Source organism: Rhizobium sp. 862_C5_N1_2 (genome assembly GCF_051811205.1).
Taxonomy (GTDB): domain Bacteria; phylum Pseudomonadota; class Alphaproteobacteria; order Rhizobiales; family Rhizobiaceae; genus Rhizobium; species Rhizobium leguminosarum.
In genome coordinates this window covers 4,195,658-4,308,704 of record NZ_JBPWPT010000001.1, presented here as the reverse complement: position 1 = coordinate 4,308,704, position 113,047 = coordinate 4,195,658, and the positions used below count along the sequence as shown (strand labels likewise).

Below are 113,047 nucleotides of genomic sequence, written 5' to 3'. Positions count from 1 at the left end.
GGAGGGGAAACGAGATGGCCCACGGATTCATGATCTTCGTCACCGTTTCGCCGTCCAGACCCTGATCAACTGGCATCGCGCCGGCGAAGATGTGGAACGCGAGCTGCCGGTTCTCTCGACCTTCCTCGGCCATGCGAATGTTCGCGACACCTATTGGTATCTGTCCGCCACGCCGGAACTGATGAACCATGCCGTACGGCGATTGAATAAGCGCTGGGAGGTACGGTCATGAGACGCACGAAAGACCTGGCCGTGCTGATCGAGCGGTGGTTCACAGATCGGCTCATGAAGCATCGAGGTGTAAGTTCTAACACCATCGCCTCCTATCGCGACACCTTCAGGCTCCTGTTTGCGTTCGCACAGACGCGCCTTGGGAGATCCCCATCGGAGTTGACGCTGCGGGATTTGGACGCTCCCTTCATCGGCGCATTCCTGGAGGATCTTGAGACGAAGAGATCCGCCTCGGTGCGGACCCGGAATCTCCGCCTTACAGCCATCCGCTCTTTCTTCCGATATGCGGCGTTCGAGGAGCCGGCACATAGCGCCCACATTCAGCGTGTGCTCGCGATCCCCAGCAAGCGATGTGACAAGCGGCAGCTTCAGTTTCTAACTAGGCCCGAGATTGAAGCGATCCTGGACTGCACGGATCGAAGCACGTGGCTGGGACGCCGCGACTACACTCTGCTGTTACTGGCCGCCCAAACGGGGCTGCGGGTCTCGGAGATCATCGACCTTGACCGAGATTCGGTAATGCTCGGCCGCGGTGCGCATGTGCAATGCATCGGCAAGGGCCGCAAAGAGCGAAGTACGCCGCTCACAAAGGTTGCACAGCAAGCCCTCCGTTATTGGCTCAAGGAACCAGGGAAGCGAGGCTCAACAGCCCTCTTTCCGAATACGCACGGTGGCAGGCTCAGCGCCGACGGCGTGCAGGCACTGCTGAACAAATATGTCGCCAAAGCACGTGAGCACTGCGTCTCCCTTCGCTCAAAGCGGGTGTCGCCCCATGTCTTGCGGCACTCTGCTGCCATGGAGTTGCTGCAGGCGGGCGTCGACTGCTCCGTCATTGCCCTGTGGTTGGGCCATGAAGCGATGGAAACGACGTTGACCTATCTTCATGCGCATCTCGAACTGAAGGAATCTGCACTCGCAAAGCTGAAGCCGTACGAAGGCGCCAAGGCCGAGCGATTTCGACCAAGCGACCGGCTTCTGGAATTCCTGAACACCCTCTGAGCATGAGAACTATGCCGAGTGCCAAACAACGGCGACCCGCCAAACTGGCTCGGAACGCACGGTTTGCCGTTCCTGCCAGAAGACGCACTCGGCATAGTTCGCCGGTCGGCATAAACGTGTTTATGCCGCGCGCGGCATAAGGCGGTTTCTATCAGCGAGGCAATGGTCGCCCAGTTCTCCGCTCCTGCATCGTGCCCGGCGAAGAGAGCGTTCTTCCGATTTAATGCTATCGGTCGGATGGTTCTCTCGACGGTGTTGTTGTCGATCTCGATGCGGCCGTCGGTCAGGAAAACACAAAGACCGTCCCAGTATTTGGCGATATAGGCCAGAGCTTCGCCAAGCGGCGACTTGCCAGCGACGCGGGCGCGATGCTGCGTCAGCCACATCCGCATGTCGGCGATCAATGGCGCTGATCGTTCCTGCCGCCCGGCTAGGCGAGCCTCTGGGGAAAGACCCCGCAGCTCGTCTTCCATGCGATAGAGTTCGCCGATCCGCTTCACGCCTTCCACGGCAATCGGTGCCGAGCCGTTGCGGGTGATCTCGACCAGCTTACGCCGGGCATGCGCCCAACAATAGGCTAGCCGGATGTCGGGACCGACACGGTCCGGTGCGATCAGCCGATTATATCCGGCATAGCCGTCCACCTGAAGGACGCCCGTGAACCCTTGTAATATCCGCTCGGCATGTAACCCGCCGCGACCGGGTGCATAGGTGAAGGCCACCCCCGGCGGCGCACCTCCGCCCCACGGTCGGTCATCACGGGCCAGAGCCCAGAAGTATCCGGTCTTGATTTTACGGGAGCCGGGATCGAGCACCGGCGCACGGGTCTCGTCCATGAACAGCTTTGTCGATCGCTTCAGATCGGCGATCAGAGCGTTGAAGACCGGGCGCAGTTCGAAAGCAGCGCGACCCACCCAATCTGCCAGAGTGGATCGATCAAGATCAATGCCTTGGCGGCTCATGATCTGGGCCTGACGGTAAAGCGGCAGATGATCGGCATATTTGGACACAAGCACATGAGCAATGGTTGCCTCCGTGGGCAACCCGGCCAGGATCAGTCGTGCAGTCGCTGGAGCCTGAGTAACGCCGTCGGTGCAAGAACGGCAGGCATATTTGGGGCGACGGGTGACGACGACACGGAACTGCGCCGGAATGACATCCAGCCGCTCGGAGACGTCCTCGCCGATGCAATGCAAGCCTCCGCCGCAAGCGCAGATCAGGTTTTCCGGCTTGATGATCTCCTCGACGCGAGGAAGGTGGGCGGGCAGAGAACCGCGATTGATGGCGCGGGGTTTGGGGTGCGGCTTCCCAGAAGGGCTATCGGCTTCATCTTCGGCATGGATGGCCGCTATGGCTGTTTCCAGGTCTTCGAGTGCGAGGTCGAATTGCTCGGGATCGGCCTTCTCGGACTTGCGACCGAAGGCAGCTTGCTTGAAAGCGGCGACCAGCTTCTCCAGCCGTTCGATCCGGTCATCCTTGCGAACTTCCCGCGCTTGCGCCGCGATCAGCATCGCCTTTAGCGCAGCAATATCGTCGGGAAGATCGGCGGCGTCCAACATGGCCGAAGTCTATCAAAGCTAGCGTCGCTTCGCCGTTGGAATTTACCGCCCGAGTCATCGTGCCGCATCTATTCGATGGCATCCGGCGCTCTTGCCTCCACGGAACGGATACGACGCCAGTCGAGGCCTGCAAACAGCGCCTCGAACTGAGCATGGCCCAACGTCATCAGGCCATCTTTGATGCCCGGCCAGGTGAACGTGTGCTCCTCCAGCCGCTTGTAGGCCATCACCAGCCCGCTGCCATCCCAGTAGATCAGCTTCAGGCGATCCGCCTTGCGCGAGCGGAATACGAAGACCGTCCCTGTAAAAGGGTCCTTGTGCAGCTCGTTCTTGACTAGCGCCGCCAGGCCATCGTGGCCCTTGCGGAAGTCGACCGGTTTGGTCGCCACCATGATCCGAACCCGGTTCGATGGAAGGATCATGCCGGAACCGCGCAGGCACGCGCGACAGCAGCGATGCGGGCGGCAGACGCGCCCTCTTCCAGGCGGATCGTGACCGAACCGACGATGATCTCGGGGCGGCTAGTTTTGATCAGCGGCTCCAAAACGGGTGGATCGACGACTACCGCTGCGAACTCCACGGCATTCTCGGGTGCAGGCAGAACAAGCTTGCCCTGCCGCGCCATCGTCCGCCAAGTCGAAAGGCGGTTCGCCCGCAATCCAAAGCGTTCAGCGACCTCATTCACCTTCGCACCGGGCCGAAGGCTCTCAGACACGATCTGCGCTTTGACCTCATCAGGCCAATGCCGATGAACCTCACGTCCAGACTTCCTGGTTGTGAGAAACTCCAATGTACTCTCCATGGAGAAACTCCCGTTGCTCGTCCATGGAAAGGCGATCACAGATCAGGGCGGCGAGGACAATGTGGGATCGGAACACCGGTTACGGTTGGCAGTTGTGCGCCATGAATTGAGCGACATCTCAAATGTCTTCCAAGCATCATCAAGTGCGGTCGCATCATCGGTGCTCAGAGGGGCCAATACCTCCTTTAGACGCGCCGCATCGACGACAACGTCGAAATCGCGTGTGAAAACCGAGTAAGTATCCGAGGTCCCGAATCCAGCCCTTTTTAGAACCCGGTTGAACAATAATTTAAACATGATTGAGATCGAATTTCATTGGAGACAAGTTTCAATCCGGAGCCTATCGAACTCTTCCTAGGTTTCAATCGTCTCCAAGCCTTTGACGGAAAGCCGTATAGATTCCGGGAGGCTGCGTGATGGGATGGTCGCGGGCCACTGGTAATTCCCTCGCATTTCCGCCATATACACCGGAAAGACAGACGGAATGATCCCATGAGCGCAACGGTCGAATTCGCGAGGATGAACGGGCTTGGCAACAAGATCCTGGTCGTCGACATGCGCGGCCGGCCGGACAAGGTGACGCCTGCGGCGGCGGTCGCGCTCAATGCCGATCCGCAGACTGAGTTCGATCAGATCATGGCGATCCATGATCCGAAGGCCGAAGGCACCGATGCCTTCATCGATATCCTGAATTCCGATGGCTCGAAGGCGCAGGCCTGCGGCAACGGCACGCGCTGCGTCGTGCAGGCACTTGCCGCCGAGACCGGCAGGAAGGTCTTTACCTTCCAGACGGTCGCCGGCATCCTCAACGCCGTCGAGCACGAGGACGGGACGATTTCGGTCGATATGGGCCGGCCGGTCTTCGATTGGGACAGGATCCCGCTGGCGGAAGAATTCCACGACACCAGCCGCATCGAACTGCAGATCGGTCCGATCGACAAGCCGGTGCTGCATTCGCCGTCGGCGATGTCGATGGGCAATCCGCATGCGATCTTCTGGGTGGACAGGGACGTGATGTCCTATGATCTCGCCCGCTTCGGACCGCTGCTCGAAAACCATCCGATGTTTCCCGAGCGCGCCAATATCACGCTGGCGCAAGTGACGTCGCCGACATCGGTGACGACGCGCACCTGGGAGCGCGGCGCTGGACTGACGCTCGCCTGCGGCTCGGCTGCCTGTTCTGCTGCCGTCAGTGCTGCGCGCACCGGCCGTACCGGCCGCAAGGTGACGATCAATGTGGCCAGCGCCAAGCCGCCGGCCAGGCTTTCGATCGAATGGCGCGAGCGCGACGATCATGTCATCATGACCGGCCCGGCCGAATGGGAATGGTCGGGCAGGCTCGATCCTTTGACCGGTCTCTGGTCGCGCGAGGGTACCCGAGAGGCGGAGGCGCAGTGAGCGGCATCGAGGTCATTACCTTCGGCTGCCGCCTCAACACATACGAATCCGAAGTGATGAAGGCGCAGGCTGAAAAGGCCGGGCTCAACAATGCTGTCCTGGTCAATACCTGCGCCGTAACCGGCGAAGCGGTGCGCCAGGCCCGCCAGGCGATCCGCCGGGCCCGGCGTGACAATCCGCATGCCCGCATCATCGTCACCGGCTGTGCCGCGCAGACGGAAAAGCAGACCTTCGCCGCGATGGCGGAGGTCGATGCCGTGCTCGGCAACGAGGAGAAGCTGACGAGCGCCTCCTATCGCGGCCTGCCGGACTTCGGCGTTTCGGCCGAAGAGAAGCTCCGCGTCAACGACATCATGAGCGTCAAGGCGACGGCGCCGCAGATGGTCAGGCATATCGACGGCCACGTGCGCGCCTTCATCCAGGTGCAGAACGGCTGCGACCATCGCTGCACCTTCTGCATCATTCCCTATGGCCGCGGCAATTCCCGCTCCGTGCCGATGGGAGCTGTCGTCGACCAGGCCCGCAATCTCGTCGACGGAGGTTACCGCGAGATCGTGCTGACCGGCGTCGATGCCACCAGTTACGGCGGCGATCTGCCGAGCACCCCGACGCTCGGGCTTTTGGCCAAGACCCTTCTGAAGCAGATCCCCGATATCCGCCGCCTGCGGCTTTCCTCGATCGACAGCATCGAGGCCGATGCCCACCTGATGGATCTCATCGCCGACGAGCCACGCTTCATGCCGCATCTGCATCTCTCGCTGCAGCATGGCGACGACATGATCCTGAAGCGTATGAAGCGCCGGCATTTGCGCGCCGATGCGCTGCGTTTCATCGAGGATGCGCGTCGCCTTCGCCCGGAGATGAGCTTCGGCGCCGATATGATCGCCGGCTTTCCCACGGAAACCGAAGAGATGTTCGAGAATGCCGTGCGGCTGGCCGAAGAGGCTGCTATCGCCCATCTGCATGTCTTCCCCTACAGTCCGCGTCCCGGCACGCCGGCAGCGCGCATGCCGCAGCTCGACCGGTCGCTGGTCAAGGATCGCGCCGCAAGGCTGCGCGCCACTGGACATAGGCTGCATCAATCCCATCTCGATGGGATGATCGGAACCCGGCAATGGCTGCTTGTTGAAAACAACGGCCTGGCGCATACGGAGAACTTCACGCTGGTCGCCGCACCCGGCCTTCGTCCCGGCGAACTTGTGCCGGTCACGATCACCGGCCACAATGGCAAGCATCTCGACATGCAATTGACGGCCGCAGCCGCGGCCTGACTTTCACGGAATCCCCATGGCGCTCAGTTTCATCAAAAAGGTCTTCACCTTCGGCAAGCCGGCTGAAGAACCTGTGCCTGCGGCCGTGGAAAAGGAGTTGGAGCCGCGTTCGCGCGACGAAGATCTGCCGGTTGCTGACGATCCAGTGCTGGCCGAGGAAATGGATACTGCCGGCGGGCCCGCTTCAGATATTGACGAGGGCGGGGTCGAGGCGCCGGTTGCTGAAGATGATGTCGAATCCGCAATCCTGCCCGCCGCCGACCAATTGAGCGACATGGGTGTCGTGCCGCTTTCATTGCTGGAAGCCGAGGCAGCAGCGGAGGCGGAGACTGAAATCCAGGCGGTCGCCGAAACCGTTGCGGAAATACCCCCTTCTGTCCCTCTGGGACATCTCCCCCACGAGGCGGGAGATCATGTAGAGACCGGAGCGCTAGAACAGCCGGCTGACCTCGAAGAGATCGTCGAAAAGCTTCCGGAAGAGATTCCAACTGAACCGGAAGAGATTCCGACTGAGGATGATGCAGGACCGGATTCGCCCTCCCAGCCAATCTCCCCACCTCTGGGGGAGATGCCCGGCAGGGCAGAGGGGGGTAGCCCCGCGGCAGAACCGGAGATTGGCTCTCCCATCCTCCCCAAAGGCTTCGCCACCGGCCCGAAGGTCGTCGAGCCGGAGCCGGTTGCCCTGCAACCGAGGCTCAGCTGGTTCCAGCGCCTGCGCAACGGCCTTGCACGCACCTCTTCGCAGCTGACCAGCCAGATCACCGCGCTCTTCACCAAGCGCAAGCTCGATGACGAGACGCTGCAGGATCTCGAAGATCTGCTGATCCAGGCCGATCTCGGCGTCGAGACCGCCATGCGCGTCACCGACACGCTTGCTTCCGAACGCTACGGCAAGGATGTCACCGGCGAGGATGTGAGCCGGATCATGGCGTCCGAAATCGCCAAGGTCCTGAAGCCGGTCGCCAAGCCGCTGCAGCTCGACCTCTCGCACAAGCCGCATGTCATCCTCGTCGTCGGCGTCAATGGCACGGGCAAGACGACGACGATCGGCAAGCTTGCGGCGAAGCTTTCCGGCGCCGGGCTGAAGGTGATGCTGGCCGCCGGCGATACTTTCCGTGCGGCTGCGATCGAGCAGCTGAAAATCTGGGCCGACCGGACGAAATCCGAATTCATCGGCACCAAGCTCGGCGCCGATGCCGCCGGCCTTGCCTATGATGCCTTCGAACAGGCGAAGGCGAAAAAATGCGATGTGCTGATCGTCGATACTGCCGGCCGCCTGCAGAACAAGGCCGAGCTGATGGCCGAACTCGAGAAGATCGTGCGCGTGCTCGGCAAACTCGATCCCGATGCGCCGCACACCGTGCTGCAGACGCTCGATGCCACGACCGGGCAGAATGCGCTCAGCCAGGTCGAGATCTTCCGCAACGTCGCCGGTGTCAACGGGTTGATCATGACCAAGCTCGACGGCACGGCGCGCGGCGGTATTCTTGTTGCCATCTCCGCCAAGCACAAGCTGCCGGTCTATTTCATCGGCGTCGGCGAGGGCGTCGAGGATCTGGAACCGTTCGAGGCTGAGGACTTTGCCCATGCCATTGCCGGACTTGGGCAATGATGCCACAGATATGCCGCCGAAAGCCTGCAAGGCACGGCCGGAAACAGGTTTCCAGGAGAACAGGTTTGAAGAACGCATGAGCACCGAAAGCGATATCACCCCGACCGCAGCCGACCGGCATCACCCGCTGCTGAAACTGGCGCTGGAACTTGGGCCGCTGATGATCTTCTTCTTCGCCAATCTGCGTGGCCAGTGGCTGGTGGAGACGTTTCCTGCTCTTTCCGAATTGGGCGGACCGCTGTTCGTCGCGACCGGCCTCTTCATGGCGGCGACGATCATCTCGCTGATCGTTTCGAAGATCGTGCTCGGCCATCTGCCGATCATGCCCTTTGTGTCCGGCATCGTCGTGCTCATCTTCGGCTCGCTGTCGATCTGGCTGCAGAACGAGACCTTCATCAAGATGAAGCCGACCATCGTCAATGCACTCTTCGGGGTGACGCTTCTCGGCGGACTGGCCTTCGGCAGGTCGCTGCTCGGCTATGTCTTCAATGCGGCCTTTCAGCTCGATGCCGAGGGCTGGCGCAAGCTCACCATCCGCTGGGGCATCTTCTTTCTCTTCCTCGCGGTGCTGAACGAAGTCGTCTGGCGCAATTTTTCCGACGGTACCTGGGTCGCCTTCAAGGTCTGGGGCACGATGCCCATCACCATCATCTTCACGCTGGCGCAGATGCCGCTGGTGTTGAAGCATAGCATCAATCTGGAAACGGACGGCGAGAAGTGAGCGCTGCAGAGGCCGAATACCGGGTAAGACACCAAACCTTTTGGTTCGCCGCCTGCCTTGCGGTTCTGATCATTCAGATTGCCGCCGAATATATGATGGGCCGCGTGCCGATCTGCGCCTGCGGTTATGTCAAGCTGTGGGAGGGCGGGGTCAATACCAGCGGCAATTCGCAGCATCTGTCGGATTGGTATACGCCGTCGCACATCATCCACGGCTTCCTGTTCTACGGGCTCGCGCATCTTATCCTGCGCGGCAAGCCGTTGGCGGCAAGGCTGCTGCTGGCGCTCGTCATCGAATCCGGCTGGGAGCTGCTCGAGAATTCACCTCTCATCATCGACCGCTACCGCACGGCGACGATCGCGCTCGATTATTACGGCGACAGCATCCTGAATTCGGCGATGGACACCATCTTCATGTGCATCGGCTTCTTCTTCGCGCGGCGCGCGCCGGTGGCACTGACGGTGGCGATCGCCATCTTCTTCGAGATTTTCACCGGCTATATGATCCGCGACAACCTGACGCTCAACGTTGTCATGCTGATCTGGCCGGTGGAGGCGATCAAGGTCTGGCAGAGCGGGCTTTAACGCTTCTTTGTTCTGCTAAGACGCCTAACGGAAGCGCAGAACCGCTCTAACTTTTGTTTTTACACAATTCCCGGCAAAACCGCTTCGCGCTTTGCCTAGGAAAACCGCTTCGCACCTTTCCTGGAATTGCTCTACGAAACCGGCTTGCCGAGCGCCTTTTCCATCGCTGGAAACAGCCCTTCCTTCAGGCTGATATCGTCGAAGGGGCCGACGCGCTTGTAGAGGATCGTGCCGTCTGGCCCGACCAGATAGCTTTCCGGAATGCCGTAGACGCCCCAGTCGATTGCCGCCTTGCCGTTCGGATCGATGCCGATCGCCTGATAGGGGTTGCCGAGTTCGCCGAGGAAACGCAGGGCGTTGTCGCTCTGGTCCTTGTAATTGATTGCGACGATGTTCAGCCGTCCGTCTTTCGCCAGTTCCTTCAGCACCGGATGTTCGTCCCGGCAGGGGAGACACCATGAGGCGAAGACGTTGACGAGGGTCAGCTTGCCCTTGATTGCCGCGTCGGTCAGCGCCGGCAGGTTGGCGCCGTCGAGCGGCGGCAGGTTCAGCGTCGGCGCCTTGGTGCCGATCAGGGCGGAGGGAATTTCGGCAATGTTCTTGCCATGGAAATCCTGGTCGTAGAGCATCTTTGCGGCCGTGGCCGCAATGCCGCCGAAGACGATCAGCGGCAGAAGCGCCAACGTGTAGCGACCCAGCGCGCGCGGTTTGTCGGTCGTCTTTTCCGGTGTGTCGTTCATTCGCCGTCCCTTGCGCGCGCCGAGCGGCGGCGGATGCCCGCAGCCTCAAGGGCTGCAAGTTCCCGGCGACGGGCGCGGCCGTCGGCCCAGGTCCAGACGGTGACGGCGATCGTCACCAGGGCCGCGAAGCCATAGGAGGCGTAGACGTAAAAGGCATGCGTCACGGCTATTCCTCCCGGCTCGCCATGCGGGCGGCAAGACGGCGCTGGGCGGCGATGCGGCGGCGCCAGATCTCGTTCCTCATCGCCATGATGTGCAGCGTGAAGAAAAGCAGGGTGAAGGCGATCGCCATGATGAACAGCGGGCGCAGGAATTCCGGATCGATCGCCGGGCCGTCGAGGCGCAGCACGCTCGCCGACTGGTGCAGCGTGTTCCACCACTCGACCGAGAATTTGATGATCGGGATGTTGACGAAGCCGACGAGAATGAGCACGGCGCTGACGCGCGCGGCCTTCGACGGATCATCGATGGCGCGGCTGAGCGCAATCAGGCCGAGATACATCAGGAAGAGGATGAAGACGGAGGTCAGCCGTGCATCCCAGACCCACCAGGTGCCCCACATCGGCTTGCCCCAGAGCGAGCCGGTGACGAGCGCGAGCAGGGTGAAGGCGGCGCCGAGCGGGGCTGCGGCCTTGGCGGAGACATCGGCCAGCGGATGGCGCCAGACCAGCGTGCCGATCGCCGAGACGCTCATGATTGTATAGCACATCATCGAAAGCCAGGCGGAGGGGACGTGGATATACATGATGCGCACGGTTTCGCCCTGCTGGTAGTCGCCTTCGGTGGCGAAGCTCAGATAGAGACCAGCGGTAAAACAGAGGGCGGTGATGCCGGCCAGCCACGGAATGGCGCGCGCCGCCAGCGCCAGAAATCGCGTCGGGTTGGCGAGATCGCTGAATTTGCTGATGGCAAGGCTCGTTTCGCTCATGTCGCTTCCATACCTTGATCCGGTTTTTCCTGCAATCGAATGACCAATCAATCCGCCGTGTTTCGCAGCGCCAGGGCGGCTGCTGCCGGGCCGATGACCGCGAAGAAGAGTGTCAGAGCGATGAGGATCAGAAAGGGCGGCAGGAACGGGGCCGGATCCTCGACCGCGGCATAGGTGGCGCTGACGCCGAAGATCAGCACCGGGATGGTCAGAGGTAGCACGAGGATCGAGACCAGCAGGCCGCCACGGGGCAGCGCCACGGCAACGGCGGCGCCGACAGCGCCGATGAAGGTGATGGCGGGCGAGCCGACGAGCAGCGTCAACATGGTCGCGCCGATCGCCGTCTCGTCCATGTTCATGAAGAGGCCGAGCAGCGGCGAGGCGATGACCAGCGGCAGGCTGGTGGCCGTCCAATGGGCGAAGCATTTGACCAGCACCGTCAGGACGAGCGGCGTTTCCTGCATCAGCATCAAGTCGAGCGATCCGTCGTCGCGCTCGGCCTGGAACAGGCGGTCGAGGCCGAGGAGGGCGGCAAGCAGGGCTCCGATCCAGACGATGGCGGGGCCGATGCGCGAAAGCAGCTTGAGATCGGGACCGACGCCGAAGGGGATGACGGCGACGATGGTCAGGAAGAACAGTACGCCGATCAGCGCGCCGCCGCCGGCGCGAATCGAGAGTTTGAGGTCGCGGAAAAAGAGGGCGGTCATGCGCGGCGGCTCTTTGCGTCAGCGGTGGACGGGGTAGCCACATCGAGAAACATCAACCCCATACCCCATGATCCACGCCGGCAAAGCCCGTCATCTTCAATTCCTGTGTATTCTGCAGCCCCAGGGGCTGATGGGTTGCCGCCAGCACGATGCCGCCCTTTGCCAGATGGGCCGAGATCAAATCGGCAAGCAGCCGGTCGGCGCTGGCATCGAGTGCCGCTGTGGGTTCATCGAGGATCCAGATGGGGCGGTAAGCGACGAGTAGTTTGGCGAAGGCGAATCGGCGCTGCTGGCCGGCGGAGAGACAAGCGAAGGGAAGGTGAGTGATTCCCGAAAGACCGACCGCCTCGGCGGCGTCCTCGACGGCGAGGCCGGCGTCGCCGCCTGTACTGCCGAGAAAGGTACGCCAGAAATCGAGGTTTTCTGCAACCGTAAGTTCATTCTTCATCGCATTTCTATGGCCGAGGTAGTGGCTGACCTCGCCGGGATGCCTGCCTTCCCGGCCCTCTTCGTCGCGGAAGATGACAGTGCCTTTTTCCGGCCTCAGCAGTCCGGCGGCCACACGCAACAAAGTGGACTTTCCCGATCCATTTCTACCCGTGAGAACAAGCGCCTCGCCGGCCGCCAAGTGAAAGGAAATGTTAACGAAAATGAGATCCTCACCGCGCCTTGCAGCCAGATTTTCGGCGGTGAGATGCATGCGTCGGCTCTTTCTTGGTTTCGGCTTCCGGCGGGGTCAAAAAATGTCCGATTTTGACTGTCCTCGGGTATGGCAAGTTTTTAGGAAATTATCTATAAGACCTGCAACCACGCCAGCGGTCGGCGTGAATTTCATCCTTGCGCCGAACTTGGAGCGTCTGTTCCACGTGCGGACAGCGGAAATGGCCGTACCCGCATCCTGATGTGCATTAAGTGCATAGGCGTTCGCACGACTGTGTTGGCTATCAGAAACGGGGTATCTCGTGTCTAAATCTCTTGACAGTTTCAATTGTCGTTCCACGCTTTCCGTCAACGGGAAGGACTATGTCTATTACAGCCTGCCCAAGGCTGAGGCAAACGGTCTGGCCGGCGTGTCGAAGCTTCCCTATTCGATGAAAGTGCTGCTTGAAAACCTGCTGCGCTTCGAAGACGGCCAGTCGGTCACCAAGGAGCATATCCTGGCCGTTGCCGAATGGCTGAACAATAAGGGTGCGGTCGAAAACGAAATCGCCTATCGCCCGGCGCGCGTGCTGATGCAGGACTTCACCGGCGTTCCCGCCGTCGTCGATCTTGCCGCGATGCGCGACGCGATGGTGTCGCTTGGCGGCGATCCCGAGAAGATCAACCCGCTCGTTCCCGTCGATCTCGTCATCGACCACTCCGTCATCGTCGACGAATTCGGCACGCCGCAGGCCTTCGCCCGTAACGTTGAGCTGGAATACCAGCGCAACGGCGAGCGCTACCGCTTCCTGAAGTGGGGCCAGCAGGCCTTCAAGAATTTCCGCGTCGTGCCTCCCGGCACCGGTATCTGTCATCAGGTCAATCTCGAATATCTCGGCCAGACCGTCTGGACCAAGGAAGAGGACGGCGAGACGATCGCCTATCCCGATACCTGCGTCGGCACCGACAGCCACACGACGATGATCAACGGTCTCGGCGTTCTCGGTTGGGGCGTGGGCGGTATCGAAGCGGAAGCTGCGATGCTCGGCCAGCCGGTCTCGATGCTGCTGCCCGAAGTCATCGGCTTCAAGCTAACCGGCAAGCTCAAGGAAGGCGTCACCGCGACCGACCTCGTTCTCACCGTCGTGCAGATGCTGCGCAAGAAAGGCGTCGTTTCGAAGTTCGTCGAATTCTTCGGCCCTGGCATGGACAACATGCCGCTCGCCGACCGCGCGACGATCGGCAATATGGGCCCGGAATACGGTGCCACCTGCGGATTCTTCCCCGTGGACGGCGAAACCATCAACTACCTCACCATGTCCGGCCGCACGCATGACCGCATCGCGCTCGTCGAAGCCTATTCGAAGGCGCAGGGCATGTGGCGTGAGGGCGACGGCTCCGAGCTCGTCTTCACCGATACGCTGGAACTCGATCTCAGCGATGTCGTGCCGTCGATGGCCGGCCCGAAGCGTCCGGAAGGCCGCATCTCGCTCGAGAACATCGCGACCGGTTTTGCCGGCTCGATGGACACGGATTACAAGAAGCCCGGCCAGCTGGACAACCGCTATGCCGTCGAAGGCACGGATTTCGATCTCGGCCATGGCGACGTGGCGATCGCCGCCATCACGTCGTGCACCAACACCTCCAATCCGTCAGTCTTGATCGCTGCCGGCCTTCTTGCCCGCAACGCCGTTGCCAAGGGACTGAAGACGAAGCCGTGGGTGAAGACCTCGCTGGCACCGGGATCGCAGGTCGTCGGCGAATATCTCGCCAAGTCGGGCCTGCAGGCCGACCTCGACAAGCTCGGCTTCAATCTTGTCGGCTTCGGCTGCACCACCTGCATCGGCAATTCCGGCCCGCTGCCGGCCCCGATCTCGAAGACGATCAACGACAAGGGCCTTATCGTTTCCGGCGTTCTTTCCGGCAACCGTAACTTCGAAGGCCGTATCTCGCCCGACGTGCAGGCGAACTACCTCGCATCGCCGCCGCTCGTCGTCGCCTATGCCCTTGCCGGCACGGTGCAGAAGGATCTGACCAAGGAGCCGATTGGCGAGGACCAGAGCGGCAACCCGGTCTATCTCAAGGACATCTGGCCGACTTCCAAGGAAGTCCAGGAATTCATCCTGAAATATGTGACCCGCGAGCTCTACGAATCCAAGTACGCCGATGTCTTTAAGGGCGACGTCAACTGGCAGGCCGTTCAGGTTCCGCCGGGCCAGACCTATGCCTGGGACGACAATTCGACCTACGTGCAGAACCCGCCCTACTTCGTCGGGATGGGCAAGAAGGGCACCGGCGTTTCCGACATCAAGGGCGCCCGCGTTCTCGGCCTGTTCGGCGACAAGATCACCACCGACCACATCTCGCCTGCCGGTTCGATCAAGGCTGCATCGCCGGCCGGCGCCTACCTCATCGGCCACGACGTCGCCGTTGCCGACTTCAACCAGTACGGCACGCGCCGCGGCAACCATGAAGTGATGATGCGCGGCACCTTCGCCAATATCCGCATCCGCAACCACATGCTCGGCCCGAACGGCAAGGAAGGTGGCTACACCATCCACTACCCGTCGAAGGAAGAAACCTCGATCTACGACGCCGCCATGCAGTACAAGCAGGAAGGCGTGCCGCTCATCATCTTTGCCGGTGTCGAATACGGTAACGGCTCCTCGCGTGACTGGGCTGCCAAGGGCACCAACCTGCTCGGTGTCAAGGCGGTGGTCGCCCAGTCCTTCGAGCGCATCCATCGCTCTAACCTGGTCGGGATGGGCATCATTCCCTTCGTCTTCGAAGAGGGCACGACCTGGCAGAGCCTCGGGCTCAAGGGCGATGAACTCGTCACCATCGAAGGTCTGGAAAAGATCAAGCCACGCGAGAAAAAGATCGCCAGGATCACCTATGGCGACGGCACCGTGAAGGAGGTTCCGCTGCTGTCGCGCGTCGATACGCTCGACGAGGTGATCTACCTCAACAATGGCGGCATCCTGCAGACGGTTCTGCGCGATCTCGCTGCCTGATTTTTAAGAAACTCACATGATAATGGCCGCCGGAGAGCAGTTTCCGGCGGCTTTTCTTTGCGGCGACGCCATTTAAGCGGGGCTCACGATGATTTGTTTTGCGCAAGTTCCCGTCGACCTACGTCTCACCCGTTCGTGACTTTTCGTTTGGACCCGGAAGGATTATTCGTACGTTCATATGTCAGGGCCTCCGGTTCGAACACGCCGTCGGCGCTGAAAAAGAGGTGCAGGTGAATGTCCCCCCGTTTTTTGATTCCGCTGATCGCTAGCGTTGTTTTCTCAGGCCCGTTGCAGGCCGAGGACGGCACGCCGAAAGGTGTCGTCGAACTCTTCACGGCGCAGGGCTGCTCCTCCTGTCCTCCCGCTGACGCCGCTTTCCGCAAGCTGGTGAACCAGGGTGATGTCATCGCGCTCGCCTATCATGTCGATTACTGGAACTATCTCGGCTGGGCCGATACGCTGAGCTCCAAGGAAAACACCGAGCGGCAATACGGCTATGCCAGGACGATGGGCCGAAGCAACGTCTACACGCCGCAGGCCATCGTCAACGGACGCGGCCATCTGGCCGGGGCCGATCTCAACGGCATCAACAGCAAGATCGACACCTTTAGCAGCGAAGGCAACGGGCTGACCGTTCCCATCAACGCCGCGATGCGCGGCGACGAACTGGAAATCAAGATCGGCGCCGGACAGGGCAAAGCCAATGTCGTGATGGTCTATTTCGACAAGGAAAAGACAATCGACGTCGAAAAGGGCGAGAACAGCGGCCAGAAGATCTCCTATCTGCACAGCGTCACCAATGTCGAAACCGTCGGCATGTGGGACGGCAAGGCGACCAGTCTGACGCTGCCGGCCAGCGTCCTGCAGCGGCCGCAGCTCGAAGGCTGCGCGATTCTGCTGCAATCGGCGACCGCAGACGGCGATCCGGCAGCGATCCTTGGCGCAACCGTGGTGATGGCTGGAAAAAATATCTGAAATTTCATCCGGTTACGGATGAAATACTGGGGCGGCCCGGCCGAGCGTATTCGGGGCTGGGGTTAAGGTCGATACGCTCCGCCGGGCCCTTTGGCGCGCTGGCGCCAAACTGGAATTCATAAATCTCCTGCAAATGAGGCGCTGTTTTGACTGAAATGCGGCGCTGTCGAGAAAGCGTTGGCCTGCCCAGCGCATCATGCCTTCCGAAAATCGGACCCAACTTTCGGAAGGCATGATGCGCAGACTCGAAGTGCTACAGCGCCCTTGCGCGAGAGACGCGCGGCGCTGTGGTGCGGCCGAATGTGGCGGCTGGCACTCTTGCAATTTGCGGCGGCTCGGGCAAACTGTCACTCTCCTGTCATATGTGGAGGCCTTGTGAGACTGATGACAGATCAGCCGGATTTGCGACACGGCGAAAGCCGTTCCGTCGACCACAGTTCCTCAGTCGTCGTCGATCTCAGGGAATACAAGCAAAGCAAGGACCCGCTTCCGGTGACCTTTCACCGGCGCGAACTGGACGCCATCCTCTGGATCTACGGCCGTATGGTCGGTGACGGTGAATGGCGCGACTACGCCATCGATCACCTGAAGGACAGGGCAGTCTTTTCCGTCTTCAAGCGTTCCGGCGAAATGCCGCTCTTCCGCATCGAGAAAAACCCGAAGCTCGCCGCCAAGCAGGGCGCCTATTCCGTCATCAACACCAACGGTACGATCCTGAAGCGCGGTCACGAGCTGAACCAGGTGCTGAAGGTGTTCGACAGGGCCCTGAAGCTCGTCGAAAAGTAAGCCGCACTACAGCGCTGCGCCTCTTTCCAAACGCGCGAAGCACGATGCGCTAGCCGGAAAACAGCGTGGCGGGATAGGCTGAGGGGTTCGGATCAGTGCCCATGCCCTCGCCGAGGACGCGCTGCATAAACATCGTATCCAGCCAGCGGCCGTGCTTGTAGCCAGTGCCCTTCATCAGACCGACCTCCTCGAAGCCGGCTGCGCGATGAAGCGCGATCGAGGCGGGGCTGGCGCCGCCAATGACGGCTGCCATCTGACGGAAACCGAGTCCGGTGCAGCGGTCGATCAGTTCGGCGAGCAGCGCCTTGCCGATGCCCCGGCCGCGGGCCTCAGGCGCGAGATAGATCGAATCCTCGACCAGCCAGCGATAGGCGGGACGCGTGCGAAACGCCGAGGCATAGGCGTAGCCGAGCAGGCTTCCATCCGCATCGGTTGCGGCAATATAGGGATATTGCTGGCTGACGATCGCCGCAAAACGTTGCGCCAGCTCGGCCTCGGTCGGCGGCACGATCTCATAGCTCGCAACGCCGTTCAGGACGGATTCGCGGTAGATATCGGCGATGGCGGGAATATCGGCTTGCGAGGCTTTGCGCAGGAGGAAGGACATTGGCGGCTGGTCCAGCGGGAGGGCAGGGCTCCTCTAAAACCATTCCTGCAAAGCCAGTGCAACAAAAAAAGCCGATGCAAGCCCGTTTGCAGATGATCATCAACGACATGCCCTGCCGCAGCTACTCTAGAATTTGGATCCTCAACCTTTCGGCTTGCTTGCGCGCCTGGCGCCTCACATACAGGACCAGCAATGGCGAGAAGACGAAAGCCATGGCGACGTGAACCACAGCAGAGAGCACCAGGTCACTTCCTCTATTCGGGTCGATAGGTATCAGGTGCCAGTAGTCGATAGCCAGAACCCCTGAAATTGCGCCGGCCAAGGCGGCAATGGCGGCGCTGAGCCAAGCAACGACCGAATAGAGCAGGCTATCGGGCAGTCGCTTCGCCAATAGTACTGCAACGACAATGCACGGGATGAAAACAAATCCTTGCAGTAGCATGCCCCTACCCCCTCCGGCATTCACCCACAATAAAGGCGGCCGAAGCCGCCTTTTCGATCTCAGTCTGCCCTGCTTATTTACGGTTGCCCATGAACTGCAGCAGGAACATGAAGAGGTTGATGAAGTCGAGATAGAGCGTCAGCGCACCCATGATCGCCTTGCGACCGGCGACGGCGACGTCATCGGCTTCCAGGTACAATTCCTTGATCCGCTGCGTATCGTAGGCGGTGAGGCCTGCGAAGATCAGGACGCCGAGCACCGAGATCGCGAACTGGACGGCGGACGACGCCAGGAAGATGTTGACCAGCGAAGCGATGATCAGGCCGAAGAGACCCATCATCAGGAACGAGCCCATCGCCGACAGGTTACGCTTCGTCGTGTAGCCGTAAAGCGACAGCGCGCCAAAGGAGGCGGCGGTGACGAAGAAGGTCTGAACGACGCTCTGGCCCGTGTAGATCAGGAAGATCGACGAGAGCGACAGACCGACGAGCGCAGCGTAGACCGCAAAGGTCGTCTGGGCGGCGGCCACCGTCATGGTATTGATCCGGAAGCTCAGGAAGAACACCAGAGCGAGCGGCGCCAGAATGACCACCCACTTCAGCGGGCTTACATAGATCGCCTGACCGAAAGCGGTCAGTTCGCCATTGGCGAAGGCGAATTGGAACGACAGATATGCGGCCACACCGGTGATCGCCAGACCCAGCGCCATCAGGTTGTAGACCTTGAGCATATAAGCGCGCAGGCCTTGATCAATCATCTCGCCGGTCTGAGCGCGGCTTTGATAGTTACGAAGATCAGCCATAGTTTCCTCTTACAAGCTCCGATGGATATACGGTGTCGGGGTTTTCGACCCGGGCGCCGCTGCGGAGCTCCAGCATGCCTGCGAACAATATGAGGCTTTCGCCCATTGCAAACAAGAGGCTTGCAAAGCCTCGGCCGGTTAAATCGCCGTAAGGTGAAGGGTTTGAGTGCCGCTGCCCGGTCAGAGCTCGCGCAAAACGGGGGCCGCCTTCTGCCCAAGGATGCGCCAGGTGCCGATAAGGCCGATGCCGACGGTGAGGACGAGCGCGGTCACAAGCGTCAGTCCCGCCACGTCGGGCAGAAATGTCGAGGGCAGACGCATGATGCGGGCGACGATGAACCAGGCGGCAACGCCGCCGGCGATCAGCGCGAAGATTGCGGTCGCAAGCCCGAGGATCAGATATTCGTAGCTGAAGGCGCGGATCAGCATGGCGCGCGTGGCTCCGAGCGTCTTCAGCACCACCGCGTCGTGGGTGCGCGCCCGGTTTCCGGCGGCAAGCGCGCCGGCAAGGACGAGGATCGAGGCGATGAGGGCGACGGAGGCTGCGGCGCGGATCGCGGTCGCAAGCTGTGCGACCAGCTGGTTGACGATATCGATCGCGTCCTTGACGCGCACACTGGTGATCGTCGGATAGGTGTTGGTGACGGATTTCAGGATCGCCGCATCTTCGGCCGGTGTCGAAGAGGGATCGGTCAGCGTCGCGAGCCACGCATGCGGGGCGCCGCGGAAGGTATTCGGCGAGAAGACCATGACGAAATTGATCGACAGCGATTCCCACTCGACGCGGCGCAGATTGGCTATCTTCGCCGTAATGTTGCGGCCGAGCACGTTGACGGTGACCTTATCGCCGATCTTGAGGCCGAGCTCATGGGCCTCTTCCGAGGAGAAGGAGACGAGTGGCTCGCCGCTGTAATCCTTGTCCCACCATTTGCCTTCGGTGAGGGCGGCGTTCTCCGGCAGGGTTTCGGCATAGGTGATGCCGCGATCGCCGTTCAGCACCCAGCGGCCGGCCGCCGGCACGTTCATCTTGGTGACATCCTCGCCGTTGAAGGCGATGATCCGGCCGCGCAGCATCGGCACTTCGACAAGCTTGCCCCGCGGCGCTTGGCCCTGGACGAGATCGCGGAATGCATCGACCTCGGCGCTCTGGATATCGACGAAGAAGAAGTTCGGCGCACCCTCGTTCATACGGCCGGTCAGCTGCTGGCGCAGGTTCCCGTCGATCAGGGTGAGCGTCACCAGCAATGCCAGGCCAAGGCCGAGCGAGAGCACGACCGAGGGGGTCAGTGCGCCGGGGCGGTGGATGTTGCCGATCGCAAGCCGCAGTGCCGGCGAATTGACGCGCGGGCTGCGGCGCGCGAGCCAGGCAATCAGGGCGGCGACCAGGCGCAGGACGACGAAGGCAAAAACGATCGCGCCGACGAAGACGACGGCGATGAAGCGGTCATAGGCGGTGAGGATGGCAAGCCCGGCAAGGGCGGCCATGAACAGGGCGGCAAGCAGGATGTAGGGCCAGGAGGGCAGGTGGCGGGCCTCGAAGCCCTGTTCGCGAAAAAGGGCCGTCGCCGGCACTTCGCGGGCGTGGCCGAGCGGCAGGATGGCGAAGGCGAGCGTCGTCAGGATGCCGAAGAGCGTGGCGAGCAGCAGGGCGCCGGGATAGAGGGTCGGCGTCGTGGAGACCGGCAGGAATTGCGCCAGGAATTGCGCGGCAAACATCGGCGACAGGGCGCCGATGACGAGGCCGATCAGGATGCCGCCGAGAGCGATGATGGCAATCTGGAAGAGATAGATCAGAACGACGACCTGCGCCGGTGCACCGAGACATTTGAAAGTGGCGATGGTGGTGCGTTTGGAATCGAGGAAGGCGCGCACGGCATTGGCGACACCGACGCCGCCGACGATCAGCGCGGTGAGGCCGACCAGCGTCAGGAACTGCGAGAAGCGGGTGATGTTTTCGGTGAGCGAGGGCGCGGCACGGTCGCTGGTGCGGATCGCCCAGCCGGCGGAGGGGAATTCCTTGGAGGCGCGCGCCTGGATGCCCGACATCGCGGCCTTGTCTTCCAGCCGGATCTTGTAGGCGTGTTCGACCAGGCTTCCCGTCTGGATCAGCCCGGAGGCTTGAAGCGCCTGGCGGCTGACGAGCAGACGCGGCGCAAAGCCAAAACCTTCCGACAGCGCATCCGGTTCGGTTTTCACCGTGCCGGTGATGCTGAGCTTGACGTTGCCGAGCAGCAATTCGTCGCCGACCGCAAGCCCGAGCCGATCGAGAAGGAGGGGCGCTGCGACTGCGCCATAGGTGCCGCCTTGGCCCGAAAGCAGTGCTGCAAGCGGATAGTCCGGTTCGGCCACGAACTTGCCGTAGAGCGGGTAGGCGTCATCGACTGCCTTGACCTCGACCAGCGCCTGATCGGAACCGTCGGGCTTGCGGGCCATCGAGCGCAGGCCTGTTGACACCGAAACGGTGCCGAGGCCTTCGAGGAAAGCTATTTCCTGAGGTGTGGCTTCGCGGTTGTTGAGTTCGAAACGGACGTCGCCGGCCAGCAGCTCCTGCCCCTGCGAGGCGATCGTGTCGGTGATCGACTGCGAAACGGAATTGACGGCGGCGATGGCGCCCGTGCCGAGCGCGATGCAGGCAAGGAAGATGTAGAAGCCGCGGATGCCACCGCGCAGCTCGCGCAGTGCCAGGCGAAAAGCGAGCGAGACGCGTGGCGTGACGATCCTCATGCGATCGCCGCTTCGCTGCGGCGGGCGGCGCTGTCGCCCTCGATCCTGCCGGAGCGGACGCGAATCTGGCGCGAGCATCGGTTTGCAAGCGAGACGTCGTGGGTGACGAGAAGCAGGGTCATGCCGCGTTCGGCCTGCTTGGAGAACAGAAGGTCGGCGATCTGGCGGCCGGTCTCGGTATCGAGATTGCCGGTCGGCTCATCGGCGATCAGCAGGGCCGGCGAAGGGGCGAGCGCTCTGGCGATGGCCACGCGCTGCTGTTCACCGCCGGAAAGCTGACCGGGATAGTGGCTCAGCCGTTCGCCGAGGCCGACCGATTTCAGCTCGCGATGAGCGATCTCGAAGGCGTTGCTGACATTGGCGAGCTCGAGCGGCACGGCGACGTTTTCCAGCGCCGTCATGTTGGCGATCAGGTGGAAGGACTGGAAGACGATGCCGATGTTGCGGCCGCGGAAATCGGCGACCTGGTCCTCACTGAGGCTATGGAGCGGCGTGTCATTGATGTTGATCTCACCGCTGTCGAGTTTCTCCAGCCCGGCAAGCACCATCAGCAGGGTGGATTTGCCGGAACCGGAAGGGCCGACGATGCCAACGGATTCACCGGCAGCGATATCGAGATCGATGCCCTTCAGCACATGGACGGAGGCGGCTGCGCTGCCAAGGGTCAGATCGGCGCCCTTCAACTCGATAATGGTTTTTGCCAACAGAAATCGCCCTATATAAGTCCGTAATCGAATGGCCGCATAACGGCACCTCGCCAATCTAGGGAAGCAAGCATGAGATTTAAAGTTGCCGCCCTTCAATTCACCGTCATTGCCGTCTCGCTGATCTTTGCCACTGCAGCCGATGCCCGGACGATCAATCTCGTCGGTTTCGGGGACAGTTTGATGGCGGGCTATCAGTTGCCGCCCGGCGATGGCTTTCCGGAAAAGCTGCAGGCGGCCCTGAAGGCGAAGGGGCTCGACGTCACCATTGCCAATGCCGGGGTCTCCGGCGACACGACGACAGCAGGCCTTGCGCGCATCGACTGGTCGGTGCCCGACGGCACCGATGGCGTCATTCTCGAGCTTGGCGCCAATGATGCGTTGCGCGGCATCCCGCCGGAGGAGAGCGAGAAGAATCTCGATCAAATGATTACCCGGCTAAAGGAGCGTGGGATTGGCGTGCTGCTCGCCGGTATCATAGCGCCGCCGAACATGGGGGCGGATTATGCCGCACGATTCAACCCGATCTATCAGAAACTCTCGGAAAAACATAAGCTTCCACTCTATGCCTTCTTCCTCGACGGCGTCGCGCTGGAGGCCGACTTGAAGCTCGAAGACGGCATGCATCCAAATGCAAGAGGAGTCGACGTCATGGTCGAAAAGATGGAGCCTGCTGTCACAAATTTCGTCGAAACGATTTCTTCTGTGAAGAAATAGGGGCTTGCGCGGTTGTTGATTGCGTGATTCCGTGTGAGCACCTGCAAAAGATTCGGGGAGTGCTCGTGATGCCGAGACTGTTTACCGCCCTCGAAATTCCGCGCAATGCGGCGATGAGTCTTTCATTGCTGCGCGGTGGCCTCCCCGGAGCACGATGGATCGATGTGGAGAATTACCACATCACCCTGCGCTTCATCGGTGATGTCGACGGCCGCACGGCCGATGAAATCGTTGAACGCCTCGACCGGATCGACCGGCCGGAATTCCAGTTCCGGCTCGAAGGCATCGGTTCCTTCGGATCGAAGAAACCGCATTCGGTCTGGGCCGGCGTCTCGCAATCGCCAGAAATGTATGCCCTGCAAGGCGAGATCGAGCGCATCTGCCAGCGTATCGGCCTGCCGCCGGATCCCCGAAAATTCATGCCGCATGTGACGCTGGCGCGGCTCAAATCCTCGCGGCTCGACGATGTCGTGCAATATCTGGCGGGGCGCGGCAACTTCCACACCACAACCTTCACCGCACCGCGCTTCGTGCTGCTTTCGTCGCGCGAATCGGTTGGTGGCGGGCCTTACCTGACCGAGGAAGTGTTCCCGCTGCACGAGGCGCGCTCGACGCCCAGCGTTTCGAGCAGGCTGCAGCAGCCGGTCAAGAGCCTGGTGTAGACCAGTTCGAAACCGCCCGGGCCGCCATAATAGGGATCGGGAATATCCTCTCCCGTTCCCAGCGCCGTGTCACCGAAAAGGTGGATATTCGCCCCATGCGGCGCGCTCTTTTCGAGCGCCGCCAGGTTGTCGCGGTCCATGGCGAGGATCAGATCGAAATCCGTAAAGTCCTTCGGCCGGACGCGGCGGGCGCTCTGCCCCGATATGTCTATGCCGTGGCTTTTCGCGGTGGCGATCGAACGCTGGTCGGGCGGCTCGCCTTCATGCCAGCCGCCGGTGCCGGCGGAATCGATGGTAAAATCGCCGGTCAACCCCGCCTCGGCGACGAGATGGCCAAAAATTCCCTCGGCGAGCGGAGAACGGCATATATTGCCCATGCAAACGAAGAGGATGCTGATGCGTTTCATCGGTAACCTGTCGAACAGAGATGAGGACCATGGCATGAAAATGGAAAGACTGGAACGGACGGCGGCCGAGGCGCAACTGACCGAGCTTTCGGGCTGGGTGCTCAATGATGCGGGTTCTTCGATATCGAAGACGTTCAAGTTCGCAAATTTCGTCGAGGCTTTCGGCTTCATGACGCAGGCAGCACTTGCGGCCGAGAAGCTCAACCACCATCCCGAATGGTTCAACGTCTATTCCAGGGTGGATGTGACGCTGAACACGCATGATGCCGGCGGGCTGACGGAACTGGATTTCAAGCTCGCCAAAGCAATGGAGAAGGCTGCGGCGCGACGTGTCGTTTGAAAATGGGGCCGATTGAAAGGGGCCGATTGAAAGACTGGGCGCCGTCACCATATGTTCGCATGGACAAAAGGGATGCAGGGATGGACGAGGTCAAATTCGGCGAAATCCTCTTGCCGGGCGACGAGGACACCCAAAGCCGGCGCGAGAAGACCGTCAGGCAGAAATTCTGGCCGACGTTCCGGCGGGCGGTGCGACAGATCCCCTTCTCGCGCGATGTGGTCGCCGGTTTCTATTGCGCGCTCGATCCGCAGACGCCGACAAAGGTGCGCGGCGTGCTGCTCGCGGCACTCGCCTATTTTGTCATGCCGATCGACATGATCCCGGATATTTTCGCCGTCATCGGCTTTTCCGACGACATCGCCGTGCTTTCGGCCGCCTTCGCCATGGTGCGCGGCCATATCCGGCCGGGTCATTACGAAGCGGCCGACCGCGTTCTCGCCGACCGGCCGGAAGAAGCGATGAAGACGATTTAAAGCGCGTCGAATCGAGCTGGGATGTGACACGCTTGTTTCATGCGTGTCGTCATCTCAAAACCGGTGCGCCCTTCTGGGCGACATTGCATCAGGCGATTTCGCGTTCCAGCACCTTGCGGAGCTTGCCGAAGGCAAGCCGGATACGCGACTTCACCGTGCCGAGCGGCAGACCGGTCGCTTCGGCGATCTCCGAATGCGATTGACCGAGGAAGAAGGCGGCGCGCAGCATGTCGCGCTGTTCCTCCGGCAGTTGACCGACGGCGGCGCGTATCTTGGCGTCGCGATCGTCATTGGCGATGAGTTCTTCCGCGCCGATATCGGCCGGCGGCTGCAGGGCCGGATCAGTCTCATCGAAGATGCGGGTATTGGCGCGGCGTTGCATGTCGATGCGGCGATTGCGGGCAATGCGGAAAAGCCAGGTCGAAAGTGAAGATCGCGTGGCATCATAGAGGTCTGCCTTGTGCCAGAGCACGATCATGATCTCCTGGACCAGTTCCTCGGCCTCGCCTGATGTCATCCTCTGGCGCATCAGCCAGGCCTTCAGGCGGGGCGCGAAATAGTCGAACAGGATGGAAAAGGCCTGCTGGTCGCGATCGTTCGCGACGGCCTTCGCGAGGGCAGCGAAACGCTGTCTTTCCTCGGCATCCATATCCCCTCACCAGCCCCCTGCGGCAACAATTTCGTCCCGGATTTCCAAGTCTTAATGAGGTACAACGGATTTGGGAAAGGTCAAACTCTTGCCTGAATCTTTGTGTCTTAAATTCAGCCGAACGGACGATCAGTGCCATTGGGGCACGGTGTCGCGGTCGATACCGTCAAAGGGGCGAAAATTGACACTCGAGCTGAAATGACACAGGCAGATACAAATCGCAGCTATTGTTGACCATTTGGTAACCTGAATTAAGTCAAAATAAAGCAGATCGTGATTATGCGGCGCCCGCTATGATCGCTTCGGGCCTTGAATCGCAAGAACCGGCAGGAATCCATGTTTGTAAAAAGTATCGTATCCGCTCTCGCACTCACCCTTGTTATGGCCGGAGTTGCGGAAGCGCAGCAGGCCGCGCCGAACCGCATCCAGCAGTTCCAGGCATGGGGCGCCTACTCCTACAAGTCGGGCAGCAGCACCGTCTGCTACGTGCTTTCCGTTCCGACGGCAAAGCAGCCGGCAAGCGTCGACCACGGCGACAATTTCTTCATCGTCTCGCAGCGTCCGGGCCAGAACATTTCCTACGAGCCGCAGGCGATGATGGGCTACACGGTCAAGGAAAATTCGAAGATCAACGTCGTCATCGACAACAAGACCTTCGTGATGTTCACCAAGGACAAGGCTGGCTGGGTCGAGAATGCGGCGCAGGAGCCGGCCCTCGTCGCGGCGATGAAGACCGGTCATTCGATGACGGTCAATGCCGTTTCGCGCAAGGGCACCGGCACCTCCTACAGCTATTCGCTCTCGGGCATCTCGGCTGCCCTGAAGCAGATCGAAACCTGCAAGTAGGCGGTCCTTCCGGCCGCAGAATTTCAAGGGCCGGCCTTGCGCCGGCTCTTCTCGTTTCCATCTAAAGCGCGACGCGGTCTTTCAGATCCGCCTGCCGCGCTTTAGGAGTTTGGTTTGAGCGTGCCCTAATCGCAAAACCGCCGCGTGTTTTTGCGCGACATGCTTGATAGTGACGCGCGGGCAAAATGATGCTAAAGCCGGCGCCAACAGCGGACAGATCGCGATTTCAGTCGCCGTTCCGCCATTCAATTTCTGCTAATGTGCCGTCACGCACCCGCCAGTCTTCCGGCTTAGCCCTGAAGTTCGCAGGGCTAGCGGGGCGGTTACGTGTTCGAATTCGGGATGAAAGACTATGTCCGTCATGGATGCGATCGTTGTCACCAAGCCGCAGGCGCGCACGTCCGCCAACATCGAGAAACCCTCGTTGATCGGCCTGTCGCGTGAGGAGATGGGGGCGGCACTCCGGGAAAAGGGTGTGGCCGAGAAGCAGATCAAGATGCGCGTCTCGCAGCTCTGGAACTGGATCTATGTTCGCGGCGTCTCCGACTTCGACCATATGACGAATGTCGCCAAGGACATGCGGGAGATGCTGAAGCAGCATTTCACCATCGCACGTCCCGAGATCGTCGAGGAGCAGGTCTCCAACGACGGCACGCGCAAATGGCTGCTGCGCTTTCCGCCGCGGGGCGCCGGGCGTCCCGTCGAGATCGAGGCCGTCTACATTCCGGAAGAGGGCCGCGGCACGCTCTGTATCTCAAGCCAGGTCGGCTGCACGCTCACCTGTTCCTTCTGTCATACCGGGACGCAGCGTCTGGTGCGCAACCTGACGGCGGAGGAAATTCTTTCGCAGCTGCTGCTTGCCCGCGACCGACTTGGGGATTTCCCGGACCGCGAAGCGCCGCAGGGTACGATCATGCCTGCCGAGGGCCGCAAGGTCAGCAACATCGTCATGATGGGCATGGGTGAGCCGCTTTATAACTTCGATGCCGTCAAGCAGGCATTGCTGATCGCCACGGATGGTGACGGCCTGTCGCTGTCCCGGCGCCGCGTGACGCTTTCCACCTCCGGCGTCGTGCCGGAGATCTTCCGCACCGGCGAGGAAATCGGCGTCATGCTGGCGATTTCGCTGCATGCGGTGCGCGACGATCTGCGCGACATTCTCGTGCCGATCAACAAGAAGTACCCGCTGAAGGAGCTGATCGAGGCCTGCCGGACCTATCCGGGCCTTTCGAACGCACGGCGCATCACCTTCGAATATGTGATGCTGAAGGATGTCAATGACAGCCTGGAAGACGCCAAGGGGCTGATCAAGCTCCTGAAGGGCGTGCCGGCGAAGATCAACCTCATTCCGTTCAATCCCTGGCCGGGCACCAATTACCAGTGTTCCGACTGGGAGCAGATCGAGAAGTTCGCCGATTTCATCAATTCGGCGGGTTATGCTTCGCCGATCCGCACGCCGCGCGGCCGCGACATTCTTGCCGCCTGCGGCCAGCTGAAATCGGAATCCGAACGCATGCGCAAGACCGAACGTCTGGCCTTCGAGGCGATGATGATCGCCAATCACGGCGCCGACGACTGATCAGCAAGTTTGATCCTCGCTACAATTCTCCGCGATTGATTTCAGGGGGTGCTTTTCCTAAAAGTGGCGCCAAAATCATTCAGGAGGATCCCCATGCGCCCGATTTTGCTCGCTCTTGCCGCCAGTTTGGCCCTTTCCCTGCCCGCAAAGGCCGATGACGTCACCGTTGCCGTGACGGCGATCGTCGAACATCCGGCGCTCGATGCGGCGCGCAAGGGTGTTCTCGATGCGCTGACGGCCGCCGGCTACAAAGAGGGCGAGAACCTGAAATTCGTCTTCGAGTCGGCGCAGGGCAATCCGGCGACGGCAGCCCAGATCGCCCGCCAGTTCGCCGGCGACGAGCCCAATGTCATCGTGCCGATCTCGACGCCCTCGGCCCAGGCCGTCGTCTCCTCGACGCGTGACATTCCCGTCGTCTTCACGGCCGTCTCCGATCCGCTTGGCGCCCAACTCGTCAAGAACATGGACAAGCCCGGCGGCAATGTCACCGGCCTTTCCGATATGTCGCCCGTGGCCGAGCACATAGCGCTGATCAAGGAAATCCTGCCTGATGTGAAAACCATCGGCTATCTCTACAATTCCGGCGAGGCGAATTCCGTTTCGCTGCTCGCCGTGCTGAAGGCTGAAGCCGAAAAGGCTGGCCTGAAGGTGGTCGAATCAGCTGCCACCAAGTCGGCCGAGGTCCAGGGTGCGGCACGCGCGCTCGTCGGCCGCGCCGATGCGATCTACATTCCAACCGACAACACGATCATCTCCGCGCTCGAAGGCGCCGTCGCGGTTGCCGAGGAGAGCAAGCTGCCACTCTTTACCGCTGACACGGATTCGGTTTCGCGCGGTTCGATCGCCGCCCTCGGCTTCAACTATTATGATGTCGGCAAGCAGACCGGCGACATCGTCGTGCGCGTGCTGAAGGGTGAGAACCCGGGCGATATCGCGGTCAAGACCGCCGCCGGCAGCGACCTCGTCGTCAACAAGGCTGCGGCCGAGAAGATGGGCGTCACCCTGCCGCAGAGCGTGCTTTCCCGCGCTACCAAAGTCATCGAATAAACTAGGCGACTGCCGTCGCTGATCGAGTTTGCAGCCGCTCCCGTTCCACACGGGGGGCGGCTGATGGTATTAAAAGCCTGATGTTTCGCGCAAGGCGCGGAGCGGAAACGGACAGAAGAGGGGCGGAAGCCTTGAGCCAAATCGCATTCTGGGGGGCCGTCGAACTCGGACTGGTCTATTCCTTCGTCGCCCTTGGGGTCTATCTCGCCTTCCGTGTTCTGGATTTCCCCGACCTGACGGTCGATGGCTCCTTTCCGCTCGGTGCGGCGGTGACGGCCGTGCTGATCATTGCCGGCGTCAACGCCTGGCTCGCGGCTCTGATCGCCATGGCGGCCGGTGCCGCTGCGGGCATGGTGACGGCGCTGCTCAACGTGCGCTTCAAGATCCTCAATTTGCTCGCCTCGATCCTGACGATGATCGCGCTGTTTTCCGTCAATCTGCGCGTGATGGGCAAACCCAATGTCGCGCTCATCAATGCCGACACGATGATCAGCCCGTTCTTCGGCCATGGCCTTCGCGATTTCTACGTGCGGCCGCTCTTCGTCGGTATTCTGGTCGTCATCGCCCTCATTCTGGTCTGGCGTTTCCTGGAAAGCGATGCGGGGCTGGCAATGCGGGCGACCGGCGCCAATGCAAGGATGGCGCGGGCCCAGGGCGTCGATACCAGTCGGCAGATCTATCTCGGCATGGCGATCTCGAATGCGCTGGTGGCGCTCGGCGGCGCCCTGTTTGCCCAGACGAACGGCTTTGCCGACGTCACCTCCGGCGTCGGGACGATCGTCGTCGGCCTCGCTGCCGTCATCATCGGCGAGACGCTGCTCGGGCGGCGCGGTCTGCTGATCGCGTTGATCGGCTGTGTGCTCGGCTCGATCCTCTATCGCATCGCGATCCAGCTGGCGCTTTCGAGCGACGTCATCGGTCTGCAGGCGTCCGATCTCAATTTCGTCACCGCCGTGCTGGTGACCGTGGCGCTCATCCTTCCCCGTTTGCGTGGAGGTGCCGCGTCGTGATCAACCTCAAGAACATCAAGGTCGTCTTCGGGCGCGGCACGCCGCTGCAGAAGCAGGCGCTCTCGGGTGTCAGCCTGACGATCGAGGAAGGCTCCTTCGTCACCGTCATCGGCTCGAACGGCGCCGGCAAATCGACGCTGCTCGGCGTGCTCGCCGGCGATGTGCTGGCAAGCGAGGGACAGGTGCTGATCGGCAATGCCGACGTGACCCGCAAGACGACGGCGGCCCGCGCCGGACTTGTCGCCCGTGTCTTTCAGGACCCGCTGACCGGAAGCTGCGGTGCCTTGTCGATCGAGGAGAACCTGGCGCTTGCGGCGCGGCGCGGCGAGCGGCGCGGGCTTGTTTCGGCGCTTGGCGCAAAACGGCGCGAGCATTTTCGCGAGAGGATCGCCGAGCTCAATCTCGGGCTGGAGAACCGCATGAAGGACCGCATGGACCTTCTTTCCGGCGGCCAGCGGCAGGCGGTCTCGCTTGTCATGGCGACGCTGGCGGGCTCGGAAGTGCTGCTGCTCGACGAACATACGGCGGCCCTCGACCCCGGCATGGCAGAATTCATCATGGGCCTGACCCAGAAAATCGTTTCCGAGCGCAAGCTGACGACGCTGATGGTGACGCATTCGATGCGCCAGGCGCTCGATTATGGCCACCGGACGGTGATGCTGCATGGCGGCGAGATCGTGCTCGATGTCGCCGGCGACAGCCGCAAGACATTGCAGGTCGAGGATCTGATCGCGATGTTCCGCAAGATGCGCGGCCAGACGCTGGATGACGACGCCCTGCTGATCGGCTAGGCCGACAGCGTGCTGATCGGCTAACGCCGACAGCGGGCGGACCGATTAAACGGCTGCGGGCTATTTCGCCTGGGTGAGCAGGATCTTCGCGGCGAAGACCGAGAAGACGCCGGCGAAGGTATAGTCCATGCCGCGCAGCACTTTCTTGTTGTTCTGCAGCCAGGAGGCCAGCCAGTCGGCGGCAAAGACGACGCTGGCGTTGACCGGCATGCCGATCAGGATGAAGCAGAAGCCGAGAAAGAGCAGCTTTTGGGTGACGGCTGGATCGCCGGCGCTGACGAACTGCGGCAGGAAGGTCATGAAGAAGATGATGACCTTGGGGTTCAGAAGATTGACCCAGAAGCCCGACGAAATGTTCGAAAGTGGCGTGCCCTTCTGCTCCTCGACCTTGGCGACGGTGAGCTTCGAACCGAAGCGGATCGCCTGCACCGCCAGCCAGAGCAGGTAGGCAGCACCGCCGGTCTTCAGGATCAGGAAGGCGGTCGGCGAGGCGGTGATCAGCGCCGAAATGCCGAAAGCGACCAGCATGGTGTGGACGACGATGCCGAGGCTGGTGCCGACGACAACGAAGAGGGCCGCCTTCTTGCCCTGGGCCAGCGCGCGGCTGATCGACAGCGTCATGTCGGGGCCCGGGGTCGCCGCAAGCAGCAGCGTCGCGGCGGCAAAGGCGAGAAGGGTCGGCAGGCTGGGCAGGAAATCCATGACACACTCTGAAAGCCGGAAAGGATCTGGGATCTCTTACCCGGCTTTCAGAAAATTACCAATCAAACCTTCTGATGGTGCCGATTACTTCTGTTCGAGGAAGGCCTTGAACTTGTCGCCATAGTCCTTGTGCCAGCGCGATAGTGGCGGACGGTTCTCGATGATATCGCCGGCCGCCCAGGCCATCCGGCGTTCGTCGACCGGACGCGCCACATCATTGTCAGGGCAGAGAATATAGAAATCGCCACGTTCCAGGCTTTCGACCATGAAATCGACGGTCTGTTCCGGCGTCCAGGCGGCAGCCGGTTTTTCCGCGCGGTCGCCCTTGGTAAGGCCGGTAAAGACGAAGCCGGGGATCAGAAGATGGGCGGAGATCTTTCCGCCTTCGGTGTTGCGAAGCTCATGCTGCAAGGCTTCGGTGAAGACTTTCACACCAGCCTTGGAGATGTTGTAGGCGGGGTTGCCGGGCGGCGTGGTGATGCCCTGCTTGGAGCCGGTGTTGATGATCAGGCCGGGCTCGCCGTGCGACAGCATCTTCGGGCCGAAGGTGCGCGTGCCGTTGATCACACCCATCAGGTTGACGGCGAAGATATTGTCCCAATTCGCCTGCGGGCTGAAGATCGAGGTTTCCGGGCCGATGCCGGCATTGTTCATCAGCACGTGCACACGGCCGAAACGCTGGAGGACGGCGCGTTCGAGCGCTTCCAGCGAGTCTCTGCTGGCGACGTCGGTCTCGACCGCCATCACATTTTCCTCGCCGGCAATGGCCTTGAGTTCGTTGGCGGCGTCGGCCAGCCGATCGCCGCCGAGATCGGCAATGGCGACGCTCATGCCGCGTCCGGCGAAATATTTCGCCGCGGCAAGACCGATGCCGGAGGCGCCGCCGGTGATGACGGCAACATTGGACTTCTTGAAAATGTCTTGAATATTCGTCACGGGGCAGCCTCTCCTCGAGCATTTGCGGACGCTGGCGAATATGGGCTCCGCTTTGGCGGTGTCAAACGGTATCGGCACCATCACCGTCGCACTTGGTCTTGCGTCACGCGCCAATCTCGCTAAAAGTGCCGCGACACCGGGTTTTCGCCGGCCTTTTATGCAACGGACCTCATCATCATGGCATCATACAAAGACGTGAAGAAAGTCGTTCTCGCCTATTCCGGCGGCCTCGACACCTCGATCATCCTGAAGTGGCTGCAGACGGAGCTCGGCGCCGAAGTCGTCACCTTCACCGCCGATCTCGGCCAGGGCGAAGAGCTGGAGCCGGCGCGCAAGAAGGCCGAAATGCTCGGCATCAAGGAGATCTATATCGAGGATGTGCGCGAGGAATTCGTCCGCGATTTCGTCTTCCCGATGTTCCGTGCCAATGCCGTCTATGAAGGCGTCTATCTGCTCGGCACCTCGATCGCCCGTCCTCTGATTTCCAAGCATCTGATCGATATCGCCAAGAAGACCGGCGCCGATGCGATCGCTCATGGCGCGACCGGCAAGGGCAACGACCAGGTCCGTTTCGAACTGTCGGCCTATGCCCTGAACCCAGACATCAAGATCATCGCGCCGTGGCGCGACTGGGCGTTCAAGAGCCGCACCGACCTGCTGGCCTTCGCCGAGCAGCATCAGATCCCGGTTGCCAAGGACAAGAAGGGCGAGGCGCCGTTCTCCGTCGACGCCAACCTTCTGCATTCCTCTTCCGAGGGCAAGGTTCTCGAGGACCCCTCACAGGAAGCGCCTGAATATGTGCATATGCGCACCATTTCGCCGGAGGCCGCACCCGACAAGGCAACGACCATCAAGGTCGGCTTCGAAAAGGGTGATGCGGTTTCGATCAATGGCGTCCGCATGAGCCCGGCGACGCTCTTGGCGACACTCAACAATTACGGCCGCGACAACGGCATCGGCCGTCTCGACCTGGTCGAGAACCGCTTCGTCGGCATGAAGTCGCGCGGTGTCTACGAAACTCCAGGCGGCACCATCCTGCTCTCGGCGCACCGCGCCATCGAATCGATCACGCTCGACCGCGGTGCCGCCCATCTCAAGGACGAGATCATGCCGCGTTACGCCGAGCTGATCTATTACGGTTTCTGGTTCTCGCCGGAGCGCGAGATGCTGCAGGCGCTGATCGACAAGAGCCAGGAGCATGTCGAAGGCGAAGTGACGCTGAAGCTCTACAAGGGCAATGTCATGGTCATCGGCCGCGAAAGCGAAAAGTCGCTTTATTCCGACAAGCTCGTCACTTTCGAGGACGATCAGGGCGCCTACGACCAGAAGGATGCGGCCGGCTTCATCAAGCTCAATGCGTTGCGCCTGCGCACGCTCGCCAAGCGCAACCTCTTGAAATAATCAGGATTCGCCTTCGAACCGGATATGAGCCCGCCGGCATTGCCGCGCGGGCTTTTTCGTGGGGTGAGGTAGCAAACGCCACCAAGTTCATAGAGCGTTCTGGATGGCCGGATTGCACCAACAACGGATATGGCTCGGCTTGGATAGACGACCGCTGCGGGGCCGCCGGCGGACGGCTTTCGGGGAGCAGGCGCCGAAAGCTGACATTGGTTCATCAGGAGCTCGAAGGTCCGCTTTTGCCCCGCAGCAGACGATTTTGCTGCCGCCGCCGCGGCGCATGACCTCGGATGACCGGTCTACGGCACGGAAAGTTCGGGACGCTTGCGCTTCCTACGCGATCAGGTTAAACACTGAACTATATGGTTCAGTATGTTAGTCCTCCCCTCGGCACTAAAACAAAATGGGCCGCTCGGCTGCGGCCCATTGTGGCACCGGTAGCTCTCAATGTGATGCGCCCGGCTTCGGAGGCCGATCAATGCGCGACGAGCACCATCTTCTGGTTTACCAGTTTGTTAATACCCGCGCCTGCGAGCTCGCGACCATAGCCGGATCTCTTGACCCCGCCGAACGGAAGTTCCGGCCCGGTGAAGGAGGATGTGTTGATCCATACGGAGCCGGTCTCGACCTGCGAAGCGAGGGACTTGGCGCGCTCGACGTTTGCAGTGAAAATAGCCCCGGAAAGCCCGAGGTTCGAATCGTTCGCGATCCTGACGACATCCTCATCGTCCTTGATGACATGAACCTGCGCCACTGGACCGAAAAACTCCTCGAAATAGGCGGGATTGTCCCGAGACACATTGGTCAGGATGGTCGGCTTGTAGTACGCACCCGGCCCCTCGATCACCTCCCCGCCGACCAGGACCTTGGCCCCGGCCTTGACAGCGCGCTGGACCTGCCCGGCGATGTCGTCTCGTGCCTCGATCGACGACATCGGCCCCAATCCGACCGTTTCATCCATGGGGTCGCCGATCTTGGTGTTGGTGAATTTCTCAGCGAGCTTCTTCACGAATTCGTCGGCGACCTTCTCGTGGATGAGGAAGCGCTTCGCGCCATTGCAGACCTGACCGCATCCGCGGAGCCTGGCCTCGACGCCGACGACGGCCGCCTTGTCGATGTCGGCATCGTCGAGAACGACGAAGACATCGCTTCCGCCGAGCTCCATCACGGACTTCTTCAGGTTCTTGCCGGCGTTGGCCGCGACGATGCTGCCCGCACCCTCGGAACCGGTGAGAGCCACGCCCTGGACCCGGTCATCGGCGATGAGCCTGGAGATCTGGTCACCCGTCGCGAAGATATTCGTCCAGGCGCCCTCCGGCGCACCCGCTTCGGCCAGCAGCTCTTCGAAGGCGACGGCGGCCTGTGGGACCATACTGGCATGTTTCGCGAGCACGGGATTGCCGATCGCCAGATTCGGTCCGGCCACGCGGATCAACTGGTAGAAGGGGAAGTTCCAGGGCTCGACGGCGACGACGACACCGATCGGATGATACTCCAGCCATGCATCGCCCTTCGATGTCTCAACTTTCTCGCGGGCGAGAAAGGTTTCCGCGTTGTCGGCATAGTAGTTTGCGATATCGGCGATGATGCGCACCTCCGTGCGCGCTTCGTTGATGCGCTTGCCCATTTCCAGGGTGAGAATGCGTGCCAGGTCTTCAACGCGCTCGTTCGCCAATTCGGCAAACCGGCTCAGGACCTTGAGCCGGGGAGCCCTGCCGCCCTTGCACCACGGCGACTTGTAGAGGGAATGCGCCGAGGCGAGCGCGCGTTCGATTTCCGCGTCGCTGTGATTGTCGAATGTCTTAAGGACCTTGCCGGTCGCCGGATTTACGCTCTGATAGGCCATGTCATAGTCTCCTTTCTATATCGGGGTCGGAAACGACCGGTCTTTGAACCTTGAGACGCGCGTTCACGCACACCGCGACCCGGTTCGGGGGTCTGGATCGTCAGAGTCGCGGCAGCGGTGGATTCGATCCGCCGATCAGAATTCCTGCGCCGTCGGACGCAGCACGATCTCGTTGATGTCCACATCGGCGGGTTGCTCGATGGCGAAGGTGATCGCCCTGGCGACGGAACTGGCGGGGATCGCCGACTTGTAGAATTCCATGACCGTGCCCTGCGACGTGCCGCTGGTCGTGTGCTTGAGATCGCTCTCGACGGCGCCGGGCTCGATCGAGGTCACCCTGATCTTGCTTCCGACCTCCTGGCGCAACCCCTCCGAGATGGCCCGGACGGCGAACTTGGTGCCGGAGTAGACCGTGCCACCCGGCGCGAAGACCTTGACCCCCGCGACGGAGCTGATGTTGATGATGTGGCCCGCTTCCTGTTTGATGAACATCGGAAGAACCGCGGCGATACCATACAGGCTGCCTCTGAGGTTTACGTCGATCATCGCGTCCCATTCTTCCGTGTTCACTTCCACCATGGGACGGATGGGCATCAGCCCGGCATTGTTGATCAGGACATCCAGCTTCCCGAAATCGGATACAACCGCGTCCACGACCGATTTGAACTGGTTCTTGTCTGCCACATCCAGCTCATAGCCTTTCGCCTTGCCGCCGGAGAAGGAAATCCTGGAGGTTACTTCGTCGAGTTTGCCCCGCCGACGCGCGGCGATCGCGACCTTCGCCCCCTTCGAGGCGAGCATCTGGGCGGTCTCCGCGCCCAGGCCCGTGCCGCCACCGGTGATCAACACGACTTTTCCTTCGATATTGGTCGTCATCTTGTTTGCTCCTTTCCTGAGTGGCGAAATGCGTATCTGCTGGATTGAGGTCGACGGCGGATATGGCGGCCTCGGCGACAGCGATGTCCTGCTCCACCGATCCAGCGCTTGCTCCCACGGCACCTAATCAACCGCCGTGCGCGGACGACGGGGAGCGCGCCGTCGAAGATGATGACGCTGCCGATCAGCGCGCCGTCCTGCCGGACTTTCCATGTTCACGGGCGGCAAGCCGGAGCGTCCGGGCGATGCGTTCCCGTCGTTTGGAGTGGATGCAGGTTAACATTTGCTCGCGGCGGCGCGCGCTAAATGGGGTGAATGTGCGCGAAATCTGGCATCTCATCGCCCTTGCTCGAATTAGCAAAGTCCTTCGTGGCTGATGAAAGGTCCTTCGGTTTTGATCACTTGCCGACCGTTATCTGTGACTATGCAGGTTGAAGGCGACCGGCCGGCCCGTTGTTTTCACGAACGTCCTCCGTATATGGCCAGCGGCAGTTTCGCCGTTTCCCAGTATTTCACGATGATAAGCGCTGTTTAACGGGCTGCCGCAGGCGGACGCAGGTAGGCTTTCGTCGAGCATTCCCCGTTGGATGACTCGGCGATGACCGAAAGTAAGTCGCCGGATGTCGTTAGGAGAAAAGATGTCACAGTCCTGCAATCATCGGCTGGGCATTTCAAATGTCGTTCCTCAATCCCTGGGATGTGAGGAATGCTTGGCATCCGGCATGGCATGGGTACAATTGCGGCTGTGCCGGTCTTGCGGGCATGTCGGATGCTGTGACAACTCGCCAGGTAGACATGCGACCGCGCATTATTTCGCCACGGCCCATCCGATCATCGAAGGCTACGATCCGCCGGAGGGATGGGGCTGGTGCTACGTCGACGAAGAGTTCGTCGTGCTTCCCGATCAAACGCCGCGGCGCGGGCCGATTCCGAGGTTTTGTGATGGCCTATAGCGGTGACTTCAGCACAGCCAATAGCCCGATTTCCGCCGAACTAAGGGAGATACCTGGCGAGGCGTTTCCTCGCCTCACGCCCGAGATGATGGCACGCATTGCCCCGTTCGGACGGAGGGATCAATTCGACGGCGGTGAATACTTGTATGAAGTCGGTGATCGGGAGGTCGATTTCTTCATCATTCTGAACGGGTCAGTCGACGTGTTCGAAAGCGACGGACACGGGGGCCACGCGATTGTCGCCAGGCACCAGGTCAATCAATTCACTGGAGAGTTGCATCATCTAAGCGGACGGGCGGTTCTGGTATGCGCGCAAACCACGGCTTCCACGTCTGTCATCCGCCTTTCCCGCGTATCGCTTCTCAGGCTGGTGAACGCCGAGCCGGACATCGGAGAGATCATTTTGCGTGCGCTTATACTGAGGCGCGCCAGACTTCTGGAATTCGCCGAGGGCGGCACCGTGATCGTGGGCAGTTGCCGCTCCGGAAATACGGTCCGCATTCAGACTTTCCTGGAAAGGAACGGCTATCCCTATCGCTGCCTCGACACTGACGTCGACCACGATGCACGGGCTGCAATGGAGACATTCCATGCCGACGCCGATAGCCTGCCGATCGTTGTTCTCAACGGCGTCAGGGTACTCACTCAGCCGACCAACCATGATCTTGCCGAGGCTCTCGGGATCACGGAGCGGCTGAACTCTTCGCATGCATATGACGTGGTTATCGTGGGTGCCGGGCCATCCGGTCTCGCCGCGGCGGTCTATGCCGCATCCGAAGGACTGAACACGCTGGTCATAGAGGCGGTTGGGCCTGGCGGACAGGCGGGCACGAGTTCGCGCATCGAGAACTATCTCGGATTTCCAATGGGTATTTCGGGACAGGATCTCGCCCGGCGAGCGCAAATACAGGCTCAGAAGTTCGGCGCACGTTTCGCCGTCGCCGAGGCGGCGCGGCGTCTCGATTGCACTTGCTATCCGTTTGGGGTGCATTTGGAAGGTGGCAACGTGGTGTTTGGCCGATCTGTCGTTGTCGCGACCGGCGCTCGCTACCGAAGACTGGATATTCCCGAGTCCCAACGCTTCGAGGGGAAGGGAATTCACTATGCGGCGACGTCGATCGAGGCGCAGCTTTGCGAAGGCACGGAAGCCGTGGTGGTGGGCGGTGGAAACTCTGCCGGGCAGGCCGCGATCTTCCTGTCGGCAAAGGCGCGTCATGTGCATCTCCTCGTCCGGGGTGACGGACTTTCGGACGCTATGTCGGACTATCTTGTCGGTCGCATCATGCAGTCCCCGCGGATTACCCTACATACCCGCAGCGAAATCACCTCGCTTGCCGGTGAAGGCTACCTTTCATCGGTTCGATGGGGACAACCCGGGAAGGAAGAGTCCGAACATATGATATCGAACCTCTTTCTGATGATCGGGGCTGTCCCAAACACGGACTGGCTGGACGGTTGCGTCGAACTCGATGATCGGGGTTTCATCCTGACTGGCTACGACCACGACGGCGCACCGAACGGTTCGCCCTATGCGACCAGCGTCCCGGGCATATTCGCGGTCGGCGACGTCCGAGCCAAATCCGTCAAGCGCGTTGCCTCCAGCGTCGGCGAAGGATCAGTCGTGGTCCACTCGATCCACGGCTGGCTGGCGAGCAATCCGGTGAGCCGCGAAACAGCGGATCGATCGGTGGCGTTTGAGGATGCGTCTGGCAACTCGCTATGAGCCCGGAAGTCGTCCAAGATCCTGCAGCTCCGTCATAAGGTTTCGGGCTCTCTGCAAGTCCGGAGTATCGAACCCATCGATGAACTGGCCATACACTGGCTCGAGAACGCTCTTGGCCTCATCGATCTGCAATCGGTCTCTAAGCAGAGCAGCAAGATCAGTTGCGCAGCGAATTTGCCACGCCCATGCTCCATTTTCCTCCGCCACTGTCAAAGATCCCCGCAAGGTGGAAAGTGCTTCTTCGTCGCGGCCGACCGATCGTTCTTTGACAGCCCTAAGACGTAGCAGCTCGGGCACCATCGAACGTTGCGGTCCCACTTCAAACAAATAGTCGAGAATCCGTACGCCCTCATCCATGTGCCCGTTCGCATAGAGGGCTCTTATCAAAAGCGCATAATAAACATGACGTCCGATCTGCTTGAGGCCCGTGCGGAGCCCATCGAACGCTGACATTAGTCCATCCGGGTCCTTTCGAACGCCTGAAAGCGCGTCAAGCGCCTCAATGTAGCAGCTTGCGACCGGAATCCATGCCGGCATGCCGTGACGGAAGATCGTATCCTTTAGTAGCGCGGCATATTCCCTGGCTAGAGCATGCTCCTGACATTCGCACAGCACGAAAAGCACCCCGTGAGTGTAGCAATAAATAAGCGTCCATCCATGACGGGCTTCCAAAGCCTCCCTCGCTGCAGCTTGAACTCTATTCAAACCAGTCCCAGGCCTGCGCGATCCGAGCCAGTAGAGTGCGGCCAATATAGTATCCGTCCTGATCCTTGGATCGAGGTCGAAGCGAGAAACCGTGCCATCGGCGGTATTTTGCAACTCCAGACGCAATTTCTCCAACCGTGCAATCGCCGGCCGGTACTCGCAACGTATGATTTCCCATTCCGTACAAAGATGCTCATGCTCCCACTGCGCCGCCCGATTATTGGAGCGCATGGCGAGCCCTTTCAATTCTCTGAGAGTCTTCCGGGCTTCGGTCTGGTGGCCAGGCAGGAGCCGATATCTCGCCAGGGCGCCTAAGGCTTGGCACCCGGCCCGACTATCGCCGATCTGACGTGATAGCTGAATTGCTGTTTCAAAGATCTTGATAGCCTTCTCCGCATTGGGTGATATGTAGCTGCTCACTGCGGCGAGCCCGACGACCAGCTTGAGCTTCAGGGTTGTGTCTCTGCAGCCAGTCCGATCGAACTCGACGAGCGCCTGTTCGCAGTTGCTGCGGGCCTCTTCGCTCAACGACAACTCATGCCACAGTGGCAATCCCGATGCCACCAACTGCATGCCAAGCAGCGGATCGGCGCGAAGAAAGAGTGCCCAGCCGATGGCCCTGCGCAAATCGTCCGCACGACTGGCGTAGGCGATATGCCACTGCCGCGTCGGAAGTCTTGCCTGGTCGGCATTCGCACGAGTGAAGATGTCCAGCACAAGTCGGGCGTGGGCCTGAGACACAGCGGTCAGTTCCCCCGCGGCTTCCAGCAGATTGCCTGCGAATGCTCGAGTACTGTCGAGAAGCCGGTATCGCATACCACCTGACATCTGTTCGACGCTCAGCATCGACTTGGCGCGCAGGCCGGCAATGGCATCAAAGACGACCGTTGGATCCAAACCATGGTGGACAACGATGCAAACAACCTCATCCATATCGAACGTGCCCATGAAGATCGAGATGGCACGCAACACGGCTGCCTCGCTCTTCGTAAGGAGTGCGTAGCTCCACTGCATCGTCGCAAGCAGAGTCTGTTGACGAAGCGGTCCCTCCTGGTCACGTCCGACCAGTGTGGCGAAACGATCGTCAAGTTCTTCGAGGACATCAGCAGCACTTCGGCTTCCGAGCCGGGATGAGATAAGTTCTATAGCGAGAGGCGATCCGTCTAGCCGCCTGCAGATCTCGGCAACGGCAGATGCATCCCCATCCTCCGTCTTGTATTTCCCTTTCTCGGACGCTCGTACGACGAGAAGTTGTGGTGCGGAATAACGGAGGACTTGTTCGGCTGTATGGATATGGTCAGGCGGCGGAACTTCCAGAGGAGCAAGCCAGAAGACCTCTTCTCGCTTCGCGCGGAGAGCCTGGCGGCTCGTCGCCAGAATCCTCACATCACTTGTGTTTGCCACAATGACGTCGCAGAGATGGGCAACGGCATTGAGCACATGCTCGCACGTGTCCAGCAACAGCAAGGTCTTCCTTCGAGCGAGGATGGATGAGATCGCGTCGAGGCGATCCTGGCTACCTGAACTGATGCCCAGCGCAGCCGCAACTGAAGGGATGACGAATTCCTCGCCGGCCACTCGGGAGAAATCTATGAAGGTGATGAGATCTCCCTCTTCGTCTTCGAGCAGTTGCACTGTGGCGACTGCAACCGTTGTCTTGCCGATGCCCCCGGGGCCAACGATCGTCGTCAGCCGGTTGGCGGCAATCCTAGCTCGCAATTCAGCGATTTCGGCATCCCGTCCGATAACCGTGGCCAATTCGGGAAATCGGGTGTTTGCCACAACGGGAAGATCCGCAATTTTTGGGATTTCTCCGGTAATGACCTGATCGGTCAGCCGGTAGCCACGGCCTACGAACGTCCTGATATAGTCTTCTGTGGGAGTGTATTCCCTTAATGCCCGCCTAAGCGAAGCGATCGTCACTTTCAGATTGGCTTCATGGACAAAGATGCCGGGCCACGCGGCATTGTACAGCTCCTCCTTATGTACCAACTCACCCTTCTTCCGGGCCAAGGTCACGAGCATCTCCATTGCCCGACCGCCAAGCTGAACCTCTTCGGCACCGCAAAACAAACGGCGATGCTCCCCGTAAAGGCGAAAGGGACCAAATGCCACCACATCATCCGGTTCCGTCGGTACCATGTGTTCCTCTTAGCGTGCCGATGATCGACCCGGCGCAAGAATGATATCAATGTCACTATCGCGCGGGTGGACGCGGCAATCTCAACATCACTCTAAGCGAACGAACACGGGAGGGTCTGCCTTCCGCCTGTGGGCCTGTCGGACGAACTGACCCCAGTTGCCTCATTTTTAAGGGCCGCGCCCACCGCTCGCCGTTCAGTCTTTCCTCGACGGAACACCCGATGCTTGGATCTTCAAATCAATAAACAACGTCGCCGCACAGGTCTGCTGGTCAGTGCCTCCGTCGCGCATAACTGCTTACAGCCTGTAAAGTCTCGGACCGCCGGCGCGAAGTTTCTGCCGCGGCAAACCATTCCACGCCAATATTTACCGGATTTTACCTCCCATTGGGAGCGAACTCTCATAATATTGAAGCTGAATATATATGGATTAACTGCCCTACGAGTGCAAAACCATTGAGGGGAACCAATATGGAAACTCACGCTGGGAACGGCTATTTCGGGTTCGGACCATATCGCTTGAATCCGGCTGCAAGAGTTCTCCGGCGAGGCGACGATCTGCTTGCGATAGGCAGCCGCGCCTTCGACGTCCTTGCCGCTCTCGTTCAAAATCATGGACGGGTTCTCTCTCACGGGGAGCTCATGGCATTCGCATGGCCCGGTCTCCACGTCGAAGCCTCCAACATAAGAGTGCAAATGACGCATCTGAGGCGCGAAATCGGCTGTGGCGAAAACGGTAATCGCTATATCGTCAGCGTGGTGGGCCGCGGCTACAGCTTCGTCGCCCCCGTCATATGGGAAGAGGCGTCCGAGCCGGAGGACAGGTATGCGCCCTTGAGCTGCGATCAGGCTTGCTGCAATGGATCTGACGGCGCAACGAATACCTCTTTTCCGCCTCGTTTGAGCCACCCTATCGGCCGAGACGAGAATATTTCCAAGCTTTCGCAGATGGTGGCTGAGCGCCGGTTCGTGACCGTTGTGGGTGCAGGAGGGGTCGGCAAGACGACTCTGGCCATCTTGGTGGCGCACGCCCTCCACATGTTTGACCATGCGTGTTTTGTCGATCTCGGCATCATCGATGATGAAACGGCCGTCTTGGAAGCGGTAGCCTCGGCTCTGGAGATCCCCTTTTCAGCAGGCGATGCCATCGGCGACATCATCGGTCAGTTGTCTCCACGAGGCACCCTCGTAATCCTTGACAACTGCGAACACGTTATTGACACCGTGGCCGATATCGTGAGTTCGGTGCTCAGGCGTACCGCCAGTGTGCATATTCTCGCCACGAGCCGAGAAGCGTTCCGTTTGCCCGGCGAGGCCGTATATTTTCTCCGGCCACTTGGTGTTCCTCCGCCTACAGGGCGTTTGACTGCCGCTCAGGCGCTACTTTGGCCTGCGATTCAGCTTTTCGTGGAACGTGCGGTCGATGGCGGCTATCTGGAGTCGTTAGGCGACGAGGAAGCAGCGGCAATAGCGGCTGTTTGCCGGAGATTGGACGGCAATCCGCTGGCGATAGAACTTGTGGCGAGCCGCATGGCCCCCTACGGCCTAGATCGGGTCGCGGAGCTGTTGGACAACCAGCTCTCCTTGCGATGGAGGGGCAGCCGATACGCCAACCCACGCCACCAAACCGCAGAAGCGATGATGGATTGGAGTTACGCTCTTTTATCCGACATGGATCAACGGGTATTCAGGCGACTGTCGGTATTCCCGGGCGAGTTCTCCGTTGATGCTGCCCTCGCGGTCGTGGAAGATGATGACTTCGAGCAGGCAGATATCATCAAATCGATCGGCAATCTTATCGACAAGTCCCTCCTCTCACTTCATCCGGGAACAGGACCTGCGCACCTCAAGCTATCGGGCATCGCTAAAGCCTATGCGGCGTTCAAGCTCCTTGCCTCCGGGGAGCGCGCACCCATCGAACAACGCCAGTCTTTGTACCATGTTCAAGCGCCTCAACAGTGCCGCGCAAGCATGGCTGTCTCTTCGGATGGCGGACAGACGGTGCAGCTCCGGGCGTCTTAGGCCGTCCTTGCAATTCCGGGGTTTGTGGCGGTGACGGACGACTGCCGCAGGCTTCGACAGTTCCCGATAGGCGAAGGATCCGAAAGAAAAAGCCCGAATAGTCCAACACGCGACTAAGCACGGCAAAATCGCAGGATTTAACCACAATTAATATGCGTCCGAGGCTGGGTTGGTCGATTATTCCCCGTGTCGCCATCGAGATCAATGATCGGAGAACTCGCATGTCCCGAAACCTTGGACTTATCTTCAGCGCCCTAGTGGCGTTCGCAAGCACATCTCCCGCCGCGGTCGCTGCGGATCTCAAAGCCAAGACCGTTGTCCTTGTTCACGGCGCTTTCGCCGACGGATCGTCCTGGCAGAAAGTCATCCCTCTTCTGGAAAAGGCCGGATTGAAAGTTGTCGCCGTCCAAAATCCATTGGAGTCCCTGGAGAGCGACGTGGCCTTCACCAAGCGCGCGATCCGCGATGCCGAAGAACCCATCGTACTCGTCGGTCACTCGTGGGGCGGCGTAGTCATCACGGAAGCGGGTGATGACCAGAAGGTGAAATCCCTGGTCTACGTTGCCGCCTACGCGCCTGATGCCGGTCAATCGCTGGTCGATGTCGCCTCCAAATACCCTGACCAGGAAAGCCGGAAGACATTCGTCAAGGACGAGGATGGGTATCTGAAGATAAGCGATGACGGCATTTCCAGGTACTTCGCGGCCGGCCTCTCCCCGGACGAGCAGAGGCTCGTTGCCGTCGTGCAGGGACGTTTCCATGTGCGTGCCACCACCATGCCCGTCAGCCATGCCGCCTGGCGTGACAAACCGTCTTTCATGGTCGTGGCGACGCAGGACCAGATCATCGCTCCCCAGATGCAAAGGGATCAGGTGAAATCTGCAAAGGCGGAGATGATCGAAGTACCTTCCGGCCACGTGGCGATGCTCTCCCATCCCGAGGAGGTAGCGGATCTCATTGTGAAGGCGGCCCAATAGGTGGCAAGGGCGAGCACGCCTCTTTCGCTTGGGCGAAACAACTGAAATCCGGATCGACAGAGGCGAATAAGACGATGCCACCCCTCGTTATAGCCTTACGCTTCGAAGCGAAATGGATGCTTACGGAAGGCGGAGCCAAGGTGGCCTGCAGACATCCCTGAAGGGCTCTACCATCGTGACCATCCGCCGTACGGCACCAATTAACCACATCAAATAAGGAGGATTCTATGAGCAAGGGTAACGTTCTTGTCGTTGGGTCGAATGCCACCCGGATTGAAATTCAGGGCGGTGGAACTGGCCCAACCGGCCAATATCTCAACGAAACCGTGGTGCCAGCCATGGCTCTTGTTGCCGCCGGATACGAGATCGTGTTGGCAACGCCCGACGGCACCAAGCCGCACATCGATCCCGTGTCGGACGCGGCACAGCATTTTGACGGCGACGAAGCTGCTCACAAGCGCGGGCGCGCCTTTTTCGACGACCATCGGGCGATGAACGATATCAGGACATTGAGATCAGTCATCGAAGACGGGATCGATGGTTATGCCGGCGTCTTCGTACCCGGCGGTCAGGCACCGGCCGTCGATCTTATGCAGGATGCCGATCTCGGCGAGATCCTCCGCCGCTTTCATGCTCGCCGGAAACCCACGGCCTTTCTTTGCCACGGGCCGATCGCCTCGCTTGCCGCACTGCCGCACGCAAAGGAATATCGGGCTGCCCTGATTGCAGGCGATGTTTCCGAAGCGTCTGAACTCGCTAGGGGCTGGCAGTATGCCGGTTATAAGATGACGGTGTTCTCCGCCAGTGAGGAGAAACCGATCGAAGAACAGGTCCTTCATGGCAAGCTCTATTTCAACATGCCAGACGCATTGCGCATGGCGGGTGGCGACGTCACGACGAACCCGGTCGACTTCTCCCCCCATGTGATAGAGGACCGCGAGCTGATCACAGGCCAAAATCCGCGATCGGATCATCCTCTTGCGGCGAAACTGGTCGAGGCCCTCAACCGGGTGACGGTTTCGGCGTGATCTGATGGAACACGGCATGGAAGGTGATGGCGTGCCTTCTATGCTGTTATCCCGGCCCGCGACGTCTCGTCCGCCCAAGCAAGTTACCTCATGCATTCCATCAGGAGCGTTCTGTATGACACAGTCGCCGACCAAGATCACAGCCATCCTGACAGCTCATCTCGGAAAGGCCGTCGAGTTACGAGCATTGCTTGTTGGCATGGCACCGCTTTGCCGGGCCGAACCCGGCAATCTGCGCTGGGATGTCTGGTGCGACCGGGCGCATGGCGAGCGATACGTGCTCGATGAACTCTATCTGGACGCCGCCGCCGTCGAGGTGCATCGCATGACACCCCATTATCAAGCCTATCTGGCCAAGATTCCCGAACTGGCAGAGAGAACGGCCTGGGTGCTGGAGGCGGTAGAGGTCGGATAGTTCCCAGCAACACGACAGTACCACCGCGGCCACCGGTGCGATTCGAACGCTTGCATTTAAGCTGTCCTGTGGCGGTCAGAAGTACCCCAACGATGTCGGCTTGTGGGATGGGCCTAGACGGATGGCTGTGATCGCTTAGTCTGGCGTCATCATCCTCCGGAGCATTTCCATGACGCAGTCTTTGCTCTTCGGCGCCTTTCTGGCGGCGCTCTTCTACGTGCTCATTCCAGGACCTGCCTTCCTGCAACTGCTCGGCATCGGCGCCGGGCAGGGCCGCAAGGCCGGCGCCTTCTTCATGATGGGGCATCTGGTCGGGGATCTCATCTGGTCGTCGCTGGCGCTGATCGCGATCGTCGGCGCAAAGACGATCGGAACCTTCGTCTTCGACCTGCTCGGCCTTGCCTGCGGTTTCTACCTCGCCTGGATCGGCTGGAGCGCGGTCAATGCCAAGCCGAAAGCGGAAGGGCAGGCACTTGTTGTGGTCGAGCGGCCGTTTCGCCGCGGTCTGATCTTCGGCGTCACCAATCCGAAGGGTTATCCGGTGGCGCTCGCCACCTTCACCGCACTGGTTGCAGGCTCGGCCGGCGCGCTTGATTTCGAGGCGTTGCCGGTGCTTCTCGTCGTGTCGTTCGTCGGTTTCGTGACTGCCGACATCATCCTGATCGGCATCATCGGCGCCGGTACGGTGCGGCGCTTCTATCGCGCCCATGAGCGATTGATCGTGCGCTGCTCCGGCGTGCTTTTCATGGGGTTTGCCGCCCAGGCGCTCTGGCACGCAACGCCCGGCCTGCTCGGCTGGCGCAAGGCCTGATTAAAGCGCGTCGCGCCAAACTTGAATCATGCGACGCGCTTGTCTTTGTTGTTATGCATGTCGCTATCCTAAAACCGCTGCGCACTTTTCGGCGTCATGCTCCGATCAGCCATCGAGGAAATTGACGATCGATTTTAGCGTCTGGACCTCGTTGGCATCGCCGATCGACATGGCGACCTGCAGCTGGTTCTTGTAATAATCGAGGAAATTGAAGCTGGTGCCGTCGGTGACGCTGGAGAGATCGATGACGTTGCCGAGTGGATCGATCGCATGCATCGGCAGCGGTTCGGAGATCGCGGCGTAGGTATTCTGATCGATCAGGCCGCTGTCGAAGCTCTGGCGTGCGTAATTGCGCAGCTCTCCAGGGCTGACCGCGGTGAAATCCGGGCCTTCGCCAACTTCGTCTTCGATCTGGAACGAGGCCGGGGCGACAGCTCTGGTCTCGATTTCAATATCAGAGGTCTTCGAACTTTTTGCGTTATTCGGATTGTTTTTAAAAAGCAAACTCTGAGAAGACCGCACAGAAAAAATTTCCATGGCGCATGTCCCCTTACAAGAAGAACATCGGAAAACTAGCGCCTGCGCGTGATTCGCGTCAATCGTTAACGATTGGTTAATTTTCACGTATCAATTGTTGTCCACCAGATTTGACGGACGTCCATCAGATTGGCAGACGGGGCAAAAGGCCCTACCCGGCAACATACCAATTTCACGACGGCTCTCCTATATTGACGATCCATCTGCATGCCAAAAGGAATTCTCCGATGCCTTCTCCACATGATTTCAATCCGGCGCTGGTGACCTGGGACGGTCTTCACGGCCTGCCGCGTTTCGATGCCCTGGATGACGGTGATTTTGCCGCCGCCTTCGAGGCCGGGCTTGCCGCGCATGAAAAGGAGATCGACGAGATCGCCGGAAACGGCGATGCGCCGACATTCGCCAATACGGTCGTGGCGCTGGAGATTGCCGGCGACGCACTGTCGCGTGTCTCGGCGCTGTTCTGGAACAAAGCAGGCGCGCATACCAATGATGTGATCCAGGCGCTGGAGCGGGAGATCTCGCCGAAGATGTCGCGCCACTATTCGAAGATCGGGATGAATGCGGCGCTTTTTGCCCGTATCGACACGCTCTGGGAGAATCGCGAGACGCTTGGCCTGACGCTCGAGCAGACACGCGTGCTGGAACGCCATTGGAAAGGCTTCGTCAAATCGGGCGCCAAGCTTGACAAGGCCGAACAGGAAAAACTCGCCGCGATCAATGAAAAGCTTGCCGGCCTCGGGACGCAATTCGGCCAGAACGTGCTGGCCGACGAGAAAGCCTGGGCACTGGTCCTTTCGGACAACGCCGAGCTCGAGGGCCTGCCGGAATTCCTTCGTGACGCGATGGCGGCGGCAGCGCGCGAACGCGGCGAAGAGGGCAAATATGCGGTGACGCTGTCACGCTCGATCATCGAGCCGTTCCTGACCTTTTCGGAGCGCCGCGATCTGCGCGAGCAGGCTTTCAAGGCGTGGGTGGCGCGCGGCGAAAATGACGGGGAGACGGACAACCGCGCGGTCATCAGGGAAACGCTGGCGCTGCGCCATCAGGTCGCGACGCTGCTTGGCTACGGCAATTTCGCCGAGCTGAAGCTCGACAACACGATGGCGAAGACGGCGGATGCGGTGAACGGCCTGCTGAGGGCCGTCTGGGCGCGGGCGGTGAAACGCGCCGGCGAGGAGGAGGTCGATATCGCCGCATTGATCGCCGAGGAAGGCCGGAACCACGAGGTGATGCCCTGGGACTGGCGCCACTATGCCGAAAAGATCCGCGCACGGAAGTTCGATTTCTCCGAAGCCGAGCTCAAGCCTTATCTGCAGCTCGAGAAGATCATCGAAGCCTGCTTCGACGTGGCCGGCCGGCTGTTCGGCATCCGCGCCGTCGAGAAGAAGGGCGTGGCCGCCTATCACCCGGATGTCAGGGTGTTCGAAATCAGGGACCGCGAGGACAAGCTCGTCGCCCTGTTCCTCGGCGATTATTTCGCCCGCAGCTCGAAACGTTCCGGCGCCTGGATGAGCTCGTTGCAATCGCAGCACAGGCTGGAACTGAAGGATGGCCGCCACGGCGAATTGCCGATCATCTACAATGTCTGCAACTTCGCCAAGCCGGCGGAAGGCAAGCCGGCGCTGCTGTCGCTCGATGATGCCCGCACGCTGTTTCACGAATTCGGCCATGCGCTGCACGGCATGCTTTCGAATGTCACCTATCCCTCGGTTTCGGGCACCGGCGTTTCGCGCGACTTCGTCGAGTTGCCGTCGCAGCTCTATGAACACTGGCTGACGGTGCCCGCTATCCTGAAGCGGTATGCCGTGCATGTCGAAACCGGCGAGCCGATGCCGCAGGCCCTGCTCGACAAGGTGCTGGCAGCGCGCACTTTCAATGCCGGCTTCAATACGGTCGAGTTCACCTCGTCGGCGCTGGTCGACATGGCGTTTCACACGAGAACGACCGTCGAGGACCCGATGGCGGTGCAGAGCGAGGTGCTGGCCGAGATCGGCATGCCGAAGTCGATCGTCATGCGCCATGCGACGCCGCACTTCCAGCACATCTTTTCCGGCGGTTATTCGGCCGGTTATTACTCCTACATGTGGTCTGAGGTGCTCGACGCCGACGCCTTCGCCGCCTTCGAGGAGACGGGAGACGCCTTCAACGGCGAGATGGCGCGCAAGCTCAAGGACAATATCTATTCCGTCGGCGGTTCGGTCGATCCGGAGGACGCCTACAAGGCCTTCCGCGGCAAGCTGCCGAGCCCGGATGCGATGCTCGTCAAAAAAGGACTTTCGACCTTCGAGGAATTGACAGGCAGCGACGCCTAAGACAATTTGATGACATGCGATGATGCGGCGGGGCGACAGCCTTGCCGCAGCTTTTGCGCGTTCCCCCCTTTCGCAAACGCAAAAAAAACTGTATGGACGCCCCAAACTAATAGGCGCGCCCTCTAGAGCGTGCGCCCCAGCTTCAGAGATTTCACATATGGCACTTCGCAATATCGCGATCATCGCGCACGTTGACCATGGCAAAACGACCCTGGTGGATGAGCTTCTCAAGCAGTCCGGCTCGTTCCGCGAAAATCAGCGTGTCGCTGAGCGCGTGATGGACTCGAACGATCTCGAAAAAGAACGCGGCATCACCATTCTCGCCAAGGCGACCTCGGTGGAATGGAAGGGTGTCCGCATCAACATCGTCGATACCCCCGGCCACGCCGACTTCGGTGGTGAAGTCGAGCGCATTCTCTCGATGGTGGATGGCGCGATCGTTCTCGTCGATGCGTCCGAAGGCCCGATGCCGCAGACCAAGTTCGTGGTCGGCAAGGCGCTGAAGGTTGGCCTTCGCCCGATCGTCGCGATCAACAAGATCGACCGTCCGGATGGCCGCCACGAAGAAGTCATCAACGAAGTCTTCGACCTCTTTGCAAACCTCGACGCGACCGACGAGCAGCTCGACTTCCCGATCCTCTACGGTTCGGGCCGCGACGGCTGGATGAACGTCAATCCGGAAGGTCCGAAGGATCAGGGTCTTACGCCGCTTCTCGACCTGGTGCTCAAGCATGTTCCGGAGCCGACCGTCCACGAAGGCCCGTTCACGATGATCGGTACGATCCTCGAAGCCAACCCCTTCCTCGGTCGCATCATCACCGGCCGCATCAATTCCGGTTCCATCAAGCCGAACCAGGCAGTGAAGGTTCTCCACGCTGACGGCAAGACGATCGAAACCGGCCGTATTTCCAAGATCCTCGCCTTCCGCGGCATCGAACGTCAGCCGATCGAAGAAGCGCATCAAGGTGATATCATTGCGATCGCCGGCCTTTCCAAGGGCACGGTCGCCGATACCTTCTGCGATCCTTCGATCACCGCACCGCTGCCGGCGCAGCCGATCGATCCGCCGACCGTCACCATGTCCTTCATCGTCAACGATAGCCCGCTGGCGGGCACCGAAGGCGACAAGGTGACCTCACGCGTCATCCGCGACCGTCTCTTCAAGGAAGCAGAAGGCAACGTCGCCCTGAAGATCGAAGAAGCCGAAGGCAAGGATTCGTTCTACGTGTCCGGCCGCGGCGAACTTCAGCTCGCCGTTCTCATCGAAACCATGCGTCGCGAAGGCTTCGAGCTTGCCGTGTCGCGTCCGCGCGTCGTGATGCACAAGGATGAAAGCGGCCAGCTTCTTGAGCCGGTCGAGGAAGTCGTCATCGACGTCGACGAAGAACATTCCGGTGTCGTCGTGCAGAAGATGTCCGAGCGCAAGGCCGAAATGGTCGAGCTGCGCCCGTCGGGCGGTAACCGTCTCCGCCTGCGTTTCTATGCACCGACCCGTGGCCTGATCGGCTACCAGTCGGAACTGCTGACGGACACGCGCGGCACGGCGATCATGAACCGCCTGTTCCATGACTACCAGCCCTACAAGGGTGTGATCGGTGGCCGCGTCAACGGCGTGCTGCTCGCCAACGCTCCCGGCGAAGCCGTCGCCTATGCGATGTTCAACCTGGAAGATCGCGGCCCGATGATCATCGAGCCGGGCGAAAAGGTCTATGCCGGCATGATCATCGGCATCCATTCGCGCGACAACGACCTTGAAGTCAACGTCCTGAAGGGCAAGCAGCTCACCAACATCCGCGCCGCCGGCAAGGACGAAGCGGTGAAGCTGACGCCGCCGATCCGCATGACGCTTGATCGCGCGCTCTCCTGGATCCAGGACGACGAGCTGATGGAAGTGACACCGAAGAATATTCGTCTGCGCAAGATGTATCTCGACGCAAACGATCGCAAGCGTTTCGAAAAGTCGAAGGCCGCTCTCTGAGAGCCTGAAGCGCGTCGCACTCTTTCAGAAATCCTTTAAACCCCGGCCTTCACGCCGGGGTTTTTTATTGTGCGCCGCGTCGATTCCATCTTGTGACAATCGTTAAAAAAGCGTTAACTTTTGATCGTCGTCCACATATCAAGTCTGTGGGCAATCGATCACAATGCCGCTGTGCATATGGTTAATTGCCCTCGGCGGGACCAGAGTAAACGTTATGAAGACGTTGTCGATCGATGTCCGGCGGGCCGAGCCGCAAGATGCCCGAGCCATATCGGAAACACACAGGCTTGCCTGGCAACACACCTATGCGGGCATCATTCCCCATCGCGCACTGACGCAGATGATCGAGCGTCGCGGCGAAAGCTGGTGGCGCAAGGCAACGCGCGGCCCGGCAACGCTGCTGGTTCTCGATGTTGCCGGGACAGTCGCCGGCTACGCGACGCTCGGCCTCAACCGCGCCCGCGCTTTGCCGCAGGAAGGCGAGATTTACGAGCTTTATCTTCGGCCCGAGTATCAGGGCATCGGCCTCGGCAGGATGCTGTTCGGCGAGGCGCGCCGGCTCTTGAAGTCGCTCGGCTGCAACGGGCTGGTTGTCTGGTGCCTCGAGGAAAACGAGAACGCCAGCGACTTCTACCGCAATCATGGCGGCGTCGATTTCTGCGAAGGCATGGAGAGTTTCGACCACAGGCAATTGAAGAAGATCGGCTTCATCTGGAGCTGAACGCCCTTCAAAGTGCCACAGCCTCCTTTGGCGTCAGAAAAGACGTGCGGCGCTGGAGTCGGCGTTCGCCTATCTCCTCTTGGAAACTTTTGATGTGAATGTGGCCCGGTGCAGTCAAGCATTGGCGCTGTGCGATGTTGCGTTGCCACATGAAACTGATTATCTGGCTGCCAGCAAATTCAACCTCGCGGGAGTTTCTTATGCGCATCGACGCCATTTCAATCGGCAACAATCCACCTGAGGACGTCAACGTTATCGTCGAGGTTCCTGTCGGCGGTCACCCCATCAAGTATGAGATGGACAAGGAAGCCGGCACGCTGGTGGTCGATCGTTTCCTCTATACGCCGATGACCTATCCGGGCAATTATGGTTTCGTGCCGCACACGCTGTCGGAAGACGGCGACCCGATCGACGTCCTGATCGCCAGCACCCGCCCGCTGGTTCCCGGCTGCGTCATCAATGTGCGCCCGATCGGCGTCCTGAAGATGGAAGACAATTCCGGCAAGGACGAGAAGATCATCGCCGTGCCGTCGCCGAAGCTGACGCTGCGCTATGAAAAGGTGAAGGACTACACCGATCTTCCGGAGATCACGCTGAAGCAGATCGAGCACTTCTTCGAGCACTACAAGGATCTGGAGCCCGGCAAGTGGGTGAAGATCTTCGGGTGGGGCGACTCCAAGGAAGCCGGCGAACTCATCCTCGAAGCCGTCGAGCGCGCCAAGAAGAAAGGCTGATCGCTCAGCCTAAAACTATCTCGAGCTTTTTTACCAAATCCTCCGGGTCGCCGTCGATCCGGAGGATTTTTTTGCGCGCGGTCTCACCCGAGACGAGGCTGACGCTGGATTTGGGAATGCGCAGGGATTTTGCGATCAAAAGGATGAGTGCCTTGTTGGCCTTGCCTTTCTCGGGCACGGCAGTGACGCGTGCCTTCAGGAACGTTTCACCCTCGGCGTCGGCCTCGATGCCATCGATCGCGTCCCGCCCGCCATTCGGCGTCAGCCGGACGGCGAGGCGCAGATGGTCATCGAAAAGGATCCAGGGACGGCTCAAGCGACCAGCGGGTACAGCGTGGTCCAAAGCAGGGTGCGCAGGAAGAAGATGATCAGCAGCAGGATGATCGGCGAAATGTCGATGCCGCCAAGGTTCGGCAGCAGGCGGCGGATCGGCTTCAGCACCGGTTCGGTGACATTATAGAGGAATGTGCCGACCGAATTGACGAACTGATTGCTGGAATTGATAACATTGAAGGCATAGAGCCAGGAAAAAATGGCACTGGCAATCAGGATCCAGGTGTAAATATTCAAAGCCAAATCAATGGTTTGAAACAGCGCAAACATCGTCGTCTCCAATTCGTTGTTGACAGACATGTAGACATTGGCGACTAAACGAGCAAGTGCCGTGTGGAAACGCACGGTGAATCATGTTTAACGGGCGGCTTTGCCGCTATTCCGGCGCCCGTCTCCTCGGAAAACCTTCATGTCGTTTTCGCCCACCGGAGACCGTTTTGCCGCGTTCCGGCATTCGTCCTACACGCGGTTCTTCTTCGCGCGCTTCCTGCTTTCCTTCTCGCAGCAGATCGTCAGCGTCGCCGTCGGCTGGCAGATGTACGATCAGACGGGCAGCGCGATCTATCTCGGTTTGATCGGTCTCGTGCAGTTCCTGCCGTCGCTGCTGCTCATCCTCGTCACCGGTTCGGTAGCCGACCGGTACAATCGCCGGGCGATTGCCGCACTCTGCTCGTTGGTGAGCGCGCTCTGCACGCTAGCGCTGCTTGTGATGACTTTGATGGGAAGCTTTACGCCGCTGCCTGTCTTCGCTGTGCTTTTGATCTTCGGCATCGAGCGCGCCTTCATGTCACCGGCAGTGCAGTCGCTGGCACCCAATCTCGTGCCGGAGGAGGCGCTCTCCAATGCCATCGCGTGGAATTCGTCGTCCTGGCAGCTCGCGGCAATCACCGGCCCGGTGCTCGGCGGTCTGCTTTACGGCGTCAGCGCAACGACCGCCTATACGGTGGCGGTGATCTTTTCCGTGCTTGGCGCCGCCCTTCTCTACATGATCCCGAAACCGGTGCAGAAGACGACCGGCGAGACCAAGAGCTGGGCGATGATCCTTGGTGGCTTCAGTTTCATCCGCGCCGAAAAGGTGGTGCTCGGCGCGATCTCGCTCGATCTCTTCGCTGTGCTGCTCGGCGGCGCGACGGCACTGATGCCGATTTTTGCACGCGATATCCTCACTCTCGGGCCGTGGGGCCTCGGACTGCTGCGCGCCGCACCCGGCCTTGGCGCCATCGTCATGGCGGTCTTGCTTGCCGCCTATCCGCTCAGACATCGCGCCGGCATCTACATGTTCATCGGCGTCGCCCTGTTCGGCGTCGGAACGATCATCTTCGGCATATCGACCAACACCGAAGTCTCGATCGCGGCGCTGGCGCTGATGGGGGCGGCCGACATGGTGTCGGTCTATGTCCGCGAGAGCCTGATTGCGCTCTGGACGCCGGATCAGCTGCGCGGCCGCGTCAATGCGGTCAACATGGTTTTCGTCGGCGCTTCGAACGAGCTCGGGGAATTCAGGGCGGGTACGATGGCGGCGATCTTCGGCGCGGTGCCGGCGGTCGTCATCGGCGGGATCGGAACGCTTGTCGTGGCGGCGATCTGGGCTTCGAGTTTCCCCAAGCTGCGCAGGATCGATACGCTGGACGCGCCCACTCCATAGTCGGAATCGACTATGCGCGGATGGCGATAGAGGACGTCGCCTTCGCCGTCTTTCCCTCGAAGACGATGTCGAGAAATTCGGTCAACCAGGCTTTCAGCGGCGCGTCGAACAGCATGCGGCCTTCGAGATGTTCGCGGCCCTGCTGGGCATTCGGCAGGATGAAACGATGGGCGCCATGTACGACCCAGCGATGCATCATCACCCGGGTCAGTTCGGCGTGGAACTGCAGGCCCCAGGCATTGCCGTCGTAGCGGAAGGCCTGGTTCGGATAGGCATCGCCTTCGGCCAGGAGGTCGGCGCCGCGCGGCAGCTCGAAGCCCTCGCGGTGGAAATGATAGACCATTCTCGGCCAGTGCATCAGCAGCCGGCCCTTCTCGGTCGGGTGCAGCGGATACCAGCCGATCTCCGTCGAGCCGTCGGCATTCGACTGCACCTTGCCGCCGAGATGATGCACCAGCATCTGCGCGCCGAGGCAGATACCGAGGTAGGGGCGTTTTTCCCGCAGGGGAACATCGATCCAGTCGATTTCCTTCTTGATGAAGTCATCGGGATCGTTGGCGCTCATCGGCCCGCCGAAGACGACGGCGCCGGCATGGTCTTCAAGTGTTGTCGGAAGCGGCTGGCCCAGAACCGGGCGACGGATATCGAGGCGATAGCCCTTTTCGATGAGCAACTGGCCGACACGGCCGGGGCTCGACCGCTCCTGATGCAGGACGATGAGGATCGGGCGCTGGTCGCGGTTCTGGTTTTGCTCAGTCGGTATCATCTTGCGCAACCTGGACATCCGTCACCCTGGCGGCGGCCTCCTGCCGCTTCTGGATGCGCTCGCGCGAGGAGACGCCGAGCAGATCGGCGATACGCCAGATCACATGGTCTTCCATCTCGCTGCGTTCGCCATCGGCATAGACGATGTCCCAGAGGACGCCGATCAGCTCGAGGCGTTGCTCGGTATTAAGATGACGTTTCAGGTCGGCGGTGAAGCGATAATAGTCGACGGCGGAGCTTTCGGCCTCAAGGCCGGCGGCTATCAGAGCATCGAGCTGCTTGCCGTCGAGTGCATACTGCTCCTTCAGGAGCTTGCGCAGCCGCTTCTTCTCGCTGGCTTTGATCTGACCGTCTGCCTCCATGACCTGCATGCAGAGCGCTGCCACTGCGATGCGGGGATCATCAGGGGCAAAACCTTTCTTCGGGTGGTCGGCGGTGAGATTCTGGAAGAATGCCTGAAAGCGTTCGAACATGCGGTTTTCGTTCCATTTCAGAAAAGGCGGAGCCGTGTCTTGGGTTCCGGTTCCACCCTGGGATCGCGAACGCCGGGATCATCCGGCCGTCCGCCAAAGAAAGGTTTTGCCTCGCTCGGCGCCGGCGCTTTATCGCCCGCGGCCGGTTCGACGGGTTTCTGTTTTGCCGATGTCGGTGCCGGTGCCGGCGTGGGGCGCACAGCCTCGGCAATCGTCGCGGCGCGTTCCAGCTCAATGATGCGATGGTCGTTAACCGGGCTTTCCGGCCTGACGTCACGCAGCGGCGGCAATGTCTTCAAAGCCGTTTCGATCGAGGCCGGTGCCGAACCGTCTTCGAGCGGACCCTCGATCTGGCCGAAGGGCGCCTTCCATTCGAAGGCGTCGAGACGGCCGGTCACCGGCGATACCGGCAGCCATTTGTCGGACACGAAGCCGTCTGCCACCCAGGCCGGATCGCGCGGCGCCTTGAGCGCCTGGGCCAGCCAATGGCGCACGCGACCCTGGTCTCCGGTCTCGGCTTCTTCGATGTCGGCCAACAGCAGGTAGGCGGCTTCACGCGGCTGCATGCGCGCCGCTGCTTCCGCCTTGGCGCGAGCCTTGGCGAATTCCTGCGCGTCGAGGGCTGCCTGGGCGACGACGAGAAGGGATTCGACGTTGTTCGGGCGCTGCCCTTCCAGCCGCTCGGCACGCTTCAGCCGGTCGAGCGTGGAATCGCCGCTGCGGGCCCGGACATAGGCTTGGCCGATCTCAGGATGCGGCGCCGATTTCCAGGCCTGTTCGAGGATCGAGGCGGCCTTGCGCACGCCGCCCTCGCGAAACAGCGCCTTTGCGGCAATGAGGGCGGCCGGAATGAAATCCGCGGCAAGCTTCAGCGCCTGCAGGGCGTCGTCGCGGGCACCTGTCGGGTTGCTTTCCAGCTTCTCGCCGGCGCGCGCCGTCAGGAGGACGGCGTGCAAACGGTTGGCTTCGGCCTTTTCGACGACGCGGGCGGCCTTTTGCTGTTCGAGCAGGCGGATCGCATCATCCCAGCGGCCGGCCTGGCTGCGATATTCGAGGGTCGCCTGTGCGGCCCAGGGCAGATATGGCGCGTTGTCGGCAGCCTTTTCGGCATATTGGCGGGCCGCCTCGTTGGCCCCGAGACGGCGGGCTTCCAGATAGAGGCCGCGCAGGCCAAGCTCGCGCGTCTCTGGATCGTTGGCCATCGCCTCGAACTTGGCGCGTGCCTCATCATGGCGGCCTTCGATCAGGGCGGCCTGGGCCTCGAGCAGGTTGATCAGCGGTTCCTGGTCGGCGCGGATGAGGCCACGCGAGCGGGCGGCCATCTTGCGGGCGAGCAGCGCGTTGCCGGCGCCGGCGGCGATCAGGCCGGTCGACAGCGCCTGATAACCGCGGTCCCGCTTGCGGGCGCGGAAATAGCGCGTCACCGAATGCGGCGAGGTCCAGACGAGACGGACGAACCACCAGGCGATCATCACGGCGGCGATGAGAGCGATGATCGCGCTGGCGGCGACGATCAGCCTCGTCTGGTAGATCTGGCCCTCCCAGATCAGCGAGAGGTCACCGGGACGATCGGCGAGCCAGGAGAAGCCATAGGCGAGAAGCAGCACGAAGAGGGCGAAGACGACAAGGCGGATCAGCATGGTCTCATCCTTCCTTGCCGGTGCCGGAAACCGCTTTCGACAGCGCCCCGCCGACCAGTTCCTCGACGCGGATGCGCGCTTCGAGCGATTGCTTGAAGGCGGTGGACGCCTGCTTGCCGAGGGCCGGCAGATTGTTCCATTCGGCGGATGCGCCGGGCAGGTCGCCGCTTTTCACCTTGTCCTCCATGCGGGCGGCGATGGCTTCGACGCTTTCGCCCTCGATATTGCCGACGGGACGGACGCTCACCAGCGATTTGGCGCTCGACATCAACCGGTCCGACCAGCTCTGGTGCGGATCCGGCTGGTTGACGGCTTCGACGATCGCGGTGGCGACATCGGGAACCTCGCCCACCAGCTCGGCGCGTGAGGGAATGCCGGTCTCGGCAAAGGCTCTAAGGTCGGCAACGGCTGGATCGTCGGGTGCGACGCCGGCAAAGGTGTCGAGTTCGGCCAGGAAAGGGCCACCACGATCGATCGCCGCCTTCAGGGCGGCAGCGGCGATCGCCCGGGCAACGGCGACGTCCTCGCGCGGCTCGTTCAGCTTCTTTTCGGCCTCTTCGAGGCGCTTGGCGATATCGGCGCCGTTCGTCGTCTGCTGCTCGGATGACTGGGCAAGGGTCGAGCGCAGCTGGTCGACCTGACCGGTCAGTTCCGCAATCTTCTGGTTGAGTGCCTCGACGTTAACAGAATCGGCCGGTGCGGCGACCGCGGGGGCCTTCGCAGCCGTTTCCAGCGCAGCGATCCGCTTCTCAAGCTCACCATTATCCGCGCTCGCCGGATTGGCGGCAAGGTTGGCGACGGCCTGTTTCAGGCCGTCGATCTCGCCGGCAAGATCGGCCGTTTCCGGCGAGGTCGTCTGCGGCGCGGAGGAGCCCGGGAGGTAACCCGCATACTGGATGGCGCCGGCGCCAAGCAGTGCCACCAGGCCGCCGAAAATGCCGGCGGCAATGAGACCGGAGGTGCCGGCGCTCTTCGGCGCAGGCTGTTCGGGAGGAGGGGTAAAGGAAGGTTCTGGAGCTGCCGGTTCCTCCTCCGGCGCATCCATCACAGGCTTCTCTTCATCTTCGGCATGCGACGCAGTCTCGGTTTCGGGCGGCAGGCCGACATCGGCGGCAGCGGGGCTGTCGGCGTCGGCAGTTTCATTGTCTACCGGTTTTTCGGTATCGGCTGCAGCGGCGAATTCCTGTGCATCGAGGTCGATCGTGACCGGCTCGTCGGCGCTCTTCGAATGGCGTGGCGGGTTTCCCGATACCATGAGATCCTCTTTATTCTGCATTGCAACGAAACTAGACAGTGATGCCAGTTAAGGGAAGAGGTTAGATCAAATTTGGGCGGCTAGAGCCTTCAAAGCAGCGACAAAAGGCTTTTCTCATCCGGCATCGGCGAAATCGTTACGTTTTTTTTCAAAGCGGTCGGGATGGCTTGCGATACCGCCTCGCTGAGGCAGAGAAGGCGGATTCCGCTGTGTTCCGGCACGGCCGATCGCAGTTCCGGCGCGCGAAAAAAATCCTCGGCCGTCTGCCGGGAATAGAAGAGAATAGCCTGAGGGTGAGGGCCGGAGAAAATCGATTCGATCTCGGCCGGGCTGGGGACGACCGGTTGCATACGATAACATTCGGCGACGGAAAAATGGATGCCGAGCTCGCGCAACCTTCCTTCCAAAGTCTCGGCGCGCGGGGTGCCAGCGACGTAGAGCAGCGTGCCCGGTTTCTCCGACGCGACGAGATCGGCGAGATCGCGGCCGTTGCCCTGGGATGAGGCGACCGATCGGAAGCCGAGGCTGCGCGCTTCTTCGGCCGTCGTTTCGCCCACCGCAAAAAGCGGGCGGGCAAGATGCGGGTGAAGTTGCTCCCCGAGAGCGGAGAGGACCCTGATGGCTTCGGCGCTGGTCACGGCGATTGCGCCGCTGGTGGTTGCAAGCGCGGCTAGGGCGGCGGCGCTGTCGTGCAGGGGCTGACGCAGCGGCAGCAGCAGGGGCTCGTGGCCCAGATCGCGCAAACGTTGTGCGGTTCTCGTCGCCGAATGCGCGGGGCGGGTGACGAGCACACGCATGGCCGCTTCAGTGCCAGTCGTCGAAAAAGGCGCTGCCGGCCCTTGCGCGCACGTCCTGGCCGGCGCGGGTGCCGAGTGCTGCCGCATCGCGGCGGTGGCCGTCGGTCGTCACCGCATGCTGGCTGCGGCCGTCGGGGGTGATGATGAGGCCGGAGAACCGGATCAGATCGCCTTCGCAGACGGCATAACCGCCGATCGGCGTGCGGCAGGAGCCGTCGAGTGCCGCGAGGAAGGCGCGTTCGCAGGAGACGGTGTCGAAGGTTGGGCCATCGTTGACCGGCGCCAGCAGATCGTCGACCCTGGCATCGCCGATGCGGCTTTCGATGCAGATCGCCCCCTGCGCCGGCGCCGGCGGGAAGGTGTCGGGATCAAGGATATCAGTCAGCACGTCGACCTTGCCGAGGCGTTTCAGGCCGGCAAGCGCCAGCAGGGTCGCATCCACCTCGCCTGCTTCGAGCTTGCGCAGGCGGGTTTCGACGAGGCCGCGGAAGGTGATGACGTTGATGTCGGGCCGCATGCGGCGGATCAGTGCCTGGCGGCGCAGCGATGAGGAACCGACGGTGGCGCCATGCGGCAGGTCGATCAGTTTGCGCGCGGTGCGGCCGATGACGGCGTCGCGGATATCTTCACGCGGCAGATAGGCGGAGAGATAAAGTCCCTCGGGCAGCTTCGTCGCCATGTCCTTGGCGGAATGCACGGCGAAATCGAGCTCGCCGGCGGTAAGCTTCTGTTCAAGCTCCTCGGTGAACAGGCCCTTGCCGCCGATCTCGGCCAGCGACCGGTCGGTGATGCGGTCGCCCTTGGTCGTCAGCACGACGATCTCGAACATTTCCTCGGGCAGATGATGCGCCGCCATCAGCCTGTCGCGAGCCTCATGCGCCTGGGCAAGCGCCAGCGGGCTGCCTCGCGTGCCGATCCGGAAAGGTTTTGTTTGCATCCGCTCTATTCCGTTGTTACCGGAGTTCTCGTAAACGGGTTTCCATCCCATCGCAATCAACGAACAGGCTTCATGGTTCCCTTTCTACGCATCCTTGGCATCGAAACGAGCTGCGACGAGACCGCCGCCGCGGTCGTCGAGCGCGATGCCGAGGGGCATTCCCACGTGCTGTCGGATGTCGTGCTTTCCCAGCTCGACGAGCATAGCGCCTATGGCGGCGTGGTGCCAGAGATCGCCGCACGCGCTCATGTCGAGGCACTGGACGAGCTGATCGAGGAGGCGCTGAAGCGCGCCAATGTGTCGCTCAACGATGTCGACGCCATCGCCGCCACGTCGGGGCCGGGGCTGATCGGCGGGTTGCTTGTGGGGTTGATGACCGGCAAGGCGATCGCCAGAGCCGCCGGCAAGCCGCTCTATGCGGTCAACCATCTCGAAGGCCATGCGCTGACGGCGCGGCTGACGGACGGGCTGTCCTTTCCCTATCTGATGCTGCTCGTCTCCGGCGGCCATACCCAGCTCATCCTGGTGCGCGGCGTCGGACGGTATGAGCGCTGGGGCACGACGATCGACGATGCGCTCGGCGAAGCCTTCGACAAGACGGCAAAGTTGCTCGGCCTGCCCTATCCCGGCGGACCGGCGGTGGAGCGGATGGCACGGGACGGCAATCCCGATCGGTTCGATTTTCCTCGGCCGCTGGTCGGCGAGGCACGGCTCGATTTCTCCTTCTCCGGCCTGAAGACAGCGGTGCGGCAGGCGGCGCAGGATATCGCGCCGCTCAGCGATCAGGACGTGGCGGATATCTGCGCCTCGTTCCAGAAGGCAGTTTCGCGGACGCTGAAGGACCGTATCGGCCGCGGCCTGCAGCGGTTCAAGACGGAATTTCCGACGATATTCTCTGTTACTGGAGAAAAGCCGGCACTGGTCGTTGCCGGCGGGGTCGCCGCCAATCTCGAACTGCGCGGCACGCTGCAGGCACTGTGCGACAAGAACGGCTTCCGCTTCGTCGCGCCGCCGCTGCACCTCTGCACCGATAATGCCGTGATGATCGCCTGGGCAGGACTGGAACGGATGGCGACCGGTGCCGCGCCGGATACGCTCGACGTGCAGCCGCGTTCGCGCTGGCCGCTCGATTCCAATGCGGAAACGCTGATCGGCTTCGGAAAACGAGGGGCCAAGGCATGAGCGAAAACATCGCCGTCGTTGGATCGGGGGCTTTCGGCACGGCGCTTGCCGCCGTCATCGCGCTTGCCGGCCGCAGCGCCGTGACGCTCGTCGGGCGTGATCCGTCACTAATTGCCGATCTGAAGGCCGAACGGCTGCATGATGCAGTGCTGCCCGGCATTCTCCTGCCCGACACGCTGGAATTTTCCGCCGAGGCGGATGCGGTCGCCGGCGCTTCCATGGTGCTTTTTGCGATGCCGTCGCAGGCGCAGGCCGATGCGGCGCGGCAATATGGACCTTATCTTTCCAAGGATGCTGTCGTCGTTACCTGTGCCAAGGGTATCGAACGGACGACGGGCAATCTACTGACCGACATGCTGGAGCGGGAACTGCCGGACCATCCGATCGCCGTGCTCTCCGGTCCGGGGTTTGCCGCCGATATTGCCAAGGGCTTGCCGACGGCGATGGCGATCGCGGCAGCCGACATGGAGACCGCGGAGCGGCTCGCTCAGGCCATATCAGGCCGAACCTTTCGGCTCTACGCCTCCAACGACCGGATCGGCGTGCAGCTTGGCGGCGCGCTGAAGAATGTGCTGGCGATCGCCTGCGGCATCGTCGAGGGCTGTGGTATCGGCGATTCCGCGCGTGCGGCGCTGATTGCGCGCGGGCTTGCGGAAATGTCGCGTTTCGTCGTCGCCAAGGGCGGGCAGGCGGATACGGTACGCGGGCTTTCCGGCCTCGGCGATCTGGTGCTGACAGCGACAAGTCATCAATCGCGAAACCTGCGCTTCGGCATAGCGCTCGGGCGCGGCGACAAGACCGATCCCCTGCATGGTGCGCTGGTGGAAGGTGCGTTTGCCGCCTCCGTCGCCTCGCGGCTTGCGGCGGAATTGAAGGTCAGCATGCCGATTACCGATGCCGTTTCCGCCATCATCGACGGCAGGCTCGATATCGCGGAGGCGATAGAGCAGCTGATGACGCGTCCGATCACCACCGAATAGGAGACAGACATGCTTTTCGCCCTTCTCTGCAAGGACAAACCGGGACATCTGAACGTGCGCATGGATACGCGTCCGACGCATATCGAGCATCTGAACAAGCTGAACGCCGAGGGCACGCTGAAGATCGCCGGCCCGTTTCTCGATGATGACGGCAAGCCCTGTGGCAGCCTGATCATCGTCGAAGCGGAATCGAAAGAGGCGGCGCGAGCGCTTGCCGATGCCGATCCCTATGCCAAGGCCGGACTATTCGAAAGCGTCGACGTCAAGGCCTACAACTGGGTCTTCAACAAACCGGAGGCGTGAGCATGGCGCACTGGCTCTATAAATCCGAACCCGCTTCCTGGTCCTGGGAGCAGCAGAAGGCTGCCGGCGAAAAGGGCACGGAATGGACCGGCGTCCGCAACTATCTGGCGCGCAACAATATGCGGGCGATGCAGATCGGCGACAAAGGGTTCTTCTATCATTCCAATGACGGGCTGGAGATCGTCGGCATCGTCGAAGTCTGCGCCCTGTCGCATCCCGATTCTTCCGCCAAGGGCGATCCGAAGTGGGATTGCGTCGATATCCGCGCCGTCATGGACGTGCCGAAGCCGGTGACGCTGAAGGATGTCAAAGCGAGCGAGAAGCTCGCCAAGATGGCGCTCGTCACCTCGATGCGGCTTTCGGTGCAGCCGGTCACCGAGGAGGAATATCTCGAAGTCTGCCGCATGGGCGGACTGGACAATCCGCCGCGTTGAAGACTGATCCGCAAGCTTTCATCCGCGCCAATACCAGCCTGATGCCGCCGCCGCATGTGCCGGAGATTTCGCTCTATCTGGCAAGCGAGGCGCATGAGCTCTGGCTGAAGACGGAGGAGGAGCTGCAAGCGATCGGCCTGCCGCCGCCCTTCTGGGCTTTTGCCTGGGCGGGCGGGCAGGGGCTGGCGCGCTACATTCTCGATCATCCCGAGACGGTGCGCGGCAAGCGGGTGCTGGATTTCGCCAGCGGTTCGGGCCTTGTCGGCATTGCGGCTGTGATGGCCGGCGCCCGGGAGGTCATGGCTAGCGATGTCGATCCCTGGGCGGAGACGGCAGTCCGGCTGAATGCCGAGGCCAATCGCGTTTCACTCGGATTTACCGGCGCCGATCTGATCGGGCAGGCCGTCGACGCTGATATCGTGCTTGCCGGCGACGTCTTCTACGACCGCGCTTTCGCCGATGCGCTCGTTCCCTGGTTCGCGAAGCTGGCAGCCGACGGCAAGTGGGTGCTGGTCGGCGATCCCGGACGCAGTTACCTGCCGAGAGAGCGACTGGAATTCTGCGCGGTTTATGAGGTGCCGGTAACGCGGGCGCTGGAGGACAGCGAAATCAAGAAGACGACGGTGTGGCGCTTCGCTCCGCACGAGATATCCAAAATGTTCCCGACGAACTTAACCTGACATCACCGAGCTGGCTTATGACGGGATAGCGTGCATATTCACACGGGCTATCCGCAGAGCGTTGATCAACGGGGGGAACTTATGACGATCTACGACGAGCTTCGCAAAGCGCCGTTCAACCTCGACGACGCTGCGATATCCTGGCTCCACGACACCTATGCCTCGCTCGATCTTGATGACAAGATCGGCCAACTCTTCACCTTGATCATGATCGGGACGGATGAGGAGGATTTCAAACGCATTGCTTCACTCAGGCCGGGCGGCGTAACCCGCTTCTTCACGGCTGACCTCGAGTTCGAGCGGCGGATCATCTCTGACCTCGTGGCCAAGAGCAAAGTCCCGCCCATCATCAGCGCAGACCTCGAAGGCAGCCGTCATTCCTTCGCTTTCGGCACTCCGGTGCTGGGCCAACTTGGCCTTGCCGCCGTCGACGACGTTCAGGCGACCGAGAAAAGTTCAGAAATCTTGGCACGCGAGGGCCGCGCGATGGGGGTGCGCTGGTCCTTCACGCCAGTCATCGACATAAATACCGCGTTCCGATCACCGATTGTCGGTACACGGTCATACGGCTCCGATGTCAACAAGATTGAGCGGCACGCGGTTGCCCATGTTCACGGTCTCCAACGACATGGAGTTGCCGCCACCGCAAAGCACTGGCCGGGCGAGGGATATGACGACCGCGATCAGCACCTCGTTACGACCACCAACCCGCTTTCCATGGACGAGTGGAAGGAAACCTTCGGTCGGCTTTATAGAACGCTGATCACCGAAGGCGTGTTGGCAATAATGAGTGGGCACATTTCCCTTCCGGCCTATGTTCGATCGAAGATACCAGATGCCGGGCTTGAAGCTTTCCGACCGGCCTCGGTTTCTCGGTTGCTGAACGTTGATCTTCTCCGAGATGAACTCGGCTTCAATGGTATCATCGTCTCTGACGCGACACCCATGGGAGGGCTGTCCGCCTGGGGCCACCACCTCGATACGCTGCCTGATATCATCGCAAATGGCTGCGACATGATCCTCTTCAGCGATGAACCTGAGGAGGATATGGCGGCGGTCAAGGCTGCCGTCGAAGATGGGCGAATTACTCCGGAACGACTTGAGCAAGCGGTTCTTCGCGTGCTGGCGCTCAAGGCGCATCTCAAACTTTTTCAACCGTCAGATGTCCTCCCCGATGCGGCTGAAGCGCGCCACCTGCTTGCGCATCCAGACAATGTCGCTGCATCAAGGGAATACATCGGCCGCTCGCCTACGCTTGTGAAGGACGTCAATGGTATCTTTCCGCTCGATCCGGCGAAGACAAAGCGTGTGCTGCTGGTCGACGGCGGCATCATTCATCCGCTCATGCCGCAGCCACTGGAATTCTTGCTACCCGCGCTGTTGCGGAAGGAAGGTTTCGAAGTAACGATCGACCGACCGGACATCGTGCCGACCCCCGACGACTTCGACCTCGTCCTCTACGCGCTAGGCGACGAGTCGCTGCTCGTACGAGGCCGGATATTCGTCGACTGGCATAGGATGGGTGGTGGGGGCCTTTTCAAGGCCATGTACCGACCGTGGACGAATATTCCCTCCGTAATGATCTCATTTGGGCATCCCTATCACCTTTACGATGCACCGCGCGTACCGGCCTATATCAATGCGTACTCCACCATCGACAGCGTCCAGGAAGCCGTCGTTGATTGTATGCTCGGTCGCAAGCCCTTCCTCGGCACCAACCCGGTAGACCCTTTCTGTGGCCTTGAAGATGCGCGCTATTGAAGTCGTTGGGAGCAGAGGCTGCCGGCCTATTGGAACGCGGCAACAGGCGCGTTCCGATCATTCGCGATCGCCCGGACCACAAGACGTCAGCCGGCGATCAAAGGCGGCTTCATACACCATCGTCGCGGCGGCAAGATCAGCCAACGCCGTTCCGACGGCCTTGTAGAGAGTGATCTCGACGTTGGGCGTCCGCGCTGGACTATCCCGGCGACACAACTCGTCAAGTGTGGCACGCACCGCATCCGTAGAAATGACGACGCCTCGACGGGAATAGAACCATCGGCACAGCACTGCCTTACCTGCTCGACAGGGGTATCACAGCGTCATTGCGCATCATCACCTCTATCTGGGCGCAGAATGCTGAGAGACGGGCGAGGAGGAATTGGCGGCGAAGCCATGAGCCTCTGCAGAAGAGACATCTTACGCGTTTTGGGCTGCTTCTGCGACGGAGGCAGTTCTTGCGCCGCTCTTTTCGCAAGTTCGAAGTCAAAATCAAAAGACATTTCGGGCCTCGTCCACCATTGGAAATCTCGAAGAAAATCTCGAAAACTAGAATGCAGGAAACGTGCCAACCGCTGCGTTACCCGCTGCTGGCACGCCGGCGTCAACCCTGTCGCCTCGCGCTATTGCGCCTAAAGCGCGTCGCGATCTTTCCTCGCTCGTGGCGCTTTAGGTCTTTGTTTTTACGCATGTCGTTATCGCAAAACCGCAGCACAGTTTTGCGCGACATGCTTTAGGATACGGCCTCAAATCGAATGGATTGCGCGCCTTCCCACAGCGTGAGGCGGCCTATTTCGGCGAGCTGGTCGAGGTTGGATGTGATTGTGATGAAATGATTGCCAGCCAGTTGGCCCATTTTCGATGAAAAATCGACGCCTCCGTAGGCAAGCAGGATTTCCGTTTCGCTGATGCCTCCCGGGTAAAGGATGATATGACCGGGGGCCGGATGGCTTGTATGGTTCTCATAACCGACGCCGAAATCATGGTCGCCAAGCGGGATCCAAACGCCCTCGCCAGACCAGCGAACGTGCACGATTTTCCCATCGAACGGCATCTGCTTGATGAATGCTTCACAGGTTTTGGGCGCTCTGGCAGTTTCCAGGACAGCGTCGAAGATGAATGGCCCTGCTGTAATTTTCAGTTTCATGATGTCGCTCTTGTTAGATTTGACTGCTTGTTGATTTGTCTCGCCGCGGCTTTCCGATATTGCCCGTGGCCCTTGGTGCCCACCAGGACGCCGTTTTCGACGACAGGCTTTCCGGCGACAATTGTCGTTATCGGCCAGCCGGTGATCTCGATCCCCTCGTAGGGCGAATAGTCTGCGCCATCATGCAGTTCCGCATGACGGATGGTCCGCTGGATGGCTGGATCCCAGATCGCGATGTCCGCATCCGCCCCCACGGCAATCGTTCCCTTTTGTGGATAGAGGCCATAGGTCTTTGCATGGTTCGTTGATGTCAGGGCGACAAAGCGCGGCAGATCGATGCGTCCGGCCATGAACCCTTGCGAAAATAGGATGGGAAGGCGGGTTTCGATGCCTGGAATGCCATTGGGAATGTGCCTGAAATTCGTGCGGCCTTTGGGATTAAGCTTTCCGTGCTGGTCGTCGTAGCGGAATGGACAATGATCAGATGAAAAGAGTTCGAATGCCCCGGTCTCGATGCCGCGCCAGCATTCTTTCTGGGCATCTTCATCCCGCGGCGGCGGAGAGCAGACAAGTTTCGCGCCCTCCCAATCCATGCCGTCGAGGTCCTTGGCGGTGAGCGTCAGATATTGCGGGCAGGTTTCCCCGACGACCTTGACGCCTCTCGTCCTTGCGCGAGCGATCTCTTCCATCGCCTCGCCGTTCGAGACATGCACAATGACAACAGGAACGTCTACGATTTCGGCGAGCGTCAGGGCGCGGTGCGTGGCTTCACGTTCGACAGCGACCGGACGGGTGGAGGCATGAGCGCGTGGGGCAACGTCGCCGGCCAGCTCATGTTTTTCGATCAGGAACCTGATTGCGTCCTCGTTTTCACAATGGACCATGACGGTGGCGCCCGTCCGTCGCGCGACATCGAGCGTCTTCAGGATCTGCGCGTCATCGAGGCGCAGGCTCTCATAGGTCATGAAGACCTTCAGCGACGGATAGCCGTCGGCCACAAGCGCTGGCAACTCCTGGCCCAGCACGGCGTCGCTCGGGTCGGATATGATCAGATGAAAACTGACGTCGGTATAACACTGGCCCTCTGCGAGCGCATGATAGGCCGTTAGCACCTCTCGCAGCGACTTGCCCTTTTCCTGAAGGCAGAACGGCATGATGGTCGTATTGCCGCCGAACACCGCCGACAGCGTTCCGCTCTCGAAGTCGTCCGCCATCTCGATCCCTTCGCCCGAAGGCTGGGAGATATGGACATGGCTGTCGATGCCGCCTGGAAGGACATATTTGCCCGAGGCGTCGATCGTGCGCGCAGCACCCGACAGGCTCTGCCCGATCTGGACAATCTTGCCGTCTTTAATGCCGATATCCGCCTGGAAAACATCCGCAGCAGTCGCCACCGTGCCGTTCTGAATGATGAGATCGTAGTCGCTCACAAGCCTGACCTTCAGTGTTGCAGGATTTTGCCAAGAAAAGCTTCGGTTCGCGGATTGTGTTTTCCCGCGAAAAACTCCTCGCTCGGACGATCCTCGACGATCTCGCCCTGATCGATGAAAATCACGCGTGTCGCCACCCGGCGGGCAAATCCCATCTCATGGGTGACGACCATCATCGTCATGCCGTCCTTTGCCAATCCGGTCATGACGTCGAGCACTTCGGAAATCATCTCTGGATCAAGCGCGGATGTCGGCTCGTCGAAGAGCATGGCGAGCGGATCCATCGCGAGCGCCCGCGCGATGGCCACGCGCTGCTGCTGCCCGCCGGAGAGTTGGCTTGGATATTTTTTCGCGTGGTCCGTCAGCCCGACGCGATCAAGAAGCGCCATGGCCTTCGCGTGGGCTGCCGTGTCGCTGCGGCCAATGACAATCTTCTGCGCCAGCATGATATTGCCGATGATCGTCAGATGCGGAAACAATTCGAAGTTCTGGAAGACCATGCCTACCCGTGTGCGAAGGTTTGGCAGGTCGGTCTTCGGGTCACCGACTTCGATGCCATGCACCCGGATCGAACCTTCCTGAAACTGCTCGAGCCCGTTGACGCATTTGATCAACGTCGATTTGCCCGACCCCGAGGGACCGCAGACAACCACGACCTCACCGCGCTCGACGTTCACCGAGCAGTTCTTAAGGACAGCGAACTGACCGTAATATTTGGTAACGCCAGTGATCTCAATCATGCCCGGCCTTTCTGGAAACGCGCGATGGAAAAGGGTCGCAAGGCTCTATCGGTCTCGCGACCGAGAATGAGCCGAGATGTTAACTGGCCGACGATCGGGCCGAGCGTGTAGCCGTTTGAAGTGACGGCGTTGAAGAACCCGGGCATTGACGGATGTTCGCCGAGGATTGGCGCACCGTCGATGTTGATGTTCATCGCCGCCCAGCTTCGGATGACGTGAAGTTTGCGCAGAGCGGGAACGACGTGCTGGGCAACCCAAAGGTTCCCCTCAAGACTCGACAGTAGCGGGCGTGGATGTTGATGGACGGGATCGAGGCCTGCGGTCCAGCCGCCGCCGATGATGAAGTTCCCGTTTGCCGCCTGCTTGAGTGTCAAATGGCGATCGGCATGGGCGACGAGACACGAGATCAAAGGTGCTGCGGCCTCGGTAACCACCATCTGCAGCGGAGCACCGAATACCGGCACATCGACACCGAGCATCGCGCCGATCCTTGAAGCGAAGGCTCCGGCTGCATTGACGATCCGTTTTGCCCGCAACATGCCCCTCGATGTCTTGACCTCGAACCCGTCGTCCGAGGTCCTTATTCCGGTGACCTCACAATTTTCGAAGAGTTGAGCGCCGTCTCGCCGTGCCGCCTCCAATATATATTGCGTCGCGACGAGAGGGTTGATCTTCCCCTCCTGGGAACAATAGGCAGCGCCGACAAAGTGGGAAGACAGAGCAGGCTCCAGGGAGCGCAGTTCCTCTTGCCCGATCAAGTGGCAATCGATCCCGGCCGCGCACTCCACCCCGACCTTTTCCGCCAGAAAACGCATGTGGTCATCGGTTTCGGCCACCATGAGGCCGCCTGTGACCTTCATCTCGAAATCCTGTCCGAGCTCGCTTTGCAGCGCCGCCCAAAGAGCGATTGAATCACGCTGGAGGGGAAGCGTTTGAGCGGCTGCTCCGCCGCCACCTTCGGCACGGGCACCGTGGTCGAAGGAAAGCAGCTGGGCATGAAGGCTTCCGGCATTCCCTCCAGACGCCAGCGAGTTCGCAAAAGTGCGCTCGACCACCACAACGTCCTCGCCTTCCCTGGCAAGGAAGAGCGCCGTCGAAAGGCCTGCAATGCCTGCGCCGATGACCAGCGTGGACGTTTCCGCCACCGGCAAAGCTTGAGGATTCGCCACTGGGGGTTTTTCCGGCAAAAGTGCGCGCTTGTGGCCGCCCCATTCCGGCTTTTCGACCGCAAGCGCCGCCAGCGGAATAGGCCGAAGTGGCATTTGCGGAGCCAGAAAACCGCTCGTTTCGCCAGCGAGGTGCCGTTCTTTCGCGACGTCAGTGATCGTTTTGCCGCAGTAGCGGCTCTGACACCGCCCCATGCCTGCACGCGACAGGCGCTTCAATGTCGAAATGTCCTGCGCACTATCTGCGCTGAGCGTCCTCAAGACACCATAAGTCACGCCTTCGCAACGGCAGATCAATGCGTCATCTGGCAGAATTTCCGTCTTTATCTTTGCATCGTCCTTCGGCGCAAAGACCTGCCAAAGAGCTTCCTGAAATCGTCTATGGCGGGCGAGCCGTTTCATTGGGCTTTCGTCGGTTTGGACAAGGAGGCCCAATTTTCGAGCAATCGCCGCAGCGGCGATCTGCCCTTCTGCCATCGCAACATGCGCGCCGCCGAAACGCGCCGCTTCACCGACAACATGCACATTTGCAAGCGTTGTCTGACCGTCAAGATCCCGCACCGCCCGCAGATCGCCGCCGACGACCTCATGGCCGCATCCGAGTAGCCGCGACAGCTCATTGGAGGATGCGAAATTGCCGCCGATAAGGACCGTGTCAGCATCGAGATTGGTCTCGCCGCCTGGTCCGGCGAACGTGACGCTCTCCACCCGCTGCGAACCGTTGATCGAGGTGAGTACGCTATTCCAGCCTATCTTGACGCCCGCGGATCTAAGCGTCGATATCTGGCGCAATCCGTGACGGGCGAGAGCGGGATCCGTTGTCAGAAGGCCGAAGGCTGCTGCAGGGCGAGACCACGGTGGTGGTGCTGCTTCCAGCAAAGCGACTATGGAGGCTCCTGCCTTTCGAAGTTCGTTTGCGACCTGCATATTCAAAGGGCCGTTTCCGGCGACAATGATCCTTCGGCCGGGAACGGTTCCATAGCTCCTCAGCAACGTCTGGGCGGCCCCTGTTGTCATCGCACCAGGAAGTGTCCAACCCCTGACCGGCGTTGGGCGTTCGTAGGCCCCCGTCGCGATGATGAGTATTTTCGGCTTGCAGTAAAACGCATGGCCGGACCCATAGCCGGCGATAATAAGCGAACCGTCGTCGTCACGTGCGGCACCCCACACCACTGAAGCGGTTAGAAATGTCACGCCGTGATCGCGCACTTCCCCTATAAGCGCTGCGCCGGATAAAGCCTGCTCGTCGCCACTCAATCGCTCGGCGGCGCTCCGTGTCGAGGGTTGTTTGAAATACTGCCCGCCGGCAGACGGCCGTTCATCAATGACAGTCACCTTGGCGCCGGCCGCAGCAAGGACCTCCGCGGCGGCAAGCCCCGCGGGGCCCGCTCCGACAATGAGAACGTCCATCGTCCTTGTCGTCAAGGAATGCGGCACACTGCAGAGATCGGCAATCTGACCAGTGGCAAGATCTGGCCGCGCAGCAGGGCGCAGAACTTGCATGTCATCGTCGACAATGGTCATGCAGGCCCGCTGGCTGACTTTTCCGTCGATCGTCACGAGACAGTCGTGACAGACACCCATTCCGCAGAAGAGGCCACGGCCCTCGCCTTTGATGCCTCGGGAAAATTCATGCCGCCCCGTCGCCTCGATGGCGGCGGCAACAGACATGCCCTTTTCGGCAAATATCTGCAGACCGTCGACCGAGAGCCTGACCCGCGCATCGTCGGGCCTCAAACTCTGGTTTATGGAAGCGACGGGCATGATCGAATTCCTCAGACGCTGAACGTCAGACCGAAATCGGCCACCAGCCTCTTCATGGCGGCATCCTGCGCGGGCGGCAACGGCAGGCGCGGCGGACGCGGCAGGCCTGCGCCAAATCCCATGTGGGTCAGCAGTGACTTCGTTCCTGCGACATAGGCCTGGCCCCCGACCGCCTGAATGACAGGCAGCCATTTGAGGTAAAGCTCTCTTGCCTCATCGAACTTTTTCTCATTTGCGACAAGTTCGAAGATCCGCGCCATCGGTCCTGGCGCAACATTTGAAGCCACTGCCACCCAACCCTGCGCACCCATAACGAAAGACTCGAACCCGAGTATGCCCCCGAACACAGTCATATCGTCGCCGGCCAGCCGGATGATATCGCGCACGCGCGTCACTTCGAGGGTGGACTCCTTGATATAGTCGCAGCCGTCGATTTCGGCGATGCGCTTGACCAACTCCGGCGTCAGATCGACGTTTGCGGTCGCGGGATTGTTGTAGACCATAATCGGGATGGCCACGGCAGACGCAATGCTCTTGTAGTGGTGAACGAGTTCGTCATCCGTTGGGGTGGAATAGAACGGCGGAATAATCATGACGCCGTCAGCCCCCATTGCCTCGGCCTTGACGCTAAGGCGAATGGACTCCCGCGTATCTTCCGCTCCCGTGCCGATCAAAACAGGCACCCGTCCCGCGACAGTTTCGATGACGGTCCTCGCCACACCATCGCGCTCTTCCTCGCTGAGTGACAGAAACTCACCTGTCGATCCAAGAGGGATAAGACCATGGATACCTTCTTTGACCTGCCAGTCGGTAAAGGCAGCCAGCCCCTTCAGATCGACCGCGCCGCTGGCATCCAACGGAGTAATCATCACGGTGTAGACACCGCGGAACGTCTTCTGCATTTGAAAATCCTGGTTCTAGCGCTTCTCGTTCATGGAAAGCCGAGATCCGGCTTGACCGAGACGCTTTTCGATATGGCTCTGGAAGAAGTCCCAGAGTGTTGTGAGGAGGAGGTAATAAATCGCCGCGACCGCAAACAGTTCGAGCACCATGAACCGCTCCTGGATGAGAACCTGGGTCCGGCGAAGGAGTTCTTCGACCGAGATGACGGAGGTGACAGAGGTCGTTTTCAAGAGACCGTTCACCGAATTGCCGAGAGGCGGAACGATAACTTTGAAGGCTTGCGGCATCACGATGTAGCGCATGATCTGACGCTCAGTCATGCCGAGCGCGCGTGCTGCCCTGGTCTGGCCTTCCGGCACGGCTTCGATACCGGCACGAATGATCTCCGCGAGATAAGCCGCCTCGTTGAGAGCCAATCCGAGCAACGCCGCCTCTATGACGGTGAACTTGATGCCGAACAGCGGAAGCGCCGTGTAGATCGCAATCAACTGTACAAGAAGCGGCGTCCCGCGAAAAAGCCAGATATACGCCTTGGCAATGTAGGTTGGCACCCGCCGCGACGATCGCCGCATCAATGCAAGAGCAAAGCCCAGAATAAGCCCCGCAATCAACGAGACGACGGTGAGCCAAACGGTCGTGAACACCCCGCCAAGTATAAAGGGGTTGAACAGATAACCGAAAAAGCCAGACCAGTTCCAAAGCGACATGAAGACGACTTTCTGCAAGAGGTTTGGCGCGACGTGGTCGCGCCCCGCCTCATCTCTAAACGATCTTTGAAATCAGTTCAGCGACCGGGGCCTTTCACCGAATAGTCACCCGCGACCATCGGCAGACCGTATTTGTCAAAGAGCGCCTTCAGCGATCCATCCGCCTTCATGTCTTTCAACGTCGCAGACACGGCATCAGCCAAAGCCGGGCTTTTGAATGCGACGGAGACCGGAGCGGGGTAGAGGCCGCTGATTGCCCGTTTGAAGTCCCCGCGAGAATCGTACTCCTTGGCGACGGCGTCGATCGACACGACACCCTGCACCTGGCCTGCCCGCAGAGCCTGGTAGGCGAGGGCGAAATTATCGAACGTCTGGATGGTCAAGCCTTCCTTGCCCGCGTCACGCAGTTCCTTGTCGAGAAGGCGTGTCTTTGTTTCCTCGAAACCACCGATTTCGACACCGATCGTCATGCCGGCCAGATCATCTTTTGCGGCGACGTTTTTCTTCGAATCTGGTGCCACGGAGACGCTGATGGCCTGATCTTCATAGGGGATCATCTGCATGATCTTGGCGCGCTCTTCGGTGAAGAAAATGCCTGTATTGATCATGTCCCAACGGCCAGCCTGCAGGCCCGGAACCATCGCGGAGAATTCGATCCGGACATATTCGGGTTCAAGGCAAAGGCGCTTGGCGATCTCTTTGCCGAGGTCGATGCGCATGCCCTTCAGATCGCCCGTGGAGTCGATGAACTGGAGCGGAGGAAGCGTTGGATTGGTCGACATGACGAGCGTGCCGGGCTTGATCAACTCGCCTGCCGCCACTTTGGGTTCGCAGGATTGAGCGAAGGCAAAAGACGCTGTGATCGACAGGAAGGACGCGGCAAGAACGCTGCGAGAGAAGTGTGAACGGAGCATGGAGAGCCTCTGGAGTTCGGTTCTTTATCGTTGGATCCCGACTCTGCATTCAAGTGGGATCCCACTTTTATACAAAAGTTCCCGGTAGATGCAAGTGCATTCTCAATTCATCGATTCAGTAGTTCGCAAGGACGCCCTGGCGGACGACTTCGAGATGATCGGTCATGGCTCGGCGAGCCGCCTCGGCGTCGTTGGCGGCCAAGGCAAGCAGGATCGCTCGATGTTCTCGCACGCCCGGCTTCGCGCGCACGACAGGCAGCTGTCGCTCGAAGATCGTTGTGTAGCGTCGCATCTCCCCGATCGTGGTTGCCATAAAGGGGTTGCGGCTCTCGCTTGCGATATAGTTGTGAAGCGCGTCGTCAAACGCCCAGACCACCTCAGGGTCAGGTTCGGGGTCGGCCTCGATCTCGTCAAGCATCCTTGTCAAAGGGTCCAGTTCAAGTCGCGAAACATGGGGGCTGGCGAGCGCGGCGGCAGTTGGTTCGAGCAGCATCCTCATGGTGAGACTGTCAAGGTAGTCCTTGAGACTGATGACCCTGACCGAGAGAACGCCTTTTTCGTTTCTGACAAGTAGTCCCTCTCCTTCGAGACGTCCCAGCGCGTGGCGCATGGGAGAACGCGAAACAGCATGTTTGGTCGCCAGGCGGCGTTGCTGGACGACCGACCCCCCGGCGAGCCTGGCTGATAGAATATCGGCCAGCAGGGAACGGTAGGTTTCGTCAGCAAGGCTGGAGTCGCCAACTTCATTCAGACCATCGTCCATCTGCACTCGTTCCAGTCCTTTTCCAAATCGGCTATCATATGTAACAAGTGATCGCGTAAGGAAAGCACGATGCCGCGTCGAGCGGCCAACGCCTTAAAGAACAAGGAAATGGCAAACGGTGACAGACGCCTTAGAGGCCCCGGGTCGGAAAATTGCGGAGAAAGGGCAGCATAATCTTGCATCGCTGACCTACAAGGCCGTGTCCGACATGATCCGGCATCGCCGGCTGAAAGGCGGGCATGTCATCGTTGAGGCAAGGCTTGCCGAAACACTCGGGATTTCGAGGACGCCGCTGCGGGAAGCGCTGCAGAGGTTGGAGGGCGAAGGCCTGGTTCGCAAGGGCGATGGCCGAAACTACGTCGTGCGACAGGTGGATGTCGGCGAGTATCTTCAAAGCTTGAAACTGAGGTTGTTGATCGAACCTGACGCAGCCGTACTGTCGATCAACGCTATTCCGCGACGACTTTTGATGAGCGTCCGGCAGGAAATTCACGACCTCCTGGACGCGACGGCGTATCACACGGACGCGCACTGGTTCTCCGACGACAATCTCCACAATATGATCATCGATCATTGCGGCAACGCGGTAATGGCCAAGGTATTGCGGGAGCTTCGGGCGACCACGCGTCTCTTCGAAATCGACCGCCTGAAAGATCGCCTGAAGCCGGACTCCACGGAACACCTCGTTATCATCGAGGCGATCGACCGGGGCGACGTCGAGGAAACTCGCCGAGCTGTCGCCCACCACATCGAAAGCTTAATCGCATTTACGCGAATGCATCTACAAGTCGCTGACCTTTAGCATTGCTGCTGCATTTTTTGTGTCACCTGAAGCCACAGGTCTCCATGATTCGGAGGTCATGGATGACAAGTGTATCGATTGAGGCGACACTTGAGCTTTGGGCGTCTTCGTTACGAGATGTGAAAGCGCGAATGCGGCCACTGTTCAGGCAAGAGCGCGTGGCAAATTCGGCTGGGCAATTTCTGGACGGTTTGCGGGGAGAAGAGCGGCGCAAGACGGGTCGGATGCGGGCGGAGGCGGCGGGCGACACCGGCCCGTGGTGGCAGCAGGCTATTCAACGCCATCCGCCCGGATAATTTCCCGCACAAGGCAGGTCACAGCCTTTGCCCAAACGTCAAAACGGCCACAGTCTGGCCCCGTTGCAAAGTTCGACGTTGGCTGCAGGAGGATTCTTGGTTGCTGTTTCACACTGCGTAGATACCGAACTCCCTGTTAACGCCTCAAACGGGTGCTGATCAGCTGATTCCGCGAACCGCCAGAACGGCTTCCGCAAAGGTGTCGATCTGGCTGGCCTGCAACCCGGCGACATTGATGCGTCCGTCCTCAACGATGTAGATGGCGTGGCGCTCGCGCAGCATCACAGCTTCCCCGGGTGTCATACCGATCAGCGAAAACATGCCTTTGTTCTTGGCGAGGAAATCGTAGTCGCTGCCATTGGTGAAACGCCGGAACGAGGCAGCAAGCCCCTGGCGCAGCGACAGAATGTTGGAGCGCATGCCGTCCAGTTCGGCGCGCCAGTCGGCCGCGAGTGCCGCGTCTTCCAGGACAGTGCGAACGATAGCCGCGCCATGATCCGGCGGCATCGAATAGACGATACGGGCTCGCACCGTGAGTTGCGCCTTGGTTGCATCCGCCCGATCCGCGTTGGCGGCGAGAATGAATGCAGCACCTGTACGCTCGCGATAGATTCCGAAATTCTTCGAGCATGACGCGGAGACGAGCATTTCCGGAACCATGCCAGCGAGCAGCCGCACGACGAAGGCGTCATCCTCGAGACCGTCGCCAAACCCCTGATAAGCGATATCGACCAGCGGAACGAGACCGCGTTCGGCGATGATGGCTGCCAGTGCCTGCCATTGCGAACGGCTGGGGTCCGCGCCTGTCGGATTGTGGCAGCAGCCGTGCAGCAACACGATGTCGCCCCGCTTCGACCGTGAGAAATGATCGAGCAGGGCGTCGAAATCCATCTCGCCTGTTCGGTTATCGAGGTACGGGTAAATGACAATCCGAAGCCCGTTGTCTTCGAGGATCGACACATGGTTCACCCAGGTCGGGTCGGGCACATGGACCGCAGCACCCGGGCGCGCCAGGCAGATCAGGCCGGCGAGCACCGTCAAGGCGCCCGCTCCGCCCGGCGTCTGGATACCGCGAATTCGCTCCCACGGCGCGGCCTCGCCGAAGACAAGCCTGCCGATGAGATCGCAGAAAACAGGATCTCCGGCCGGGCCGACATAGGCCTTGGTCGTCTGCGCGGTATGGATTCGCTTTTCTGCCTCCCTCACCGCCCGCGGGATCGGCGTCGTACCGGAGGCGTCCCGGTAGACCCCGACGCCGAGATCGATCTTGTTCGGACGACTATCCTGCCGGAAAATCGGTATCAACGACAGGATCTTGTCGGCTGGCGGCATTGTCAGGTCGTCGAACATTGTTCTCTCCGGTCAGGGGAATTGCCGGCGGCGATGAAACGCCGGCGCTTCATGATGCGGCCGCAGCCCAAATCAGCCGGCCCGCCTATTTCAGCGCGCCGATCTTGTTCTCGATGGCCTCCAGAAATGCGCCGGACCGCACTATCTCGAGAGCCGGTGTGGTCTGCTTGGGCATGTAGCTGTCCTCCTGCTGGAACGGGATCGCCTCGCAAAGCGCATCATAGAGCGCCTGGCTGCCGGTTCCGAGCTTGTAGCCGCCGAGTGCCTCTTCGGTCAGGAAGATGGCGCGGGCGGCAAGCAAGCATTCGACACCAAGGATCTTCGGCATGTTGTCGACCACCTGACGCGTCTTGCGGCATGCCCATGTCGCCATCGAAACATGATCTTCCTGGCTGCTCTTGGTCGGGATGGTATCGGCAACGGCCGGGAAAGCCAGCGTCTTGTTTTCCGATGCGACGGACGCCGCAGCCGTCGAGATGATGCCATAGCCGTAATTCAGGCCGATTGGCTTGCCGGCAAGGTTCGGCGGCAGGCCGTAGTTCAATGTCGTGTCGCAGAGCGAGAACAGGCGTCGCTCGGAAATGTTGCCGATTTCCACCAAAGCGATCGTCAGGATGTCCATGGCGAAAGCGATGGGTTCGCAATGAAAGTTGCCGCCGGACAGGAATTCCAGCGCGCCGAGTTCGTTCCAGAAGACGAGCGGATTGTCGGTCGCGGCGTTGAGCTCGCGCGTGATCAGTTCCTTGGCGTGCTCCAACTGGTCGCGGCAGCTTCCATGCACCTGCGGCAGGCAACGGAAGGAATACTGATCCTGGACCCGGGCGGTGTGTTTCGGATGCAGGATATCGTCCTCGAGGCGTACCGCTCGCGCCGCCTCGGTCGTGCGGCGGCTACCCTCGATAATGCGACGGATATTTTCCGCAGTCGCGATCTGCCCAGGCTGCTTGCGCACGAGATGAATGCGGGGATCGAACGCTGCCTGCTCGCCGCGGATCGCCTCCAGACTGAGCGCACCCGCCGCATCGGCTGTCTTCATCAGCATCTCGGCGTCATGGAGGTTGAGAACCGCCATGGCCGCGCAGAGGCTGTTGCCGTTGATGAGGGCAAGGCAGTCCTTCGCCTTGAGATCGAAAGCAATTGGCGAGATGCCGGCTTTTTCCAGAGCCTGCGGCGCTGGCATGCGTTCGCCCTGGTAATAGGCTTCCGCCTCCTCATAGCCGATCAGCACCGAAACCATGTGTGCGAGCGGCGCCAGATCGCCAGACGCGCCGACCGACCCCTGGATCGGCACCACAGGGTGAACCCCGCGGTTCAACATCTCAACGAGACGATCGACCACCTCGATCCGCAGACCGGAAACACCGAGGCAGAAGGCGTTGATACGGACGGCCATCATGGCGCGGACGATTTCTTCCGACGCCGGTTCTCCGATGCCGGAGCAATGCGAGAGCACGATATTGCGCTGGAAGCGATCGTTATCGGCCTGGTTGATGGCATAATCCTTGAGCTTGCCGACGCCGGTGTTGAAGCCATAGGTTGGCGGCGCGTTTTCGGTCAGCCAGTTTTCCTCGATATAGTTTCTCACCTTGATGATTTCGGCGCGCGCTGCATCGGCGAGCGCTACCTTGGCGCCCTGGCGCGCGATACGAACGGTATCTCTAATCGTCAGGCTGTCACCGTCTAAAATTATGGCGTTCATCTCGATGTCCTTGAAGCTCGATGGGTGTGAGAAAGTAAGTGCCGAAATCGAACACGTCGCGCGCCGGGAGCGCGGCCTGTCTCCATCGCAGCGGTAATGCCACCAGTGACGGTGACGTAGTTTTCCGCGACACCTTCTTCGGTGACGATGGTTCCTGTCATGACGGCGCCGAAATCGCTCATGATGTCTTCAGACCCTTAGTGCGCGTGACGGGGAAAGCCGTGGCACGCGGCTTTGGTGGCGTCTTGAAGCCGCCCGATCAACGCCCCTGCCTTGGGTTCCGGCATGGCAATCGTTTCGAGATAACGGGCTGCCAGCCCGCCCGGCCCTTCGAGCGGGAGAAAGTCGTCGGCCAGACGCCGGACCTGCAACCGTTCCGCCTCCAGCTCCGCTGCCTTAATCTGCTCGTAAAATTCAATCTCTGCCGTGTTCCTGCGGCCTTGGTGCAGGGTTAGCCGAAGATGCCGCAACGGCAGGACGAAAAGCGAGCGCCATTCGCCGGCACGGTCCAGAAGCCGCCGCATCTCGCAGTCATCCGCGCCGTGTCCGTCACTATCCGCAAGAGCGAAGAACAGCAGTGACGGCACGTCCACCGCATGACGTGTCTGGGCTTCGAGGCACAAGGACGCGATGCCGGGCTCACCGTAGAGCCGGACCATGGCATCGAATACATTGGCACAGAAAGCAGTGCGCCTCGCAGCTCCGGTATCCTGTTCTGAGCGCGCGTTGCCGCTTGCCACGGGTTTTTCTTCGAATGCATCAGGGGCTTTTTCCATCACGCTTGTTCCGCCGTCTTTATTCCGGGCGCCGGTTCGTCGTGAGGGAAATGGCAGGCTGCGAATTGGCCGTAGGGCATCGCCGCAAGCTTCGGTTCCTGCGCAGCACAGACTGCCTGAGCGCGTGGGCAACGCCTGCGGAACCGGCATCCGGATGGCGGCGCGCTCCGCGACAAGGCCTGCGTCGGCGTTGCGCTCGGCACGATCTTCCGGCTGGCATCGGGAACCGGGACTGCTTCCAGCAGCATGCGGGTATAAGGATGCGCCGGACGCTGATAGATGGCATCGCCAGTTCCGATCTCGACGATCTTGCCCATGTAGAGGACGGCGACTCTGTCGCTGACATTGCGCACGACGGCGAGATCGTGGGAAATGAAGATCAGCGCCAGGTTTCGCTTCTGGCGGATATCCTGCAGAAGATTGATCACGTGCGCCTGCACCGAAACGTCGAGAGATGCAACCGGCTCGTCGCAAACGATCAACTCCGGCCCAACGGCAAGCGCCCGCGCGATCGCAATGCGTTGGCATTGGCCTCCGGAAAACTGATGCGGCCTGCGGCCCTCCACCATCGTCCGGCTCATGCCGACATCGTTGAGCGCACGATCGACCCTTTCCAGCCTTTCCGCTTTGCGGATGCCCTGGATCTCGAGGCCTTCTCCGACGATATCCTGCACCTTGCGGCGCGGATTGAAGGAAGAAATCGGGTCCTGGAAGATCATCTGCAGTTTGCTCCGGATGGCGCGAAGATCGGAAGCCGACAGATCGGCAACATTCAGGCCGTCATATTCGACGTGGCCGTCGACACGCGTGTCCGCCTTCGGCAGAAGCTTCAGAAGGGCACGGCCGATGGTCGTCTTGCCGCTGCCCGACTCTCCGACGAGACCGAGCGTTTCCCCAGGAGCCACGTCGAAGGAGACGCCGTCGACCGCAACAAAGATCTTGCCACCGCGCCGGTATCTGACCGAGAGATTGCGAACTTTCAAAAGCGCGTCGTCGCGCAGGAAAGCATCGGAGGCATGCGTTGCCGCACCTGCATCGATGGCCTGGCCGGAAGGCTCGTCATTCATGACAATGCCCTCCTTTCGACCGCGGTGTCGGCTGCATCGCCGGTTTGAACAGGCACATAGCAGGCGAAGCGATGCTTGCCGTCCGCACTGGTCGTCATCGGCGGCATCGAGGCATGGCAGCGGGCCTCGGCGGCTGGACAGCGCGGTGCAAACGGGCATCCGGGCGCGGGGTTGGCAAGATCAGGCGGACGGCCAGGGATCGTGCGCAGTTTCGTATGAGCCGGCTGGTCCATGCGCGGCATCGCCGAAAGCAGAGCCTCGGTATAGCGATGGCGCGGACGGGAAAAGACAGTGTTCGTCGGGCCGTACTCCACGACATGCCCGCCATAGAGCACGAGGATGTCGTCGGTGCGTCCGGCGACGATGCCCAGATTGTGCGTCACCAGGATCATCGACATCTGCCGCTGCTGCTGGATAACCTGCAGCAGATCGAGAATTTCCTTCTGAACCGTGACGTCGAGCGCAGTCGTCGCCTCGTCGGCGATCAAGAGATCCGGCTGGCAGGCAAGTGCCGTGGCGATCATGATCCGCTGCTTCATGCCGCCCGAAAACTGATGCGGATAATGCCCGTAACATTCCGCGGCATCGGGAATGCCGACGCTTGCCAGCAGTTCAATCGCGAGTGCCTTCGCCTGCGCTTTTCCAAGCCGCAAATGGAAGCGGCTTGCCTCTTCGATCTGCCGCCCCACCCGCACGAACGGATTGAGGGATGTCATCGGATTCTGGAAAACCATCCCGAACTTGCGACCGAGAAGGGCACGGCGTTTCGCCTCGTTGAGCGTCGACAGATCGATCCCGTCGGCAAGGATGCGGCCGCTGGTTTTCATGCCCTCCGGCGCAATCCCCATGATGGTCTTGACCAGCATGGATTTGCCCGCCCCGGATTCTCCGACGATGCCGAGCGTCGTGCGCGGCGGGATGCTGAAGCTCACGTCGTGCAGCACGCGGATCGGCCCGAACGGCGACCTGAAATGACAGGAGAGCTCGTGACAATCGAGGACCGGGGTAGTGTTCGCTGCCTCTTTCATATCAGAGTTCCCTGCCGCGATGGTTCATGCGACGGGCCAGACAATCCCCGACCGTATTGAGCGAATAGACCGTCAGCACGATGGCGACGATCGGTCCGAAGATCAGCAGTGGAAAGCGGCTGAGCAGGTCGGTCGAGCTGGCGATCATCCCGCCCCAGCTCGGCGCCGGCGCCGGAATGCCGTAACCGAGAAAGCTCAGCGATCCCTCCGTGATGATCAGCCCCGCCATCAGCGGCGGAACGATGGCCGTCAGTGCCGGAACGAGATTGGGCAGGATCTCGCGCAGCAGAAGCCGCATGTCCGACGCGCCCATGGCGCGTGCCGCCAACACGTAGTCACGGTCGTTCTGGGCAATCACGCCGCCTTTGGCGATGCGTGCATAGGTTCCGATATCGAGCAGGCCAAGCGCCAGCATCATCGTGAAAACCGAATTTCCGGTCACCGATATCAGCGCCAGGATGACGAGGATCGGCGGAAGCGACGCCATGGAATTGGCATAGAGATCGACGATCCGCTCGACCGGGCCGCGATAGAAGCCGGCCAGCATTCCGAGGATCATGCCGATCACCAGCGAGATCAGCGTCGCGACCGAGACGATGGCGAGCGTCGTTCGCGCGCCGTAGAGCACGCGGGACAGGATGCTGCGCCCGAGCGCATCGGTTCCGAACAGGCCGTTCAGGCTCCATTCCGGACCTTGCGAGAAATCGCCATAGGGGAAGCTTGCCCGGACGAGACCCGGAATGAACTCCACGAAAACCGAGGAGACGATCAGAACCGCCAGGAACACGAAGGCGAACCATTCCATCGGATGGCCGCTCGGCATGCGGAAGCGCGCGGTCTTCGGCATCGCGGCATTCAACGTCTCCGACAACGCGACCGCTTCGCCGGGCACGAGGTCCGTTTGTGTTGGCTGGAGGCGGCTCATGACACGTCCACCCGCGGATCGATGAGCGCATAACCGAGATCGACCAGGATGAAGATCACGACGAAGATCACCACCGTCAGCGACAGGATGGCCTGCATGACGGGCAGGTCGTGGCTGCTCACCGCATTGAGAACGGTCCAGCCGATGCCGGGCACCGCGAAATAGCTCTCGACGATGAAGGAACCGCCGAGCAGATAGGTCATCGACAGGCCCATCACCGTCAGCACCTGGGGAGAGGCCGGACGCAGCACGTGGCGCATCAGGATATAGCGCGTCGGCAGGCCCTTGGCCCTGGCAACGAGGACATAATCCTCCTGGAGGACCGCAACGAATTCGCTGCGGCTCACCCTGTAGAAATAGGCTGCCTGGTGCACGCTGAGGCACATCACCGGCAAGGCGACGTAGTAGAGATTGCCGATCGGATCGTCGCTGAAGGAAACCCAGCCGGTCGCCGGCAGCCAGCGCAGCACGATTGCGAAGACGAAGCCGAGCAGAACCACGATGACGAAGGTCGGGATCGACAGCATGACCGAGGACACCGCCCGCAGCACCGTATCGACGATACCGCCCGGCCGGCTGGCGGTATACATGGCGAGCGGCACGCCGATCAGGAGCGAGACGAACATGGCAAGCAGCGCAATCTCGAACGTCACTGCCGCCCGGTCGACCAGGAGTTTTGCCACGGACTGCTGGCTGAACATGGTCTGCCCGAGATCTCCCTGAAGAAGCCGTCCGAGCCAGCCGAGATAACGTTCCCAGACCGGCAGATCGTAGCCGTAACGGCTGTTCAGCGCATCGATCTGCGCCTGCGTCGCGTTCTCTCCAAGGATCAGCTGCGCCGCCGACCCCGGCATCAGGCTCGACAGCGCCGTCGCCGAGAACGTCACCAGCAGGAAGACCGGAATGCCGGCCAGAAGCCGGACGCCGACCGCTTTCAGATAGGAGAGCTTGGCAATTCGCAACGATCGGACTCCGATTGTCAGGTGGAACATCCAATGCCGGACTGGACCGGCATCCGGATTTCGCAAAACGAGACGGCAGAGCGGCCGGCCTCCGGGATCAGAGTGCCTTCCATCTGTCCTCGGCATCGAGCCAGCCGCTGTCTCGCTCCAGTGCGGCCTTCTGCTCGGCAGGCGTCATGCCGCCCATGCTGTGCTCGTCCGCGTAACGCGTGCTGCGGTCGTTGAAGACATGCCGCCCGTAATCCATCATGCCATACATCGATCCCTTCTCGAGATAATGCATGGTCACCAGGTTGAAACCGAGCGCCTCGATTTCCTCGAGCCGCACGAAGGGCACGCCGTTGACTGTCGCGACATCGCCGAACATCTTCCACCCGGGCAATTCCTTTGCCACCTTCTGACATTCCTCCAACGTGCGCAGGCCATGCACATAGGTCATTTCAGCGCCGAGTGCTGCGGCGCGCACGCAGCGTTCGATAGCGTCGTCCAGCCCCTTTTCGAGCTTGGATTCGGTGCGTGCGATAACCACGCAATCGGTGCCTTCGCAGGCTTCGATCGAGGCCTTGATCTTGGCGAGCCACAGCTCCTGCGAGACGACCTCATGCGGCACGTTGCCATCGACCTTGCCGGCCAGCGTCGCCGCCTCCATGGCACGGCCGAACCGCGCATAGCCGCGTTCATTGGGCGTATCCTCGATCAGGATCGCTCCGGCACCGGCTTTGGCGAGACGATAACAGGTGCGGAAGGTCTGGACGACGTCGCCGAAGCCGTCATCGGCATCGATGACCAGCGGCAGAGGCGAATAGTCGGCGATGCGGTCGGTCGCGTAGACCAGTTCCTCCTGATTGTGCAGGCCGAGATCCGGCACGCCGGACATGCTGAATCCCAGCGATGCGCCGCTGAGCAGGATCGCCTCGAAGCCGGCCATTTCCGCCGCCTTGGCGGAGTAGCAATCCCAGACGCAGGGCGTGAACACCTGCTTGCGGGAAACCAGGTCCCGAAACTTCACCTTCTTGCGATTGCCGATCATCGTCATCCACCTTTTCCGATCGCCCCGCGTCGCAGGGCTCATTCCGTCGTCTTAACGTCTCTGGCGTGTACGGTCGCCCAGCCCAACGACCGGCCCCTTCCTAGCCCGCCCGGATCTTCCGGACGAGCTTGTGCGTCGTGATCTGGAGCCCGCTATTCCTGGCAGGCATCCGTGCAAACGTAGAGGAACTGCTTTTGCAGGATGCCGCCGTTCGAGGGAACGACGCCGCCGGTATTGTCGCGCAGCAGCAGCGAGCGCGTCTGTTCCCCGAAGATGTAGAGCGGCATCTCGGTTGCAACGAGCTTCTGAACCTTGACATAGGCGGCTTTGACAGCGACCGGATCGAGAGTGGAGCTGGCCTCCTTCAGTGCAGCATCCATCTCGGCACTCTTGTACTGCCCCCAGTTGAAAGCACCGCCGGAGCTCAGCAGGTTGGAAATGTTCGGCTCGGCACCGTTCGACACCAGTACCCCGCCCTCGACGCAGATGTCGAAATCGAGCTGCGTCTTGCACCGCTGGATCAGCGAGGCCTGGTCGACTTCGACGATCTCAGCCGAGGCGCCCTCATAGCCGGTCAGCACCTGCTGAATGTAGGCGGCAAGACGCTTCAGGTCCGAGTTGGTATAGGTGACGATCTTGATCGAGAATGGCTTGCCGTCCGCCTTCAGAGCATCGAACAGTTCCTGCGCCTTCACCGGATCATAGGTGGGCAACGATGAAACGCTGTCGAAATAGGGCGAATTCTCTCCAAAGTAATTGCTGGGTGCCTTGTATCCGGGCATCTGCGTGAAGGCCTGCATCAGCCGCGCGCGGTCGATGGCGGAATAGAAGGCCTCGCGGGCGCGAACATCGGTGAAGATGCCCTTGGCCTGGTTGAGATAGGCGCGGTTGATGCCGCGGATCGGGATCTCGTGGGTCGCAACCCCCGGCGCCGTTGCGTTCGAGCCGAACTGATAGGGATAACCGGCCATCATCGTTGCGCCACCCTGCACGACGGTGGCGATGCGGCTGTTGGTTTCGGGAATGATGGCGAACTTGATCGTATCCAGATAGGGGCGCGGCTGATCCCAATAACCGGGATTGCGGGCCATGGTCATCGATATGCCCTGGTTCCATTCGGTCAGCGTAAAGGCGCCGGCGCCCACCGGCTTGATATCGGTCTTTTCCTTGGCGGCCTTCAATGCTGCCGGCGAGGCGATGAAGGGGCACAGCTCGGCGACCTGGGCTGCGAAATTGGCGTTCGGGGAGGACAGCTTGATCGTCAGCGTCTGTGGATCGACGACGGTGATCGCGTTGTTCCAGGAAGAGATGAACGGCTGCGCCGGCGAAAGCGTGGCCGGATCGGCGGCGCGGTCCCAATTGTATTTGACGGCTTCCGCATCGTAGGGCGCACCGTCCGTGAACTTCATGTCCTTGCGAAGCTTCAAGGTCCAGGTCACCGCGTCGGTGCTGGTCAGGCTTTCGGCCATGCCACCGGTCACGACGCCCTTATCGTTGACGTAGACGATAAAGCCGTAGACGGCGTCGAGCACATCCATCGGACCGCCGGGATAGGTGCCGGCGGTGATCGCCGGATCCCAGCTCTTGATGTCCGAACCGTTGATAATGGTCATCGTGCCGCCGCTGACGGGCTTTTCCGTCTGCGCGATCGCGTAAGATGCGGCGAGCATCATGGGTGCCGCCGTCGTCAGCGACAACAGCAAGGCGGCGGCGCCACGCATGAACAGGCTCTGCAGCCTTCCGGAACGATTGTCTGACAACATCACTCTATCTCCTTTTTTTGAGTTCCCCTGGGGGAGTGATTGTGCGTCGTTGTTTGCATGCGGTTGACATCATGGCCCGGCAGCTTTCAGCGCTGCTCTTCATGGCTCAGTCGTTATGATCCTCCGTCCAGCGCCGGACCGTCGGATGATGAAGCCCGAATTGATCCAGCGCACGCCCCACGGTCTGGTCGACCATTTCGGCGATTGATTTCGGCAGCGTGTAAAAGCTCGGCACCGGTGGCATGATGACGGCGCCGCTGCGTGTCGCCTGGTCCATCAGCGCGATATGGCCCGCATGCAACGGCGTTTCCCGCACCATCAGCACCAGCCGGCGGCGTTCCTTCAGGCAGACATCGGCGGCGCGCACGATCAGATCGTCTGCATAACAATGCGCGATCCCGCTCAGCGTCTTGATCGAGCATGGTGCAACCAGCATGCCGTCGCAGCGGAAGGAGCCGGAGGCGATCGAGGCGCCGATATCCCCGTGGCTGTAGACCCGGTCGGCGAGGCCACGGATTTCGTCCGCAGTCTTTCCCGTCCCTTCGGCCAGTGCCGTGCGGATCGCCGCGGGCGATATGACAAGATGCGTTTCGACATCGTCGAAATCCCGCAGCATCTCCAGCGCACGCAGGCCGTAGATTGCACCGGAAGCCCCTGATATGCCGATGATCAATCGCCTCAAATCAGCATCTCCGGCTTGACGCGCAACAGCAGCTGGCGCATCCGCTCGTAGGATTCCAGCGGCGGAAGCGCCTTGTCGAACCCTTCCTTCCGATCGCCCGCCTTCATCGTGGCGTCGTAACCGACCTTGGCGATCACGCCGCCGTCTTCCTGAGGCTCGGACCGGTCTGCCGGAAGGTCCGTGACGATGAGAATGTCGCGCTCCGCGCGCATGCGCGTCATCTTTGCCAATTCGACGGCACCGAGATCCCAAGGGTCGACATCGCTGTCGACGATAGTGATGTTCTTGACGATGCTGACCGCACCCCAGCAGATCGACATGATGCGGCGTGCCTGTCCCGGGCGGGGCGCATCGATCTGCACGACCACGTTGTTCCGTCCGCTGCCTGACGCGGTGACGGCAACTTCGCCGACATTGAGAACGGACCGCCGGATGACGGCCTTGAGGCTGGCAGCGATCGGCACCGCGCCGAGATAGAGGTGCTCCATGTGGTAACCGGGCTCGATCACCTGCAACATCGCGTCGGAGCGGCAAGTCATGCATTCAAATCTGACGCGCACCCCGGAGCCGTAATCTTCGTACATGCCGTGATATTCGGAGACCAATCCTTCGAGGATCGGCTCGTCGACGTGAATATGACCTTCGAGCACGATCTCCGCCTCTGCAGGCACGGCGAGATCGATCGACTTGCAGCGGACAAGCCGCACCGGCTCGCCGAGCAACGATCCGGCGCAGTGCATTTCATCGTCACCGAGCCCCAGATAGAAGCAGGCGGCAAGCTGAATGGCCGGATGCGCGCCGAGGACGACGGCGAAGGGCAGCGGCTCGCCTTTGGCGCCTGCCTTGCGAGCCATGATGGCGAGATGATGGTTCGGTGCAATTCCGATCATCGCTTCGTTCGGACCAAGCACCTTGATGCGGGCATAGGACGCGTTGCCCAAGCCTGTTTCAGGGTCGCGAGCCACGATCAGACCCGCAGTAATGTAGGGACCGGTCTCCTTGGAAAAGAACGTCGGGACTGGAAGCCGGGTCAGGATGTCGTCCTGGAAGAGCTGTTGCTGTACCGGCGCATCGTCCACGAAGACTGGCGGCACCGGAGACGCGATCGAGGATAGCAGCTTCTGCTGGATATCGCTTTTCGCGACGTCAAGCGCCAGGGCGACACGATCGAGATCCGACAGGATGTTGCCGAAGATCGGCATGTCGTGACCCTTGATGCGGTCGAGCCGTACCGCCGCCTTTTCATCGACGATGGAAAGAATGGCCGATACCTCGTGGATCGGGTCGACTTCCTCCGAAATCACCGCTAGCTGACCGCGTCGGTCGAGTTCCTGAAGAATGCCTCGACAGGATTGATCGCTTTCGCTGCCGCGCATTGCATCGCTGACCGTCCTGGATGTCATTTTTTCAAGCGGATCAGGGTGATCATTCATCCGGCAATCCTGTGAAAGTCATTTCCGAGGGCTGTTTTGATGCGGCAAGTATCAGGTGCAGGCCGGAGGCTGGGTAGCTCGAAAATCACGAATTGGAGGATAGGAAAATCAGAATGCTCCGCGCATGAGCGCGATTCGGCACGATATGTCTCTTAGATCACGCCTGTCGGCCGAAGACGGCAACGAGTGACTGGATCATCGTCCGTTCGGCCTCGGACAGCGTCCTTTCGCCGGAGAAAATCACTGAGAGGTTTCCGGCGATCACGTCTTCCGTAATCGGCGCAGCGGTGAGGCGCCCGCTGCCGATATCCTGCTGGACCGAGGACACCGGCAGGACCGTACAGACCGGCAAACGGCGGACCATGGCGATGGCCAATGGCAGAGAACCGACGTCCATGACCGGCTCGACACGCAGATGCCGCGCACTGGCGGCTGCCATGAACGCCTGATGGATACTGAGATGCTTGATTCCGAGAACCAGCGGAAATCCGCAAACTTCGGCCAGTGGAATTTCCGTTCGGCCGGCAAGGTTCAAGGCCGGATTGGCAACGACCGAGAGGCGCTCGCTCGGTCCGAGATGGATCCGGGTCATCTGCGTCTGGACGGCACCGACAATGGCCAGATTGAGCTCTCCCGCGCGCACCTGATCGTGAAGCACAGCGTTGGAACCTTCGATGATTCTCAGCCGGTATTCGGGATGGCCAAGGCGGGTTGCCGTCAGTGCCTGCGCCACCTTGTCCGTCATGACGCTGTCATGCCCCGAACTCGGCAGCATGCCGATTGAGATGGTCGCCTGTGTGTGGGCGGCAATATCCAGACTGGCCCGAAGGAGGCCATCGATGCGCTCTTCGATCTCCAGGGTGAAGGGAAGCAATGCCTTGCCGGCCTTCGTGCTCTCGGCACCGTTGCGCCGCCGTTCGAACAGAGGTTGCCCGACAACTGCCTCGATTTTCTGAATCTGGGTCGAAACGGAGGGTTGCGTGACATGCGCCGCGCGCGCCGCCGCCGAAATACCTCCGCTGAGATGCGCAAGGTTGAAGTAGTACAATTGACGTGCCGTCAACTGCGGTCGAAAGACGATATTGGCCTCCATTGCCTCCAGATTTTTCTTGAGGCTACAAAGCATGGCGGACACGACCTCCTGATCCGGCCCGTTTGCCCGCACGCCCAAGGTGCTCGACAACGGCGGATCGAGGGGCTCCAGATGCAGGCGCGCAAGTCCGAGCCGGTCGGCGACCATACTGCGCGGCATCAGGAACCGCATCTGCGGAAACTCGTTGAGCAGCCGGTGAAGGTCTGCCGGCTCCTCATCCATCAGGATTATGCGGTCGCGGATGCCATGCTCGTCGGCATATCGGATAACGGCATCGCGAAGTGCCTGACGCATTTTCAAAACGACAAATTTCTGATTGGGGGAGCGAAGATCAACCGCGGCCTCCGCCGTTCCGACAGAAAACCAACCCTCATCGTAAAAGGGCGTCATCGCAGGCAGGTTCGCAGATGGCACGCCGGTCATATAGCCGACTTCGATTTCCATCGAACCCGCGTTGCCCGGGATGTCCGCAGCCTCGTCATCAACAAGGGATTTTCCTCGCCCGTCTGCAAACATCACGTCGATCAGCAGGTCGGGCCGCTCGCGTTCCATATCTTCGACGGTACGTCCGATCGCCTTCGAAAACCGGCCGATGGAGAAACTGAGATCGAGACGAATATCGATGCGACGATGGTCCGTGTCCCCATTCCGCATCCGACGCACGAACCTTTCGCGATGAAGGATGGCCGTTGCCTGCTGAAACAGCCAGAAGGCTGCCGGTAAAGGACTGAGGTGACCGCTTTTGCGAATGAAGAGCTTGAGTTGAAGTTCATTTTCCAAAGTACGCAGACTTGATGTCAGCGCCGAAGGAGCAATCCCAAGCTCGCGCGCGGTCTCCGCCAGCGTCGGGCTCTGACAGGCCAGCACGAAATGGGCCAGTTGCTGGATTTCGATGCGCGGCGGATTTGTAATCACTGCGGGTCTATATCGGATTGCACAAGGGGCTCACCCGACTATGGCACACAAAGCGTTATGCCGCACGAATATCAGCGCCGGCCCATTGCTTCCCAAGCCCACCGAACCGACATGGTCGGCCTCGGACATTGGTCGGGTGCAGCACTGGCGATGGAATGCCTGGACAGGCCGAGAGCGTCGAAACCGGGAGCCCGTATCTTGAGGGTGATCAGTCCTTCTTAGAAAAATCGAGAATCTTCCGTTCCGATCATTCGCGATCGGCCGGACCAGAAGACGTCAGCCGGCGATCAAAGCGGCTTCATACACCATCGTCGCGGCGGCAAGATCGGCCAACGCCGTTCCGACTGCCTTGTAGAGAGTGATCTCGTCGTTGGACGTCCGCGCTGGACTATCCCGGCGACACAGTTCGTCAAGTGTGGCACGCACCGCATCCGCAGCAATGACGCCGGCCCTGATCGGCTGAACCAGATCGCCCGCTTCGTGAAGGGCTTCGTGAGTGTCGATATAGACAGACGAGCGCCGAAGCGCCTCGTCATCCGCCTCGCGCATCGCCGGGGTGAAGCCGCCGATCAGATCGACATGGCTGCCCGGCCGTAGCCATTCGCCCCGGATAAGCGGTGCTGTCGCCAGCGTCGCCGCGCTGACGATATCGGCTTGCCGCGCCGCGGCTTCCAGATCCGTGACGGCGGTGGCCTGGAGCCGCTGTTGCCGGAGGCTCTGCGCCAGCCGTTCCGCATTGGCGGGATCGATATCCCAGATATCCACATGCGCGATCGGCCGGACGGCGCGGTAGGCATCGGGTATGAGGCTCGCGACGCGGCCTGCGCCGATCACCAGCAGGCGGCGGGCGTCTTTTCGGGCAAGATAGTCCGCGGCAAGGGCCGATGCCGCTACCGTGCGGCGCGCGGTGATCGTATTTCCGTCAAGGAGCGCAAGCTGCATCCCGGTCCGGCCATCATAGAGCATGTAAGTCGATGTCAAACCTGGAATGCCGCGTACCGTGTTGCCGGGAAAGACGGTGACGATCTTGATGCCAAGATAGCGCTCCGACCGGTACGTTTCATGCCAGGCAGGCATCAGAAGCAGCGTCGCATCCGGTTCGCCGCTATTGCCGATCGTGTGGTGATGCCGTACCGGCACAACACAGCCTTCGGCAAATGCTTGCCGCAGGGTCGCGACCAGCGCGCCGAAAGGTAGAAGCTCGCCCGTTGTCCGGGCATCGAGAATACGGATTTGTGTGTCGGTCATTGAAGCGATCTCTCAGGAAGTTCTGACTGCTGGATAAAGCGAGTTCTGTGTGATTGAAGGGGGCAGCGCCTGAGCCGCGTCGCCGCTGCGCGGCGCACTAGCTTTTCAACCGGCATCGGCCCTTTGGACACTCCGTTGCGATCGGAATGCGGAGCAACTCGGCACCGCTCAGCCAAACGCAGCTTTCTTCTCCAGAATTCTGGCGTATTGCGTAAGCGGATAGCACAGGGCGAAGAAGATCACCGCAACGAGACCGTAGACCTTGAAAGGTTCGAAGGTCGCGTTGTTGATGGCGTTCGCGGTTTTCAATAGTTCTTCGAAGCCGAGGATCGAGGCCAGTGCGGTGCTCTTGATCAACTGGACCAAGAACCCGACAGTCGGCGCGCGCGTGATCCGGAAAGCCTGCGGCAGGATGACAAGCCGAAGTTCGAGAAGACGATGCAAGCCCAGGCTGGCTGCGGCGTCCCATTGCCCGCGCGGCACCGCCTCGACGCCGCTCCGCCAGATTTCCGCAAGATAAGCGCTGGCATAGAACGTCAGGCCGCAGACGGCGGCGGTCCATGACTCGATCCGGAAACCGAGCATCGGCAGGCCGAAGAACATCAAAAAGAGCTGCATGAGGAGCGGCGTTCCCTGAAACAGGGCAATGTAGCCGGACGCGAAGCTGCGCGGCCAGCGCGTTTTCGATATCCGTGCAGACAGGATCGCCAGGCCAACGATGGCGCCGCCGGCAAAGGCTGCGAGCGAAAGCATAAGGGTCCAGCGTGTCGCGAAGACAAGATTGCGCAAAATGTCCCAGAAGGTGAACTCAATCATGCCAGACCGGCTCCCAGAAAACGGCGTTTTCCGGCGAAAAGGAGCCGGCGAAGTGCGGCGGACATCGAAAGGTAGATCAACGTCGCCACCAGATAGGTCTCGAAGGAGCGGAAGGTGCGCGACTGAAGCAGATCGGCCTCCTGCGCCAGCTCGCGGACGGATATTTGCGAAACCACCGCCGATTCCAGCATCATGATGATGACCTGGCTCGTCAGCGCCGGAAAAATGATGGCGATCGCTTGCGGCAGAATGATTTTGAAGAACACCAGTCGGGGCCTCAGGCCGAGTGCCTGCGCCGCCTCCTTCTGGCCTCTCGGTATGGCATCGAGCCCGGCCCCGACCACCTCGATCGTGTAGGCCGCCATATTGAGGGTCATGGCAAGAACTGCGGCAGAGATCGGATCGAGGCGAATGCCGAGGCTAGGCAGGCCAAAGAAGATGAAGAACAGCTGCACCAGGAATGGCGTATTGCGCATGATTTCCACATACAGGCCGACGACCTTGCGCAACCATGGATAAGGTCCCCGGCGCGCGGCCGCGCCGAGAACGCTGAGAACGATCCCGAGGACCGATGTGGAGGCCGTCAGCGCAAGCGTCGTGCCTGCGCCATAAGCCAGAGCTCCCATTCCGTCCCAAAGCCAGTTGAAATCGAGGCTGTATCTCATCGTTTGTCCTTTGGAGCCGGATGATCTGGGCCGGGTCGGCCCGAAATCTCGATCCGCCTCTCAACCAAAGAATGGGAGCATGATGCCACCGGAATCGCTTACAGTTTTCGGCATCGTGCTCTGGTGAGTGGGAGGCCGTCTTCGTCAGTCCTTCAGGTTTTCAGGGTTGAGCGGCGCTTTCAGCCAGCTCTTCGAGCTTGCGTCGAGCGAACCATCGGCGATCATTGCGGCGACGCTGTCATTGACAGCCTTCTTCAGGCCTTCCTCGCCCTTGCGGAGCGCGATGTGCGAGGGGGAGCTGAGGAGCTGGAACTTCTGCTCCGGCTTCAGTTCGTCCTGTCGCGCCAGAACCTGCGCACCGACATCGTTGCCGACCACCATCAACTGGGTCTGGCCGGATATGAAGGCCTGGATGACCGAATTGTAGTTCTCGAAACGCTGGATCGCAGTCGATCCGGGGGCGGCAGCCGTCAGCGACGTGTCTTCGAGCGTCCCACGATTGACGGCAACGGTCTTGTCGGCGAGGTCTTCCTTGCCGCTCACCTTCAGGGCTGCCGGACCGATGACGGCGATATAGTAGGGGGCGTACGGGGCGGCATAATCGATAACCTCGGCGCGCTCCTTCGAATAGCCGACGCTCATCAGCAGGTCGACGCGGTCGTCGTTCAGGTAGGCGATCCTGTTCTGGCCAGTAACGCTCACGAGATTGAGTTTCACGCCGAGCCCGTCGGCGATCTTCTGGGCGACGTCGACGTCATAGCCCTTGATGCTCATATCGGCGCTTGCCGAAGAGAAGGGTGGGAAATCGGAGAAGATGCCGATGTTGATCTCGCCTGCGGCCTTGATATCGGCAAGTTCGTCGGCCTGTGCGGCTCCTGCCAGGATGCCGAACACGGCAATTGCCGCGGTGGCGGTGTAGCGCAATTTCATAAGAGCAGTCATGTCGTTCCCCTTTTTGAGACGTGTTGTGCGACAGGTGATGGATGGCAGCGGGCGCGAGGCACGCTGCCGGTGTGGAGCTGGTTCTCAGGTCACGTTTGTCCTGACCGCGGGACTGAACATCGCGAGGCACAGGAGTTCGAACAGGACCTGCGCGGCGATCTGCGCGGTGTTGGTGGTATTGTCGTATTGCGGCGCGATTTCCACGACGTCGCCGCCGATGAGGTTGATGCCCTTGAAGCCGCGCAGCAGGGTCAGGACTTCCCTCGGCTGAAGCCCGCCGACTTCTGGAGTGCCGGTTCCCGGAGCGAAGGCCGGATCGAGGCTGTCCACGTCGAAACTGAGATAGGTCGGACCGGCGCCGACAACCTCCAGAGCCTTTGCGATCACAGCCTTGAGGCCCATCTCCGCTACCTCTTCGGCGTGGATGACGGTCATGCCGGAGGCAAAGGAGAACTCCCAGAGATATTCGCCGCCGCCGCGGATGCCGATCTGGATCGTACGCTTCGGATCGAGCACGCCCGCCAGAACCGCCTCGCGGAAGGGCGCGCCGTGGTGGAACTTGGAGCCCTCATAGGGACCAGCGGTGTCGCAGTGAGCGTCGATGTGGATCATGCCTACCGGCTGATTGGCCGCCAGGCCCTTGAGAATGGCGCCGGAGATCGAATGGTCGCCGCCGACCGACAGCGGGATAGCCCCGGTTGCCGCGATCATCCGGTAGCAGGCCTCGATGTCGGCATGGCACTCGGCCAAGCCGAACCGGCTGCGCATCGGCACGTCGCCGACGTCGGCGACCTTTAGCCCTCCCATCGGCGCGACACGCAGAACATGTTCGTACGGGCCCACACGCTCGACAGCCCGGACGGCCCGCGGCCCCAGCCGCGCGCCGGCACGATTGGTGACGCCGAGATCCATCGGCACGCCGATCAGGGCCACGTCAAGCGCTTCAAGCACCTCGGGGCGCAAGCCGTTCTCGATGAAACGGGCGTCCAGAAAGGTCGCAGGATCGGCGAAGGGCCATTTGCGGCTGTCGCCGTCCTTGAATACGCTGGCCGCCACGGCGTGGAAGTGCGGATCTTCCATTTCCCCGCCTGCAGCGCTGCCGAAGCGCTTTCTCAAGTCTTCCAGAAAATCCCGGTCAATGGTCAAGGCAGGCTCCCGCGGTATTGATGCTGCCATCATCATCGGCGCCGCCCGCTTCTCTTGGAACCGCGAAAATTCGAGAGGGGATATAACGATTCTTGATAGACTAGGCCGGCCGAGGCTGCGCGAAGCGGGTAGTGCGTTCATCCGGGCGTTCAGAAAACTTTATAACCCGGCGAGAATTTTCCCACTACCGCGGTTGGTAACCTCCAAGCAGTCTCCGATGCGAACGGTCCAGCAGAGGGCCGACAACAAAGGGAACCTACCATGTTGCACGATATGACACGCCGCCGCTTCCTCGGATCCGCCGCTGCCGCGGGGATTGCCGGCACGATGACCGGGTTTGCGAGATCCGCCGCAGCCGGCAGCGGCAATCTCACCGCCGTCGAATGGGGCGGCGAGGTCGTCGAAGCTATGAAGCAGATTGCCGCCGACCAGAATGCGGCGACATTCAACTGGGTTCTCCATCAGGGCGGCGCGGGCGCTATCCTGCCAAAGATCAAGGCCGTCTGGCCGAATGTCGACTACGACTACGTCGCTGGCTGGGAAGGCTCATTCAACAGCATGGTGAAGGAAGATTGGCTCGAGACCATCAATCCTGCCGATATTCCCAACCTTGCGAATATTCCCGAGAAAATCATCATTCGTGACGGCAAGGGCAATATCAAAGCGGTCCCACGCGCAGTTGGCGGCATGTATTTCGGTGCACGAACCGACACGGCCCCTATCGCTGTGAAGACCATCGATGATCTGCTCAGTCCCGATCTTAAGGGCGCGATCTGCTGGCCGGGCCCGACACAGAGCATGATGCTCCAGATTGTCGCGCTCGCCCTTCACGCCGGCGGCAGTGAAACGAATATGGAACCTGGATGGAAGCTGATGACGGAATTGGCGAAATCCGGCAATATCGGCCGCGTCGCCATCACCGATATCGATTTCACCAATTCGCTGACGTCGGGCGAGACCTCCGTCGGCTTCTTCGCTGAGCCCGGCTGGGCGGCCGTGGCGAAGAACTTCCCGGTTACTCGTTTCACCAAGGACAGTAACTTCAAGGCCTTCCTCTACCAGAGCGGTTTCGGCGTACTGAAGAATAGACCGAACACCAAGGCGACGCTCGATTTCGTCAACTTCGCGATCAGCCCGGACATGAATTCGCTCTATGCCAAGGTGGCTGGCGAAGCGCCGTTGAACAGCAAGGCGGTCACGCCCGACAATCTGAAGCATCTGTCCTTCACGTCGGACGAGTTTTCGAGCTTCGTCTATGTGCCGGACTACAATGTCGTTCTCGAACAGCAGGATGCCTGGTCCAAGCGCTGGGAACAGGACATCGCCCCGTTGCTCTAAGGCACCTCGCGGCAGGTTATCGAAGGCGCGAGCGCGGGATTCGATAACCTGCCTTTCTCATGGCCCTAGGGGCGAGGAAAAGGCTGTTCCACCATGACCAAGGTTAGGCGGCAACCCGTTGCCATTTCAATACCTGATCGCCGAGATGCGGCACTGACGCTCGGGCCAGCCCTCCTGGTGTTCGCATTCGGTTTTCTGTCACCATTAATCAATCTGGCAATCGAAAGCTTGAAGGAGTTTACGCCGGGGCGCGTCGGTTCCGTTGAAAATGCCGCGGCAACGGTCCAAAACTATTACGAGCTTGCAAACCAGGCGTTTGCGAGTGTCCTGCTGACGACCTTCTGGATCGGTGGAGTTGCCGCGATCATCGGCCAGCTTGTGGCATTCCCGCTGGCCTACTTTATCGTGCGGCGCATTTCCCCGCGGATGCGCGCGCTCACCCTCGGCTTTTTGATTACACTTGTTCTATCCAGCGTCCTGATCAAGACATACGCGATCGAACTGACCTTCGGGTCGGTCGGCATCTTGCGACCCCTCCTCTTGACACTTGGCCTTTCGCCCAACAGCCGCGAATATATCAATATCGTCGTTACTGCGGGCCTGGTTCACTCGATCATACCGGTCGCAACGCTAACGCTGATTGGCGCGATGCAATCGATCGATCCGCGTCTGCTCGATGCAGCCCAGTCGCTCGGCGCGCCGGGATGGAAAGCCCATTTGTCGATCACTCTTCCCCTGAGCTTCCCAGCTCTGATCTCAAGCACGCTTGTCTCGCTGACTTTCGCGATCAGCGCCTTCGTCATTCCCATGGTGCTCGGGAGGGGCCGGGTGCTTTTCATATCGAACGTCATCTACACCCGGTTCAGCGATATCGCCAACTATCCGAGCGGCGCGGCGATCTCGCTCGTCATGCTTGCCGCGGCCTTGGCGGTCGTCGCTGTCATAACGTTTGCGCAGGCCTGGAAGGTTTCCCGATGAGCAGACAATCTCTTGCAGCGCGAACCGGGGACCGGATCGCCGTTTCCCTCGCCTACGGTGTCATCGGCCTTGGATTGGCGTTCCTCGCCATCCCGTTGGTGATAACATGCCTCATGGCTTTCGACGCCAGGACCTACCTCGGTCCACTGCCGCCACCTGCCTTGTCGCTTCACTGGTTCGAACGGCTCGTCTCTCAGGCGGATATCCTTACCAGCCTACGCACCAGCCTCATCTTGGCGGTACTCACGACGGTTCTGTCCGTCACGATCGGAACTGCGGCGGCCGTCGGCCTTGCCCGTGGCAATTTTCCAGGAAAGGCAGCGCTGACTTCGGCCTTTCTCTCGCCACTCATCGTTCCGCCGGTCGTCATTGGATTCGGCCTGCTGCTTTTCCTTTCCAAGGCCGGTATCACAAATGGTATGGCGCGCCTGCTCCTCGGCCACGTGATCGTGACGTTGCCCTATTGCATAAGGACCAGCCTCGCCAGCCTTCTTGGCAGCGACCAACGATTGACGGAAGCCGCAATGGTTCTCGGCGCCACCGAGCGCCAGGCCTTCTGGACCATTACCCTACCGCTCATGCGGACCGGCGTCGTCACCGGCGCGATCTTCGCCTTCGCAATTTCGATAGATGACGTATCGATCAGTCTCTTTCTGAGCGATCCGTCGGCAACGACCTTGCCTGTTACGCTGGTCAGCAACATGCGCGCGGCTTTCGATCTGACGATCGCTGCGGCGGCCGTGGTCCTGATTGCCGTCACCGCGTTGCTGATCGTTGTGCTGGACCGTGTCGTCGGCTTCGACACTGTCGTCGGTCAGGGTTTGTTTCGTTCATGAGGACAATACGATGATTTCTGCCGTGGAATTTCAAGGGGTCAGCAAGCGCTTCGGCGAAACGGTCGCCCTCGGTAATATCTCCTTCTCGGTGAACCCAGGTGAAACAATCGCACTGCTTGGACCGAGCGGCTGCGGCAAGACCACCATTCTTCGGCTCATTGCCGGATTCGAGCGGCCCGACAAAGGCTCGATCCTGATCGACGGCGAGCCGATGGCCGGATTGAAACCCTATGAGCGCAATGTCGGGCTGCTGTTCCAGCACTACGCTCTTTTCCCGCATATGACCGTCGAACAGAACATCGGCTACGGGCTTCGCCATCGCAACCATCCGCCGGGGCAAATACCTCGCCGCATCGCCGAGATGCTTGAGCTCGTCCGGCTCGTCGGATTCGGACAGCGGCGGCCGCACCAGTTGAGCGGCGGCCAGCAGCAGCGTGTTGCGCTTGCGCGGGCGCTCGCCACCCATCCGAGCCTTGTTCTTCTGGATGAGCCCCTGTCGGCCCTCGACGCCAAACTTCGCCATGAGCTGCGCACCGAATTGAAGGATGTGCTCGCCGCGGTCGGCTCGACCGCAATCGTGGTAACCCACGACCAGGAGGAGGCGATGAGCCTGGGAGAGCGCATATTCGTGATGAACCGTGGAGCCATCATGCAATCCGGCAGGCCGGATGATGTGTATTGGCGTCCAGACTCGCATTTCGTCGCGGATTTCATGGGGCGGACGAATTGGATTCATGGCTCGATTTCGGCCGCGGGCGGAACGGCCGGCAAATTTCGCTCCGAATCCGGCTGGGAGTTTCCGGTTGCGTCCACGGGAAGCCTTTCAGGTGCCGCCGAGATTTGCGTGAGGCCGGAAAGCGTCGAGATATCGTCCGGCGCTCCGGGTGCCGGGGCCATGCCCGGACGCGTTGCCGACGTTGTGACACTCGGTGCCTTCAGGCATATCGTTCTGGACCTCGTCAGTGGCGATCGCTTAATCTCGGCTTGCCCGAACCGTCCAGACATAGCCTTTGCTCGCGGGCAGGAGATCAGCGTTTCCATTCCGCCCGAGGCATGCGTTCTGTTCGCGCGATAAGCTGGCATTCCCGACTAAGTGTCACCAGTTGTCGGAAGGACATGGTTCGTCCAATATCCGCTTATAGGCGGAGAGGCCCTCAGCACTCGAGCGCCCCAAACTTTGGAATGCGCTTCTGATGCTTGATCTTGATTCCTATCTGCTTCGTGCATTTCTGACCGTCGCGGAGATCGGCACCGTCAATGGAGCAGCCGTCAAGCTGAACAGAACGCAGGCCGCCGTGAGCATGCAGATCCGCAAGCTGGAGGAGCTTGTCGGCGTTACGCTGTTTTCGCGTTCGTCAAAAGGCCTCGAGCTCACGAGCCATGGGCAGATCATGCTGGCTTATGCCCGCGAAATGGTCGCCCTCAGCGACGAGGTCGAGAAAAGGCTGACAGGCAAGATGATCGAGGACCGCATTCGCCTCGGCGTCGTTGAGGACTTCGCAGCCGGCCACCTGATCGACATTCTTAGTGACTTTAGGGCGCAGAACCCGAAGGTCGATATCGACATCATTGTCGAGCCGAATCGCCGCCTCGCCAACCTGTTTGAAGACGGGAAGCTGGATCTCGTGGTTTGCGACATCACCTGCCTCGCGCGAAAACCGACCCTGATCTGGACCGAATATTTGATGTGGACGGTCAGATCCGACTTTGTGGCGGATGCGGAAAAGCCGCTTCCCATCATTATGTTCGAGGAGGAGTGTCCCTGGACGCTGCCGACGCTTGCCGCTCTGTCCCAGCGGAACGTCAAGTGGAAGACGGCGTGCGTTGCATCGACGCTGGTGGCCATGGCGACCGCGGTTCGCGTCGGTATCGGTATCGCGCCAATGATGCTCAACACGAAACCCGAGGGCTGCCGGACGCTTGACAGATCGGCGGACCTGCCCGGTCCGGTGCGCATTGAAATCGGTCTGTATGCTCAATCCGAGACGGCCGAAGGCGCGCGCTATCTTGTAGACTTCATTTCGCGGCATACGGCCATATTGTCGAGCTAGAGCCTTTCTTGGTCAGCTTGCAGCATTTTGACCGGGAATGGCTCTGGGAGCGTTCAGCTTCCATTATATCGGGTCAATTTAATTCCCCCTACCGAAGTGGCGAGCGAAGCCCCACAGTGATCGAATGAAGGGTCGACGGCCCAATCTCAAGCATTCATGGAAGTCTGCGAATACGATGATGGGGCAAGCCAAAGTTGACGAAACTCTTCTCGCAGATGCCGCCTATCTGCCCGGCCAGGTCGCAAACCTCACGAGGGGAGCGAGCGTGACGGCGCAAACCAACGAAATACTGGAGCGCATCAATGACATGCTGCTGCGCGAAGGTACCGACAAGTCAGAGATCATTCTCGTCAACATTTGGCTCAGCGACCTTGCCTCATTCGAGGAAATGAACAGAGCCTGGGATGCTTGGATCCCGGATAGCGGAACGCCACGGCGGGCAACGTTTGAGGACAAGAATCTCCCGCCGATGTGCGCCATCCGTATTGACGTAGCCGCGTCGCGAAAGAGTGAGGCCGGGCAAATTTGAACCGCCTGTATTCGTCATCTTCACACTCTTGTCAGCAAAGCCGGACCCGGAAGTGCTTGAAGCAGGACGGTCTACATTTCGTCGAAGAGGGCTATGTCTTGCTAGAGCGGTACAGCTTTTAACGGAAGCGCAGGACCGCTCTGGCTTTTGTTTTTACGCAATTCCGGACGGAAAACCGCTTCGCACTTTTCCTGGAATTGCTCTAGGAGCAAAGGTGGCGGATGCTTTGCGACCTTTTGTGATCAACGATGTAACCGGTAAGGTAGGCGAAGAGCGGCCTCGGATTTGCTACAGGATTCCGCACTTTCGGCATCATGCTCTAAGGCCGGATGACGCAGACATTGGCCTCGTAGGCGCAGGGATCGTCTTGCACGGCAATATCGATGACCTTCGCCTTCGGGGCCAGTTGCTCAGGCCGTGCGGGGGGATAGAAGCCATAGCCGTCGCCGCCGACATAGGTTCCGCCATCGGCCTGATAGACGTAGGAAGAGCCGGCATAAGTGTCGCCGCCACCACCACCCTGCGCCTGGGGTACGACGACGATCAGATTGTTGCGGGCGACGCGATTGGTCGCCGGCGATGAAAACTGTTTCAGGAACGGCATCCGTTCTTTGCGGTTCCGGTATCGATAGGCGTTGGCGAAACGGATGCCGCGATCGCGCCAGCCGATACGTTCGCCGAGGAGTAATCCGCCGTGGAAAGCGTGACGATGGCCGGGAAAACGATGATCGTTGCGGCGGTCGCCGGCTACGGCGGGAAGTGCAGCAAGCGCGGACAAGGTAATCAGGGCGACTGCGGACAGACTGCGAAACATGGGTGGCCGGCCTCCGGAATTCCGATCCCTAACAAATCGTTAACGCCAGATTGCGCCAAAAGCCGACGCTTGTCCATTCAGGTCGGACAACCGGCACAAAATTTGAGCGGAAAAGACCAGTTTCTTTAGCCTGCGAACTTCCCGGTAACGCGAATCGATTAAATTAAAAGCAGACAGCGATTGTGCTTGTCGTCGGCGTTCCCGGTGATTAAACGTCGCAATTGATGCAACGCACACAGAGAATTTTGTCATTCGTGTGGTTGACTGAGCATGCTCCGAAATCCGGGAGCGCAGAGAAGCCGCCGCGAGGTTCTGATGGCGAACGTGACAAATAACCGGCCCCTATCGCCGCATCTGCAAATCTACAAGCCTATTCCCACCATGGTCATGTCCATCGTTCACCGCATTACCGGTGGCGCGCTCTATGTCGGCACGGTGCTCGTCGCCTGGTGGCTGATCGCGGCGGCAAGCGGCCAGGGCTCCTATGACTGGGCCAATTGGGTGCTCGGTAGCCTTCTCGGCAAGCTCGTGCTTCTCGGCTATACATGGGCGCTGCTGCACCACATGCTCGGCGGCTTCCGCCACTTCATGTGGGATCTCGGCTATGGCTTCGGGAAAGAGTTCTCGACCAAGCTCGCCATCGCCAACATCATCGGGTCGCTCTGTCTGACCGTGCTGGTCTGGGTGATCGGCTTCCTCATTCGCTTCTGAAGGTCCTCTCATGGATATGCGCACCCCCCTCGGCAAGGTTCGCGGGCTCGGCTCCGCCAAGGAAGGCACGGACCATTTCTGGCGTCAGCGGCTGACGGCCGTCGCCAATGTTCCGCTCATCCTGTTCTTCGTCATCTTCATGCTCGCCTATGCCGGTGCGCCGTATGCGGATGTGGTTCGCGCCTTGTCGAACCCGTTCGTCGCGGTCGTCATGGGGCTGATGGTGATCTCGGGCGTCATCCACATGAAGCTCGGCATGCAGGTCATCATCGAGGATTACGTGCATGGCGAGTTCGGCAAGATCGTTCTCCTGATGCTGAACACGTTCTTTGCGATCCTGATCGCCGGCCTCTGTCTCTTCGCCATTCTGAAAATCGCATTCGTAGGATAAGCTGACATGGCACCGACTTCACCCGCCCAGAATGGCAAGGCCTACAAGTATGTCGACCACTCCTACGACGTGATCGTCGTCGGCGCCGGTGGTGCCGGGCTGCGCGCCACGCTCGGCATGGCCGAGCAGGGTTTCCGCACGGCCTGCATCACCAAGGTCTTCCCGACCCGCTCGCATACGGTCGCGGCCCAGGGCGGTATCGCCGCCTCGCTGCGCAACATGACGCCGGATAGCTGGCAGTGGCACCTCTACGACACCGTCAAGGGTTCCGACTGGCTCGGCGACGTCGACGCCATGCAGTATCTCACCATGGAAGCGCCGAAGGCGGTCTATGAGCTCGAGCATTACGGCGTGCCGTTCTCGCGCAACGAGGAAGGCAAGATCTATCAGCGCCCGTTCGGCGGCCACATGCAGAATTACGGTGAAGGCCCGCCGGTACAGCGCACCTGCGCCGTTGCCGACCGTACCGGCCACGCCATTCTGCATACGCTCTACGGCCAGTCGCTGCGCAACAATGCCGAATTCTTCATCGAGTACTTCGCGCTCGACCTGATCATGTCGGAAGACGGCAGCCGCTGCACCGGCGTCGTCGCCTGGTGCCTCGATGACGGCACGATCCATCGCTTCGCCGCCAAGATGGTGGTGCTGGCGACCGGTGGCTACGGCCGCGCCTATTTCTCGGCAACGTCAGCCCATACCTGCACCGGCGACGGCGGCGGCATGGTGGCGCGTGCCGGCCTGCCGCTGCAGGACATGGAATTCGTCCAGTTTCACCCGACCGGCATCTACGGTTCGGGCTGTCTGATCACCGAAGGCGCCCGCGGCGAAGGCGGTTACCTCGTCAACTCCGAGGGCGAACGCTTCATGGAGCGCTACGCGCCTTCGGCCAAGGACCTTGCCTCGCGCGACGTCGTTTCGCGCTGCATGACACTGGAAATCCGCGAAGGCCGCGGTGTCGGCAAGAACAAGGACCACATCTTCCTGCATCTCGACCACCTCGATCCGGCCGTTCTGCATGAACGCCTGCCGGGGATTTCCGAGAGCGCCAAGATCTTCGCCGGCGTCGACGTCACGCGCGAACCGATCCCGGTTCTGCCGACCGTTCACTACAATATGGGCGGCATTCCGACGAATTATTGGGGCGAAGTGCTGAACGCCGACAGTGCCAATCCGGAACGGATCATCCCAGGCCTGATGGCTGTGGGTGAAGCCGGCTGCGCCTCGGTGCACGGCGCCAACCGTCTCGGCTCCAACTCGCTGATCGACCTCGTGGTCTTCGGCCGCGCTGCTGCGATCCGTGCCGGCGAGGTCATCGACCGCGCAGCGCCGATCCCGCATCTCAATGTCGCAGCCTGCGACAAGATCATGGACCGCTTCGACGGTTTGCGTCATGCCAGCGGCGGCACGCCGACGGCGGAACTGCGCGAGAAGATGCAGCGCGCCATGCAGGAAGACGCCGCCGTCTTCCGCACGCAGGAATCGCTGGAATCGGGCTGCCAGCGCATCTCGGCAATCTGGGGCGAGATGAAGGACATCAAGGTCACCGACCGCTCGATGATCTGGAACTCGGACCTCGTGGAAACGCTTGAGCTGCAGAACCTGATGGCCAACGCCATCACGACGATCTACGGTGCCGAGGCCCGCAAGGAGAGCCGCGGTTCGCATGCACGCGAAGACTTTACCGAGGGTGCATTCGCGGGCCGCGACGATGTCAACTGGCGCAAGCACACACTCGCCTGGGTGAACGAAGCAGGCGATGTGAAACTCGACTACCGGCCGGTCCACACCGAGCTGATCGCCGAAGGCATCGATCCGCACAAGATCGAGCCGAAGGCTCGCGTGTACTGATCTCAAGAGGAACCGGACATGGTTGAACTCGCTCTCCCCAAGAATTCTCAGATGCGCGAAGGCAAGGTCTGGCCGAAGCCGGCGGGTGCCAAGAACACCCGCGAATTCCGCGTCTATCGCTGGAGCCCGGATGACGGTCAGAACCCGTCGATCGACACCTTCTACATCGATGTCGACGATTGCGGGCCGATGGTGCTCGACGGTCTTCTCTACATCAAGAACAAGATCGACCCGACGCTGACGCTGCGCCGCTCCTGTCGCGAGGGCATCTGCGGCTCCTGCGCGATGAACATCGACGGCACCAACACGCTCGCCTGCACCAAGGGTCTCGACGATATCAAAGGTGCGGTGAAGATCTATCCGCTGCCGCATCTGCCCGTCGTCAAGGATCTGGTTCCGGACCTCACCAACTTCTATGCCCAGCATCGTTCGATCGAGCCATGGCTGAAGACAGTGTCGCCGGCGCCGGCCAAGGAATGGAAGCAGAGCCATGAGGACCGGCAGAAGCTGGACGGCCTCTATGAGTGCATCCTCTGCGCCTGCTGCTCGACCTCCTGTCCGAGCTACTGGTGGAACGGCGACCGCTATCTCGGTCCGGCCGTTCTGCTGCAGGCCTATCGCTGGCTGATCGATTCCAGAGACGAGGCGACCGGCGAGCGCCTCGACAATCTCGAGGATCCATTCCGCCTCTATCGCTGCCACACGATCATGAACTGCGCGCAGACCTGCCCGAAGGGCCTCAACCCGGCCAAGGCGATCGCCGAAATCAAGAAGATGATGGTCGAGCGCCGGGTTTGATCAGCGTGCATGCCGATGGCGGAATCGACGGCTTCGATCCCGAAGCCGTCATCTATATCAGGTCGGCTCGGTGCAATCCTTCTGCAGGATGCACCGGAGCGCTATTCCGAGACATTGCGCGAGTTCGACAGCGATCCTGACAGAGATGAACGCGCGCAACACCTTGCTGACAAATTCTATGTGCAGGAAGTTTTGCAGCGGGACAGTTGAACTGTATCGTTTTTCGGTTAGTTGTTGTCACGGGCAATTTATGCAGCACGACTTGATTAACCAAATCGAATTACGATAATCGGACTTGTCTCACGCCCGTTTCTCTACGGCGATAGCCGAATTCAGGAGTATGATGATGCAGTTGCGATATGCGATGACAGGTCTGGTGGTGGTTCTGTCGCTAGCCGGTTGTCAGCGTACGGCATATGATTACAGCTCCAACGCCAGTGCCGGGCCGGCGCCGTTGACGGCGCAGCCGGTTCCCTCGGTGCAGGGTGGGCAGCTTCCACCGCCGACCGGCAGTTCGCAGTTTCCGGCCGCGCCGACGACGACGGCGCCGATGCCGGGCGCTCAGCCTGGCGCAATGGCGGCAAATGCGCTCGATATCACCAAGGAATCGATGGTCGGAAGCTGGCGTGTCAACGGCAGTTGCGACATGTTCCTGACGCTCACCAATCTCGGCAGCGGTTCGCGCGGCGGAACGCGTGGCTGCGTCGGCGAGCTGACGGCGATGGGCTCCTGGGAGGTCGCCGGCAAGCAGGTGCTGCTCAAGGACCGCTCGGGCAACCAGCTCGGCAGCGTCTACAAGACGGCCGACAACCGCTTTGAGGGACAGACGAGCACGGGCCAGTCGATCAGCCTCAGCCGCTAAATGTTCCAGCAGGTCTCCTGCGATGACTGACAGGCGGATATGCCCTCATGCAACCAATGCCGGATTATGCGCTCAGCGTCTGCGAACAGCTTAAAGCGCTGACCGCATCGGGCGCGCTTCAGGTCGATTCGGCTCAGTTGGACGTGGCAAAGAGCCTCGATCGGGTGCTTGCCGGGCTGAAGCAGCGGCGGCCGGCGGCAAAATCGAGTGCGCTTGGCTGGCTGTTTGCCGCCAAGAAGAAGTCCGCCGACGGCATCAAGGGGCTTTACATCCACGGCAGCGTCGGGCGCGGCAAGACCATGCTGATGGACATGTTCTTCGCAATGGCGCCGTGCAGGAAGAAACGGCGGGCGCATTTCCACGAATTCATGGCGGATGTGCACAACCGCATCGCGGCACACCGGCTCAAGCTCAAGAACGGCGAGACAAAGCAGGCCGATCCGATGCCGCCGGTCGCCGCAGCGCTTTACGACGAAGCCGAGCTTCTCTGCTTCGACGAGTTCACGGTCACCGACATCGCCGATGCGATGATCCTGTCGCGGCTGTTCTCCGAGCTTTTCGCGCGCGGATGCGCGCTGGTCGCGACCTCGAACGTCGAGCCCGACAATCTCTACACGGATGGTCTCAATCGCGGCCTCTTCCTGCCGTTCGTCGCCTTGCTCAAGCAGCATGTCGATGTCGTCACCCTGGATTCGCCGACCGACTACCGGATGGAGAAGCTGAGCAGTCAGCCGGTCTATCTGGTGCCGATCAACGAGCATAACGACATGGCGATGGACGCGTCCTGGACACAGGCGCTGCATGGGCGCAAGGCGCAGCCGCTGGATATTCCGATGAAGGGGCGCCACATCCATGTGCCGCTCGCCGTCGACCGCATGGCGCGGTTCTCTTTCGCCGATCTTTGCGACAAACCGCTCGGGGCGGTCGACTTCCTGGCCATCGCCGAACGCTTCGATACGGTCTTCCTCGATCACATTCCGTTGCTCGGGCCGGAAAAGCGGAACCAGATCAAACGGTTCATCATTCTGGTCGATACGTTCTACGATCATGCCGTGCGACTTTACATTTCCGCGGCGGCCATGCCGGAGGAACTGCTATTGCAGCGCCGGGGCACCGAGGGCTTCGAATTCGACCGCACGGCATCGCGCTTGTTCGAGATGCGCAGTGCGGAATATCTTGCACTGCACCATGAGAAACGCGCCGCAGAGTAACAATTCGGTGACAGAATGTCTTACGTTTACGTAAGAATTTTTGTATCTAAACGATTGAAAACGCTGCATCAAAAATAATGAATTGCCATTTTTTGGCTTTGGGTCTATGCGATTGCGTCATTGGGCGGTGCCTTGCGCGTCCGTTCGACGAATTTGATCGCAAAGGAAACAGCGAAAATGGCGCGTAACAAGATCGCACTCATTGGTTCTGGCATGATTGGTGGCACGCTGGCGCACCTCGCCGGCCTGAAGGAACTGGGCGACATCGTTCTCTTCGACATCGCGGACGGCATTCCCCAGGGCAAAGGTCTCGATATCTCCCAGTCGTCGCCGGTCGAAGGCTTCGACGTCAATCTGACCGGTGCCAGCGACTATTCCGCGATCGAAGGCGCTGACGTGTGCATCGTCACCGCAGGCGTCGCCCGCAAGCCCGGCATGAGCCGCGACGATCTTCTCGGCATCAACCTCAAGGTCATGGAGCAGGTTGGCGCCGGCATCAAGAAGTATGCGCCGAACGCCTTCGTGATCTGCATCACCAACCCGCTCGACGCCATGGTCTGGGCGCTGCAGAAGTTTTCCGGCCTTCCGGCCAACAAGGTCGTCGGCATGGCCGGCGTTCTCGACTCCTCGCGCTTCCGCCTCTTCCTCGCCAAGGAATTCAACGTGTCCGTCCAGGACGTCACGGCCTTCGTTCTCGGCGGCCACGGCGACACGATGGTACCGCTCGCCCGCTACTCGACGGTCGGCGGCATTCCGCTCACCGATCTCGTCACCATGGGCTGGGTCACCAAGGAGCGCCTCGAAGAGATCATCCAGCGCACCCGTGACGGCGGCGCCGAAATCGTCGGCCTGCTGAAGACCGGCTCGGCCTATTACGCGCCGGCTGCCTCGGCGATCGAGATGGCCGAATCCTACCTCAAGGACAAGAAGCGCGTTCTGCCCTGCGCTGCCCACCTCACCGGTCAGTACGGCGTCAAGGACATGTATGTCGGCGTTCCCACCGTCATCGGCGCCGGCGGCGTCGAACGCATCATCGAGATCGATCTCAACAAGACCGAGAAGGAAGCCTTCGACAAGTCGGTCGGCGCCGTCGCCGGTCTCTGCGAAGCCTGCATCAACATCGCGCCGGCCCTCAAGTAGTCGACGGGCTGAAGTAATCGAAACAGGGATACACCCATGAACATTCATGAATATCAGGCCAAGGCTCTGCTGAAGGGCTATGGCGCGCCGGTTGCCGAAGGTGTGGCTATTCTCAAGGTTGAAGAAGCCGAGGCTGCCGCCAAGTCGCTTCCCGGTCCGCTTTACGTGGTCAAGAGCCAGATCCATGCCGGTGGCCGCGGCAAGGGCAAGTTCAAGGAGCTCGGCCCTGATGCCAAGGGCGGCGTTCGCCTCGCCAAGTCGATCGAGGAAGTCGTTTCCCACGCCAAGGAAATGCTCGGAAACACGCTGGTGACCGCCCAGACCGGCGAAGCCGGCAAGCAGGTCAACCGCCTTTACATCGAAGACGGCGCCGACATCGCCCGCGAACTCTATTGCTCGATCCTTGTCGACCGCTCGGTTGGCCGCGTTGCCTTCGTCGTATCGACCGAAGGCGGCATGGACATCGAGGCCGTCGCCCACGACACGCCCGAGAAGATCCAGACGATCGCCATCGATCCGGAAGCCGGCGTGACGGCTGCCGACGTTGCTGCGATCTCCAAGGCTCTTCAGCTCGACGGCGCTGCCGCCGAGGATGCGAAGTCGCTTTTCCCGGCGCTCTACAAGGCCTTTGGCGAAAAGGACATGGCCCTCCTGGAGGTCAATCCGCTGATCGTCATGAAGGATGGCCACCTGCGCGTCCTCGATGCCAAGATGTCTTTCGACGGCAACGCCCTTTTCCGTCACGATGATGTCAAGACGTTGCGCGACGAGACCGAAGAAGACGCCAAGGAAATCGAGGCCTCGAAGTGGGATCTCGCCTATGTTGCGCTCGACGGCAATATTGGCTGCATGGTCAACGGTGCTGGTCTTGCCATGGCGACGATGGACATCATCAAGCTCTACGGCAAGGAGCCGGCCAACTTCTGCGACGTCGGCGGCGGCGCCGGCAAGGAGAAGGTTGCTGCGGCTTTCAAGATCATTACCGCAGACCCCAAGGTCGAAGGCATTCTCGTCAACATCTTCGGCGGCATCATGAAGTGCGATGTCATTGCCGAGGGCGTGATTGCCGCGGTCAAGGAAGTCGGCCTCAAGGTTCCGCTCGTCGTGCGCCTTGAAGGCACCAATGTCGAGCTCGGCAAGAAGATCCTGAATGAGTCGGGTCTGGCGATCACGGCGGCCGACGACTTGGACGATGCGGCCAAGAAGATCGTCGCGGCGATCAGCGGCTGAGAACGATCATGGCCTTCCAGTCCACGCCCTCCGCTGCTCATTTCCGCCTCAACGCCTTCGCTGGCGTGTGGGAAGGGGACGAGCGTGTCGCGGCGTCGGCGTGGACGAGTGAAGGCAAGGCCAGTGCTGAGTTTTCCGGCGAGGTGTTGTTCGGCGGGTTCTTCCTCGAGCAGCGCTATCGCCAGACGCGCGATGGTGCTGTTTCGTTCGAGGCGCGAAATGTTTTCGGCTTCGATGCTTCGGACCAGACCTACAAACTCTACCAGTTCGACACCGCAGGTTTTGCGCCGCCCGTACCGGCGTCCGGCGAGTGGAACGGCAGTGAGCTTGTGCTGATGAAGACTTCGCCGCGCGGCAGCCAGCGCACCGTATTCACGTTCGAAAATGAAGACTGCTACCGGATGGGCGTCAGCTTTTCGCCTGCAGGCAGCGATACTTGGCAGGAGGTCGTCAGCGGCGTCTATCGTCGCGCGTCCTCCACGTCTTCCAACCTCTCCTAAACAAAGGCCTCGCATGTCCATTCTCGTCAACAAAGACACCAAGGTTCTCGTTCAGGGCCTAACCGGCAAGACCGGCACGTTCCACACCGAACAGGCGCTCGCTTACTACGGCACCCAGATGGTCGGCGGCATCCATCCGAAGAAGGGCGGCGAAACCTGGACCGGGGCAAAGGGCGAAAGCCTGCCGATCTTCGCAACCGTTGCCGAAGGCAAGGAAAAGACCGGCGCCAACGCGACCGTCATCTATGTTCCGCCGGCCGGCGCTGCCGACGCCATCATCGAGGCGATCGACGCCGAGATCCCGTTCATCACCTGCATCACCGAAGGCATCCCGGTCATGGACATGGTGCGGGTCAAGGCTCGCCTCGACCGCTCCAAGTCGCGCCTGCTCGGCCCCAACTGCCCGGGTATCCTGACGCCGGAAGAATGCAAGATTGGCATCATGCCGGGCTCGATCTTCCGCAAGGGTTCGGTCGGTATCGTTTCCCGCTCGGGCACGCTGACCTATGAAGCCGTTTTCCAGACCTCCAACGAAGGTCTGGGTCAGACGACGGCCGTCGGCATTGGCGGCGACCCGGTCAAGGGCACCGAGTTCATCGACGTCCTGGAAATGTTCCTGGCTGACGAAGCCACCCAGTCGATCATCATGATCGGCGAAATCGGTGGTGCGGCTGAAGAAGACGCAGCGCAGTTCCTCAAGGACGAAGCCAAGAAGGGCCGCAAGAAGCCGATGGCTGGCTTTATTGCCGGCCGTACGGCGCCGAAGGGCCGCACCATGGGCCATGCCGGCGCTGTGGTTTCCGGCGGCAAGGGCGATGCGGAATCAAAGATCGCGGCGATGGAATCGGCAGGCATCAAGGTGTCGCCCT

109 protein-coding genes and 3 pseudogenes (2 of these 112 cut by a window edge) are annotated in these 113,047 nt (G+C 60.7%); 56 read left to right on the top strand and 56 right to left on the bottom strand.

Annotated features, from left to right (window positions below; genetic code table 11):
• Positions 1–232, top strand: partial view of a tyrosine-type recombinase/integrase gene (locus tag ACD590_RS21280; protein WP_086083856.1) — the 3' end only. It extends 692 nt beyond the left edge of the window; 232 of the gene's 924 nt are visible here — the last part of the coding sequence; its start codon lies beyond the left edge, outside the window; the stop codon is at positions 230–232.
• Complete coding sequence (locus ACD590_RS21275; RefSeq protein ID WP_096772358.1) at positions 229–1,230, top strand: tyrosine-type recombinase/integrase; 1,002 nt, start codon at positions 229–231, stop codon at positions 1,228–1,230. Before ACD590_RS21280 ends, ACD590_RS21275 begins: the two co-directional genes overlap by 4 nt.
• Positions 1,231–1,340: 110 nt before the next feature.
• Here the strand turns inward: ACD590_RS21275 and tnpC are convergent.
• The 3 genes and pseudogenes from tnpC to ACD590_RS21260 form a co-directional block, all read right to left on the bottom strand.
• Positions 1,341–2,789, bottom strand: a pseudogene (gene tnpC / locus ACD590_RS21270) (IS66 family transposase); the annotation flags it as partial.
• 68 nt (positions 2,790–2,857) lie between these two features.
• Positions 2,858–3,211, bottom strand: a complete 354-nt coding sequence (gene tnpB / locus ACD590_RS21265; protein ID WP_439003302.1) for an IS66 family insertion sequence element accessory protein TnpB — start codon at positions 3,209–3,211, stop codon at positions 2,858–2,860.
• The gene (locus ACD590_RS21260; protein ID WP_439003301.1) at positions 3,208–3,591 is read right to left on the bottom strand and encodes a transposase; all 384 of its coding nucleotides are present in this window, start codon (positions 3,589–3,591) and stop codon (positions 3,208–3,210) included. Before ACD590_RS21260 ends, tnpB begins: the two co-directional genes overlap by 4 nt.
• Before the next feature lie 492 nt (positions 3,592–4,083).
• Between ACD590_RS21260 and dapF the strand changes: the two genes are divergently transcribed.
• The 5 genes from dapF to ACD590_RS21235 all read left to right on the top strand — a co-directional run bounded on the left by dapF (position 4,084) and on the right by ACD590_RS21235 (position 9,177).
• The gene (gene dapF / locus ACD590_RS21255) at positions 4,084–4,989 is read left to right on the top strand and encodes a diaminopimelate epimerase (protein ID WP_439003300.1); all 906 of its coding nucleotides are present in this window, start codon (positions 4,084–4,086) and stop codon (positions 4,987–4,989) included.
• Positions 4,986–6,260, top strand: a complete 1,275-nt coding sequence (mtaB, locus tag ACD590_RS21250; RefSeq protein ID WP_247265565.1) for a tRNA (N(6)-L-threonylcarbamoyladenosine(37)-C(2))-methylthiotransferase MtaB — start codon at positions 4,986–4,988, stop codon at positions 6,258–6,260. The genes dapF and mtaB overlap by 4 nt, the downstream gene beginning before the upstream one ends.
• Before the next feature lie 16 nt (positions 6,261–6,276).
• Positions 6,277–7,872, top strand: a complete 1,596-nt coding sequence (gene ftsY / locus ACD590_RS21245) for a signal recognition particle-docking protein FtsY (RefSeq protein WP_130718205.1) — start codon at positions 6,277–6,279, stop codon at positions 7,870–7,872.
• A gap of 76 nt (positions 7,873–7,948) precedes the next feature.
• Positions 7,949–8,593: a septation protein A gene (locus tag ACD590_RS21240; protein WP_026188550.1), complete on the top strand. Its 645-nt coding sequence runs from the start codon at positions 7,949–7,951 to the stop codon at positions 8,591–8,593.
• The gene (locus ACD590_RS21235; protein ID WP_112905482.1) at positions 8,590–9,177 is read left to right on the top strand and encodes a DUF2585 domain-containing protein; all 588 of its coding nucleotides are present in this window, start codon (positions 8,590–8,592) and stop codon (positions 9,175–9,177) included. Before ACD590_RS21240 ends, ACD590_RS21235 begins: the two co-directional genes overlap by 4 nt.
• 131 nt (positions 9,178–9,308) lie before the next feature.
• Here the strand turns inward: ACD590_RS21235 and ACD590_RS21230 are convergent, their stop codons facing one another.
• The 5 genes from ACD590_RS21230 to ccmA are packed head-to-tail and all read right to left on the bottom strand — an operon-like array spanning position 9,309 to position 12,252.
• A complete protein-coding gene (locus ACD590_RS21230) occupies positions 9,309–9,917 on the bottom strand; it encodes a DsbE family thiol:disulfide interchange protein (protein WP_130718201.1) in 609 nt (202 codons plus the stop codon).
• On the bottom strand, positions 9,914–10,081 hold the full coding sequence (ccmD, locus tag ACD590_RS21225; RefSeq protein WP_047620282.1) for a heme exporter protein CcmD: 168 nt from the start codon (positions 10,079–10,081) through the stop codon (positions 9,914–9,916). Before ccmD ends, ACD590_RS21230 begins: the two co-directional genes overlap by 4 nt.
• 2 nt (positions 10,082–10,083) lie before the next feature.
• Positions 10,084–10,845: a heme ABC transporter permease gene (locus tag ACD590_RS21220; protein ID WP_130718197.1), complete on the bottom strand. Its 762-nt coding sequence runs from the start codon at positions 10,843–10,845 to the stop codon at positions 10,084–10,086.
• A 47-nt stretch (positions 10,846–10,892) separates the two neighbouring features.
• Entirely contained in the window at positions 10,893–11,552 is a 660-nt protein-coding gene (ccmB, locus tag ACD590_RS21215; protein ID WP_018243969.1) for a heme exporter protein CcmB, read from the bottom strand.
• 52 nt (positions 11,553–11,604) lie between these two features.
• Positions 11,605–12,252 (bottom strand): heme ABC exporter ATP-binding protein CcmA, encoded by a 648-nt coding sequence (gene ccmA, locus ACD590_RS21210; protein WP_439003299.1) that lies wholly within the window; start codon positions 12,250–12,252, stop codon positions 11,605–11,607.
• Positions 12,253–12,514: 262 nt separating this feature from the next.
• Between ccmA and acnA the strand changes: the two genes are divergently transcribed.
• The 3 genes from acnA (at position 12,515) to ACD590_RS21195 (ending at position 16,966) form a co-directional block, all read left to right on the top strand.
• On the top strand, positions 12,515–15,205 hold the full coding sequence (gene acnA, locus ACD590_RS21205) for an aconitate hydratase AcnA (protein WP_439003298.1): 2,691 nt from the start codon (positions 12,515–12,517) through the stop codon (positions 15,203–15,205).
• A gap of 234 nt (positions 15,206–15,439) precedes the next feature.
• Positions 15,440–16,180 carry a DUF1223 domain-containing protein gene (locus ACD590_RS21200; protein WP_018243966.1) on the top strand — a complete coding sequence of 247 codons (741 nt, stop codon included), beginning with the start codon at positions 15,440–15,442 and terminating at the stop codon, positions 16,178–16,180.
• Positions 16,181–16,564: 384 nt separating this feature from the next.
• Positions 16,565–16,966 carry a DUF2794 domain-containing protein gene (locus ACD590_RS21195; RefSeq protein ID WP_439003564.1) on the top strand — a complete coding sequence of 134 codons (402 nt, stop codon included), beginning with the start codon at positions 16,565–16,567 and terminating at the stop codon, positions 16,964–16,966.
• Between the two features lie 49 nt (positions 16,967–17,015).
• Here ACD590_RS21195 and ACD590_RS21190 read toward each other — a convergent pair whose 3' ends face one another.
• From ACD590_RS21190 to ACD590_RS21170, 5 genes are all read right to left on the bottom strand, one after another.
• Entirely contained in the window at positions 17,016–17,573 is a 558-nt protein-coding gene (locus ACD590_RS21190; protein WP_439003297.1) for a GNAT family N-acetyltransferase, read from the bottom strand.
• 121 nt (positions 17,574–17,694) lie between these two features.
• Positions 17,695–18,015 carry a hypothetical protein gene (locus ACD590_RS21185; protein ID WP_439003296.1) on the bottom strand — a complete coding sequence of 107 codons (321 nt, stop codon included), beginning with the start codon at positions 18,013–18,015 and terminating at the stop codon, positions 17,695–17,697.
• A 73-nt stretch (positions 18,016–18,088) separates the two neighbouring features.
• The gene (locus ACD590_RS21180; protein ID WP_011653891.1) at positions 18,089–18,817 is read right to left on the bottom strand and encodes a Bax inhibitor-1/YccA family protein; all 729 of its coding nucleotides are present in this window, start codon (positions 18,815–18,817) and stop codon (positions 18,089–18,091) included.
• A 180-nt stretch (positions 18,818–18,997) separates the two neighbouring features.
• Positions 18,998–21,541, bottom strand: coding sequence for an ABC transporter permease (locus tag ACD590_RS21175; protein WP_439003295.1), 2,544 nt, complete (start codon positions 21,539–21,541; stop codon positions 18,998–19,000).
• Positions 21,538–22,245, bottom strand: coding sequence for an ABC transporter ATP-binding protein (locus ACD590_RS21170; RefSeq protein ID WP_018448245.1), 708 nt, complete (start codon positions 22,243–22,245; stop codon positions 21,538–21,540). The genes ACD590_RS21175 and ACD590_RS21170 overlap by 4 nt, the downstream gene beginning before the upstream one ends.
• 72 nt (positions 22,246–22,317) lie before the next feature.
• On the opposite strand from ACD590_RS21170, the gene ACD590_RS21165 reads away from it, so the two are divergent.
• Together ACD590_RS21165 and thpR are read left to right on the top strand one after the other, a co-directional pair.
• Positions 22,318–22,962 carry an arylesterase gene (locus ACD590_RS21165; protein ID WP_018243961.1) on the top strand — a complete coding sequence of 215 codons (645 nt, stop codon included), beginning with the start codon at positions 22,318–22,320 and terminating at the stop codon, positions 22,960–22,962.
• A gap of 68 nt (positions 22,963–23,030) precedes the next feature.
• Positions 23,031–23,624 (top strand): RNA 2',3'-cyclic phosphodiesterase, encoded by a 594-nt coding sequence (gene thpR / locus ACD590_RS21160; protein WP_018448244.1) that lies wholly within the window; start codon positions 23,031–23,033, stop codon positions 23,622–23,624.
• On the opposite strand, the gene ACD590_RS21155 is transcribed toward thpR, so the two are convergent.
• Positions 23,531–24,031: a low molecular weight protein-tyrosine-phosphatase gene (locus ACD590_RS21155; protein ID WP_115157121.1), complete on the bottom strand. Its 501-nt coding sequence runs from the start codon at positions 24,029–24,031 to the stop codon at positions 23,531–23,533. The two genes, thpR and ACD590_RS21155, sit on opposite strands and share 94 nt — an antisense overlap.
• A gap of 34 nt (positions 24,032–24,065) precedes the next feature.
• Between ACD590_RS21155 and ACD590_RS21150 the strand changes: the two genes are divergently transcribed.
• Positions 24,066–24,371: a 4a-hydroxytetrahydrobiopterin dehydratase gene (locus tag ACD590_RS21150; protein WP_439003294.1), complete on the top strand. Its 306-nt coding sequence runs from the start codon at positions 24,066–24,068 to the stop codon at positions 24,369–24,371.
• Positions 24,372–24,451: 80 nt separating this feature from the next.
• On the top strand, positions 24,452–24,844 hold the full coding sequence (locus ACD590_RS21145; RefSeq protein ID WP_012759347.1) for a YkvA family protein: 393 nt from the start codon (positions 24,452–24,454) through the stop codon (positions 24,842–24,844).
• Between the two features lie 88 nt (positions 24,845–24,932).
• Here ACD590_RS21145 and ACD590_RS21140 read toward each other — a convergent pair whose 3' ends face one another.
• Entirely contained in the window at positions 24,933–25,493 is a 561-nt protein-coding gene (locus tag ACD590_RS21140) for a sigma-70 family RNA polymerase sigma factor (RefSeq protein ID WP_113542440.1), read from the bottom strand.
• A gap of 336 nt (positions 25,494–25,829) precedes the next feature.
• Here ACD590_RS21140 and ACD590_RS21135 point away from each other — a divergent pair, with 336 nt between their 5' ends.
• The 5 genes from ACD590_RS21135 to ACD590_RS21115 all read left to right on the top strand — a co-directional run bounded on the left by ACD590_RS21135 (position 25,830) and on the right by ACD590_RS21115 (position 30,766).
• On the top strand, positions 25,830–26,339 hold the full coding sequence (locus ACD590_RS21135; RefSeq protein WP_018243956.1) for an invasion associated locus B family protein: 510 nt from the start codon (positions 25,830–25,832) through the stop codon (positions 26,337–26,339).
• A 352-nt stretch (positions 26,340–26,691) separates the two neighbouring features.
• Entirely contained in the window at positions 26,692–27,918 is a 1,227-nt protein-coding gene (rlmN, locus tag ACD590_RS21130; RefSeq protein WP_018243955.1) for a 23S rRNA (adenine(2503)-C(2))-methyltransferase RlmN, read from the top strand.
• A 93-nt stretch (positions 27,919–28,011) separates the two neighbouring features.
• Complete coding sequence (locus ACD590_RS21125) at positions 28,012–28,965, top strand: ABC transporter substrate-binding protein (protein WP_130653238.1); 954 nt, start codon at positions 28,012–28,014, stop codon at positions 28,963–28,965.
• Between the two features lie 131 nt (positions 28,966–29,096).
• On the top strand, positions 29,097–29,975 hold the full coding sequence (locus ACD590_RS21120; RefSeq protein WP_018243953.1) for an ABC transporter permease: 879 nt from the start codon (positions 29,097–29,099) through the stop codon (positions 29,973–29,975).
• Positions 29,972–30,766 (top strand): ABC transporter ATP-binding protein, encoded by a 795-nt coding sequence (locus ACD590_RS21115; protein ID WP_018448239.1) that lies wholly within the window; start codon positions 29,972–29,974, stop codon positions 30,764–30,766. The genes ACD590_RS21120 and ACD590_RS21115 overlap by 4 nt, the downstream gene beginning before the upstream one ends.
• Before the next feature lie 60 nt (positions 30,767–30,826).
• Here the strand turns inward: ACD590_RS21115 and ACD590_RS21110 are convergent, their stop codons facing one another.
• Positions 30,827–31,468, bottom strand: coding sequence for a LysE family translocator (locus ACD590_RS21110; RefSeq protein WP_017995428.1), 642 nt, complete (start codon positions 31,466–31,468; stop codon positions 30,827–30,829).
• 84 nt (positions 31,469–31,552) lie between these two features.
• A complete protein-coding gene (locus ACD590_RS21105) occupies positions 31,553–32,404 on the bottom strand; it encodes an SDR family NAD(P)-dependent oxidoreductase (RefSeq protein ID WP_439003293.1) in 852 nt (283 codons plus the stop codon).
• 177 nt (positions 32,405–32,581) lie between these two features.
• Here ACD590_RS21105 and ACD590_RS21100 point away from each other — a divergent pair, with 177 nt between their 5' ends.
• Positions 32,582–33,805 carry an argininosuccinate synthase gene (locus ACD590_RS21100; RefSeq protein WP_183619502.1) on the top strand — a complete coding sequence of 408 codons (1,224 nt, stop codon included), beginning with the start codon at positions 32,582–32,584 and terminating at the stop codon, positions 33,803–33,805.
• Between the two features lie 472 nt (positions 33,806–34,277).
• Here the strand turns inward: ACD590_RS21100 and ACD590_RS21095 are convergent, their stop codons facing one another.
• Both ACD590_RS21095 and ACD590_RS21090 read right to left on the bottom strand, forming a co-directional pair.
• Complete coding sequence (locus ACD590_RS21095; protein WP_439003292.1) at positions 34,278–35,648, bottom strand: NAD-dependent succinate-semialdehyde dehydrogenase; 1,371 nt, start codon at positions 35,646–35,648, stop codon at positions 34,278–34,280.
• Between the two features lie 135 nt (positions 35,649–35,783).
• Positions 35,784–36,524 carry an SDR family oxidoreductase gene (locus ACD590_RS21090; RefSeq protein WP_018243947.1) on the bottom strand — a complete coding sequence of 247 codons (741 nt, stop codon included), beginning with the start codon at positions 36,522–36,524 and terminating at the stop codon, positions 35,784–35,786.
• A 638-nt stretch (positions 36,525–37,162) separates the two neighbouring features.
• Between ACD590_RS21090 and ACD590_RS21085 the strand changes: the two genes are divergently transcribed.
• Together ACD590_RS21085 and ACD590_RS21080 are read left to right on the top strand one after the other, a co-directional pair.
• Positions 37,163–37,477: a UBP-type zinc finger domain-containing protein gene (locus tag ACD590_RS21085; RefSeq protein ID WP_439003290.1), complete on the top strand. Its 315-nt coding sequence runs from the start codon at positions 37,163–37,165 to the stop codon at positions 37,475–37,477.
• Positions 37,467–39,200 carry an FAD-dependent oxidoreductase gene (locus tag ACD590_RS21080; protein WP_018243946.1) on the top strand — a complete coding sequence of 578 codons (1,734 nt, stop codon included), beginning with the start codon at positions 37,467–37,469 and terminating at the stop codon, positions 39,198–39,200. The genes ACD590_RS21085 and ACD590_RS21080 overlap by 11 nt, the downstream gene beginning before the upstream one ends.
• Here the strand turns inward: ACD590_RS21080 and ACD590_RS21075 are convergent.
• Entirely contained in the window at positions 39,195–42,047 is a 2,853-nt protein-coding gene (locus tag ACD590_RS21075; protein WP_439003289.1) for an ATP-binding protein, read from the bottom strand. The genes ACD590_RS21080 and ACD590_RS21075 overlap by 6 nt on opposite strands.
• Before the next feature lie 470 nt (positions 42,048–42,517).
• Here ACD590_RS21075 and ACD590_RS21070 point away from each other — a divergent pair, with 470 nt between their 5' ends.
• The 5 genes from ACD590_RS21070 to ACD590_RS21050 all read left to right on the top strand — a co-directional run bounded on the left by ACD590_RS21070 (position 42,518) and on the right by ACD590_RS21050 (position 47,299).
• Positions 42,518–44,068, top strand: a complete 1,551-nt coding sequence (locus tag ACD590_RS21070) for a winged helix-turn-helix domain-containing protein (RefSeq protein ID WP_439003288.1) — start codon at positions 42,518–42,520, stop codon at positions 44,066–44,068.
• 221 nt (positions 44,069–44,289) lie between these two features.
• Complete coding sequence (locus ACD590_RS21065; RefSeq protein WP_018243943.1) at positions 44,290–45,045, top strand: alpha/beta fold hydrolase; 756 nt, start codon at positions 44,290–44,292, stop codon at positions 45,043–45,045.
• A gap of 227 nt (positions 45,046–45,272) precedes the next feature.
• Complete coding sequence (locus ACD590_RS21060; protein ID WP_018243942.1) at positions 45,273–46,073, top strand: type 1 glutamine amidotransferase domain-containing protein; 801 nt, start codon at positions 45,273–45,275, stop codon at positions 46,071–46,073.
• A gap of 115 nt (positions 46,074–46,188) precedes the next feature.
• Complete coding sequence (locus ACD590_RS21055) at positions 46,189–46,488, top strand: putative quinol monooxygenase (RefSeq protein WP_018243941.1); 300 nt, start codon at positions 46,189–46,191, stop codon at positions 46,486–46,488.
• 169 nt (positions 46,489–46,657) lie between these two features.
• Positions 46,658–47,299, top strand: a complete 642-nt coding sequence (locus ACD590_RS21050; protein WP_012759334.1) for a LysE family translocator — start codon at positions 46,658–46,660, stop codon at positions 47,297–47,299.
• A 105-nt stretch (positions 47,300–47,404) separates the two neighbouring features.
• Here the strand turns inward: ACD590_RS21050 and ACD590_RS21045 are convergent, their stop codons facing one another.
• Complete coding sequence (locus tag ACD590_RS21045) at positions 47,405–47,836, bottom strand: hypothetical protein (protein WP_018243940.1); 432 nt, start codon at positions 47,834–47,836, stop codon at positions 47,405–47,407.
• A 227-nt stretch (positions 47,837–48,063) separates the two neighbouring features.
• On the opposite strand from ACD590_RS21045, the gene ACD590_RS21040 reads away from it, so the two are divergent.
• The 4 genes from ACD590_RS21040 (at position 48,064) to ppa (ending at position 53,584) form a co-directional block, all read left to right on the top strand.
• Positions 48,064–50,151, top strand: a complete 2,088-nt coding sequence (locus ACD590_RS21040; protein ID WP_439003287.1) for a M3 family metallopeptidase — start codon at positions 48,064–48,066, stop codon at positions 50,149–50,151.
• 157 nt (positions 50,152–50,308) lie between these two features.
• On the top strand, positions 50,309–52,129 hold the full coding sequence (gene typA, locus ACD590_RS21035) for a translational GTPase TypA (RefSeq protein ID WP_018243938.1): 1,821 nt from the start codon (positions 50,309–50,311) through the stop codon (positions 52,127–52,129).
• Positions 52,130–52,343: 214 nt separating this feature from the next.
• On the top strand, positions 52,344–52,850 hold the full coding sequence (locus ACD590_RS21030) for a GNAT family N-acetyltransferase (RefSeq protein ID WP_018243937.1): 507 nt from the start codon (positions 52,344–52,346) through the stop codon (positions 52,848–52,850).
• A gap of 200 nt (positions 52,851–53,050) precedes the next feature.
• Positions 53,051–53,584: an inorganic diphosphatase gene (gene ppa, locus ACD590_RS21025; RefSeq protein ID WP_011653868.1), complete on the top strand. Its 534-nt coding sequence runs from the start codon at positions 53,051–53,053 to the stop codon at positions 53,582–53,584.
• Between the two features lie 4 nt (positions 53,585–53,588).
• Here ppa and ACD590_RS21020 read toward each other — a convergent pair whose 3' ends face one another.
• Together ACD590_RS21020 and ACD590_RS21015 are read right to left on the bottom strand one after the other, a co-directional pair.
• A complete protein-coding gene (locus ACD590_RS21020; RefSeq protein ID WP_439003286.1) occupies positions 53,589–53,900 on the bottom strand; it encodes a DUF167 domain-containing protein in 312 nt (103 codons plus the stop codon).
• Positions 53,897–54,187, bottom strand: a complete 291-nt coding sequence (locus ACD590_RS21015) for a YggT family protein (RefSeq protein WP_018448228.1) — start codon at positions 54,185–54,187, stop codon at positions 53,897–53,899. The genes ACD590_RS21020 and ACD590_RS21015 overlap by 4 nt, the downstream gene beginning before the upstream one ends.
• A gap of 139 nt (positions 54,188–54,326) precedes the next feature.
• On the opposite strand from ACD590_RS21015, the gene ACD590_RS21010 reads away from it, so the two are divergent.
• Positions 54,327–55,562, top strand: a complete 1,236-nt coding sequence (locus tag ACD590_RS21010; RefSeq protein ID WP_210066593.1) for an MFS transporter — start codon at positions 54,327–54,329, stop codon at positions 55,560–55,562.
• A gap of 10 nt (positions 55,563–55,572) precedes the next feature.
• Here ACD590_RS21010 and ACD590_RS21005 read toward each other — a convergent pair whose 3' ends face one another.
• From ACD590_RS21005 to hemC, 6 genes are all read right to left on the bottom strand, one after another.
• Positions 55,573–56,346, bottom strand: a complete 774-nt coding sequence (locus ACD590_RS21005; protein WP_439003285.1) for a glutamine amidotransferase — start codon at positions 56,344–56,346, stop codon at positions 55,573–55,575.
• On the bottom strand, positions 56,315–56,800 hold the full coding sequence (locus tag ACD590_RS21000; RefSeq protein ID WP_012759325.1) for a TerB family tellurite resistance protein: 486 nt from the start codon (positions 56,798–56,800) through the stop codon (positions 56,315–56,317). Before ACD590_RS21000 ends, ACD590_RS21005 begins: the two co-directional genes overlap by 32 nt.
• A gap of 17 nt (positions 56,801–56,817) precedes the next feature.
• Positions 56,818–58,440, bottom strand: coding sequence for a heme biosynthesis HemY N-terminal domain-containing protein (locus ACD590_RS20995; protein WP_439003284.1), 1,623 nt, complete (start codon positions 58,438–58,440; stop codon positions 56,818–56,820).
• Between the two features lie 4 nt (positions 58,441–58,444).
• Positions 58,445–59,716: a COG4223 family protein gene (locus ACD590_RS20990; protein ID WP_439003283.1), complete on the bottom strand. Its 1,272-nt coding sequence runs from the start codon at positions 59,714–59,716 to the stop codon at positions 58,445–58,447.
• A gap of 68 nt (positions 59,717–59,784) precedes the next feature.
• Complete coding sequence (locus ACD590_RS20985; protein WP_439003282.1) at positions 59,785–60,492, bottom strand: uroporphyrinogen-III synthase; 708 nt, start codon at positions 60,490–60,492, stop codon at positions 59,785–59,787.
• Between the two features lie 7 nt (positions 60,493–60,499).
• Positions 60,500–61,429: a hydroxymethylbilane synthase gene (hemC, locus tag ACD590_RS20980; RefSeq protein WP_018448223.1), complete on the bottom strand. Its 930-nt coding sequence runs from the start codon at positions 61,427–61,429 to the stop codon at positions 60,500–60,502.
• A gap of 72 nt (positions 61,430–61,501) precedes the next feature.
• Here hemC and tsaD point away from each other — a divergent pair, with 72 nt between their 5' ends.
• The 6 genes from tsaD (at position 61,502) to ACD590_RS20950 (ending at position 66,769) form a co-directional block, all read left to right on the top strand.
• Positions 61,502–62,611 (top strand): tRNA (adenosine(37)-N6)-threonylcarbamoyltransferase complex transferase subunit TsaD, encoded by a 1,110-nt coding sequence (gene tsaD, locus ACD590_RS20975; protein WP_439003281.1) that lies wholly within the window; start codon positions 61,502–61,504, stop codon positions 62,609–62,611.
• A complete protein-coding gene (locus ACD590_RS20970; protein ID WP_113542450.1) occupies positions 62,608–63,591 on the top strand; it encodes an NAD(P)H-dependent glycerol-3-phosphate dehydrogenase in 984 nt (327 codons plus the stop codon). The genes tsaD and ACD590_RS20970 overlap by 4 nt, the downstream gene beginning before the upstream one ends.
• Positions 63,592–63,600: 9 nt before the next feature.
• Positions 63,601–63,894: a YciI-like protein gene (locus ACD590_RS20965; RefSeq protein WP_003543605.1), complete on the top strand. Its 294-nt coding sequence runs from the start codon at positions 63,601–63,603 to the stop codon at positions 63,892–63,894.
• A gap of 2 nt (positions 63,895–63,896) precedes the next feature.
• Complete coding sequence (locus ACD590_RS20960; RefSeq protein ID WP_003543603.1) at positions 63,897–64,328, top strand: EVE domain-containing protein; 432 nt, start codon at positions 63,897–63,899, stop codon at positions 64,326–64,328.
• Positions 64,325–65,008: a class I SAM-dependent methyltransferase gene (locus ACD590_RS20955; RefSeq protein WP_427148340.1), complete on the top strand. Its 684-nt coding sequence runs from the start codon at positions 64,325–64,327 to the stop codon at positions 65,006–65,008. The genes ACD590_RS20960 and ACD590_RS20955 overlap by 4 nt, the downstream gene beginning before the upstream one ends.
• An 81-nt stretch (positions 65,009–65,089) precedes the next feature.
• Positions 65,090–66,769, top strand: a complete 1,680-nt coding sequence (locus ACD590_RS20950) for a glycoside hydrolase family 3 protein (RefSeq protein WP_427148341.1) — start codon at positions 65,090–65,092, stop codon at positions 66,767–66,769.
• 57 nt (positions 66,770–66,826) lie between these two features.
• On the opposite strand, the pseudogene ACD590_RS20945 reads toward ACD590_RS20950, so the two are convergent.
• From ACD590_RS20945 to ACD590_RS20905, 9 genes and pseudogenes are all read right to left on the bottom strand, one after another.
• Positions 66,827–67,033 (bottom strand): annotated as a pseudogene (locus ACD590_RS20945) (hypothetical protein); the annotation flags it as partial.
• Between the two features lie 469 nt (positions 67,034–67,502).
• Positions 67,503–67,916, bottom strand: a complete 414-nt coding sequence (locus ACD590_RS20940; RefSeq protein WP_018072093.1) for a DUF3830 family protein — start codon at positions 67,914–67,916, stop codon at positions 67,503–67,505.
• Positions 67,913–69,346: a dihydropyrimidinase gene (hydA, locus tag ACD590_RS20935; RefSeq protein ID WP_439003280.1), complete on the bottom strand. Its 1,434-nt coding sequence runs from the start codon at positions 69,344–69,346 to the stop codon at positions 67,913–67,915. The genes ACD590_RS20940 and hydA overlap by 4 nt, the downstream gene beginning before the upstream one ends.
• 11 nt (positions 69,347–69,357) lie before the next feature.
• Complete coding sequence (locus tag ACD590_RS20930) at positions 69,358–70,086, bottom strand: amino acid ABC transporter ATP-binding protein (protein WP_113542454.1); 729 nt, start codon at positions 70,084–70,086, stop codon at positions 69,358–69,360.
• Entirely contained in the window at positions 70,083–73,016 is a 2,934-nt protein-coding gene (locus ACD590_RS20925) for an FAD-dependent oxidoreductase (RefSeq protein WP_439003279.1), read from the bottom strand. Before ACD590_RS20925 ends, ACD590_RS20930 begins: the two co-directional genes overlap by 4 nt.
• 11 nt (positions 73,017–73,027) lie before the next feature.
• Positions 73,028–73,918: a 4-hydroxy-tetrahydrodipicolinate synthase gene (gene dapA, locus ACD590_RS20920; protein ID WP_018243923.1), complete on the bottom strand. Its 891-nt coding sequence runs from the start codon at positions 73,916–73,918 to the stop codon at positions 73,028–73,030.
• 15 nt (positions 73,919–73,933) lie between these two features.
• Positions 73,934–74,626, bottom strand: coding sequence for an amino acid ABC transporter permease (locus ACD590_RS20915; RefSeq protein WP_026188548.1), 693 nt, complete (start codon positions 74,624–74,626; stop codon positions 73,934–73,936).
• Positions 74,627–74,703: 77 nt separating this feature from the next.
• On the bottom strand, positions 74,704–75,540 hold the full coding sequence (locus ACD590_RS20910) for an ABC transporter substrate-binding protein (protein WP_018243921.1): 837 nt from the start codon (positions 75,538–75,540) through the stop codon (positions 74,704–74,706).
• A gap of 115 nt (positions 75,541–75,655) precedes the next feature.
• Positions 75,656–76,309 (bottom strand): GntR family transcriptional regulator, encoded by a 654-nt coding sequence (locus ACD590_RS20905; protein ID WP_027666894.1) that lies wholly within the window; start codon positions 76,307–76,309, stop codon positions 75,656–75,658.
• A gap of 112 nt (positions 76,310–76,421) precedes the next feature.
• Here ACD590_RS20905 and ACD590_RS20900 point away from each other — a divergent pair, with 112 nt between their 5' ends.
• Together ACD590_RS20900 and ACD590_RS20895 are read left to right on the top strand one after the other, a co-directional pair.
• Positions 76,422–77,105 (top strand): GntR family transcriptional regulator, encoded by a 684-nt coding sequence (locus ACD590_RS20900; protein WP_018243919.1) that lies wholly within the window; start codon positions 76,422–76,424, stop codon positions 77,103–77,105.
• A 44-nt stretch (positions 77,106–77,149) separates the two neighbouring features.
• Positions 77,150–77,380, top strand: a pseudogene (locus ACD590_RS20895) (IS701 family transposase); the annotation flags it as partial.
• Positions 77,381–77,560: 180 nt separating this feature from the next.
• On the opposite strand, the gene ACD590_RS20890 reads toward ACD590_RS20895, so the two are convergent.
• The 17 genes from ACD590_RS20890 to speB all read right to left on the bottom strand — a co-directional run bounded on the left by ACD590_RS20890 (position 77,561) and on the right by speB (position 96,941).
• Positions 77,561–78,751, bottom strand: coding sequence for an amino acid aminotransferase (locus tag ACD590_RS20890; RefSeq protein ID WP_439003278.1), 1,191 nt, complete (start codon positions 78,749–78,751; stop codon positions 77,561–77,563).
• 85 nt (positions 78,752–78,836) lie between these two features.
• Positions 78,837–80,450, bottom strand: coding sequence for a histidine ammonia-lyase (gene hutH, locus ACD590_RS20885; protein WP_210066586.1), 1,614 nt, complete (start codon positions 80,448–80,450; stop codon positions 78,837–78,839).
• Between the two features lie 197 nt (positions 80,451–80,647).
• Entirely contained in the window at positions 80,648–81,226 is a 579-nt protein-coding gene (locus ACD590_RS20880; protein WP_439003277.1) for a TIGR02444 family protein, read from the bottom strand.
• Complete coding sequence (locus tag ACD590_RS20875) at positions 81,226–82,293, bottom strand: ABC transporter ATP-binding protein (RefSeq protein ID WP_439003276.1); 1,068 nt, start codon at positions 82,291–82,293, stop codon at positions 81,226–81,228. Before ACD590_RS20875 ends, ACD590_RS20880 begins: the two co-directional genes overlap by 1 nt.
• Positions 82,290–83,321: an ABC transporter ATP-binding protein gene (locus ACD590_RS20870; RefSeq protein WP_439003275.1), complete on the bottom strand. Its 1,032-nt coding sequence runs from the start codon at positions 83,319–83,321 to the stop codon at positions 82,290–82,292. Before ACD590_RS20870 ends, ACD590_RS20875 begins: the two co-directional genes overlap by 4 nt.
• A 1-nt stretch (position 83,322) precedes the next feature.
• Positions 83,323–84,246, bottom strand: a complete 924-nt coding sequence (locus ACD590_RS20865) for an ABC transporter permease (protein WP_018243913.1) — start codon at positions 84,244–84,246, stop codon at positions 83,323–83,325.
• Complete coding sequence (locus tag ACD590_RS20860; RefSeq protein ID WP_042941350.1) at positions 84,243–85,238, bottom strand: ABC transporter permease; 996 nt, start codon at positions 85,236–85,238, stop codon at positions 84,243–84,245. Before ACD590_RS20860 ends, ACD590_RS20865 begins: the two co-directional genes overlap by 4 nt.
• Positions 85,239–85,305: 67 nt before the next feature.
• On the bottom strand, positions 85,306–86,244 hold the full coding sequence (locus ACD590_RS20855; protein ID WP_018243911.1) for an isocitrate lyase/PEP mutase family protein: 939 nt from the start codon (positions 86,242–86,244) through the stop codon (positions 85,306–85,308).
• Between the two features lie 146 nt (positions 86,245–86,390).
• The gene (locus tag ACD590_RS20850) at positions 86,391–88,001 is read right to left on the bottom strand and encodes an ABC transporter substrate-binding protein (RefSeq protein ID WP_439003274.1); all 1,611 of its coding nucleotides are present in this window, start codon (positions 87,999–88,001) and stop codon (positions 86,391–86,393) included.
• Between the two features lie 106 nt (positions 88,002–88,107).
• On the bottom strand, positions 88,108–88,683 hold the full coding sequence (locus tag ACD590_RS20845; protein WP_018243909.1) for a UbiX family flavin prenyltransferase: 576 nt from the start codon (positions 88,681–88,683) through the stop codon (positions 88,108–88,110).
• Entirely contained in the window at positions 88,680–90,116 is a 1,437-nt protein-coding gene (locus ACD590_RS20840; RefSeq protein ID WP_439003273.1) for a UbiD family decarboxylase, read from the bottom strand. Before ACD590_RS20840 ends, ACD590_RS20845 begins: the two co-directional genes overlap by 4 nt.
• A gap of 157 nt (positions 90,117–90,273) precedes the next feature.
• Positions 90,274–92,124 carry a LysR family transcriptional regulator gene (locus tag ACD590_RS20835; protein WP_028733524.1) on the bottom strand — a complete coding sequence of 617 codons (1,851 nt, stop codon included), beginning with the start codon at positions 92,122–92,124 and terminating at the stop codon, positions 90,274–90,276.
• Between the two features lie 276 nt (positions 92,125–92,400).
• Complete coding sequence (locus ACD590_RS20830; protein ID WP_439020949.1) at positions 92,401–93,372, bottom strand: ornithine cyclodeaminase family protein; 972 nt, start codon at positions 93,370–93,372, stop codon at positions 92,401–92,403.
• A gap of 168 nt (positions 93,373–93,540) precedes the next feature.
• Positions 93,541–94,188 carry an amino acid ABC transporter permease gene (locus tag ACD590_RS20825; protein WP_018243905.1) on the bottom strand — a complete coding sequence of 216 codons (648 nt, stop codon included), beginning with the start codon at positions 94,186–94,188 and terminating at the stop codon, positions 93,541–93,543.
• The gene (locus ACD590_RS20820) at positions 94,185–94,853 is read right to left on the bottom strand and encodes an amino acid ABC transporter permease (protein ID WP_018243904.1); all 669 of its coding nucleotides are present in this window, start codon (positions 94,851–94,853) and stop codon (positions 94,185–94,187) included. Before ACD590_RS20820 ends, ACD590_RS20825 begins: the two co-directional genes overlap by 4 nt.
• 144 nt (positions 94,854–94,997) lie before the next feature.
• Complete coding sequence (locus ACD590_RS20815) at positions 94,998–95,795, bottom strand: transporter substrate-binding domain-containing protein (RefSeq protein ID WP_439003271.1); 798 nt, start codon at positions 95,793–95,795, stop codon at positions 94,998–95,000.
• An 84-nt stretch (positions 95,796–95,879) separates the two neighbouring features.
• Positions 95,880–96,941 carry an agmatinase gene (gene speB / locus ACD590_RS20810; RefSeq protein WP_183619510.1) on the bottom strand — a complete coding sequence of 354 codons (1,062 nt, stop codon included), beginning with the start codon at positions 96,939–96,941 and terminating at the stop codon, positions 95,880–95,882.
• Positions 96,942–97,202: 261 nt separating this feature from the next.
• Between speB and ACD590_RS20805 the strand changes: the two genes are divergently transcribed.
• The 6 genes from ACD590_RS20805 to ACD590_RS20780 all read left to right on the top strand — a co-directional run bounded on the left by ACD590_RS20805 (position 97,203) and on the right by ACD590_RS20780 (position 102,673).
• Positions 97,203–98,279, top strand: coding sequence for an extracellular solute-binding protein (locus tag ACD590_RS20805; protein WP_439003270.1), 1,077 nt, complete (start codon positions 97,203–97,205; stop codon positions 98,277–98,279).
• A gap of 93 nt (positions 98,280–98,372) precedes the next feature.
• Positions 98,373–99,257, top strand: a complete 885-nt coding sequence (locus ACD590_RS20800; RefSeq protein WP_283185693.1) for an ABC transporter permease — start codon at positions 98,373–98,375, stop codon at positions 99,255–99,257.
• Complete coding sequence (locus ACD590_RS20795) at positions 99,254–100,093, top strand: ABC transporter permease (RefSeq protein WP_112905445.1); 840 nt, start codon at positions 99,254–99,256, stop codon at positions 100,091–100,093. The genes ACD590_RS20800 and ACD590_RS20795 overlap by 4 nt, the downstream gene beginning before the upstream one ends.
• A gap of 10 nt (positions 100,094–100,103) precedes the next feature.
• Entirely contained in the window at positions 100,104–101,168 is a 1,065-nt protein-coding gene (locus ACD590_RS20790) for an ABC transporter ATP-binding protein (protein WP_439003269.1), read from the top strand.
• Positions 101,169–101,286: 118 nt separating this feature from the next.
• The gene (locus ACD590_RS20785; RefSeq protein ID WP_018243897.1) at positions 101,287–102,144 is read left to right on the top strand and encodes a LysR substrate-binding domain-containing protein; all 858 of its coding nucleotides are present in this window, start codon (positions 101,287–101,289) and stop codon (positions 102,142–102,144) included.
• Positions 102,145–102,319: 175 nt separating this feature from the next.
• On the top strand, positions 102,320–102,673 hold the full coding sequence (locus ACD590_RS20780; protein WP_439003268.1) for a RidA family protein: 354 nt from the start codon (positions 102,320–102,322) through the stop codon (positions 102,671–102,673).
• Positions 102,674–102,992: 319 nt separating this feature from the next.
• On the opposite strand, the gene ACD590_RS20775 is transcribed toward ACD590_RS20780, so the two are convergent.
• Positions 102,993–103,487 (bottom strand): hypothetical protein, encoded by a 495-nt coding sequence (locus tag ACD590_RS20775; RefSeq protein WP_439003267.1) that lies wholly within the window; start codon positions 103,485–103,487, stop codon positions 102,993–102,995.
• 315 nt (positions 103,488–103,802) lie between these two features.
• On the opposite strand from ACD590_RS20775, the gene sdhC reads away from it, so the two are divergent.
• From sdhC to sucD, 10 genes are all read left to right on the top strand, one after another.
• Positions 103,803–104,198, top strand: coding sequence for a succinate dehydrogenase, cytochrome b556 subunit (gene sdhC, locus ACD590_RS20770; protein WP_018243894.1), 396 nt, complete (start codon positions 103,803–103,805; stop codon positions 104,196–104,198).
• 10 nt (positions 104,199–104,208) lie between these two features.
• Entirely contained in the window at positions 104,209–104,589 is a 381-nt protein-coding gene (gene sdhD, locus ACD590_RS20765; protein WP_018243893.1) for a succinate dehydrogenase, hydrophobic membrane anchor protein, read from the top strand.
• A gap of 6 nt (positions 104,590–104,595) precedes the next feature.
• Positions 104,596–106,437 carry a succinate dehydrogenase flavoprotein subunit gene (gene sdhA, locus ACD590_RS20760; protein ID WP_018243892.1) on the top strand — a complete coding sequence of 614 codons (1,842 nt, stop codon included), beginning with the start codon at positions 104,596–104,598 and terminating at the stop codon, positions 106,435–106,437.
• Between the two features lie 18 nt (positions 106,438–106,455).
• Entirely contained in the window at positions 106,456–107,235 is a 780-nt protein-coding gene (locus ACD590_RS20755) for a succinate dehydrogenase iron-sulfur subunit (protein WP_003567268.1), read from the top strand.
• Between the two features lie 346 nt (positions 107,236–107,581).
• Positions 107,582–108,097 carry a protease inhibitor Inh/omp19 family protein gene (locus ACD590_RS20750; protein ID WP_003543526.1) on the top strand — a complete coding sequence of 172 codons (516 nt, stop codon included), beginning with the start codon at positions 107,582–107,584 and terminating at the stop codon, positions 108,095–108,097.
• A 47-nt stretch (positions 108,098–108,144) separates the two neighbouring features.
• A complete protein-coding gene (gene zapE / locus ACD590_RS20745; RefSeq protein WP_247264934.1) occupies positions 108,145–109,308 on the top strand; it encodes a cell division protein ZapE in 1,164 nt (387 codons plus the stop codon).
• Positions 109,309–109,485: 177 nt separating this feature from the next.
• Positions 109,486–110,448 carry a malate dehydrogenase gene (gene mdh / locus ACD590_RS20740; RefSeq protein ID WP_018482680.1) on the top strand — a complete coding sequence of 321 codons (963 nt, stop codon included), beginning with the start codon at positions 109,486–109,488 and terminating at the stop codon, positions 110,446–110,448.
• Positions 110,449–110,484: 36 nt separating this feature from the next.
• Entirely contained in the window at positions 110,485–111,678 is a 1,194-nt protein-coding gene (sucC, locus tag ACD590_RS20735) for an ADP-forming succinate--CoA ligase subunit beta (protein ID WP_130653209.1), read from the top strand.
• A gap of 8 nt (positions 111,679–111,686) precedes the next feature.
• Complete coding sequence (locus tag ACD590_RS20730; protein ID WP_018448188.1) at positions 111,687–112,178, top strand: DUF1579 family protein; 492 nt, start codon at positions 111,687–111,689, stop codon at positions 112,176–112,178.
• A gap of 13 nt (positions 112,179–112,191) precedes the next feature.
• Positions 112,192–113,047, top strand: the 5' portion of a protein-coding gene (gene sucD, locus ACD590_RS20725) for a succinate--CoA ligase subunit alpha (RefSeq protein ID WP_011653811.1). It continues 47 nt past the right edge of the window; only the first 856 of its 903 coding nucleotides appear in the window; it begins with the start codon at positions 112,192–112,194; its stop codon lies beyond the right edge, outside the window.

What these genes read in the sequence shown, in the direction of transcription:
- ACD590_RS20775 (WP_439003267.1), bottom strand. Translation starts at nt 103,487, where the DNA reads ATGTTTCGCAGTCTGTCCGCAGTCGCCCTGATTACCTTGTCCGCGCTT.
- ACD590_RS21180 (WP_011653891.1), bottom strand. Translation starts at nt 18,817, where the DNA reads ATGGCTGATCTTCGTAACTATCAAAGCCGCGCTCAGACCGGCGAGATG.
- ACD590_RS21005 (WP_439003285.1), bottom strand. Translation starts at nt 56,346, where the DNA reads ATGTCCAGGTTGCGCAAGATGATACCGACTGAGCAAAACCAGAACCGC.
- zapE (WP_247264934.1), top strand. Translation starts at nt 108,145, where the DNA reads ATGCAACCAATGCCGGATTATGCGCTCAGCGTCTGCGAACAGCTTAAA.
- ACD590_RS20990 (WP_439003283.1), bottom strand. Translation starts at nt 59,716, where the DNA reads ATGCAGAATAAAGAGGATCTCATGGTATCGGGAAACCCGCCACGCCAT.
- ACD590_RS21195 (WP_439003564.1), top strand. Translation starts at nt 16,565, where the DNA reads ATGACAGATCAGCCGGATTTGCGACACGGCGAAAGCCGTTCCGTCGAC.
- ACD590_RS21015 (WP_018448228.1), bottom strand. Translation starts at nt 54,187, where the DNA reads ATGTTTGCGCTGTTTCAAACCATTGATTTGGCTTTGAATATTTACACC.
- sdhA (WP_018243892.1), top strand. Translation starts at nt 104,596, where the DNA reads ATGGCACCGACTTCACCCGCCCAGAATGGCAAGGCCTACAAGTATGTC.
- sdhD (WP_018243893.1), top strand. Translation starts at nt 104,209, where the DNA reads ATGGATATGCGCACCCCCCTCGGCAAGGTTCGCGGGCTCGGCTCCGCC.
- ACD590_RS21145 (WP_012759347.1), top strand. Translation starts at nt 24,452, where the DNA reads ATGGACGAGGTCAAATTCGGCGAAATCCTCTTGCCGGGCGACGAGGAC.
- ACD590_RS20985 (WP_439003282.1), bottom strand. Translation starts at nt 60,492, where the DNA reads ATGCGTGTGCTCGTCACCCGCCCCGCGCATTCGGCGACGAGAACCGCA.
- ACD590_RS20890 (WP_439003278.1), bottom strand. Translation starts at nt 78,751, where the DNA reads ATGTTCGACGACCTGACAATGCCGCCAGCCGACAAGATCCTGTCGTTG.
- ACD590_RS20915 (WP_026188548.1), bottom strand. Translation starts at nt 74,626, where the DNA reads ATGTCGCTTTGGAACTGGTCTGGCTTTTTCGGTTATCTGTTCAACCCC.
- ppa (WP_011653868.1), top strand. Translation starts at nt 53,051, where the DNA reads ATGCGCATCGACGCCATTTCAATCGGCAACAATCCACCTGAGGACGTC.
- ACD590_RS21045 (WP_018243940.1), bottom strand. Translation starts at nt 47,836, where the DNA reads ATGGAAATTTTTTCTGTGCGGTCTTCTCAGAGTTTGCTTTTTAAAAAC.
- ACD590_RS21095 (WP_439003292.1), bottom strand. Translation starts at nt 35,648, where the DNA reads ATGGCCTATCAGAGCGTAAATCCGGCGACCGGCAAGGTCCTTAAGACA.
- ACD590_RS21090 (WP_018243947.1), bottom strand. Translation starts at nt 36,524, where the DNA reads ATGACGACCAATATCGAAGGAAAAGTCGTGTTGATCACCGGTGGCGGC.
- ACD590_RS21040 (WP_439003287.1), top strand. Translation starts at nt 48,064, where the DNA reads ATGCCTTCTCCACATGATTTCAATCCGGCGCTGGTGACCTGGGACGGT.
- ACD590_RS20830 (WP_439020949.1), bottom strand. Translation starts at nt 93,372, where the DNA reads ATGACCGACACACAAATCCGTATTCTCGATGCCCGGACAACGGGCGAG.
- ACD590_RS20805 (WP_439003270.1), top strand. Translation starts at nt 97,203, where the DNA reads ATGTTGCACGATATGACACGCCGCCGCTTCCTCGGATCCGCCGCTGCC.
- ACD590_RS21240 (WP_026188550.1), top strand. Translation starts at nt 7,949, where the DNA reads ATGAGCACCGAAAGCGATATCACCCCGACCGCAGCCGACCGGCATCAC.
- ACD590_RS20840 (WP_439003273.1), bottom strand. Translation starts at nt 90,116, where the DNA reads ATGAATGATCACCCTGATCCGCTTGAAAAAATGACATCCAGGACGGTC.
- ACD590_RS20825 (WP_018243905.1), bottom strand. Translation starts at nt 94,188, where the DNA reads ATGATTGAGTTCACCTTCTGGGACATTTTGCGCAATCTTGTCTTCGCG.
- ACD590_RS20815 (WP_439003271.1), bottom strand. Translation starts at nt 95,795, where the DNA reads ATGACTGCTCTTATGAAATTGCGCTACACCGCCACCGCGGCAATTGCC.
- thpR (WP_018448244.1), top strand. Translation starts at nt 23,031, where the DNA reads ATGCCGAGACTGTTTACCGCCCTCGAAATTCCGCGCAATGCGGCGATG.
- ACD590_RS21000 (WP_012759325.1), bottom strand. Translation starts at nt 56,800, where the DNA reads ATGTTCGAACGCTTTCAGGCATTCTTCCAGAATCTCACCGCCGACCAC.
- ACD590_RS21075 (WP_439003289.1), bottom strand. Translation starts at nt 42,047, where the DNA reads ATGGTACCGACGGAACCGGATGATGTGGTGGCATTTGGTCCCTTTCGC.
- ACD590_RS21085 (WP_439003290.1), top strand. Translation starts at nt 37,163, where the DNA reads ATGTCACAGTCCTGCAATCATCGGCTGGGCATTTCAAATGTCGTTCCT.
- ACD590_RS20870 (WP_439003275.1), bottom strand. Translation starts at nt 83,321, where the DNA reads ATGAAAGAGGCAGCGAACACTACCCCGGTCCTCGATTGTCACGAGCTC.
- ACD590_RS20875 (WP_439003276.1), bottom strand. Translation starts at nt 82,293, where the DNA reads ATGAATGACGAGCCTTCCGGCCAGGCCATCGATGCAGGTGCGGCAACG.
- ACD590_RS20750 (WP_003543526.1), top strand. Translation starts at nt 107,582, where the DNA reads ATGCAGTTGCGATATGCGATGACAGGTCTGGTGGTGGTTCTGTCGCTA.
- ACD590_RS21220 (WP_130718197.1), bottom strand. Translation starts at nt 10,845, where the DNA reads ATGAGCGAAACGAGCCTTGCCATCAGCAAATTCAGCGATCTCGCCAAC.
- ACD590_RS21060 (WP_018243942.1), top strand. Translation starts at nt 45,273, where the DNA reads ATGAGCAAGGGTAACGTTCTTGTCGTTGGGTCGAATGCCACCCGGATT.
- ACD590_RS21260 (WP_439003301.1), bottom strand. Translation starts at nt 3,591, where the DNA reads ATGGAGAGTACATTGGAGTTTCTCACAACCAGGAAGTCTGGACGTGAG.
- ACD590_RS21100 (WP_183619502.1), top strand. Translation starts at nt 32,582, where the DNA reads ATGGCATCATACAAAGACGTGAAGAAAGTCGTTCTCGCCTATTCCGGC.
- typA (WP_018243938.1), top strand. Translation starts at nt 50,309, where the DNA reads ATGGCACTTCGCAATATCGCGATCATCGCGCACGTTGACCATGGCAAA.
- sdhC (WP_018243894.1), top strand. Translation starts at nt 103,803, where the DNA reads ATGGCGAACGTGACAAATAACCGGCCCCTATCGCCGCATCTGCAAATC.
- ACD590_RS20795 (WP_112905445.1), top strand. Translation starts at nt 99,254, where the DNA reads ATGAGCAGACAATCTCTTGCAGCGCGAACCGGGGACCGGATCGCCGTT.
- tnpB (WP_439003302.1), bottom strand. Translation starts at nt 3,211, where the DNA reads ATGATCCTTCCATCGAACCGGGTTCGGATCATGGTGGCGACCAAACCG.
- ACD590_RS21190 (WP_439003297.1), bottom strand. Translation starts at nt 17,573, where the DNA reads ATGTCCTTCCTCCTGCGCAAAGCCTCGCAAGCCGATATTCCCGCCATC.
- ACD590_RS21185 (WP_439003296.1), bottom strand. Translation starts at nt 18,015, where the DNA reads ATGCTACTGCAAGGATTTGTTTTCATCCCGTGCATTGTCGTTGCAGTA.
- ACD590_RS20820 (WP_018243904.1), bottom strand. Translation starts at nt 94,853, where the DNA reads ATGAGATACAGCCTCGATTTCAACTGGCTTTGGGACGGAATGGGAGCT.
- ftsY (WP_130718205.1), top strand. Translation starts at nt 6,277, where the DNA reads ATGGCGCTCAGTTTCATCAAAAAGGTCTTCACCTTCGGCAAGCCGGCT.
- ACD590_RS21275 (WP_096772358.1), top strand. Translation starts at nt 229, where the DNA reads ATGAGACGCACGAAAGACCTGGCCGTGCTGATCGAGCGGTGGTTCACA.
- ACD590_RS21165 (WP_018243961.1), top strand. Translation starts at nt 22,318, where the DNA reads ATGAGATTTAAAGTTGCCGCCCTTCAATTCACCGTCATTGCCGTCTCG.
- ACD590_RS20925 (WP_439003279.1), bottom strand. Translation starts at nt 73,016, where the DNA reads ATGCCCGTCGCTTCCATAAACCAGAGTTTGAGGCCCGACGATGCGCGG.
- ACD590_RS20850 (WP_439003274.1), bottom strand. Translation starts at nt 88,001, where the DNA reads ATGTTGTCAGACAATCGTTCCGGAAGGCTGCAGAGCCTGTTCATGCGT.
- ACD590_RS21150 (WP_439003294.1), top strand. Translation starts at nt 24,066, where the DNA reads ATGAAAATGGAAAGACTGGAACGGACGGCGGCCGAGGCGCAACTGACC.
- ACD590_RS21080 (WP_018243946.1), top strand. Translation starts at nt 37,467, where the DNA reads ATGGCCTATAGCGGTGACTTCAGCACAGCCAATAGCCCGATTTCCGCC.
- ccmA (WP_439003299.1), bottom strand. Translation starts at nt 12,252, where the DNA reads ATGCATCTCACCGCCGAAAATCTGGCTGCAAGGCGCGGTGAGGATCTC.
- ACD590_RS21070 (WP_439003288.1), top strand. Translation starts at nt 42,518, where the DNA reads ATGGAAACTCACGCTGGGAACGGCTATTTCGGGTTCGGACCATATCGC.
- ccmB (WP_018243969.1), bottom strand. Translation starts at nt 11,552, where the DNA reads ATGACCGCCCTCTTTTTCCGCGACCTCAAACTCTCGATTCGCGCCGGC.
- ACD590_RS21110 (WP_017995428.1), bottom strand. Translation starts at nt 31,468, where the DNA reads ATGGATTTCCTGCCCAGCCTGCCGACCCTTCTCGCCTTTGCCGCCGCG.
- ACD590_RS20855 (WP_018243911.1), bottom strand. Translation starts at nt 86,244, where the DNA reads ATGACGATGATCGGCAATCGCAAGAAGGTGAAGTTTCGGGACCTGGTT.
- mdh (WP_018482680.1), top strand. Translation starts at nt 109,486, where the DNA reads ATGGCGCGTAACAAGATCGCACTCATTGGTTCTGGCATGATTGGTGGC.
- ACD590_RS20960 (WP_003543603.1), top strand. Translation starts at nt 63,897, where the DNA reads ATGGCGCACTGGCTCTATAAATCCGAACCCGCTTCCTGGTCCTGGGAG.
- tsaD (WP_439003281.1), top strand. Translation starts at nt 61,502, where the DNA reads ATGGTTCCCTTTCTACGCATCCTTGGCATCGAAACGAGCTGCGACGAG.
- ACD590_RS20930 (WP_113542454.1), bottom strand. Translation starts at nt 70,086, where the DNA reads ATGATTGAGATCACTGGCGTTACCAAATATTACGGTCAGTTCGCTGTC.
- ACD590_RS21155 (WP_115157121.1), bottom strand. Translation starts at nt 24,031, where the DNA reads ATGAAACGCATCAGCATCCTCTTCGTTTGCATGGGCAATATATGCCGT.
- ACD590_RS20800 (WP_283185693.1), top strand. Translation starts at nt 98,373, where the DNA reads ATGACCAAGGTTAGGCGGCAACCCGTTGCCATTTCAATACCTGATCGC.
- ACD590_RS20785 (WP_018243897.1), top strand. Translation starts at nt 101,287, where the DNA reads ATGCTTGATCTTGATTCCTATCTGCTTCGTGCATTTCTGACCGTCGCG.
- ACD590_RS20865 (WP_018243913.1), bottom strand. Translation starts at nt 84,246, where the DNA reads ATGAGCCGCCTCCAGCCAACACAAACGGACCTCGTGCCCGGCGAAGCG.
- ACD590_RS21125 (WP_130653238.1), top strand. Translation starts at nt 28,012, where the DNA reads ATGCGCCCGATTTTGCTCGCTCTTGCCGCCAGTTTGGCCCTTTCCCTG.
- ACD590_RS21055 (WP_018243941.1), top strand. Translation starts at nt 46,189, where the DNA reads ATGACACAGTCGCCGACCAAGATCACAGCCATCCTGACAGCTCATCTC.
- ACD590_RS21140 (WP_113542440.1), bottom strand. Translation starts at nt 25,493, where the DNA reads ATGGATGCCGAGGAAAGACAGCGTTTCGCTGCCCTCGCGAAGGCCGTC.
- ACD590_RS21030 (WP_018243937.1), top strand. Translation starts at nt 52,344, where the DNA reads ATGAAGACGTTGTCGATCGATGTCCGGCGGGCCGAGCCGCAAGATGCC.
- ACD590_RS21135 (WP_018243956.1), top strand. Translation starts at nt 25,830, where the DNA reads ATGTTTGTAAAAAGTATCGTATCCGCTCTCGCACTCACCCTTGTTATG.
- ACD590_RS20940 (WP_018072093.1), bottom strand. Translation starts at nt 67,916, where the DNA reads ATGAAACTGAAAATTACAGCAGGGCCATTCATCTTCGACGCTGTCCTG.
- ACD590_RS20995 (WP_439003284.1), bottom strand. Translation starts at nt 58,440, where the DNA reads ATGCTGATCCGCCTTGTCGTCTTCGCCCTCTTCGTGCTGCTTCTCGCC.
- dapA (WP_018243923.1), bottom strand. Translation starts at nt 73,918, where the DNA reads ATGCAGAAGACGTTCCGCGGTGTCTACACCGTGATGATTACTCCGTTG.
- ACD590_RS20780 (WP_439003268.1), top strand. Translation starts at nt 102,320, where the DNA reads ATGATGGGGCAAGCCAAAGTTGACGAAACTCTTCTCGCAGATGCCGCC.
- hemC (WP_018448223.1), bottom strand. Translation starts at nt 61,429, where the DNA reads ATGCAAACAAAACCTTTCCGGATCGGCACGCGAGGCAGCCCGCTGGCG.
- ACD590_RS21050 (WP_012759334.1), top strand. Translation starts at nt 46,658, where the DNA reads ATGACGCAGTCTTTGCTCTTCGGCGCCTTTCTGGCGGCGCTCTTCTAC.
- hutH (WP_210066586.1), bottom strand. Translation starts at nt 80,450, where the DNA reads ATGAACGCCATAATTTTAGACGGTGACAGCCTGACGATTAGAGATACC.
- ACD590_RS20950 (WP_427148341.1), top strand. Translation starts at nt 65,090, where the DNA reads ATGACGATCTACGACGAGCTTCGCAAAGCGCCGTTCAACCTCGACGAC.
- rlmN (WP_018243955.1), top strand. Translation starts at nt 26,692, where the DNA reads ATGTCCGTCATGGATGCGATCGTTGTCACCAAGCCGCAGGCGCGCACG.
- ACD590_RS20790 (WP_439003269.1), top strand. Translation starts at nt 100,104, where the DNA reads ATGATTTCTGCCGTGGAATTTCAAGGGGTCAGCAAGCGCTTCGGCGAA.
- ACD590_RS20755 (WP_003567268.1), top strand. Translation starts at nt 106,456, where the DNA reads ATGGTTGAACTCGCTCTCCCCAAGAATTCTCAGATGCGCGAAGGCAAG.
- ACD590_RS20910 (WP_018243921.1), bottom strand. Translation starts at nt 75,540, where the DNA reads ATGCTCCGTTCACACTTCTCTCGCAGCGTTCTTGCCGCGTCCTTCCTG.
- ACD590_RS20860 (WP_042941350.1), bottom strand. Translation starts at nt 85,238, where the DNA reads ATGTTCCACCTGACAATCGGAGTCCGATCGTTGCGAATTGCCAAGCTC.
- ACD590_RS20730 (WP_018448188.1), top strand. Translation starts at nt 111,687, where the DNA reads ATGGCCTTCCAGTCCACGCCCTCCGCTGCTCATTTCCGCCTCAACGCC.
- ACD590_RS20970 (WP_113542450.1), top strand. Translation starts at nt 62,608, where the DNA reads ATGAGCGAAAACATCGCCGTCGTTGGATCGGGGGCTTTCGGCACGGCG.
- ACD590_RS20880 (WP_439003277.1), bottom strand. Translation starts at nt 81,226, where the DNA reads ATGGAAAAAGCCCCTGATGCATTCGAAGAAAAACCCGTGGCAAGCGGC.
- ACD590_RS21175 (WP_439003295.1), bottom strand. Translation starts at nt 21,541, where the DNA reads ATGAGGATCGTCACGCCACGCGTCTCGCTCGCTTTTCGCCTGGCACTG.
- ACD590_RS20965 (WP_003543605.1), top strand. Translation starts at nt 63,601, where the DNA reads ATGCTTTTCGCCCTTCTCTGCAAGGACAAACCGGGACATCTGAACGTG.
- ACD590_RS21065 (WP_018243943.1), top strand. Translation starts at nt 44,290, where the DNA reads ATGTCCCGAAACCTTGGACTTATCTTCAGCGCCCTAGTGGCGTTCGCA.
- sucC (WP_130653209.1), top strand. Translation starts at nt 110,485, where the DNA reads ATGAACATTCATGAATATCAGGCCAAGGCTCTGCTGAAGGGCTATGGC.
- ACD590_RS21230 (WP_130718201.1), bottom strand. Translation starts at nt 9,917, where the DNA reads ATGAACGACACACCGGAAAAGACGACCGACAAACCGCGCGCGCTGGGT.
- ACD590_RS21200 (WP_018243966.1), top strand. Translation starts at nt 15,440, where the DNA reads ATGTCCCCCCGTTTTTTGATTCCGCTGATCGCTAGCGTTGTTTTCTCA.
- ACD590_RS21010 (WP_210066593.1), top strand. Translation starts at nt 54,327, where the DNA reads ATGTCGTTTTCGCCCACCGGAGACCGTTTTGCCGCGTTCCGGCATTCG.
- dapF (WP_439003300.1), top strand. Translation starts at nt 4,084, where the DNA reads ATGAGCGCAACGGTCGAATTCGCGAGGATGAACGGGCTTGGCAACAAG.